Raw genomic sequence first — 110,526 nt, forward strand, 5'->3', positions numbered from 1 at the left:
CCCGCCGCCTGCATGGCATCGGTCACCAGCGCCACGCGGTGCCGGGCGGTGCGCTGGCCGGAGGGACCGCGACCCAGTTGCAGTGCCTGCGCTGGGCGGTGCACGAATGCGGTGTGAACCTGGTCGACGCGGTGCGCGCGGCGGCGGCCACACCGGCGGCCGCGATCGGCGCGACGGCGGTCGGTGATCTGCGGCCGGGGATGTCCGCCGACGTGCTGGTCGTGGATTCGGATCTGGAGTTGCGTGCGGTGCTGCGGCGAGGACAGTGGTTGAGGTGATTCTGACCGTGACGCTGAACCCGGCCTACGATATGACCTATCGCGTCGAGAACTTCGAACCCGGACGGGCGCATCGGGTTTCGTCCGTAGAGCAGCGTGTCGGCGGTAAGGGCATCAACGTCACACGCGTGCTCAATCAGATCGGTAAATATTCGCGCGCAACGGGTTTCGCCGATCACACGTTCTCCGCGGCCGCCGAACGGGAACTGCCGGTGGATTTCGTGCACGCGCTGCCGTGGGTGCGCCGCACCGTCGTGATCAGCGAATGTCACGACGGTTCGGCGACCTCGCTCTGGGAACCGGGGGCACGGCTCACCAATCCGGATGCGGTGGATCAACTACTGGTGCGGGTGGGCGGGCTGGTCGGTGAGGCCGGCGGCATTGTCGTCTCCGGATCGCTGCCCGGCGGCGTCCGCGCGTCGCTGCCCGCCGACCTGGCCCGCATCGGCATCGACGCCGGAGTTCCGGTGATCTGCGATGTGGACGGTCTCGCCCTCGAAGCCGCCGCCCGGGTACCCGGGGTGATCCTCATGCCGGACCTCGACGAACTCACGGGACTGACCGGCGCGCACCCGGCCACGACCGAGGAGGTGGCCGCGGTGGCCGCCGTGCCGGTGGACGCGGGCGCGGCAGCGGTGATCGTGACCCGCGGCGCGGACGGCATGGTCGCGGTGACACCGGAGGGCGCGTGGTCGGCCGCCCTGTCCGAGCCGCTGTCCGGTAATCCGACCGGCGCCGGTGATGCCGCGGCCGCCGCGGTGATCGCCGCGCTGGCCGGACCCGACCGGCCGGAATGGCCCGCGATCCTCGCCGACGCGGTTGCCACCTCGGCGGCGGCGGTGGTGATGGCCGTGGCCGGCGAGATCGACCTGTCGCTGCGGCAGCGGGTGCTCGCAGAGGTCGTGGTCGAGAAGCTGGCCGATCCGGCCGGCGACCGCTGACACTGTCGGCTGGGCGCTGTGGGGCGTCGGGTCACACGGCATCGGTCACACGGCCGGCGCACGGATTTCGCCGCGCCGTGCGTATGCGGAGGCCGGGGCGGCGCAGAGCGGTACATTTCGAACGGGCTTTGTCGTCGTCCGCGCGCCGTGGGCCGATGTTCGGTGCCCCGGACCGCCGAAACAGAGGATCGCCGAAACACCAGGATCGTCGAACCGGAGTTCCGGAAGAGGTGAGCTGATGCCCGACCCCGCACCAGACCCCGCTGCCACCCCCGAGCCGGTCGCAGACACCGACACCGACCCGAGCCCTGGCCCCGCCCTCGAGTCCGCTCCCGACCCGGTCGCCGCACCGCCGGCCGACGACGTATCGGTCTACCGGATGCCCTTCGCGGTTCGGGCGGCGCAGGTACTCGCGCTCGGACTGGCCGCGGTCGGCATCGGCTGCACCGTCACCGCGGGCTGGCTGTCCGGCTCGCATGTCGCACTGATCACCGGGCTGTCGTTCATCGCGAGCTGGGTACTGGGCGCGGTCGCCCTGGCCTTCGGCGCCGTCGGCGCGAGCATCCGGATCGGCGCGGTGCTGCTCGCCGTACTCAACGCACTGTGGACGGTGCCCTCGATCGTCGTGGGCCGCCCGCCCGGCTGGCTCGGGCCCGTGGTCTCGGTGCTGGTCGTCGGGTTGCTGCTGCGACGTTCGGCACGTGACTGGTTCGAACCCTAGAAGTCGCCGACCCGCGGCGCCGATCAGGAGGCGGCGGCCGTGGCGTGTGCCGGGGTCCGGCGCGACCCCGCGGACCGCACCGCGAGCAGTTCGGCCGCGATCGCCACGGCGTGTTCCATCGGAGTGCGGGCGCCGATGTCGAAGCCGGCCGGTGCGTGCAACCGTGCCAGTGTGTCGGCGCCGAATCCGCCGGCCTGCAAGGCCTCGAGCCGATGGTCGTGTGCCGAATGTGAGCCGAGCGCACCCAGATAGCCCAGTTCGGGCAGCCGCAGCGCGACGGTGAGCAGGGGGATCTCGAACTTCGGGTCCTGGGTCGCGGCGACGATCGCGGTGGTCCGGTCGATGGTCCCGGCGCCGGCCTGGGCGTTGAGGTAGCGGTGCGGCCAGTCCACCACCACCTCCGCGCCCGGGAACGACGCGGGAACGGCGAAGGCCTCGCGCGGATCGCAGATGGTCACCCGATAGCCCAGCAGCCGGGCCTGGGTCGTCAAGGCGGCGGCGAAGGTGTTGGCGCCGAAGATGATCAGTCGCGGCGGCGCGGTGTGGGAGGAGACGAACACATCCGATTCCGGCAGCGACACCAGCTCGGTGTTGTGCCGGCGGTCGGTGACCAGATGCTGGCCGATCACCTCCGGATCGCTGTGCCACACGACGGTGAACACCGTGACCGGCTTGTGCCGCGCGATATCCCCGGCCACCGCCGCGAATTCCGGAAAGTCGTTGCGGGAGAACGGTTCCACGAACACGTCGATGGTCCCGCATTCGGCGCTCACCTCGAATCCGGAGGTCGCGTCGAAACGCCGCAACTCCCGGTGACCGGTGCGCGCGGCCTCCACCGCGGCCTCGTAGACGGCCGCCTCATAGCAGCCGTCGGAGACCGATCCGTGCACACCGCCGTCGGGGTCGACGAGCATCGCCGAGCCCACCGGTAAGGGGGAGCTGCCGAAGGTACGGACCAGGGTTGCCAGGCCGCCCGTGCGGCCGCTGTGCCAGACCCGTAGCAGGTCCTCGACGATGTCACGCATCACATGCTCCCGATCAGCGTGCGCGAGTGGGCGGGCCCGCCGGTCGTCGCGTCCCGTCGCCAGATCGTCACACGTGAGGGCGAGGATAACCGCTCTCGTGCGCGGCGTCGTGTCGGTAATGGGAATTCCCCGACGGGCACCGATCGGCGCGGGAATCCGGCTGTGAAATAGCACAACCGAATAACCGACCGGATTGTCCTGTCAGGCGAACAGGCCGCGAACGAACGGCAACGAATCGACCAGTGAGGCGTTGACCGTGCCGCTGTGATCGGTGGGATAGACCCGGAAGGTCAGCGGCTGCCGGTTGGCGGCCAGAACTCCCGCGTAGCGCAGCGTCTCGGGGGTGATCACATCGGTGTCGCGCAGGCCCTGACCCATGAAAAGCGGCCTGTCGTAACCGGTTTCGGGCAACCCGAGGTAGCCGGCCAGCAAACCGTGCAGATCCGGAATCTGTGCCAACGGGCGGGTGAACAGATCGCCGATCACCACACCGGCGGCGGCCAGATCGTCACCGAGCGGAAGGAGGCATTCGTCCTTCGCGCGGTCGAGCCAGTCCCGGCCCGAGTCGTTCAGGAAGGATTCGATGCCGAGTTCGGGGAATGTGGTGCGCAGGCCGTTGAGGATGTAGAGCACGTAGCCGGTGGTGTGCGGGCTCAGCTTCACCGGCGGGATGCCCGGGCCCAGTGGCATCAGGATGTCCTCGATATAGGCCGGCACACCGGTGCCGACCGCGCCTCGGTAGTCCAGCTCCGGCCCGCCGAATTCGGTCGCGTAGCGCGCGGTGAACATCGCCGCGCCACCACCCTGCGACTGGCCGACCACCACCCATTTGCGTGACAGCTGCGAGTAGTGGCCGACGGCGGCTCGCACGGCGTCGACCACGTTGTGCGCCTCGACGACGCCGTTGAGGTACGGGTGGTCGCCGGGCGTGCCGAGGCCCGCGTAATCGGCGGCCACGATCGCATAGCCCTGCTTCAGCCAGGTGCCCAGATAGGTCCAGTCCCGGTCCACATCGCCGGGGCCGGCGATGCTGTAGGCGCAGCTGTCGCCCAGGCCGACGGTACCGTGCGCCCAGGCGACGACCGGCCAGCCGCCGGCCGGGGCCGGTCCCGGCGGGAAGTACACCGCGGCGCTCGCGAGGGTCGGCTGGTTCCCGACCGTGCTCGTCGTATAGAGGATGCGCTGGGAATCCACGGAGCCGGGCAGCGTCGCCGCCGCGGACAGCGGCTCCACCGATTGCACCGCCGGCGTGTCCGCCGCGGCGCCGGGCGCCTCGATCACGGCGGCCGTCGCGGCCAGTGCCAGGGAGCAGGCGACGCCCGCGATCGCGGTCCACAGTGTGCGCATCGTGTTCCTTTCCGGGTTCCGGTGCCGACCCCCGGGGCACGACGATCAGTGTCGCAGCCGGTCGGCCGGGCCGCCGAGGTATGTCCGAATCGTACGGAGCCGGGAGTGGCGCGGCGCACACCGAGGGCGGCTGCCCTCGCTTGTGAAGGTCCTCACAGTCGGCAATGCGTGCTCCCGAATCGTCGCGGTGGTAAGGCTCACTGAAACAGTACGGGCGTTACGTAAAACCGCATGTCAGCCCTACTCGCCAGTAGAAGTGGGGCGTGCAATTAACAGGCAAATTTTGCAGGCTTAGCAAAGACCCCTGCAAAGCTAGCGGAGATTCACACTTGCAACAGGTAGACGGCAATTTTTAGTTGTGCCATCGTGTGGAAGTACACCCGTTGGGCATAGCAACCCTGCAAATTGCCGCTCCAGCAGAGTTCGGACATCGCGACCCGTAGTCGGCGCGGATGTCCGGCGAGCGGGCAACCGAGACCGAACGAAGAAGTGGAGTCATCAGATGTCGAACGTCGGCACCCCGAAGACCGCTGCGGAGATCCAGAAGGACTGGGACACCAACCCGCGCTGGAAGGGCATCACCCGCGAGTACACGGCCGAGCAGGTCGTGCAGCTGCAGGGCAATGTCGTGGAAGAGCACACGCTTGCCCGCCGGGGTGCGGAGCTGCTGTGGGAGGGCGTCAACGCCGAGGGCGAGTACATCCACTCGCTCGGCGCTCTGACCGGTAACCAGGCCGTGCAGGCCGTGCGTGCCGGCCTGAAGGCCATCTACCTGTCCGGTTGGCAGGTCGCCGGTGACGCGAACCTGTCCGGCCACACCTACCCGGACCAGTCGCTGTACCCGGCCAACTCGGTGCCGTCGGTCGTGCGCCGCATCAACAACGCGCTGCTGCGCGCCGACGAGATCGCCAAGGTCGAGGGCGACACCTCCGTCGACAACTGGGTCGTGCCGATCGTCGCCGACGGTGAGGCCGGCTTCGGTGGCGCGCTGAACGTCTACGAGCTGCAGAAGGCCATGATCGCCGCGGGTGCCGCCGGTACCCACTGGGAGGACCAGCTGGCGTCGGAGAAGAAGTGCGGCCACCTCGGTGGCAAGGTGCTGATCCCCACCCAGCAGCACATCCGCACCCTGACCTCGGCTCGCCTGGCCGCCGACGTCGCCGACACCCCGACCGTCGTCATCGCCCGCACCGATGCCGAGGCCGCCACCCTGATCACCTCCGACGTCGACGAGCGCGACCGTCCGTTCATCACCGGTGAGCGCACCGCCGAGGGCTTCTACCACGTCAAGAACGGCATCGAGCCCTGCATCGCGCGTGCCAAGGCCTACGCCCCCTACTCCGACCTGATCTGGATGGAGACCGGTATTCCGGACCTCGAGGTCGCGCGGAAGTTCGCCGAGGGCGTCAAGTCCGAGTTCCCGGACCAGCTGCTGGCCTACAACTGCTCGCCGTCGTTCAACTGGAAGGCGCACCTGGACGACGCCACCATCGCGAAGTTCCAGCGCGAGCTGGCCGCGATGGGCTTCAAGTTCCAGTTCATCACCCTGGCGGGCTTCCACTCGCTCAACTACGCGGCCTTCGACCTGGCCTACGGCTACGCCCGCGAGGGCATGACCGCCTTCGTCGACCTGCAGGAGCGCGAGTTCAAGGCCGCCGCCGAGCGTGGCTTCACCGCCATCAAGCACCAGCGTGAGGTCGGTGCCGGCTACTTCGACACCATCGCCACCACCGTGGACCCGAACACCTCGACGGCGGCCCTGAAGGGCTCCACCGAAGAGGGCCAGTTCCACTGAGATAACTCGGTCGCCCCTTTCGGGCGACGGTGATACCGACCCGGCGGCGACCTGTCGCCGCCGGGTTACCTCACCACCCGACATGGGCACTCCTGCAACGAGTGTCCGAAGCCCTTCCCGTCCGAACAGCCCCGGCGGGGAGGGCTTTTCCCTATAACTGAAGTCACCTCCCTATAACTGAAGTGACCGAAGGGTGTGAGCCCCTTCACCCAATCCACCGCCACACAACCAGCAGGAGCGGGACGTGAGCAGCAGCGAAAAGATTCAGCGCGTCGGAATCATCGGCGCCGGACAGATGGGCGCCGGAATCGCCGAGGTCTGCGCCCGGGCGCATGTCGATGTGCTCGTGTTCGAACAGACCCGGGAACTGGCTGCCGCCGGCCGCGCCCGCATCCTGCGATCGCTGGATCGCGGTGTGAGCAGCGGCAAGATCACCGAGCGGGAGCGCGAACAGGCCGCGTGGCGGCTGCGGTTCACCTCCGACCTCGGTGACTTCGCCGACCGGCAGCTGGTCGTCGAGGCCGTCGTCGAGAGCGAAGACGTCAAGACCGCGATCTTCAGCGAGCTCGACAAGGTCGTCACCGACCCGGATGCCGTGCTGGCCTCCAACACATCCTCGATCCCGATCATGAAGATCGCCGTCGCCACCAACAACCCCGAGCGGGTCGTGGGCATGCACTTCTTCAACCCGGTGCCGGTGCTGCCGCTCATCGAACTCGTGACCACCCTCAAGACCAGCGAAGCGGTGTCCGCGCGCGCCGAAGCCTTCGCGGGTGAGGTCCTCGGCAAGCAGGTCGTGCGCTCCGCCGACCGCTCCGGCTTCGTCGTCAACGCGCTGCTCGTGCCGTACCTGCTCTCGGCCATCCGCATGGTCGAATCCGGTTTCGCCACCAAGGAAGACGTCGACAAGGCGATGGTGCTCGGCTGCGCCCACCCCATGGGTCCGCTCGCCCTGACCGACCTGGTGGGCCTCGACACGGTGAAGTCGATCGCCGACTCCATGTACGCCGAATTCAAGGAGCCGCTCTACTCGGCGCCGCCGCTGCTCATGCGCATGGTCGAGGCCGGGCTGCTGGGGAAGAAGACGGGAGCGGGCTTCTACCAGTACAACCGCTGACCGATCGGGCTCTCAACAGAGCTTCGCCCCGCAGGACTCGCCAACCGTTGACGGGAATCGTGCTTGTCGACTTCTCGGTCGGCACGGAGCGAGTCTTACGAGCGACCGTTCGCGGCCGGCTCGTCGTTCGGGTGCCGCTGCGTAGGCGACGAAGGAGCAAGCAGTGGTGCCCGAACGACGAGCCCTGGGGGCCGCGAACACGCCGGAGCGAAGCGGAGGCCAAAAAACACAGGCATAAGCTGCAGTAAGGTCCTCGACCGCAGCTCGAAAGGGAGTCCCGCTCATGGTCAACGTCACCGACGGTTTCGGATCGAGCATCCTGGGTTACCCGCGGATCGGTCCGCACCGGGAGCTCAAGCGCGCACTGGAGTCCTACTGGCACGGCACCCTGTCCCGCGAGGAGTTGCTCGCGGTCGGGCGCGAGATCCAGGACACCCAGTTCTCCGAGCTGGCCGCGACCGGACTGACGCAGGTACCCGGTAACACCTTCTCCTTCTACGACCACATCCTCGACAACGCGCTGCTGTTCGGCGCGGTCCCGAAGCGGTTCGAGTCATATCGCGAACAGCTGCACCCGCTCGACTTCTACTTCCTGATGGCGCGCGGCCGGCCCGATCTGCCGCCGCTGGAACTGGTCCGGCTGTTCGGCACCAACTACCACTACCGTCAGCCCGAACTCGACGCCGATACCGAATTCTCGCTGCATCCCGAGGCGTTGCTGGAGGAGTGGGATCGGGCGATGGACCGCGGTATCGAACTGCGGCCGGTGGTGCTGGGCCCGCTGTCGCTGCTGCTGCTGTCGAAGGCCGGGCAGGTGCCGGGTGAGACCGAATTCGACAAGCTGACCCTGCTGGACAAGCTGCTGCCGGTCTACGAACAGCTGCTCGAGATCCTGGCCAAGCGCGGTTCCACCTGTGTGCAGTTCGACGAGCCGTGCTTCACCAGTGAGCGCACCCCGGAGGAGCTGGCCGCGTTCGAGCGGGCCTATCAGCGACTGTCGACGTCCGCGCTGCGTCCGCGCATCCTCGTCACCGGCCAGTACGGCGATTTCGCCGAGGCCGTGCGGATTCTGGCGGGTACCGCGGTGGAGGCGATCGGCCTGGACCTGGCCAGCCACCGCACCCGGCCCGAGGAACTCGCCGAGATTCCCGGAATCCGGCGCAAGCGGCTCTACGCCGGCGTGATCAGTGGCACCAACGTCTGGCGTGCCGACCGGCTGGTCACCCTGGAATACCTCAACGCGCTGTCGAAGGTGTGCCCGGACCTCGTCGTGTCCACCGGGACCACGCTGCTGCACGTGCCCTACGACCTGCTGGTCGAATACGATATCGAGGGCAATGTCGCCGACCGCCTGGCCTTCGCGAAACAGAAAGTGCTCGAGGTCGTTTCGCTGGCGAAGGCGCTGACGGAAGTGCATCGCGGCGGGGAAGGGGGCGAGACCGCGGCGAAGTGGGCCAAGCGGCCGACCTCGGTGCACTTCAAGCAGAAACATGCTGTGCGGCAACGGGTTTACGCGGTGACCCCGCAGATGCGCGAGCGCGAACCGTACGAGGTGCGCGCCAAGGCGCAGCGGGAGCGGCTGAATCTGCCGCTGGTTCCGGCGACCACGCTCGGTTCCTTTCCGCAGACCGACGCGGTGCGCCAGGCCCGCTACGACCTGGGCGAAGGCCGGCTGTCCTACGAGGAGTACCGCAAGCGCATCGAGGCCGAGATCGAGTCGACCATCCGCCTGCAGGAAGACATCGGCCTCGACGTGTTCGTGCACGGTGAGCACGAACGCAACGACATGATCCAGTACTTCGCCGAACTGCTCGACGGTTTCGCCACCACCCACTTCGGCTGGGTGCAGGTCTACGGCTCGCGGTGCGTGCGGCCGCCGATCATCTACGGCGACGTGTCGCGGCCGAAGCCGATGTCGGTGGAGTGGATCACCTACGCGCAGTCGCTCACCGACAAGCCGGTGAAGGGCATCGTGACCGGTCCGGTGACGATGGTGGCCCGCTCGTTCGTGCGCCAGGACCAGCCGCTGTACGAGACCGCCGATCAGGTGGCGCTCGCGATCCGGGACGAACTGGCCGATCTCGAGAAGGCCGGCGTGGCGATCATCCAGGTCGACGAACCGGCGGTCCGCGAGCTGCTGCCGCTGCGACCCGACGGGCGCACCGAATATCTGCGCTGGGCGGTCAACGCGTTCCGGCTGGCGACCTCCGGGGTGCGCCCCGACACCCAGATCCACACCCATATCGCCTACTCGGCCCGCTCCGAAATCGTGCGTGCCATCGAGGAACTCGACGCCGACGTCACCGCCATCGTCGCGACCCGCTCCCTGGAATGGGTGCTCAAGGCGCTGACCGAGGATGTGGAGGAGGGGCACGGCCTGAGCCACGGCGTGGGTCCGGGTGTGTACGAGAGCCGTTCGGCGCGCATTCCGGACATCGACGAGATCGACGAATTGCTCACCGCCGCAGCCGAAGCCGTGACACCGCAGCGGCTGTGGGCGAATCCGGACGGCGGTTTGAAGACTCGCCACTATTGGCAGCTGGACCCGTCGCTGCGCAATATGGTCGCCGCGGCTCGCCGGGTGCGGCGCCGCGCCGAAGCGGCTGAATAGGCGTTAGCCTACGAATACTGTTTCGAGATCAGGAGAACCGCTCATGGGTATGTTCGACCAGCTCAAGGATGCCGCCGGTAAGGCAGCCGACCTGGCGGCCAAGAATGCCGACAAACTCGACCCGGTGATCGACAAGGTCGGCGATCTGGTCGACAAGCAGACCAGCGGCAAGTTCGAAAAGCAGGTCGACGCCGCGCAGCAGGCCGCGAAGAAGGCACTGCACGAGCAGACCGGAAAGTAGTCCACACAGGTCGTACACAGCATGAAGGCCACGCCCGGCTCCGCGCCGGACGTGGCCTTCGTGCTGTGTGGATCAGTGCCGGCCGAACAGCAGCGCCATCAGAGTGGCCATGGTGTCGTCGGCCTTCTGTGTGCGATCGAAGGTCGTCAGGGCGAGTAGCGAGGGGAAGCGCTGCCGCGCGACGGCGTGTGCGTAGGTGAATTCACGCAAGCCGTCGGGGCCGTGGATGCGGCCGAAGCCGGAGTCGCCGACACCACCGAAGGGCAGCGACGGAATCTGCGGGAAGGTGAAAACCGCGTTGACGCTGACCATTCCGGTGCGCAGCCGGTCGGCCAGTTCCCGCCCGCGTGCCTTCGAGAACACGGCCGCGGACAGCCCGTAGCGGCTGTCGTTGGCGCGGGCGATCGCGGTATCCATATCGGGCACCTTCGCGACGGTCAGGGTGGGCCCGAAGGTTTCCTCGGTGACGGCCGGGGCGTCCTCGGGCACGTCGACCAGCACGGTCGGCTGCACCACCTGCCCGACGATGGAGTCGGCGCCGCCGGTCAGCGCCCGTCCGCCCCGCGCGACGGCGTCCTCGATGTGGCGGCGGATCACCTCGAGCTGTTTCGGCATCGTGATGGGGCCGATCTTGGCGCCCGAATCATTGCCCGCGCGTTGTTGTTTCGCCTTCGTCACCAAGGTCTCGACGAAGGTGTCGTAGACGCGCTCGTGCACGTAGACCCGTTCGGTGCCGATACAGGACTGACCGGCATTGGCCATCCCGGCCCACAGTGCGGCGTCGGCCGCGGCGTCGAGATCGGCGTCGGCGTCGACGAGCAGCACATCCTTGCCACCGCATTCGGCGACCAGCGGCGTGAGGCTCTCGGCGCAGGCGGCCATCACCTTCTTGGCCGTCGCCGTGGAGCCGGTGAAGGCGATCTTGTCCGCACCCGATCGGCACAGCGCGGCACCGGTCGGCCCCTCGCCCGTGATCAGTTGCAGCACCGGCTGTTCCGGGACGACCTCGGCGAACATGTCGACCAGCCAGCGCCCGACGCCGGGGGAGTATTCGCTGGGTTTGAACACCACGGCGTTACCCGCCGCCAGCGCGTACACGATCGAACCCAGCGGCGTGAACACCGGATAGTTCCAGGGCCCGATCACGCCGATGACGCCGAGCGGCTTGTACTCCACCGACGCCGCCTGGTTGATCGTGAGCAGTCCCACCCGGGCGCTCTTGCGGCCCAACACCTTCGGAGCGTTGCGGCCGGCCCACTTCAGATGGTCGAGACTCAGCGCCACCTCGAGCGCGGCATCGGAATACGGCTTACCGGTCTCGTCGTGCATCACCGCGGCCAGCTGCCGCATCCGCCTGGCCAGCAGTCCGGCGAATCCGGCCAGGCGCCGGGCCCGTTCGGCGTAGTCGAGGCCGGACCACCAGTCGTATGCCGTGCGGGCTCGGGCCACCGCCGCCTCGACATCGGCCTCGGTGTGGATCGGGTAGGTGCCCACCACCTCGCCGGTACCGGGATCGTGCACGTCGAAGGTGGCGTGCGTGTCGAGCTCGCGGATCTCGTTCACTGTCGTCATCGGGTGGCCTCCTTCGTCGCGGTGCCGGTGGTGGCCGACGGGGTGCGGCCGAGGATCAGGTCGGCCGCCTTCTCGCCGATCATGACGGTCGGCGCGTTGGTATTGCCGCGGACGATGCGGGGCATGACCGAGGCGTCGACCACGCGCAGTCCGCTCACGCCGTGGACGTGCAGTTCGGGGTCGACCACCGCGGTCTCGCCGGTACCCATGGCGCAGGTGCCGACGGGGTGGAACAGCGTCTGCGTCCAGCGGGCGATATGGGCCCGCCAGCCGTCCTCGTCGATCCGGTCGGCGTCTTCGGGCAGGTAGGAGCGGTCGAGGTGGGCGGCCAGCGGCTGCTGCCGCGCGATCTCGAGCAGTTGCCGGCAGCCGGCGAGCAGGGCATCCGCATCGCGCGGGTCGGAGAAGTAGGCCGGATCTATCTCCGGCTTCCACAGCGGATCCGCCGACCGCAACCGCAACCGGCCGCGGCTGTGCACGTCGACCAGCGTCGGCCCGGCGGTGAACATCGGAGCGATGTTCTCGTGAAAACCGTTGTCGTAGAACGCCGTCGGCGCGACGTGGTACTGGATGTCGGGACCCTCGAGGCCCTCGCGGGTGCGCACGAATCCGCCGCCCTCGCCGACATTGGAGGTCAGCGGCCCTCGACCGAGGGCCTGCCACTGCGCGAGCCGGAACGGGGTCTCGAAATCGGCGAGATCGGAGACGCCGCGGGTGCGCCACAGAATCGGGGTCACCGGGTGGTCGTGCAGGTTCTCGCCGACGCCGGGCAGGTCCACCACCACATCGATGCCCAGGTCGCGCAGATGCGCCGCGGGCCCGATACCGGAAAGCATCAGCAACTGCGGCGAATTGACCGCACCGCCGGACAGCAGTACCTCGGCCTCGGCGTGCACCGTGTGCTCGCTGCCGTGGCGGCGATAGCTGACGCCGACCGCACGGGTGCCGTCGAGTACCAGCGCGGTGGCGTGCGCCTCGGTCCGCACCGTCAGATTCGGCCGGTCCAGCGCCGGGCGCAGATAGCCGTCGGCGGTGGACCAGCGGCGGCCGTTGCGATGGGTGACCTGATAGCGGCCCACACCCTCCTGCGTCGCGCCGTTGAAGTCGTCGGTGCGGGGCAGGCCCGCGGCCGCCGCGGCGGCGATCCAGGCATCGGTCAGCTCGTGGGTGAAGCGGCGGTTCTCGACGTGCAGCGGGCCGTCGGTGCCGTGATAGGGCGAACGCAGGCCGGTGTTGGTCTCCGACCGCACGAAATAGGGCAGAACGTCCTCGTAGCTCCAGCCGACCGCGCCGAAGTCGCGCCGCCAGCCGTCGTAGTCGGCGCGATTGCCGCGGATGAAGATCATCGCGTTCATCGACGAACAGCCGCCCAGCGCCTTCATCCGCGGCCAGTACGCGCGCTGGCCGCCGAGATGTTTCTGCGGCGTGGTCTCGTATCGCCAATCCCATTGGGTGCGAATCAATTTCCCCCACGCCGCCGGTATCTTGATCTCGTCGGCACGGTCGTCGGGACCGGCCTCCAGCAGCAGGACCGAGACCTGGGGATCCTCGGTGAGGCGATGGGCGAGGACGCAGCCCGCGCTCCCCGCTCCGATGATGATGTAGTCGAACGATTCACGGTCGGGCACGCGAGGACCTCCAGCACGGTTGCCGAACACCGACACGGATCCGGCCGGGCCGACCTGCGGTGACAGCCGTAGAGACCGTCCCGGACCCGGTTCCAGGGTCGACCTTACGCTGTGCGGGGCGGTCGGGAGCGGAGTTCGGTGCCGGCGAATCGAGGCGGGAGCCGGCGGGGTCGGGCGGGGCGCGGACGGTGGGTCCTAACGCCTCGGAATGTCAAGGTACACAGTCGCTTACAGGCCACGCGACCTATATGAGCCGGACTGCGGTCGACCGCGGCCCCCACTGCCGTGTTGCGGCGGGCTGCTGTGCGGGTGTGGTCGGTGTGCCCGAGCCCGGGCGTCTCCGGACCGCGGCACGTAGGATTCGGCCGGACCCGCCGACCGGTCCGGGTGGCGTCGACGCCCGGGCGCGAAGACGGTCGCACGGGTATGCAGGCGAACGGCAGGAGGGCCGTGATGGGTGGTTCGTTCCCGTGGGCTGCACACCGCGGCCGGCGACGGATCTCTCGGCTCGGCCGGGCCGGTGCGAACCGCGTCGGACATGTCGTGGGTGTGGGTGTCCTCGCGACAGTATGGGTGAGCGCCGCGGCCGTGCTTCCGGCCGCGCTCGCCCCGGTGCACGCCGAGGCGCCCGGCTGTCCGGCCGCATCGGTGGAGCAGGTGCTGCCCGCCTCGGCTCCGCTGCTGGATTTCGCGGAGAACCTCGGCTACGACGCCCGAGGTAACCTCTGGGTCTCGCGGGTCTTCCGAAATGTGGTGCAGCGCTACGATTCCGCGGGCCATGTCACCGCGGAGGTGCCGGTGGACGCGCCCGGCGCCATCCGGCTCGGGCCCGACGGTGCGCTGTACGTCGTCTTCGGCGACTCGTCGGCCGGACTGCTGCCCGGCGCGCACAACTCCGGCGTGGTGCGATTCGATCCCGGCGCAGACCATCCGGTGCCGCAGGTCTACGTCTCCGGTCTCGGCATGGCCAACGGCGCGACCTTCGACGGGGCGGGCAATCTGTATGTCGCCGATACCGCGCACGGCGTGGTGAAGGTGCGGCCCGGCGGCTCCGTCGACGCGGACTGGACCGCACGCGCGGCCGCCTCCGGCGTGAACGGCATTGTATTGCAGGGTAATTCGCTCTACGCGACTCTCTATCAGAGCCTCGACGGCCGCATCGTCCGCATCCCCGTCGACGCTCCGCAGGCGCAGACGACCGTCGCCTCGGTCACCGTCGGTGCTCTCCCGCTGACCGCCCTGCCCGACGATCTCACCGTGGGCCCGGACGGCATGCTGTACGTCGCGACCACGACCGCTCGCGTGGTCCGCGTCGACCCGGCCACCGGCGGGGTCTGCACGGTCGCCGACCTGGGCGTGCCGGCCACCTCGGTCTCGAGAATCCCCATCGACGACCGTGCGCTGCTGGTCACCACGGGAACGGGCAGTGTGCTTCGCGTGGTCCTCGGCGCGTGAGGTTGGTCGGTGCCGGTGCGCCGATGACCGTTTGCCGGCCCGCGTGACCGGCGCGATTCGTCGACGGTCGCGTCCGTCCCGGCGGCTACAGCATCGGGGCGAGGATGCGCAGACCGGCGACGAGCTGCTCGGCCGAGGGGGCGGACTTCGGGTCCAGCAACCACTGGACGAGCAGGCCGTCGAGTAGCGTCCAGAGCAGCACGCCGATCGGACCGCCGTCGTCGTCCTCGATATCCCTGGCAGGCAACAACATTCGAGTCAGTGCCGCTTTTCCCTCGCGCTGTTTGGCCGCGATGTCGGCCTTGACCTCACCGGAATGCAATGCCTGGGCGAGACTTTCGATATTCGCCGCCCACAGCGCCCGCTGGTCGGTGAAGGTGGCGATGAGACGCCTCAGGAAAGTGAGCAGCCGCTCGGCCGGATGCGGTTCGCTGCTCTCGGCGAGCGCGTCGAGGATCTGTTGCACGGCCTCGGCGGACGATTCGATCATGGCCTGGGTGAGCAGGGCGTCGCGGGTGCCGAAGTGGTAGTTGATCGCGGCGAGGTTGCTCCCCGAGGCGGCGACGATATCGCGCACCGTGGTCCGGGCGTAGCCGCGTTCGGCCAGGCAGTGTTTGGCGGCTGAGAGCAGATCCTCACGTGTTCCCACGTCGGCAGGGTAGCAAGTACTCGCTGACGCATGTTTCAAACAAATGTTTGTGACAAGTGTTTGAAACGGCTGTATGGTTCTCGGTATGGTCACGCAACGTCCGATATCGCCCTTCGAATCGGGTTACTTCCAGGAACACGCCACCTTCGGTTCCGTGCCGGTCGGCGGAATGGCGCTGTTCATCGGATCGGCCGTCGAGGGGGAATTCGACACCGAACTGCTACGCACGGTGCTCGCCGAACTGGCTGCCGGACATCCGCTGCTCAGCTGCCGCCGAGTCGACGACGGCGGGATGCTCGTGCTCCGCCACGTCCAGGGCTACCGTCCCCCGGTCACCGAAAGTCCCGGCGGCGACATCGAATACGTCGACTTCGTCAATCAGCCGCAACCGTGGGACGACGGTTTGTTCTTCGCGCGGGTGTTCCGCGAGGACGACCGGACCCGCATCGTGCTCGTCATTCACCACGGAATCACCGATGGCCGTTCGGCTTTCGCGTTGCTGGACGAGATGTGGCGGCGCTATACCGCCCACCGCCGTGGCGCGCCCATGCCGGTGCGCGCGAATCATGAACTGCCGCAAGCGGTCGATGAGCGCCTCACCGCCGTCGTCTCCGAAGCGGAAGTCGCCGAACTGCTCGCGGCGATGCGCACGATCATCGGTGAGCCGCCCGCGCGCCTGCCCCGCGACGGCACGGCCGGATCGGGACGCGGACTCTTCGTCGCCGAGCGGATCGAACTGGAACCGGAGGTGACCGCGGCCTTCGCCGCGGCGGCGCGCGCGGCCGGAATCGGGGTGAACGCCCTGCTGAGCGGGTGTGCGCTGGCCGCGGTGCGAGCCGAACTGGGCGGCGTCGGCGCACTGCCGATGGTCTGCGGCTATGCCGCCGATATGCGGGCGGCCATGGATCCGTGGCTGCCCGACGAGACGGTGCTCAACTGCGCCTCCGGCTGGGGCACGCTCCTGGCGGTGGCCGAATCCGCCGATCCGTTCGACCTGGGGCAGGTGGTGCACGCCGACGTCCGCGCGGCGCTCGAGCGTCGCGACCCCGCGCGGGTGGCGTTGGCGGGCAGATACATTCGCGACGAGGCCACCGCCCGGATGCTCGCGGAACAGCCCAGTATCGCGCTGTCGAACATCGGCCGGGTGCCGGACCACATCGTCCCCGAAGGGGTGCGGCTGGTGCGCGACAACCTGCTCGCCATGGGGCCCGGGATGCCGCCCAAGCTGACCGCCTTCACCCTGGGGGCGCGGCTGACGGTGCAGGTCGAATACGACACCAACGATCACAGCCGGGCGCAGATGGGCCGGGTGCGCCGCAATCTCGCGGAGTTGCTGCACCGCGCCGCCGCAGGCGGGGCAGCGTCATCCGGCGACAGCGGGTCAGCGCGATCCGTCGCCGGCTCGGTTCCGGCATCCGGGGACGGCTCGCTGCCGCCGACCAGCGAGGGCACGGTTTCGCCGTCCGGTGACGACGCCGAGCGCGCGGACGCCGGCGTCGCCCCGAAATTCACATGGTGGCGGCGTCGATGACGAACCGGTACCGCACGTCGCTGGCGACCACGCGCTCGTAGGCCTCGTCGATGCGATCGGCGGAGATGACCTCGATCTCCGCGCCGATGCCGTGTTCGGCGCAGAAGTTCAGCATCTCCTGGGTTTGCGGGATACCGCCGATATTCGAGCCGGCCAGCGACCGGCGGTTGCCGGTGAGAGTGAACGGCCGCACCGCGAGCGGCTGATCGGGCAGGCCGAGAATCACCATGGTGCCGTCGAGGTTCAGCAGGCGCATATAGGTGTCGATCGGCAGATCGGCCGAGACCGTGTTGATGATCAGGTCGAATCGGTTGCGCAGATCACGGAAGATCTGGCGGTCGGTGGTGGCGTAGTAGTGGTGCGCGCCGAACCGCCGGCCGTCGTCCTCCTTGTTCAGCGAATGGCTCAGCACCGTCACCTCGGCGCCCATCGCGGCGGCGATCTTCACCCCGACATGGCCCAGGCCACCCATGCCGATGATGGCCACCTGCTTGCCGGGACCGGCGTTCCAGTGCCGCAGCGGCGAATACAGCGTGATCCCCGCGCACAGCAGCGGCGCGGCCTCGTCGAGTCCGATGCCCTCCGGAATGCGCACCACGAAGCCGTCGGTCACCACCACCTGGGACGAGTACCCGCCCAGGGTGTAGCCGCCGGCCTGGATCTCCTCCGGGACGGTGCCGTTGTAGGTCATGGTGGCGCCGCGCACGCAGTACTGCTGCTCACCGGCCAGGCAGGGCTCGCACTGTCCGCACGAATCGACCATGCAGCCCACGCCGACCCGGTCGCCGACCGCGAACTCGGTCACCTCCGGGCCGACCGCGGCGACCAGGCCGGCGATCTCGTGACCCGGGACGCAGGGGTACCTGGTGCCGTGCCACTCGTTGCGCGCGGTGTGGATGTCGGAGTGGCAGATGCCGGCGTACTTGATATCTATCAGCACGTCGTGCGGGCCGAGTGCGCGGCGTTCGATGGTGGTCTTGGTGAACCGCCCGTCGGGCGCGGACACGGAATACGCGGCAGCTGTGGTCATGCGTTCATGCCTACCCCCGCATGGTTGCCTATGCAAACTATCCCCATGAGGCGACCCGCCGGTCCATCCCCACCAGGCGACCCGCCGGTCGGATGTGCTCGGCGGGCTCGCGCCGATATCGGATGCTGATCCGGTGGCGATCCTGCTGGCCCTGATATCGATGTGTTCGACGCTGGCAGGCGGGTTGGTGGCCGCGCGCATCGGCGAACGCAAGCGGCTGATCCTCGGGCTGGCCGCCGGAATCATGCTCGGTGTGGTCGCCTTCGATCTGATTCCCGATGCGCTGGCCGAATCCGGTCAGCTCGTCGCGGGGGTGCCCGGGGTGCTCGTGGCCGCGGTGATCGGCTTCTTCACCATTCACATCATCGAACGCGAGATGGCGATCCACGTCGGTCACGAACAGGATTTCGGCCGCCACACCCACGACTTTCCCTCGGTCGGCCTGGTCGCCACCGGAGGGTTGATCTTCCACAGCATGCTCGACGGCCTGAGCATCGGCGTCGGGTTCCAGACCGGGACGGCACTGGGCGTATCGGTCGCGATCGCGGTGATCTCGCACGATTTCGCCGACGGATTCAACGCCTTCACCATTCCCACGCTGTACGGCAACGCGCGGCGGCGGGCGCTGACCCTGCTGGTCCTGGACGCGCTGGCCCCGGTGGCGGGTGCGATCATCGGCACGGTGATCCGGGTGCCCGCCGACGTCGCGGGCCTGTATCTGGGATATTTCGCCGGATTCCTGCTGTATCTGGCAACGAGTGACATTCTGCCGGAAGCACATTCGGGCCGGCCGTCGCGGGCCGTGCTGTTCTGCACGATCGCGGGCGCCGCGCTGATGTTCGCGGTGGCGGCATTGCAGGAGTGATACCGGGCGCCCCGCCGATTTGATACACATAAAAGCACAAACTCCGCCAGCCCACCCCGGGCATGCAGAATCGGGAGCGGCGATGGACGAGCAGCATTCGGGCCGGCAATCGCGTCCGGCTCGCGGCGGGTGGCTGTCGACGGTCGTCTTCGTGCTCGTCATGGCCCTGGTCGGCGCGGCGTTTCTGGGCTACCGCGGCGATCTGCCGCGCTGGGCGATGCCCGCCGGCCACTCCACCTCGGCGCTGTTCGGCCCGCCCGTGCCGCCGATGGATCCGGCGGCGGTGGCCTCGGCGGTCGAACCCGAACTGGTGAACATCAACGTGTCGATCCGGCCCAGCGGGATGGGCGCGGCCGGTTCGGGCATCGTGCTCAGTCCCGGCGGGGAGATCCTGACCAGCCACCATGTGGTGAAGGGGGCGGAGACCATCACCGTCGGCGATCTCGGCAACGGCGGGCACTATCCGGCGACGGTGCTCGGCTACGACTCCGACGCCGATATCGCCCTGCTGTCGCTGACCGGCGCGGCGGCGCTGGCGGTGGCCCGCATCGGCAGCTCCGCCGGGGTCCGGGTCGGTGATCAGGCGCTGGCGATCGGCAATGCGGGCGGAACCGGTTCGCCGACCGCGACACCGGGAACGGTCACGGCGCTGGATGCCTCGATCGTCGCGCGCGATGCCGCCGATCTGTCGCGCAAGGCGTTGATCGGCATGATCGAGGTGGCCGCGCCGGTGGTCTCCGGACAGTCCGGTGGCGCCCTGGTCGACCGGTCCGGGGCGGTGATCGGCGTGGTGACCGCAGCCTCGGGAGAACTGTCCCGATCCGAGGGCCGGGCCAGCGGATACGCGGTGCCGATCGATCGGGCGTTGAGCGTGGTCCGCCAGATCCGCACCGGCATTCCGACCGATACCGTCCACGTCGGCCCGACCGCGACTCTCGGTGTGCTGACCTCCGATGCCAAACCCACGGGCGCCCGGGTGGACGTGGCGATCTACGGGCTGCCGGCCTTCGCGGCCGGGATGAATTCCGGCGAGGTGATCGTCGCGGTCGACGACACTCCGGTCACCTCGGCGCAGAGCCTCAAGGCCGCACTCAATGTGCGCCGGCCGGACGAGGTGATCCGGCTGGATCTGGTCGAGCCGGACGGCACTCACCGCGCGCTCGCGGTGATGCTGGCCGCCGGCCCGCCCAACTGATCAGAACAGCGAGAGCCAGTAGTCCTGGAAGCGCAGGAAGACCAGCAGCAGCACGATCGCGTAGTAGACCACCACGATCGTCCACCGCCACTGCGCGACGATGCCCATGATCCCGCGGGCCCCGCCCCACAGTTGATCGGTGACCACCGCCAGGCAGATCGGCGTGAACGTCCACACCACCATGCAGTACGGGCACAGTGCGCCGATGCGGTAGAGGCTCTGGAAGATCAGCCAGAAGACGAAGCCCATTCCGGCGATCAGCCCGATCCACAGCCCGCCCCAGAACCAGCGCGGCAGGGCGACACCGGCGACCGCGAGCACCGCGATGGTGACCGCCACCGAGAATCCCGTCACGCCGATGATCGGATTCGGGAATCCGAACACCGACGCCTGATGGGTCGCCATCACCGAACCGCAGGACAAGATCGGATTGATGCTGCACGACGGCCGGTAGGACGGATCCTTCAGCAGTTTGAAATCTTCGATCGTCAGCGTCACCGCGGCCAGCCAGCCCAGCAGAGTGCCGAGCAGGAGCAGCCACGCGGGGCGGGGCCGGGCGGTGATCACTTGGCCGCGGCCTCGATCACCGGGCGCAGACCGTCGGGCTGCATCAGCTCCTGCGAGCTGGTGATCTGCTTACCGTCGACGTACACCGTCGGCGTGGACTTGATGCCGCTGTTGAGCACGTCCTTGGTGGTCTTCTGCACGTACTTGTCGTACTTGTCCGACGTGATGCACTCGGCCACGGCCGGATCGGTGTATCCGGCGGCCTGGGCGATCTGCACCAGCTTCTCGTCGGGCAGGCCGGTGCCGCCCTCCGGAGGCTGCTGCTCGTACATGGTGGTCAGCCACGGCAGGAATTTGGTCGGATCGGATCCGGCCACGCAGTAGGCGGCGTTGGCCGCGCGCGAGGAGTAGCGGGTGCCGCCCGAGGACTGGTCCAGGAAGGCGATGATGTTGTAGCGAACGCTGGCCGTGCCGGCGTTCACCGCGTCCTCGATGGCCTTGGCGTTGGCGGTCTCGAACATCTTGCAGGCCGGGCACTGCAGGTCGGCGATGACGCGGATGTCGACCTTGGCGCCGGGCTTGCCGATCTTGATCTCGCCCTTGTCGGTGATCGATCCGGTGACCGCGTCGGGTGCGGCCGGCTGCGCGGCGACCGAGGGCACCGGCCCGGTGTCGTTCTTGTTGGACTGTTTGACGGCGATGCTGATGCCGATGGCCGCGATGAGTGCGATCAGCACGGCCGCGACACCCACCTGAATCAGGATCGTGCGCGTGCGATCTCCGCCTCGCATCGCCGTCAGCGAGTTCTTCCCACGCGGATTCTTGCTCACCTCGGAGTTCACCACGCCTTTCCTGTGTTACGTGTATGTGTGCGACATCGTGCGGCCGGGCGCCGCCTGCGATCGTACGGGCCGTCCGCCGCGCCGTCGCGGTGCCGCAAGATCAGCGGGCCGCCGCACCGGGCACACTCGGCACCACATGATTCCCGCTCAACCTGAGAGATCCCCGAGATTCCGATCGAAATCTTCCCGGCGGTGACCGGTGTCTCCATGCGGATCAGCTCGCCGCGAGCCGCGCCTTCTCGGTCTCGATGTCGAAGTGCGGCGCGGGCCAGGTCAGCTTCAGGCCGCTCAGTGCGTCGATGAGCAATTCGGTGATCGCCAGGCGGGCGAACCATTTCCGGTCGGCCGGGACGACGTACCACGGCGCGTGCTCGGTATCGGTGCGGTCCAGCACGTCCTGATAGGCCTGCTGATATTCGGGCCAGAGGGCGCGGTCGTCGATATCGTTCGGGTCGTACTTCCAGTATTTGTCCGAGCGTTCCAGCCGCTCGCCGAGCCGGCGTTTCTGTTCGTCCAGCGAGACGAACATCGCGACCTTGACGATCGTCGTGCCGGCCTCGGTGATCTCCCGTTCGAATTCGTTGATCTCGTCGTAGCGCGGCTCCCACACCTCGCGCGACACCAGATTCTGCACCCGCACCACGAGGACGTCCTCGTAATGCGATCGGTCGAAGACGCCGATCTGCCCACCGGCGGGCAGCCGGTGGCGGATTCGCCACAGATAGTGGTGCCGGCGTTCCTCGTCGGTGGGGACGCCGAAGGCGGCATGCCGTACGCCCTGTGGGTCGACCATGCCGATCACGTGGCGCACCACGCCGCCCTTCCCGGCGGTGTCCATACCCTGCAGGATGAGCAGCAGGTTGCGATGGTCACCGGAGCGGCCGTTCGCGAACAGCATCTCCTGCAGATCCGACAGCACCTCGCCGCGTTCGGGCAGCAATTTCTCGCCGAGTTTCTTGTCGCCGGTGAATCCGGGAGTAGCGGAGGGATCGTAGGAATCGAGCCGGACCCCGGCTGCTCGCAACGCGGTGGTGGCAGGTTCGGTCCACGGAGATTTCGCCATAACCGTCGAGTATGGTCGGCGGCCCCGACAGCCGGGCGGTGATCGGGTCGCGAGTCAGCCGATTCCGGCCAGTCTCGTCAACTGCGCGGCGAATTCGGCGTCGTCGACCGGGGTCAGCACCAGCTCGGCGGCCGTGGTGAGCAGATAGCGACCGTCGCCGGTGACGTCGAGCCAGGTGCGATGCCTCGTCGGCGGCGACATCGGATTGTCCGGTGCGACGGTGACGGTGATGAATCCGCGCGCGTCGACCGGCGCGCGCAGGGTGCGGCGGAAGCGGGCGGCGCCCGGATCCTGCGGTGTGCCGATATCGCCGCCGGGCCGGGCGTCGGCCCCGGTGTCGAGCACCGCCTGCTGCGGTTCGCGCATCGGCCCGCATCTGCCCGCCGGCGCCGAGCCGATCGCGGCCACCAGCCGTTCGCCCAGCCCGCGCGCATGGCAGACGGCGACCGTGACGGCATCGGGCCGCGCGATCAGCAATCCCGCGTGCCGGTGGACGACGGCGGCGAAGGCGAGGATCAGTTCCGGCTCGTCCGGCGGTGTGGAGCGCCGGCCGGAGACGGTGATCGTGGTGGCGTCCGGCCGGGTGCACAGCAGCAGTGCGGCGGTGAGATCCGGATCGGTGTTGCGCGCGTAACGGGTGCGCAAACCCAGTGCGGCATATTCGGTTTCGGTGCGCACGGTGGATTCCGGGATCATGTTCACCGGATACGGGCGGCGGTCGAGATCGGTTTCGGTGGCCCACACGTGGGCGAACTCGTCCGGCGTCAGCACCCACTTCACTACGGGTGACCCCCACCCGAATCCGGCCGGGGTGCGGGAACGAAGCGCGGCACCCGATCGCCGGAGGCGGCCAGGGTGGTGTTGTAGCGGAAGGTCATGATGTCGCGGGCGTCGGCCAGGGCCGCGGCGGCGGCGATGTCGTGTGTCATCCGGCGGGCGCCGCCGTGCACCACTTCGGCGACCGGGTCGGGCAGCGGGACATAGTTCGACGGTGCCGGTAGCGCGTCTCGAATCGATTGCGCCGCTTCGGCGTCGGCCTCCAGCAGGTGCCGAAGCCGGGTGCAGACCTCGGCGGCGGCGGCGCCCCGTTCGACGAATGCCGCCGTCGCGGGTTCGGCCGCCGCGCGCGCGTGCCCGGACCAGCGCTCGAATTCGGCGTGTGTGGTGTCGGCGAAGGTCCGGAACGCCGCGGCGACGGCGTCCGCCTGCCGTTGCCAGGCCGCCGCAGCCTCGCCCAGCGCGGCCGGGTCCAGTGCCTCGTGCACCAGCTCCCAGAGTTGCCGGTGGCTGTAGGAGCCGTAGACCTCCCGATCCGCGACGAAGGGCGGATCGAAGCGCGACGCGTCGGCCACGTCAGGCTCCCGGCTCGGGCCGGATCAGCGCCAGCGCCGCGCGGTTGGCGGCCTCGGCCTCGTCGAAATGTTTCCCCGCGGCCAGATAGGCGGCCTTGAACAGCAGCGCCGTCTGCTGGAACGAGAGGACGGTGTCGAGGTATTCGCCGCTCTTGCGGGAGAATCCGCGCGCCAGTGCCCGGCCGGACGCGAGTTCGCCGAAGCCGCGCACCGCGGCCGGGACCGCGCCACCGCTGCGGGCGGCGGCGTGGAGATCCTCGACGAGCCGGTCGCAGGCCGCCGCGAGATTGCGGGCGGTGTCCTCGGCGATCTCGAACACCTCGGCTCCGGAACCTGTTGCCGCGGCGTACAACTCGCGCGCCAGATGCTGACCGGTCTCCGGAATCGGCACCGTGATGATCCCCTTCCGCCCCGAGAGTTTCCCTCGGCGAGCTTACCGGAGCGGCCGGTGTCCGGCGCGCGGCGGCGCATTGTGAATGCGCACATCGATGAGCGGGATATCTGTGTAAATCACTGTGGCGCCACATATTTGAGGCACCGGCCGTCAGGCGGCGTAGGCCGCCCGGGCGCTGACGTACTGCAGCAGTCCGTGCACTTCCTGTTCGATATCCACCAATCCGTATTCGGCGAACAGCTTCGGGAAGGTGTCGAGGTCGAATACGCGCAGCCCGCCCGCGCCACCGACCGCGCTCGACACCTGCCCCACCCAGCCCTGCGGGCGATGGCTGGTGCTGATCGCGATGCGGCCCCCGGGCGCGAGCACCCGGATCATCTCGGCGGCGGCGGTCAGGGGATCCGGAATCAGATACAGCGCACCGAAACAGCAGACCGCGTCGAAGCTGTTGTCGGCGAACGGAAGCCGGCGTGCGTCGCCGCGGACGTAACCGGCTCGCGGTCCGGAGTTGTCGGCCACGGCCTGCCGCAGCATCGGCACCGAGAAATCGATGCCCACCGCATAGCCGTCGTCGATGTGTTCACTCAGATAGTGGGTGAAATTGCCCGGCCCGCAGGCGATGTCGAGCACCCGGTCGCCCGCGCCGAGGCGCAGGGTGCGCACCGCGTCACGGCGATCGGCGTGCATGGTCCGTCCGGTGGCCAGCAGGAAACTGGTCGGCCGCCATGCCCGCTCGTAGAGCAGGGCGAAGACCGGGTTGTTCATGGTGCGGCGTGCGAGATTCACCGGGTCATCCTGGCGTCGAGGTCGTCCACTGTCGAGATCCGATACGGCGGTGCGCTGTGCCCGAGCAGTCGCAGTCGACCCCAGAAGTCGCGATCACCCAGGATCGCCGCCGCGGTGCCTTCCGGGGTCCGCAACTCGATGCGATGTTTGCGGTTGCCGGCCGCCGCATCCAGCGCGGCATCCGGATCGATCCGTCCGTACCAGCGGTAGATGCCGTCGATCGGCTGGCGGTGGCCGCGCAGCCGCACCCGGACGGCGAATTCCCGATCGCCGAGCACGACGACGGCCGGCCCCTGGTAATCCGGTTCGGGTTGCCGCATGATCACCTTCCCGAGCTGCGCGAGAGCGCCCTGCCCGCACTATAGCCGTGACAATGAGTAATAGGTAATATCGAGTGTGCCACCGCTCACATCGGTCGGCAAATGCGCCGGGGTGAGCACAATGCGCGGGCCGCGGTCGGGCGGCAGGACGGTGAAGCCGATGGCACAGCACATCGAGAATTTCGCGGGGGACGGTTCCGACGGGCGCGAGCGCGTGGCTCAGCGGCTGCTTCGCTCGTCGGCGGAACATTTCTACGACGCCGATATCGATATCGACTGGGAGCAGCCGTGGCAGCCGGACAAGGCCTGGCTGCCCGAACACCGGATCTCCCTCTACGGCACCCCGCTGTGGGATCGCCTCAGCCCCGAGCAGCGCATCGAACTCGGCAAACACGAACTGGTGAGCCTGCTGTCGTTCGGGATCGTCGCCGAGGGACTGCTCAGCAAGTATCTGCTGCGCATCGTCGCGCGCGATCCGACCTCGCAGCACGCGATGTACGCGCTCACCGAACTGAGTGAGGAGGCGCGCCACTCGATCATGTTCGCGCGGCTCATCGACAAGACCGGAATACCGCCGTATCGGCCGGTCGCGCTGAACCGGATGCAGTTGCGCGTCGCCGAACACTTCCCGATCGGCCCGGTGGTCTACGCCGGCACGCTGCTGATCGAGGAGATTCTCGATCGTGGCCAGCGAGAAGCCATGGTGGACAGCGAAATTCAGCCGCATGTGCGGCAGTTGATGCGTATCCACGTGCTGGAGGAGGCGCGGCACATCGGCTTCGCTCGCGATGCGCTGGCTCGCGGGATGGCCCGGCGTTCGCGATGGCAGCGGCTGCCGCATCAACTCCTGCTGGCCTACTTCGCGCTGGTGCTGTATCCGATGCTCGTCAATCCGCAGGTCTATCGCGCGGTGGACATCGACCCTCGGCGTGGATTCGCCGCGGCCTTCACCGGACCGCAGTACCGGCGGACGATGAGCTTCCTGTCCGAGCCGATGCTGCGCTATTTCGACGAGGTGGGCATGCTCGACGGTGCGGCGGTGCACACGCTGTGGCGGCTGACCCGTTCACTGCCCGACGACCTGTGACCGAAGGACTGTGAACGGGCCTGCGCCGCAAGCGAATCCGTCGTTCAGGCCCGCTCGACCTCGATGGTCAGCCCGGCCCGCCGCAGGCGATCGGTGAGCGGATCGCCCATGGCGGAGGCGGGGGTGAGGATGCCCGCCAGCTCCGGTAGTTCATCGAAGGCCAGGCACAGTCCGGCCTCGCCGAGCATCACCGAAGTGGCCTGATAGCCCGGATCGCCCTGCCCGGCGAAGGTGCAGACGTACCGCGCGCCGGAGGTGGTGTCGGCGAAGGTCTTCATGGTGAACCAGCCGCTGCGGCGGGCGTCCTCGCCGGGGCCGGTCCCCGGCTTCGGCAGGATCCGATCCAGCAGCCGGCGCCCCGCCGACACGCGCGAGAGCAGCGCACCGGCGGTCAAGCCGGCGACGATGCCGCCGGCCAGGCCGGCGGCGACCAGAGGCGCCGCCGGTGAGCTCCCGGCGCTCATCACCTCGCGGTAGCGGAAGTTCTTGCCGTACACCCAGCCCAGCAGGCCGTTGCTGCGCCGCACCACCTTGGTGTTGTGCGCGGCCATCACGAAGGTGGCGACCCAGCCGTCGAGGCTGGGGTCGATGGCCGAGGCCCGCGAGAGAGCCTGGTCGGACTGCCGGCCCACATCGGGTTCCATCGACTTGTCCGGGCTCAGCGAATACGGGTGCGAGAGCACCGAACCCTTGGCCGGGTCGGTGGCGATGGCCTCCATCATCGCCCGCCCGGAATCGATGGTGCCGCCACTGGCGCCGCCCTTGAGCCAGGCCACCAGCGTGGTGTCGGTGAGTTCACCGGTGTTGTCCTCGACGGAGCGCCGGAAGAGCCGATACACGCTCAGATCCGACGGAATCGAGTCGTACCCACAGGAATTCACGATCTTCGCGCCGGTTTCGGCGGCCCGCTCACCGAACCGATCGATACATTCGCGGATGAACAGCGGCTCGCCGGTCAGATCCGCGTAGTGGGTGCCGGCGTTCGCGCAGGCCTGGGCCAGCGGCAGTCCGTAGCGCAGGTACGGGCCCACGGTGGTGACCACGACCTTGGTCCGCGCCGCCAGCGCGTCCAGCGCCGCCTGGTCGGAGGAATCGGCGACCAGCAGCGGCCAGATCGCCGCGGCGCCGCCGAGTTCGTCGCGCACCGCGGTGAGCTTCTCCGGCGAGCGGCCCGCGAGGGCGATGCGCGCGTTCTCGGGCGCGGCCTCGGCCAGATACTGCGCGGTCAGCCGGCCGACGAACCCCGTCGCGCCGAACAGTACGAGGTCGAATTCCCTGTCGGTCATGCACATCCCATTCTCGTGGTGGCCGATTACTTTGTGCTGGTTCGTTTTCCGCCGGCGGCCTTGCGTGGCGCCGAGCGCTTCGCCGGTTTGCGCGGCAGGCCGCGCCGGGCCAGCCAGGCGTGGTGCTGCTTACCGAGTTCGGTCACCGGATCGTCGCCGTAGAGCCACTCGCGGGCGATGCGATGCCAGTTCGCGGTCGCTTCCAACTGGCCGAGTACCCCGAACGTCAGGAAATCCGCACGCCGCGAGAACAGATGCTCCGGTGGCAGATTCTGCTGTTTCATCCCGGCGTATTCACTCGCGCGCGGATCGACCGCCAGCACGAAGGCGCCGCTGGCCAATTCGGGGGTGATGGTCAGATCCTGGTCGATCAACGCCCATTCACATGCCGCGAGCACGTACTCCAGGCAGTCCTCGGGGGTGATCTCCTCCGGCGAATCGATGATGCCGTGGTCGATCATCAACTGGCGCAGATCTTCCGCGCGTTCCTCGGCCGCCGCGCGAATACAGGTGGCCTCGAAGCGGACGTGTTCGGGGTCCATCCGGTTGAACAGCCCGAAATCCAGGAAGGCGACCCGGCCGTCCTCGCCGAGCAGCAGATTGCCCGGATGGGGGTCACCGCAGAACTCGTGGAAGGTGAACAGCGAGCCCACGTAGAAGCGGTAGATGATCTCGCCGACCCGGTCGCGTTCGGCCTCCGGCAACCGGCGGATCTCCTCGAAACCGCGACCGGGAAAATACTCGCTGACCAGCACATGCGTACTCGACAGTTCGGGCATGGTGGCCGGTACCACGATGAACGGATGGTCGGCGAACAGGTCCGCGACCTCGCGCTGGGTATGCGCTTCGGCGACGTAGTCCAGTTCGCTCTCGAGATTCAAGCGCAGTTCGTCGAGGACCGCCGGCGTCACCCACGGCATCGCCGACTGCAGGACGCGGCGGAACATCGCGAGGTTCTTCAGGTCGGCGCGCACGGCGGTATCGATGCCCGGATACTGCACCTTCACCGCGACCGCGCGCCCGTCGTGCAGTCGCGCCCGATAGACCTGGCCGATCGAGGCCGCCGCGATCGGTTCGGCGTCGAATTCGGCGAACAACTCCTCGAGGGTGCGGCCGAAATCCTTCTCGATGACGCCGCGCATGGTCTCGAAGGAAACCTTCGGCGCGCTGTCGCGCAGTACGGCGAGCCGGCGCTGGAATCGCTCGCGATGTTCCGGCGGAACCAGATCCAGATCCAGCACCGAGAGCATCTGGCCGAGCTTCATGGCGACGCCCTTCATGGTGCCCAGCACCATGACCATCTGCTCGGTGGCGCGGATCATCGATTCCTCGGCCATCCGCTCGCGCACCGCTTCGGAGCGTCCGCGCATGGAACGGCGGGTCTTCTGCGCACGTAAGACGTTGCCGGCGACGGCCACACCCAGTTTCGTCCCCCGCGCCAGCCGCGACGTCGGCAGCTCTTTCGCCATTGATGACCTCCGTTGATGCCCCGCCTGGCCGGTCTTCAGCGTAACCAAGCGTGAGCCGTCGGCCCAGAGACGGCGAGCACGGATTCCTTCGCGGGCGAATCAGCCCAGGTCGGCCTCGGGAAGTTCGTGCGGAACGGCGTTGAACTTCTCCGGCGAACCACCCGCGCGGACCATGCCCTCGATGGCACTCCACACCATCATCGCCAGGTGGTCGAGCATGCGATCGGCCGACATCGAGCGATTGCTGATCCACCAGTCGGTGGCCAGCTGCACACCGCCGACGATGACGTAGGAATACAGCAGCACACCCTCGGTGTCGACGCCGCGATCGAAGGCCTTGGTCTGCACGACGACCGACACCACGTCGGCGAACAGCTTCTCGAAATCGGCGAGGCTGGACTTGTCGGTGGTCGAGCCGTTGCCCATGATGAAGCGGTACACGTCGATATCGGCCTCGACGGTGTGCACGTAGGCGGCCAGAGTGTTGCGGACCAGCTGATATTCGTCGGCATCGTCGCTGATCGCCTCGTAGATCCGCGGCATCAGCGTGGTCTCGATGAACCGCTCCATGGTGGCGCGGGTCAGATCGGACTTGTCCGAGAAGTAGCGGTACAGGACGGTTTTGGATACGCCGATCTCCGCGGCGATCTCGTCCATTCCGACATCGCCGCCGCGGTTGCGGATAGCGGCGAGCGTGCCGTCGACGAGTTCTTCTCGGCGGTCGATCTTGTGCTGGTGCCAGCGCCGCTTGCGACCGTCCACCCGGCCGGGGCGCACCGCAGCGGTGTCGACGGCAGCGCTCGCGGCACGATGTGTGGTCATGCTCGAGGGGACTCCTGGATCCGGGGATGTGGGCACCACCAGCTTAAGTCCTTCGCCGAGGTGATGTTCCCGGTTCGCCGAGCGGGCCCGCCCCCCGGCGCGTGCCGTTCGGCCGAGGCGGCGACGGACGCGGGGTGAGCGGGCGCACGTCGGCAGCGCCGATATTCCAGCCAGAATGGGGATATGGAGCAATCTGCCGGCAGCGCCCCCGTCCTGGCGGAAGCGAACGCGCATCCCGACATCCGGACGGGAGTGGGAAATACCACACGGTCCGGGAGCCGCGGTGCGCCGGAACCACCGTCGTCGTTCGCCGACCTGATGGACGAATCCGGGAAGAAACGCGATCTGCGCAAGATGAAGATGGTCGCGACCGGATTCCTGGCGGCGGCCACGGTCGTCTATCTGATCTGTTGCTGGCTCGGTTCGCGGGATATCGGCGGCAGCTGGGTCGGCTATGTGCGCGCGGCCTCGGAGGCCGGCATGGTCGGCGCGCTGGCGGACTGGTTCGCGGTCACCGCGCTGTTCCGGCATCCGCTCGGCCTGCCCATTCCGCACACCGCCATCATCCGCAAAAAGAAAGATCAACTGGGCACCAGCCTGGGCGATTTCGTGCGCACCAATTTCCTCTCGCCCGACACCGTGGCGACGAAGGTGAACTCGGCGCAGATCTCGTTGCGGCTGGGGACGTGGATGGCCGATCCCCGGCACGCCGCGCGGGTGTCGGAGGAGTCCTCGACCATTCTGCGGGCCGTGATCGGCGCGCTGCGCGACTCCGATGTCGAGCAGGTGATCGACCAGACCATCGTCAAGCGCATCGCCGAACCGCAGTGGGGGCCGCCGATCGGACGGGTACTCGCCGAGCTGCTGGCCGAGAACCGGCAGGAGCCGCTGCTGGATCTGCTGGCCGAGCGCGCCCACCAGTGGGCGCTGGCGAGTCAGGAGACCCTGGACCGGATCGTCATGCGCGATGCCCCGTCCTGGGCGCCGAAATTCGCCAATATCCTGCTGTCGGAGAAGATCTACCGGGAATTGGTGGAATTCACCTGGAAGATTCGCTCGCAACCCGATCACGAGGTGCGATTGGCGGCGAACCGATTTCTCGAGGATTTCGCCCGCGATCTGCAGTACGACGAGGCGATGATCGCCAAGGCCGAGCGGGTGAAGACCGAGATCATGGGCCGCGAGGAAATTACCGGAATGGCGCGCGCGACCTGGCGTGCGGCCAAACGGATGATCCTGGAATCGGCCGACGATCCGGGCAGCACCTTGCGCCGCAAGATCTCGGAGAATGTGCAGCAGTTGGGTCAGCGTCTGGTCGACGAACCCGAACTCACAAAACAAGTGGACGCTTGGGTTGAACGTGGTGTGAGATATCTCGTCGCCAACTACGGTTCCGAGATCGCAGCCCTGATCAGCGACACGGTTGCCCGGTGGGACGCCGATGAGGCGAGTCGCAAGATCGAATTGCAGGCGGGGCGCGATCTGCAATTCATCCGGATCAACGGCACCGTGGTCGGATCACTTGCCGGCCTGGCGATTTACGCCGTATCGCATTTACTGTTCCCTGGCTTCTGACAACCGCTGCCGGAAGTTTGCCGAAATAGTGCTAACAGGGGTGCTTGCAAGAGTTAGCACCCTCATTTAGAATCGACCGTACAACCGCCGGAAGGTGAGCAGTGTGATGGCACAGGAACCAGAGGTTTCTGATCGGAACACGGGGGAAACCGCAGAGACGTCTGCGGTTCCCGGAGACCGGGTGGGTCGCGTAGCCAACGCGGCGCACGACATCGGAGGCTTCATCCGGGCGCAGCGGGAGGCCGCTCAGGTCTCGTTGCGTCAGCTCGCACAGCTGGCGGGGGTGAGCAATCCCTACCTGAGTCAGATCGAGCGCGGATTGCGCAACCCGTCCGCCGAGGTTCTCACGCAGATCGCCAAGGGTCTGCGCGTGTCTTCGGAGGTCTTGTACGTCCGGGCCGGCTACCTCGAACAGAGGGAGCACAGCCCGGTGCGGGACGCACTGCTGGCCGATACCGACATCACGGAGCGGCAGAAGCAGGTGCTCCTGGACATCTACGAGTCGTTCCGCCGCGAAAACGGTGGGAACGACGACGGAGGGAACGTCTCGGAATCCGTTCAGGGGGAATCCGAGGGGGGCGTTCCAGGGGGGAGCAGGGGCGGTGTGCCCGAGAGCCCGAGGGGCGGTGCACCCGAAAGCCCAAGGGACAACGAGGTTCCGCACCATGCCACCGATGGCAGTACTACCGAAATCTCGCCACGCCAGGAGAACGAACAACCATGACCCAGCCCAACGTCACTGTCACCAAGCCGATCTACGCGACCGTCGGAGCCGGTGACGCGCTCTACGCGGCGGTCAACGACATCGTCGACCGTGTCCGCGACCGCGCCGCCACCGTCGATGTGAACTCCCGCGTCGAGGAGGCTCGCGAGCGCCTGTCGAATCTGCCTGCCGATGTGCAGGACCAGATCGAGACGCTGCGCGGCCGCCTGACCGGACTGCCCTCCGAGCTGCCGGACGACCTCGCCGAACTGCGCGAGAAGTTCACCCCGGAGGAGCTGCGCAAACTGGTCGACCAGTACTACCGCCAGCTGGTGGATCTGTACTCGGATCTGGCCGTGCGCGGTGAGGAGACCGTCGACCGGCTGCGTTCCAACCCCGGCTTCGACGAGCGTTTCGACAAGGTCGAGGGCATCTACACCGATGTCGTCACTCGCGCCGAGGACGTCCTGAACAAGGTGTCCGATCAGGCCCGTGGGTTTCTGGGCAAAGCGGCCGAGGAGGCCGACGAGGCCGCCGCGGTCGTCGACGCCGAGGTCGTCGCGGTGACCACCGAGGCCGCCGCCGAGGAGCCCACCCCGGCGAAGAAGGCCCCGGCGAAGAAGGCCCCCGCCAAGAAGGCGCCGGCCAAGCCCGCCACCACCACCGCCGCGAAGAAGACCACTCCGGCCAAGAAGTAATTCGGCCGCAGGAGAAGACCGGCCGAGGGGTAATCCGGAACCGTCACACGGATCCGGGTCGTACCGGATCCCGCAACGCCCGCATGCGCACTGCCGCATGCGGGCGTTGCTTCTATCATGGGTGCTGTGTACCAGCTGACTAGTGCAATCCTGTGGCTGCTCTGGCTCGCCGCGATGGCCGCGACCATCTTCGCGCTGGTGCACGCCATTCGGCAGCGTGCCGACGCGTTCACGGCCGTGGACAAGCTCACCAAACCCATCTGGGTCTCGATCCTCGCGGTCGCCCTCGGTTTCCTGCTGCTCGCCCGCACGCCGGTCGGATTGCTGGGGATCGCCGCGGTGATCGCCACGGGCATCTATCTGGCCGATGTGCGGCCGAAGGTCGACGAAATCCAGCGCGGTCCGCGCTGGTGAACCCGCCGTCCCCGCGCTTGCACTAGCAAGCACCCACTCCTTCGGGTTACTGTATCGATCAGTAACACACAAAGGAGTGTTCTCATGCAGGCAACGTTGCCCAGCACGGTGGCGGGGATCGCGCAGCGTCTCCGCGGGCTGCTGTCCGCTCATCGCGCCGCCCTGCGCACCCGGTCCTACGACCTGCCCGCACTGAATTCGCCCGCGGTGCCGTGTGAGGTGACGACGGTGACCGCCTCCGACGGCGCCCGGCTGCGCGTGCACAGCTACGGTCCCGCCGACGGCGAGGCGATCGTGCTGGCGCACGGCTGGACCTGCTGCATCGAATACTGGAACCCCCAGATCAACGCCTTCGCCGGCGACTACCGCGTGATCGCCTACGACCAGCGCGGTCACGGCGAGAGCGAATCCGGCACCGCGCCGCTGTCCACCGACCTGCTGGCCGACGATCTCGCGGCCGTGCTGGACGCCACCCTGCGTCCCGGTCAGCGTGCGGTCCTGGTGGGGCACAGTCTCGGCGGGATGACCATTCAGGCCTGGGCCGGCCGGTATCCGCGCCAGGTCGCCGCGCGGGCCGATGCGGTGGTGCTGGCCAATACCGCCTCCGGCGACCTGATCGCCGAGACCACCGTGGTCCCGCGATTCAACCGCGGTCCGCTCGCGCTACCGTTCCCGGTCGGTCGCCTCGGACTCGGCCTGCCGGTGGTGTTCCCGCCGATCGGGCCGGTGAAATGGATCTTCCGCCGCCAGATCATGAGTCTGGCGTCGACCGGTCAGGTGGTCGACTTCGCGCTGGCAATCGTGCGCTCGTGCCCGGCGATGGTGCGGTCGCGATTCGGTTTCCTCTTGGCCGAACTGGCCCTGCAGAGCTGTACCCGCTGCGTGACCGTGCCGACCACGGTGATCGCCGGTTCCGCGGACGATATGACGCCGCCGGTGCACTCCGAGCGCTTGGCCGAGGAGCTGCGCTCGGTCGGCGCGTTCCGCAAGCTGGTCGAACTGCCGACCGGCCACCTGGGCAACGTCGAGGCATACGAGGCGTTCAACGACGAACTCGCCGAGGTACTGGCCGAAACCTACGTCGCGCGGCGCCTGCGCGAGGCGACCGCTTAGCCGGTTCGGCAATCACATGGCGAATTCGGCGTAGCACTTCCGTGGCGCCGGGCGATAGATGCGGGTAGTGGGACGTTGCGCCGACGGATGTGAATGCCGTTGGGCGGAATGGGTATTCGGTCGATGCGGGGGTGCGAGCAGCGCCGATGTTCGGCTTTGCCGGACAAAAGTGCGAAACCGGAAATTCTTCGCTGCTTGCACTAGCAAGCACCGTTGCTAGCGCGGTAACGTGCGGTAGGACACAAAGGAGTGCTCATGCTGGTGAACCTGCCCGAGAACGTTGCCGATCTGCGGACCGGCATCGGCGCGCTGACCGGCGGATATCGCGCGAAGATGCGTTCGCGCACCTACCGCACGGCCGAGTTGAACTGCGCACCCGACCCCGAGGTCCTCTCGGTCACGACCACCGACGGTGCCCGGCTGCGCGTCCACGCGTACGGCCCGGCCGACGGCGATGTGATCGTCTTCGTGCACGGCTGGTCCTGCTGTCTCGAGTACTGGAACCCGCAGATCAACGCCTTCGCCGGCGACTACCGCGTCATCGCGTTCGACCAGCGCGGACACGGCGACAGCACCTTGGGAACCGGCCGGTTCGACGCCGAACAACTCGCCGACGATCTGTGCGCCGTCCTGGACGCGGCGGTGCCCGCGGGACGTAAGGCCGTGCTGGTGGGACACAGCATGGGCGGCATCACGATTCAGGCCTGGGCCAACTTCCACCCGGAACAGGTGGCGCAGCGCGCGAGCGCGGCCCTGCTGCTCACCACGACGGCGGGCGACATCGCCGCCGAAACGCGAGTGCTCCCCATCTTCAACGACATCGTCCCGGCCCCCAACTGGCTGGGACGTGCCCTGTTCGGTCAGCCCGTGCCGTTCCCGGCCGGCGCCCCGGTGCGCGGAATCTTCAAGGCGCGCATCATGAATCGATACGCCACGGCGGACCAGGTGGATTTCGGCCTCTCGATCGTGCGCTCCTGCCGTCCGCTGGTGCGGGCGAAGTACGCTCTGGCGCTGATCGAACTCGAAATCCACGGCGCCGCAGCGAATCTGTGCATCCCCACCAGCGTCATGGCCGGCGCCTACGACAATCTGCTGCCGGAGAGTATGTCGCGCAAGATCGCCGACGAGCTCGCCGCGGCGGGAAATCTGGATCGCTATTCGGTCCTCGCCACCGGACATCTGGCGAATATCGAAGCGAGCGCGGAGTTCAACGCCGAACTGCGCCGATTGATCGAGGTCACTCGCTTCGGCCGCCGTGCGGTGGCGGGCTGAGCGCCCCGCGACGGCCCGCCGGGGCTGGACGTACTCGCGGCGCGGGTGCATCCTGGTGACCCACGTTCGGATCGGGAAGTCGCCACGAGACCTGTCGTAGTGGAGCCGCACTGTCGGCCCACCGCGGCGAGGACGGCAACACGATGCTGAATCGTGTTGTCCGCCAAGGCCGGTCAAGGGCGCCCGGTCTTGGCCCGCCGCGTGACGAGAAGGCCCCGCTAGGAGAAGACGACGGTGCGCCGCCCGTGCACCAGCACTCGCCCCTCCAGATGCCAGCGCAGTCCGCGCGCCAGCACCACCCGTTCGATGTCACGGCCCTGCCGGACCATGTCCCGCACGGTGTCGGCATGGTCGATGCGGCTGACGTCCTGTTCGATGATCGGTCCCGCATCCAGATCGGCGGTGACGTAATGACAGGTCGCCCCGATCAGCTTCACGCCGCGCGCGAAGGCCTGATGGTACGGGCGCGCCCCCACGAACGAGGGCAGGAAGCTGTGATGGATGTTCAGCGCCCGCCCGGCCCAGTGCTCGCACAGTTCGGCCGGCAGCACCTGCATGAACCGAGCCAGCACCACCGCGTGCGGATCGTGGGCGTCGGTGAGCTCGCGTACCTGCTCGAAGGCGGGGCCGCGTTCGGCCGGATCGGCGGGAAAGGGCACGTGGTGGAACGGAATCCCGTGCGCGCGGGTCATCTCGCCCAGATCCGGATGGTTGCCGATCACCGCTTCGATGGTGGCGGGCAACTCGCCACTGGCGGCCCGCCCGAGCAGATCGTGCAGGCAGTGCCCGTCGCGGCTGACCAGCAGCACGGCGCGGCGGCGACGCCCGGAATCCAGCAGTTGCCAGTCGGTCTGCGGGCCCAGTTCGGCGGCCACGACGGTGAACCGCTCGCGCAACTCGTCGATGCCGAACGGCACGGTCGCCGCCGCGATGGCCTGGCGGGTGAAGAACCAGCCGGTGTCGGGATCGGAGTGATAACCGGCCTCCACGATCGACCCGCCGAATTCGGCGATGAACGAGGTGATGCGGGCGATGATGCCCGGTCGGTCGGGACAGCCCAGGCTCAGGACGAAACGCCGATCATCGGCTGACACGGTGCCACTCATGCGCACGATCCTCGCAGGTCGCGCGCAGTTCGATCACGGCACCCGGGTGGCGGGCCGCAAAGCCGGTCCGGGGTAGCCGAATTCGCGTGCTGTGCCAGACTTGGTCCTCATGTCCGACACCGCCCCCACCGCCTTCACCCGTGCCCAGGTCGCCGCGATGATCGATCACACGCTGCTGGCCCCCGAGGCGACCGCCGCCGATGTCGCGAACACCATCGCCGAGGCTCGTGCGCTGGGCGTCTACGCGGTGTGCCTGTCGCCGTCGATGCTGCCGGTGACCGCTCCCGGGCTGGCGGTCGCCACGGTCGCGGGCTTCCCCTCGGGTAAACACCACTCCCTGGTGAAGGGGACCGAGGCTCGATTCGCGGTAGAGCAGGGCGCGGCCGAGGTCGACATGGTGATCGACGTCGGCGCGGCGATCGCGGGGGACTACAACGCGGTGCTCGCCGATATCGTCACCGTGCGCGAGGCGGTCGAGGACCGGGCGCTGCTCAAGGTGATCATGGAATCCGCGGCGCTGTCCGACGCGGCGATCGTCGAGGTGTGCCGCGCCGCCGAACGCGCCGGCGCCGACTTCGTGAAGACCTCCACCGGCTTCCACCCCGCGGGCGGAGCCGAGGTGCGGGCCGTGCGGTTGATGCACGAGACCGTGGGCGGGCGGCTCGGCATCAAGGCCAGCGGCGGCATTCGTACCGCCGCCGCGGCCGCCGAACTGATCGCCGCCGGTGCGACCCGGCTGGGGTTGTCCCGCTCGGCGGACGTCCTCGCCGGATTCCCGGAGTAGGGCCCGCTCTCAGCAGCGGATCTCCGTGTCGCCACCGCCCTGCAGGGTGGTCGGCCCGCCGCGCAACGACACCGAGATCCCGTTGTCGGTGACCTTCATGCTGGTCGGCTGCATACCCAGCGGGTAGTTCTGCAGGCTCTGCGTCATCGAACCGACGATGCTGTCGACCAGATCGGTGGGCAGCCCCAGCCCGAGCAGTGACGCCGACTGCGTGCTGACCTCGATCTTGCCGTCGACGATGTGCGGCTGAACCTTCAGATCGGCGATCCCGCCCAGAACCTTGAGGTCCAGGGTGCCGCCGGCCGGATCCGACTCCACGCCGGAGACGAGACCGCTCAGGGTCTGGGCGATGCCCTCGTTGCTCCAGGTCGCGTCGGCGGAGCTGCTGCCGACCTTCGCGCCGCCGCGCCCGCCGTCGAGCAGGGTGATGTCGTTGAGCTTGGCGTGCACCTTCATGTCCACGGCCGGGCCGAACTTCGCATCGTCGCTGTCGACGGTGATGTACTGGACCTTGTGGTCGACAGCGGTGAGCAGCAACGGCTTCGGCCCGAATCCCACATCGACCTTCGACCCCAGCTCCTTCTCGACCTGGGAGGCCATGCACTGCTGATTCTTGTGCCGCAGATAGGTTTCGGCGCCCGCCGCGGTGCCGACCAGTGCGAGCAGCACGACGAGTCCGACGATCAGTGCTATGCGCCGCCCGTTGCGGCGTCGGGGTTCACCCGCCGGTGCGGGAGCGGGTACCGCGGTGTCCGGAGTGGTCATGGCAACCGATTCTTCCCGAGCTTTCTGAGCCCGCTCTGTGGAGCCTGTGAGGCTTGTCATGCAGAGAGCCTCCGATTGTGACATGAGGCACATCGGCCCGGCGTAATCTGGTCCCATGTCCGCGCACGATGCAGGGGATGCCGCGGCTGCGCGCCGACCGGGGGATTCCGAGCAAGGGTGGTGGGTGCTGCGCCAGCTCGCCGACCGGCACGCCGGATACTTCACCACGCGCGTCGTGTTGCGGGCCGGATGCGAGCACCGGATCCGCGGCGCCCTCTCCGACGGTTCGGTGATCCGCGTCGGTCTCGGCATCCTGCGGATGGCCGATTGGCCGGACGGTCCACTCGACGAATACGCCATGTGGGCGGCCTGGTTCGACGGCGCCGCCGCCGTCTCCCATCACAGTGCCGCCGAACTGCACGGCCTGGGCCGGCTGCGTCCGCGCTTCCTGCACCTGTCCGCGAGTGCGGGCCGCCCGCCCGCGGCGCCCCGGCTGGTGGTCCTGCGCCGCGATCTGCACCGCGGTGATGTGGAATCGGCCGGTGCGTTCCTGGTGACCACCCCCGTGCGGACCGTACTCGATCTCGCCGAGACCGGGATCGGTCAGGGTGCGCTGGACGAGGTGGTCGCCGACGCGGTCGCCATCCATCGCTGCATACCGCACGAAATCGCTTCGGCGAGTGCGGGTTTGGCGCCGCACGCGGCCGCGCGGGTGCGCCGGGCCCTGGCCGCGGCATAGGACGCACCGTCGTCCGAAGACCTTCCGATTCAGCCGGGCCGCACGCACTCCCACGGCACCGAGAGCACACAGTCACGCATCCGGCGGCGATAGTTCCGCACCGGAAAACCCTGCTCCCGCAACAGTTGCGCCGCCGCCCGCCAGCGCACGCGCGGACCGTACACCGCCATCGGCGCGGCATGCGACCACGCTCGATCGGCGGCGGTCAGCAGCGTGTGCACGCGTTCGCCGCGAATATTGCGGTGGATCAACGCCTTCGGCAGGCGTTCGGCGATATCGGAGGGTTTGTCGACGGTGAACGGATCCCAGGCCAGCGTCAGCGAGATCGGTCCCTCGCGGTCGAGCAGAATCCACGCGCAGCGGCGGCCCAGTTCGTCGCAGGTGCCTTCGAGCAGGAGTCCCTCGGGCGCCGATCCGCCGAGTATGGTCGCCCACGCCCCCGCGACCTCGCTCTCGTCGTATTGCCGCAGCACGTTGAACGCCCGCACCAGCACCGGTCGCAGGCCCGCGAGTTCGAATCCGCCCCGGGCGAAGCGCACGCCGTCGCGATCGGGAACGACGCGTGCGGGATCGATCTCCAGACCGACCACACGCATGTCGCCGCGAACGCGGCGTAGCCGGGCCGCCAACTCCAGCGTGGTCACCGGACTCGCCCCGTAGCCCAGATCGACCACCAGGGGGTCCGCGGCCGACCGCAGCCGCCGCACCACCAGCGGGTCGTGGGTCAGCCAGCGGTCGCTGCGGCGCAGCCGATTGATTCCGGTGGTTCCGCGCGTGATGGCGCCCACCGGCGCGGTCCGGGCTCGAGATGTCATTGCGGTGACGCGGGCGTGCGGCAAAACAACGAGACTCAGGCCGTCGGGCGCTGCTCTTCCAGCCACTGCTGGGTGAATTCGGCTTCGGCGCGGAACAGGTCCACGAGGTTGACCAGCATCATCTGCTCGAGTTTGGGGCCCAGCATCGGAATGAAGACCTTCGCCACGGGTGAGGTGCGCAGGGTGCAGCCGGTCTCGGTGGGAAACAACCGCACGGTGCCGGTCAGCGTGCCCGGACCGGCCGGAACCGAGGCGCTGAACTCGCCCTCCACCTCGGGGCCGAACGGTCCGTAGCTCTCCTTGCGGGTGATCACGAGATCCTTGCGCATCACGGTCTGCGCGATTTCGGGCAACATGTCGCGCGGCAGGATGTGCCGGAGTTCGAGTTCGATCCCGTCCCCGTCGGCCTGCAGGTGGACCACCTCGTTCGGCGAGTGCTTGCGCATCTCCTCCATCCGCGCATCCCAGTAGGCACGGTTGGACAGCGCCGCGTACACCTCTTCGGTGGTGTGCAGCGGATAGCGAGCGGAATAGTCCAGTCGGCGAGCCATGGGGGACCAGGGTACTGGTCCCCGGCGCGGGCCCGAATCAGTGGTTGGTGATCCAGGTGTTGGTGAAGTCGGTCTCCGAGGCCAGCAGTTCCAGCAGTTTCTCGGCCACCACGGCCTCGATCTTCTTGCCGAACAACGGGATCGTCACCTCGACCGAGCCGTCGACGACGGCCTGGGAGGCGGTGCCGGAACCGGTCAGGGTGACCGTGCCGCGCACCTTCGCGGGCGCACCCTCGACGTGGGCTTCGAAAACGCCGGACAGGCCCTCGTAGTTCTCGGTACGCGGGATGATCAGATCGCCCGGGCGCACCGAGGTGATGGCGGGGGGCAGTTCGGAGGCGGGGATGGTCTGCACCATCTCCACGCGGAGCCGATCACCGTCGGCCGAGAAGGAGTCCAGCCGCGCACCGGGCCCGCCGACCTCCGCGATGCGGTCCTTCCAGTACTGCTCGTCGGCGAGCGCAGCACGCACCGCCGCGGCGGGGTGCGCGTAGTGAGCCGTGTACGCCAGGGGTGTCGCCATGGTGTGACACGCTACCGTCTTTCGATGTGCAGACATCTCGAGTGGTGGCATTCGACAACGTGCGTGAGTTGCTGAGCGCGACCGGCGCGCAGGTGCGCGAATCGGTGCCGCTGGCCCAGCTGACCACGCTGCGGGTCGGCGGACCCGCGACGGTCGCCGAATGTCGCACCACGGAGGCACTCGTCGAGACGGTGCGCACCCTCGACACCGCGGGCGTTCCGGTGTTGCTGGTCGCCGGTGGTTCCAATCTGCTGATCGCCGACAGCGGGTTCGCCGGCGTGGTCGTCCGCATCGCCACCGATGCGGTCGAACTCGGATCCGGCAGCGTGACGGCCGAGGCGGGCGCGGACTGGGACGGTGTGGTCGCCGCGACGGTCGCGGCCGGATTCGGCGGACTCGAGTGCCTGTCCGGAATTCCGGGTTCGGCCGGTGCGACGCCGGTGCAGAACGTCGGCGCCTACGGCGTCGAGGTGGCCCAGGTGCTGCGCCGGATTCGGCTGCTGGATCGCGTGAGCGGCGAAATCCGCTGGGCCGCACCGCAGGAACTCGGCTTCGGTTACCGCACCTCCGTGCTCAAGCATTCCGATCGCGCGGTGGTGCTCGCGGTGGAGTTCGCGGTGAATCCGGACGGTGCCAGCGCGCCGCTGCGATACGGCGAACTGGCCCGCGCCTTCGACGCCACCGACGGCGAGTCCCGTCCCGCCGCGGCCGTGCGCGAGGCGGTGCTCGCACTGCGGGCCGGTAAGGGCATGGTGCTCGATTCGGCCGACCACGACACCTGGAGTGCCGGTTCGTTCTTCACCAACCCCGTCGTGGCGCAGGATCGGGCGCCGGCGGTCCTCGACGCGATCCGGGCACATGTGGGAGATATCACTATTCCGACCTATGCCGCCGAGGGCGGGGTGAAATTCTCCGCGGGCTGGCTGATCGAACAGGCGGGCTTCGGTAAGGGTTTCCCAGGTCCGGAGGCTCCCGTCCGGTTGTCGACGAAACATACGCTCGCCCTGACCAACAGGGGTTCTGCCCGCGCGGCGGACCTGGTGGACCTGGCACGCACCGTGCGGGCGGGCGTCGAACAGCGCTTCGGAATCAGGCTGGAACCCGAACCGGTGACCGTCGGGCTCGAGCTCTAGGGGTGGCGGGCGCCACGTCGCGAACGGGCCGGGCTGTCGGAGGGGCGCGGTAAATTCGCGGAAGTGAACATTCGAGGAATTGCCGGCCGCCGGGCCGTACTGGTCGGGGCCGGCCAGCTGGCGGTGGCCGCGCTGGTGGCCGGATGTTCGGGCAGTGGCGGGGGCGGTTCGTCCGCGCCGAAGGAGTCCGGCCCGGTCGCGAAGCTGAGATTCGAGCCCGGCAGCGGTGCCGCCGACGTGAACCCGGTCGCACCCGTCTCGGTGACGGTCGCCAGCGGCCGCATCGACCGGGTCGCGCTGACCAATCCGGACGGTAAGCAGGTCACCGGCACCCTGTCGCCCGACAAGAGCAGTTTCACGGTCACCGAGCCGCTCGGTTACGGCGTCACCTACACCTGGTCGGGCACGGCGGTCGGCACCGACAACAAGCCCGTGTCGATCGAGTCGAAATTCACCACCCTCGCCCCCAAGCAGACCGTGTCGGCCACCATCAACATCGGTGACGGGCAGGAGGTCGGCATCGCCGCGCCGATCATCCTGCAGTTCAAGAAGCACGTCGAGAACAAGGAAGCGGTCGAGAAGGCGCTGACCGTCACGACCACCCCGGCAGCCGAGGGCGGCTGGGCCTGGCTGCCGGACGAGAACGGTGGCTCCCGCGCGCACTGGCGTCCGCGCAACTACTGGGCGCCCGGGACGGCGGTAACCTTCGCGGCCAAGCTGTACGGCCTGGACCTGGGCGGCGGCGCCTACGGCAACTCGGATCTGTCCTCGCAGTTCACCATCGGCCGCAGCCAGATCGTGAAGGGGTACGCACCCAGCCATCGGGTGCAGGTGATCCGCGACGGGTCCACACTGTTCGACTTCGCGTGCAGTTACGGCGAGGGCAACGAGGCGCGCAATGTGACGCGTTCGGGTATCCACGTGGTGACCGAGAAGTACGAAGACTTCCTGATGTCGAATCCGCCGTTCTACACCAACGTTCGCGAACGCTGGGCGGTACGCATCTCCAACAACGGCGAATTCATCCACGCGAACCCGGAATCGGCGTCGGCGCAAGGCAATACCAACGTCACCAACGGCTGTATCAACCTGAGCACCGGCGACGCCCAGCAGTACTTCCCGACGGCCATGTACGGCGACCCGGTCGAGGTCACCGGCACATCGATCGCCCTGTCCGCCGCCGACGGCGACCTCTACGACTGGACCATCGACTGGGACACCTGGAAGACCATGTCGGCGATCCAGGGCGAGCCCGCACCGGTGGTCTCGGCGACTCCGGTGGCGCCGGGACCGGTTCGCGGCGGGAGCTAGCGCTCACCGCCCCGGCTCAGCTGCGGCGGGCGAAGCGGCCGGCGTCGGCTTGGTCGCGCGGCTTCACCACGATGGTGTCGAGGTTGACATGCGGTGGGCGGCTCGCGACGAAGCCGATGATCTCGGCGATGTCGGTGGCGAACAGCGGGTCGATGCCCTCGTAGACCTTGGCCGCGCGCTCGGTGTCGCCGCCGAACCGGACCAGGGAGAATTCGGTTTCGACCGCGCCCGGCGCGATTTCGGTGAGCCGCACCGGCTTGCCCAGCAGTTCGCCGCGCAGCGTGCGGTGCAGGACGGCCTGCGCGTGTTTGGCCGAGGTGTAGCCGGCGCCGTTGTCGTAGGGCTGCAGGGCGGCGACCGAGGTGACGGTGACGATCAGTCCGTCACCGGAGTCGATCAGTTTCGGCAGCAGCGCCTTGGTCACCCGCAGCGTGCCCAGCACGTTGGTCTCCCACATCCACCGCCAGTCGTCGAGATCGGCCTCGGTGACCGGCGCCAGCCCCTTGGCTCCGCCGGCGTTGTTGACCAGCACGTCGGCGCGTTCGACCGCATCGGTGAACAGGCGCACCGACGACTCGTCGGTGACATCCAATTCGATTGCGGTACCGCCGATTTCGTCGGCCAGCGCCTGCAGTCGATCCATCCGGCGCGCTCCCACGTAGACGTGATAGCCCTGTTTGGCGAGCTCGCGGGCGGTGGCCTCACCGATTCCCGAGCTCGCTCCGGTGACGACGGCATGACGGGTGCTCATGGGAACCGAGCCTAGCGTGCGGGCAGTGCCGGAATTCCGTCCCGTTAGCCTGGCGAGCATGGCGATTCGGGAAGTGGTCAGCGCGGACGGAACCAACATCGTGTATCAGGTCTCCGGACCCGAACAGGGACGTCCGCTGGTGTTGCTGCACGGGTGGGCCGGCACGTTGCGGTGCTGGGGTCGTGCGGCGGAGATTCTGGCCGAGACGTTCCGGGTGATCGCCGTCGACCTGCGGGGGCACGGCTACTCCGGTGCGCCCGAGGCCGGCTACGACGATCCGAAGAACTGGGCGGCCGACGTCGCAGCGGTGCTGGCCGCCGAGGACATCACGGCCGGTGCGGTGCTGCTGGGCTGGTCCTACGGCGGCATCGTGCTCAGCGACTATCTGACCGCGTACGGCACCGGCGCCCTGGCCGGGGTGGTGTACTGCGGATCGCAGGCCGGTATCGGCCGGGGCGTCGAGGGTGCCCAGCCCGGCCCGGCGATGCAGAAGGCCATCCCCGACGTGTTCGAGGAGAGCGCCGGCCGGGCGATGCGGGGATTCGCCGCCTTCGGCAACGCCAACACCGGGCCGGGCCGGGACAAGGGCGAGGACGCCCAGCGCCTGTTCGGCGGCAGCCTTGCGACCCCGCCGCGGGTTCGCAAGGCGCTGTTCTACCGCACCGTCGACAACACCGAGACCCTGCGCAACCTCGACGTTCCGGTCTTCATCATGCACGGCACCGCCGATCCGGTGGTCCCCGTCGAGAACGGCCGCTACATCGCCGAACAGGCCCCCGAGTCGCGCACCTCGTTCTGGGACGACGCCCAGCACGGCCTGTTCGTCGAGGACCCCCAGCGCTTCGCCGACGAACTGACCGAATTCGTTGCGTCGCTGCGGTGATCCCGCGCACACCCACCTCCCAGCGGTGGGTGTGACTACGCTCACTCGGGCCTCGCGCGCATAACGGTTGACGCGTCGAGGCGTGCACACTGGAGGGTGTGAGTTATCGCCCGGATCAACGTCCGCATCGGATCGCGGTGTTGTCGGTGCACACCTCTCCACTCGCACAGCCGGGTACCGGCGATGCGGGCGGGATGAACGTCTACGTGCTGCAGTCGGCGCTCCAGCTGGCTCGCCGCGGCGTGGAGGTGGAGATCTTCACGCGGGCGACGTCGTCCAACGACGAGCCGGTGGTCGAGGCCGCGCCGGGGGTGCTGGTGCGGCATGTGGTGGCGGGACCGTTCGAGGGGCTGGACAAGCACGATCTGCCGACTCAGCTGTGTCCGTTCGCGGCGGAGGTGTTGCGTCAGGAGGCCCGGCAGCTGCCCGGCTACTACGACCTGATTCATTCGCACTACTGGCTGTCGGGGCAGGTGGGCTGGCTGGCCCGGGATCGGTGGCGGGTGCCGCTGGTGCATACCGCGCACACGCTGGCCGCGGTGAAGAACGCATTCCTGGCCGAAGGGGATTCACCGGAACCGCTGTCGCGGGTGGTGGGCGAGAAGCAGATCATCGCCGAATCGGATCGGCTGGTCGCCAACACCGCGGAGGAGGCCCGCCAGCTCGTCGAGCTGTACGGCGCCGAATCCGGGCGTATCGACGTGGTGCCGCCGGGTGCGGATCTGTCCCGCTATCGACCCGGTGACCGGGCAGCCGCGCGCGCCGAATTCGGTATCGAGCCGGACGAGCAGGTGGTGGCCTTCGTCGGCCGGATCCAGCCGCTCAAGGCGCCCGATGTGCTCGTGTTCGCGGCGGCCGAGGTGCTGCGAACCGAACCCGAGCGCAAGCTGCGGGTGCTCATCGTGGGCGGGCCCTCGGGGACGGGTCTGGATCGTCCGGACGCGTTGATCGAGTTGGCCGCGACGCTCGGCATCTCGGATCGGGTGACGTTCCTGCCGCCGCAGCCGCCGCATCGTCTGGTGCAGGTGTACCGGGCCGCGGATATGGTCGCGGTGCCGAGTTACAACGAGTCGTTCGGCCTGGTCGCCATCGAGGCGCAGGCCAGTGGCACGCCGGTGCTGGCCGCCGACGTCGGCGGGTTGAGTACGGCTGTGCGAGACGGTGTTTCGGGCATGTTGGTGTCGGGCCACCGGGCCGACGAGTGGGCGGCGGCCCTGCGCGGACTGCTCGACGATCCGGAACGGCTGCGGCGGATGGGCGCGGCCGCGGTGGATCACGCGGCCGGCTTCTCCTGGGAACACACGGCCGACGGTTTGCTCGACTGCTACGGCGAGGCGTTGGCCGGACATCGGGGTGTGCGTTCGCGAATGCCGGGTACGTTGCTGACAGAGGGCAGTCAAGCCAGGTCGCGGGCGCTGTGGCGGCGCCGGATGGGAGTGGTACGCCGGTGAGTGACACCATCGCGCAGACCGCGCAGCTGATCGACGACACCGTGCGTGAGCGCGAGATCGACTACACCCGCGAGGGCCGGGACACCTTCGTCGTGGTGCTGCCCGGTGAGCGCAAGCTGAAGACGACGGTCATGCTGACGGTCGGCAAGCACGGCGTGCGCGTCGAATGCTTCGTCTGCCGCAAGCCCGACGAGAACTTCGAGGGCGTCTACAAGTACCTGCTGCGCCGCAACCGCCGCCTCTACGGTGTCGCCTACACCCTGGACCGGGTCGGCGACATCTATCTGGTCGGCCGCATCGCGACCCATGCCGTGACTCCCGACGAACTGGACCGCGTCTTCGGTCAGATCCTGGAGGCGGTCGACGGCGACTTCAACGTGCTGCTGGAGCTCGGCTTCGCGGAATCCATTCGGCGCGAATGGAAATGGCGTGTCTCGCGCGGTGAATCGCTGAAGAATCTGCGGGCGTTCGAGCATCTGGTCGACACCGAGGAGTCCTGACAGCTCTCGCCCGCCGAGTGGGTACCGTGCATCCGATCGGGTGATGCGCTGAGGAGGCGGTGGCGAGATGGGCGTGCTGGCTGTGGATATCGGCGCGACGAAATTCGCCGCGGCCGTCGCGACGGCGCCGATCGAGGCAGTTCCGTACGACGACCCCGCACTGCGACCCCGATCGCTGTCCCTGTTGCGGCACATGCGCCGGGTCGACGTGCCTTCCCGGAGAGCCTGGGAAGCCTGCCGCGAGCTGCTGCGGCAGGTGGTAGCTGCCGCATCGGCCGACGACACCTGTGGCACCGGCGAATTCGAGGTGACCTCGATCGGGATCGCCGCCGCCGGCCCGGTGGATGTCGGTGCCGGTAGCACCGCCCCCTTGAACATTCCCGAGTGGCGTGACGGCTTCCCGATCGCCGCCGCGGTGCGAGAATTGTTCCCCGAGGCCGATATTCGATTCGCGATCGACGGCGCGGCCTTGGCATTGGCGGAGTATCGCGTCGGTGGTTTACGCGGTGTCCGTTCCGGATTGGCGATGACGGTCTCCTCCGGAATCGGCGGCGGCATCGTCAGCGACGGCCGAGTTCTCGTGGGCCGCACCGGAAATGCCGGGCACGTCGGCCATATCGTGGTACCGGGCTGGGATGTGCCGTGTGCCTGCGGCGGTGTCGGATGTGTGGAGGCCGTCGCGAGTGGCATGTCCTCGGTCCGGTGGGCACGCGCACAGGGCTGGACGGGAACGACCGGGATGGAACTGGCGCGCGCCGCCGGAGCGGGTGACGCCGTCGCCGCGGCTGCGCTGTCGCGCGCGGGGACAGCTCTGGGACAAGCCATTTCGTCTGCCGCCGCGATGCTCGACATCGACCGTGTCGTGATCGGTGGCGGTTTCGCCGAATCCGGCGCCCCGCTGTGGGATCCGCTGCGGGCGGCGGTGGTGAAACATGCCGGCCTCGGCTTCATCCGTGAACTTCGTGTCCTGAAATCCCCGATCACCGACGGTGCCACGCTGGTGGGCGCGGCGGCTCTCGCGACCGATTGAGGACGAGGGCCGGTTCGACGGCCGGCGCCTGCGCGCTGTCGGGCCGGGCCCATGCTGCCTACCCGTTGTCGATGCTGCGCACATGCGCGACAAGCGCATTCGCGTGCCCGTGCCCCAGCCCGTGCTCACTCTTCAACCAGGCGACCAGCTCCATGGCTCAGTGCCGACCGGCGAAGTCGCGTAGGAGTTCTCCGGTGGGGCCGGGCTCCTCGATCATCGGGCTGTGCCCGCAGTCGAGCGATTCGATCCGCACTCCCGGCACGCTCCGGTAGTCCTCGAACGATGCCGCCGGCCAGCGGTGGTCCCGGGAGCCGTAGAGCACCAGGCTCGGCAGCCCGAGATCGGCGAGGCGGTCCGGTTCCCGGCGTTCCCGCAGATAGACGTCCGACGCGTCGGAGGTCGCGGTGACACTGCGGTAGGTCATGCCGTGGAAGTCGTCCACGAGCTGCTGCGGGATCGCGACGTCGCGAGTGAACGCGCTGCTCATGGCGTATCGAATGGCGGCATCCGGGAGCAGGGGCCACAGCGGTTGCCCGATCTGCGGGACGAACAGCAGGTTGCCGAGCGGGCCGTTGTCGGTGAAGGCGTCCAGGCGCGACCCGGTGCTGATCAGTCCGATCGCGCTCACCAGGTCGCGACGCTGAGCGGCGAGTTCGGTCGCCACGTACCCGCCGGTGGAGTGCCCCACGGCGATCGCGCTCCGCACGCCGAGGCGGTCGAGGACCGCTCCGACGCGATGTCCCTGCTCGGCCATGCTGTAACCGCTGTCCGGTTTGGCCGACCGGCCGTGGCCGAGCAGGTCGACGCGCACCACGTAGAAGTCCGCCAGCGCGGGCAGGACCGGATCCCACCACGAGACCGAGCCGCCGGTCCCGTGGATCAGCACCACCGCCCGCGCGCTCGGCGCCCCGCTGGTGACGACGTGGAGATCGCCGCCCGGTAGCCGCACCATCCGGTCCCCGGAATCGTCCGGTGCGGCCGTCGCGAACCCTGCGGAATTCCCGACGAGCAGTGCGGTGAGCGCGGTGACCAGCAGCAGCATCGCGCGTTTGGCTCGGCCGGCAGCGGCAGTTCCCATATCTCCTCCTGAGGACGATGGCGGATGCCATGACTGTCCCGGAGGGCGCGGGTGCGCGTCTTGTAGAAATGTCGGCCGCTACCGGCTGTCCGTCAGTCGACCACGCCCCAGTGCAACACCCGGACGGTGAACAGCACCAGCCCCAGCGACACCGTCGCGACCACGACCAGGCCGACCACCGCCACCGCGAGGGGCCGCCATCCGCTGCGCCCCAGTTCCCGGAAATCGGTGTTGAGACCGACGCCGGCGAAGGTGAGCAGGAAGGCCCATTTCGACAGGTTGGCCAGGTTGGCCAATTGCGCCTTGTCGATCCAGTGGGCGGTCGCCAGCGCGGAGACCGCCAGGAAGCCGAGGACGAACTTCGGGAACTTCGCCCACACGAAGGCCGCCTTGGCGCGCAGACCGGGCGCGATGGTGTCGGCCTCACCGCGGGAAGCCCAGTACAGGCCGAAGCCCAGGACCACGAATCCGATGAGCGCGTTGCGGGTCGATTTCACCAGCACCGCCAGTTTGCCGGCGGCGTCGGAGTAGGCGTAGCCGGTCGCGGTGGTTTCGGCGGTGTTGTCCACGGCCAGACCCGCCCAGAGGCCGAATTCGTGATCGGTCAGCCCCAGGCCGTGGCCGATCGCGGGAAGCGTGAACAGTGATACCGCGCCCAGTGTCAGGATCGCGGCGATGGCATAACCGACGTCCGCATTGCGGGCCCGGATGGCTCCGCGCGCGGCCACGATCGCCGAGACGCCACAGATCGAGGTGCCCACGGCCAGCAGCGATCCCAGCTTGCCGGACAGGCCGAGCAGCCGTGCCACGGTGAGAATGATCGCGCCCGCCACCGTCATATCGATGAGGATCAGCACGAAGCTGGTGCCACCCAGTTTCGCGACGTCCCCGAGGACGAAACGGGACCCCAGCGCCACGATGCCGGCCTTCAACCAGAATTCGTAGGTGCCGATACCGGGCTTGAAAATCCGGTGCACCCCAACGGTATTGGCGATGATCAGTCCGAAGACGATGGCCCACAGGACATATTCGATATCGGGGAAGCGCCAGTGGTGAGCGTGGACCAAGTCGTTCACCCGGATCTGGGTGTACTTGCCGAGCAAGCCGACCGCCACCAGCAGCGCGATGCCCGGCAGATAGGCCAGAGCTCCCCGCAGGTTCACCGATTCCTCTGTCGCGGTTGTCGTATCGGTAGCCATGGCGATCACCACGGAATCTTCGGCAGGGCGTCGGCGACGGCGAGCAGCACGAACGCGCCCGCGACGATCACCGCCCACCAGTCGACGCCGATCCGCCGGAAGACGGAAGGTTCCGGGGCCGATGCCCCCGGACCTTCCCGGTCGGGTACCACACCCGGTTCACTCATGGCCGACTCCCTCATAGCCGTCGATCGCGGTGACTTCTGCGATCAGGCGTCATCATGAGCGGCGTCGAGTCGGCGGGAAAGTAATCGAATCAACAAGATTCGAGAAGGGCGGGTCTAGCGTTCCTTGCCCGTATCGGTGACTTCGCGTGCCAGCGGCTGGGTTCGGCGCATGGAGGTCCACGCTTCCAGATCCTCCGCGAGAATCGCGTTGAGTTCGATCATCGCCTCGCGCGCGAGCAGGTCGCGATCCTCGTGCTGGGCTCGCCGCAGTTCGACGCCGCGCAGCAATGTCTGGAGCTGGCCGATGATGACACTGCGCTGGATCCACATCTCCCGATGGCGATACAGACCGTCCCAGGCGGTGACCACTCCGATCGATGCCGCGAGTCCCGTGCTGAGCAGGCCGATCCACGGCGCCTGGAAGACCGCCACCGCGGTACCGAGCACGGCGATGACACCGTTGGCGACGGCGGTCCATACGACCACCCGTTTGGCCCGGGTCTTGACGACCAGGCGGGAGCGTTCGTACTCGTTCCGGTAATAGATCAGATAGTGCAGGCTCACGGTCAGGGCGTCGGCGTCGCTGGGCGGCGAAGGGGGACTGTGCAGCCCCGAGGAGTGACTTCCGCGCGTATTTCTCGACAGTCGCATGGAACAGGGAGGTCCTAGCGGGAGTGCGGTGCTGGGTTGATACGGAGGTGGATAAGGTAGCAGGAGTGGTTGCATTTGGGTGGCATTTTCAGCTACACTGATCTGACCGCCGTGTTGCGGCAGGCTCGTGCACTGGAGGGTTGAGACCGATGACCGTTGCGAACGCTCTCGCCATCACCAGTCATGTCGATACGGCCAAGCTGCGTCCGGCGGAGCTCGCGCGACAGCTCGTCCAGCATCTGGGTCCGACCCTGGTGGCGTTGATCGCCGGTGTCCGAGACCGCAAGCTGCCGCACAAGTGGTCCCATGCCGAAGGTCCGACGCCCAGGGATGCCGCCCTGGCTCGCCTGCAGGTCGCGCATCGGTGCTGGATCATCCTGGCGACCGCCGAGGACAGTGATGTGGCGCGGTCGTGGTTCATCGGAGCCAATCCGCGGCTGGGTGAGGAGTCGCCCGCGCTGGCCATCCGTGCGGACCGATTCCGCGAGACCATCGCTGCCGCAGTGGCATTCGTCGACGGCTCGGACAACTGACTCGGTCGACCGAGGCGCGCGGTGAAGCCCGCTTTCGATAAACTTCCCTCTTTGGGAAGCTATCGGAAGAGGGAGACCGGTGTCTGTGCGCGAAACCCGAAATGCTCGGCGCTGCGCCAAGACCGGTTTCGCGCTTCTGCCCGCCGCCTCGCGTGAGGTCTATCGGCTGGCGAAACCGTCCTACGGACCGCTCAATCCGCTCCAGCGCGGGATATCCAGTGACGAATCACGAACGGACTGGAATCGTTACGACGTCGAAGGCCAGCAGACCGTCTACGCCGCCAGTACCGAACAGGGCGCGTACGGAGAGCTTCTCGCACCGCTCAAGCCGAAACTTCCCCGCCGCGCGTCCCACTATTTCGACGACGTCGCCTCCGACGACGAGCTCGAATCGCTGATCAAAGAGGAGTGGCAGAGCTCGGGATATCGGCCGCCGCGTGAGCTGAACATGTTGTGGCTCAGTGAATACAAGCTCTACCACCTGAGACTGCCGACGCACGGATGGTTCATCGATATCGAGGCGGCCTCGAGCCTGTCGGCGATTGCGCGGTATGCCCCGATCGCACTCGTGGAGCGCGGTCTGCGGGAGGTCACGGTCGCCGAACTGCGCGGCGGCGAGCGCTGGCTCACCACCGCGATCTCCACACGGATCTGGCAGATCACTCTCGACGACGACAGCCTCGCTCACGGCATCGCCTACGGGTCGCGGCACGGCAGCGAATGGGACTGCTGGGCCATCTGGCTGCGCCGGACCGGTCTCGCGCACACCGCGAACGGACTCGTCACATCGGCGGATTCGGGCGCCGAGGTGCTGCCTCCGCCGATCAACCCCGCTCTGCAGGCGATTCTGACCGCCTACGATCTCACCGTGAGCTGGTAGGTCGCGCCCGCGGCGGTCGCGAGCGTCCGATCCGGCGCAGCTGAAATTCGCCGGCGCGGCACCGCTAGCATGACCTGCATGACGTACACCCTCGTGTTGCTGCGCCACGGCGAAAGCGAATGGAATGCTCTCAATCTGTTCACCGGCTGGGTGGATGTGCACCTGACCGACAAGGGTGTCGCCGAGGGCAAACGGGCCGGTGAACTGCTGGCCGAGCACGGCATTCTGCCCGATATCGTCTACACCTCGCTGCTGCGCCGGGCGATCAGCACCGCGAATATCGCCCTGGACGCCGCGGATCGGCACTGGATTCCGGTGGTGCGGGACTGGCGGCTCAACGAGCGGCACTACGGCGCGCTGCAGGGGAAGAACAAGGCCCAGATCCGTGATCAGTACGGCGACGACCAGTTCATGATGTGGCGTCGCAGCTACGACACCCCGCCCCCGCCGATCGAGGCCGACAGCGAATACAGCCAGAGCGGCGACGCACGCTACGCCGGTATCGACGTGCCGGCGACCGAATGCCTGAAGGATGTCGTCGCCCGCATGGTCCCGTATTGGGAGTCCACGATTTCCCGCGAAGTGGTGGCCGGAAAGACCGTTCTGGTTGCGGCGCACGGCAATTCACTGCGCGCGCTGGTGAAGCATCTGGACGGGATTTCCGACGAGGATATCGCCGGCCTCAACATTCCCACGGGTATTCCGCTGCGCTACGAACTGGACGAAAATCTGCGCCCGATCGGTCCGGCCGAGTATCTGGACCCCGAGGCGGCAGCCGCGGGTGCGGCCGCGGTCGCGAGCCAGGGCGGTAAATAGACCGGATTCTTCGCACTTTCCGACGCGCCGTGGTCATCGACCGCGGCGCGTCGTCGTATCTCTCGAAGGCGCTGCGTGCGAACGATTTCCGAATGTCGAAGTTCCGCCGGTGCCGCCTGTGAATATGCGATACTCGGCATTCTGTGAGCTGCATCTCTTCTGCCGATTCGTAGCTATCGAATTGCCCATATGGCGGTTCGTATCCCGAATTGCCCTGCCGGTAGTGGCGTCCGGGCCGGTGGGGAGTGGTGTGGATAACTTCCGGTAGGTAAACCGCCGGGCTTTCCGCTGGTCATCGACGTGGATGAGGGGCTGAGAAGTTGAGAGCTTTTCCTTGCAGAAGTTGTAACCGCTGGTTTGCAACTTACTCCGCAGTAGATACACTCTCGGTCGTTCGACCATTTCGAGAGGCGGATCACGTTCGATGAAGTACGCGTTACGCGCCACAGTTGCCGCCGTCGCCGCCGCGGTGACCGTCCCGTTCTTCGCCACTGGAGCCCAGGCCGGACCCGTCGCGACCGGCCCGGACGGTGGCGCCGCCGGCGCGGCGTGGACCGCCACCGAGGACGGCCCGCAGCAGTATCCGAACATCCACATCGACTGGGATGTGCCGATCACCATGAGCGACGGCACGGTGCTGAAGGGCAATGTGTACCGCCCCGCCGATGCCGCCAGCCGCCCGGTCGACACCCGTACCCCGGTCGTCGTGAACATGACGCCCTACACCAAATTGGTGTCGAATCTGGCCGATCACGCGGGCTCGGTTCCGGGTCTGTCCGACGCGCTGCTGGGACTGTTCCGCCAGATCGATATGAGTGGCACCCCGCTGTCCGGGGTCACCGATCTGACCAAGGCCTTCGGCGGCGGCGAGCTCCGCAACTTCTCCGTCGACCGTCAGCTGATCAAGAGCGGTTACACCCAGGTCGTCGTCGATGTCCGCGGCACCGGCTTCTCGCAGGGCGAATGGGATATGTTGCGGCAGCGCGAGCAGCGCGACACCGTCGAGGTGATCGACTGGGCGTCGCGGCAACCGTGGTCGGACGGCAAGGTCGGGATGACCGGCATTTCCTACTCGGGCATCAATCAGGTCCAGGTCGCGGAGAAGCAGCCGCCCGCGCTGAAGGCGATCTTCCCGGTGGTGCCCGGCAGCGATCTGGTCGACGATGTGCTGGCCCCCGGCGGCGGCTTCGGCTTCAACTTCATTCCGTTGTGGCTCACCGCGATCAACACCCTCAAATGGGTCCCGGACGTGCAGTCGATCGTGACCGGCAAATTCGACACCGCCTGGCTGAACGACCGGATCAGCGATCCGTACACCTATATGGACGTCCTGCTGAACGCCTACACCAACACCGATATGAACACCCTCGATCCGCGGGTGAAGGACATGTTGAACGACATGTCCGCGCAACGGCAGGCGTGGATCGGTGATCCGGGCCGAATTCAGGTGCCGACCTTCGTCACCGGCGGCTGGCACGATCTGTTCACCTACTCCGAATCCAAGATCTACAACCAGATCCCGCTGCCGCCCGGGCAGAAGCAGCTGTTCATGGGCAACACGTACCACCTCAACTCGGGCAACGAGTACGGCAGGCCCGGCCTGCCGCCGCGGCTGGACGTCCTGCAGCGCGCGTGGTTCGACAAGTGGCTCAAGGGAATCGACAACGGCATCGACACCTACGGTCCGGTGACGCTGCGCGAACAGGGCGGCGGCTGGGTCACCCAGGGCGGTTTCGGGCCGTCGGCGCCGGCCGAGGAGGCGGCGAAGTATCGCCGCATGTACCTGTCCGGTGATCGCAGCGGCACCGCGAACAGTGTCTACGACGGCTCGCTGACCGGTGAATTCACCGGTGCGCCGACGCGTCTGACGGTGGCGCCCGGTTTGACCACGGTGTGCTCCAACGATGCCGCGCAGGCCACCGCCGGCGTGCTCGCGATCATCAACGGCTGCGCCGCGGATTCGCGCATCGCGGAAACCAACGCGCTCACCTTCACCAGTGCGCCGGTCGCGGGCGAGACCACGATCTCGGGCCCGATCGCGGTGCGGCTCAACACGGTTCAGGACGCCGCCGACGGCTACTGGACGGTGACGGTGAACGACGTCGCGCCCGACGGGCAGTCGACGGTGCTGTCCTCGGGACAGTTGATGGCCTCGCTGCGTGAGGTCGACGAGGCGAACAGCGCCCGTTCCGAGAACGGCGACTACACCGATCCGCGGGCCTACACCTCGCTGGACAAGCGCCTGCCCACGGTTCCCGGTGAGGTCACCGAGCTGAATATCGCCCTGCCCGCCACCCGGGCCGTCCTCGCGCCGGGCCATCGGCTGCGGGTGGACGTGTTCGCCGGCAACTTCCCCAAGGGCCTGCCGATCGCGCCGATGCTCGCCGACACCGGCCTGAAACCCGAGCATCTGCAACTGGATCCGAATGCCCCGAGTTTCGTCAACATCCCGGTCAAGGGAGACTCCGGCTGGTGATCCGGTAGGGGACTCCCCGACGGTCCCGGGAACGTACAACGGCGTACGTACCCGGGACTTTTCGTTTTCCGCCGGTGCGCGCGGCGCGTCTCCCGCAGGTGTCCGCGGCGCGGAATTGAGGCGCACCTCACAACCGGCAGGCGCCGCGAGGCCGGGCGACGCGGGCCGACCGACACGCCGGAGGTGTTCACGCGCGGTTCGCGCGGCCTCCAGATGTGCGGTGCCGCAAGGCAAACTGTCCGCGCGACCATTGCCACGCGGCCGAAAACCGCCGGTCGAGGCCGATCCGGGGCTCGGCCAACTTTGTGTGAACACCCGGCCAACGATCGCGGAATCAGCCGTGACCTGCGCGAAACTTCGTCAACCCGGGTTTGGAGTACGTGTCCGCGACCGTACGATTCTCTATGTGAGCGTTCCCCAGGCCGTGCTGCTTGCAGTCCTCGCGGCCGTAGTCGGTCTGGCCGTCGGTGGCCTGGTCATCCCGTACATGAACGCCCGGCAAGCCGAGCGTCGCGCGGCCGAATCCGGCCTGACCATGTCGCAGGTGCTGGATCTGATCGTGCTGGCCTCGGAGAGCGGCATCGCCGTGGTCGACGAATATCGCGACGTGGTGCTGGTCAACCCGCGCGCCGAGGAACTGGGCCTGGTCCGCAACCGGTTGCTGGACGAACGCGCCTGGGCCGCGGTGGAGAAGGTGATCGCGACCGGCGAGGACGTCGAGTTCGACCAGACGCTGAAGAATCCACTGCCCGGCCGCAACAGCATCGCCGTGCGCGGTGTGGCCCGTCCGCTCTCGCGCGGCGATTCGAACTTCGTCGTGCTGTTCGCCGACGACGACTCCGAACAGGCCCGTATGGAGGCCACCCGCCGCGATTTCGTCGCCAATGTCAGCCACGAGCTCAAGACCCCGGTCGGCGCGATGAGTCTGCTCGCCGAGGCCATGCTGGAGTCGGCCGACGATCCGGATTCGGTGCGGCATTTCGGTCAGCGACTGGTCAGCGAATCGAACCGGATGGGCAAGATGGTCACCGAGCTGATCGCGCTGTCGCGGCTGCAGGGGGCCGAGAAGCTGCCGCAGCTCGAGGCGGTCGACGTCGACACCGTGGTCAATGCCGCGATCGAACGGTCCCGCACCGCCGCCGAGGCCGCCGGAATTACCGTCAGCACCGACGCCAACAGCGGGCTCGAGATACTCGGCGACGAAACTCTGCTCGTGACGGCACTGTCGAATCTGGTCGAGAATGCGATCAACTATTCGCCGAAGGGTTCGCACGTGTCGGTGAGCCGTTCGCTGCGCAACGGCCACGTCAATATCGCGGTCACCGATCGCGGCATCGGTATCGCCAAGGAAGACCAGGAACGGGTTTTCGAACGTTTCTTCCGCGCGGACAAGGCGCGTTCGCGCGCCACCGGCGGAACCGGACTCGGGCTGGCTATCGTCAAGCACGTGGCCGCCAATCACAATGGGGAAATCACGTTGTGGAGCAAATTGGGTACCGGTTCCACGTTCACGCTGCGTATTCCCGCGGTCGAATCCGGCAACCAGAATTCCGCCGCCCCGGCGGAGAGGAAGAGCCCCACCGCAATCGGGGTGGGCAAGAACGACGACGGTCCGCGCCGGCGGACCGGACAAAACGGTGTGGAGGCAACCCGATGACCAGTGTGTTGATCGTCGAGGACGAGGAGTCGCTGGCCGATCCGCTCGCGTTCCTGCTGCGCAAGGAGGGCTTCGAGGTCACGGTCGTGGGCGACGGGCCATCCGCGCTGTCGGAATTCGACCGCTCCGGCGCCGATATCGTGCTGCTGGATCTGATGCTGCCCGGGATGAGCGGCACCGATGTGTGCAAGCAGCTGCGCACCCGCAGCAGTGTGCCGGTGATCATGGTGACCGCGCGCGACAGCGAGATCGACAAGGTGGTCGGCCTGGAACTGGGCGCCGACGACTACGTCACCAAGCCGTACTCCTCACGGGAACTGATCGCCCGCATCCGGGCGGTGCTGCGCCGCGGCGCCGGCGAGGAGATGGACGGGTCCGGCGAGAGCGGCGTGCTCGAGGCCGGCCCGGTGCGCATGGATGTGGATCGCCACACCGTGCAGGTCAACGGCAAGTCGGTGACGCTGCCGCTGAAGGAATTCGACCTGCTCGAATACCTGCTGCGCAATTCCGGCCGGGTGCTGACCCGCGGCCAGCTGATCGACCGCGTCTGGGGCGCCGATTACGTCGGCGACACCAAGACGCTGGACGTCCACGTCAAGCGGCTGCGGTCGAAGATCGAGGCCGATCCGGCCAAGCCCGAACATCTGGTGACCGTGCGCGGGCTCGGGTACAAGCTCGAGGCCTGATCCCGCCGGAAACGAAGCCGCGGAAACGAGAAAGCCGCGAGGCCCGACGGGTCTCGCGGCTTTTCCGTATCGACTTGTCGAATCGACGTCGGCTGCCGTCGGCTAGACGACGTGCACCCACGCGGTGCCGATCTGCGGCAGCTCCTGCTTCTGCAGCTGGAACCAGCCGAAGTCGTCACGCTGCCAGCAGTCGTCCAGCGGCGCGGTGTCGTCGTGGCACGCGATCGGGCGAGAGGTGCCGTAGGGGCTCACGATGACCTGCTTGCCGTTTTCCTTCGCGGACAGCACCGCCGGGTCGTTGTAGACGACGAAGTTGTCGTTCTGCAGCGAGTAGTGCGCCGGATCGGTGGCGGGGTCGGCGTGCGCGGCGGGAGCCAGCGTCAGGGCCGCACCGGCGGCGAGTGCTGCAGTAGCCAAGAATTTCCTCATCATGGCTTATGCCTATCACGGGTATGTGAAGCGCGCATGGCGAGGCGATGACCGTACAGAGATACTTCACAATTCCCGCGACGCGGCCGCGGCCGAAAGATAGGCGCCGATCGCGGCGACGGATTCGGCGAGAGCCTGTCGCACCGTCGCGTCCGCGATCGTTCCGTCGGCGCCGACCATGCTGCCCAGCACCGTCATTCGCCGGCACGCGGATTCGATTTCCACCGCGCCGACGTATCCGAGCACCGTGCGCAGCGATGTGATCGCACCTTCACCGCGACCGGGGGCCGCCACCGAAATCCAGGCCACCGGTTTCTCGTGCAGATCCGCGGCCCCGACGGTCCACTCCAGCAGATTCTTCAGGCTGCCGGGAATGAAGCCGGCGTATTCGGGCGCGCAGAACACCACGGCATCGGCGGCCGCGAGTCGCTCGCGCAACGCGCGCACCGCCGGCGGGGCGGGTTGATCGCCGGGAACGAAGGCCGGAATATCGACCAATCCGGTGAACAATTCCGCGGTGCATTCCGGTGCGGCGATTTCGGCGAAGGTGCGCAACGCGGCGGTGTTGGTGGATCCCGGCCGGGTACTTCCGGAAATCAACAGGATTCGAGGTGCGGCGGGGCGTGATACTGCCGCCGCGGTCTCGGCGACGGAGGACTCGGATGCCGGCGTATCCGGCGCAATACCCATATTCGTACGAAATGGGTTGGCGGATCAGATATTCCCGGCCGGGTCGGTTTCCGCTTTCTCGCGGGCGGCGGTCGTGGCCGGATGCACCGCGATCAGTCCCAGCCCTTCGCGCCGGCGGCAGTGCCGGGCGAGTTCGTCGTAGGCCGGCTGCCCGATCAATTCGATCAGTTCGGGGGCGTAGGACTGCCAGACCGGGCGGCTGCCGACATGCGCGTCGGGCGAACCCGAGCAGTACCAGTGCAGGTCCAGGCCACCCGGGCCCCAGCCGCGCCGGTCGTATTCGGTGATGGTGGTGCGCAGGATCTGTTCGCCGTCGGGCCGGTCGACCCAGTCCTGGGTGCGCCGGATCGGCAGCTGCCAGCACACCTCGGGTTTCACCGTCAGCGGCTCGATGCCCTTGCGCAGGGCCATCGTGTGCAGGGCGCAGCCGATGCCGCCGGCGAAGCCCGGACGGTTGAGGAAGATGCAGGCGCCCTCGTAGCGGCGAGTGCGGATGGCCGGCTCGTCGTCGAGTTCGTCCTCTTCCAGATACAGCTTCTTGCGGATCTTGCCGTCGCGGTCGCGCGCCTCGTCCATCAGTTGCCAGTCCTGCGGCGTGAGCATCTTCACGGCCTTGGCCAGCTTCTTGCGATCGTCGTCGTCGCTGAGGAAGGCGCCGTGCGAACAGCAGCCGTCGTCCGGGCGGCCCTCGATGATGCCCTGGCATGCCGGCGTGCCGAAGACACAGGTCCAGCGCGACAGCAGCCAGGTGAGGTCGGCCGCGATCAGATGCTCGGCATTTGCCGGATCGACGAATTCGATCCACTCCCGCGGAAAGTCGAGATCGACCTCCGGTGCCGGATCGATCTTCGCAGCTGGTCGCAGCCCGGTCGGCGCCGTGTCCGGCGTGAGGGGGGTGGGCGCGGATGCTCCTGCGGTCACATCGCCAGACGCTAACAGCTTCCCCGCCCGAGCCCCACTCCCGGGCTGGTGGGACGGGGGAGTTCGGATTCGTCCTCCGGTGCTCGCACCGACCCCGGTACCGTATTCATGTGCGGCTCGGTGTTCTCGATGTGGGAAGTAATACCGTCCACCTGCTCGTGGTGGACGCGCATCGGGGTGGGCACCCGATGCCGATGAGCTCGACGAAGGCCACGCTGCGGCTGTCGGAGAATATGGACGACGCGGGCTGCATCACGCCCGAGGGCGCGGCCAAGCTCACCAAGACGATCACCGAATTCGCGAGTATCGCAAAGACTTCCGGCTGCGTGGAGCTGATGCCGTTCGCGACCTCGGCGCTGCGGGAGGCGGCCAATTCCGACGATGTGCTGGCCCAGGTCCGCTCGCGCGCGGGTATCGATCTGCGGGTGCTGTCGGGTGTCGACGAGGCCCGGCTGACATTCCTGGCGGTGCGGCGCTGGTACGGGTGGAGTGCGGGGCGCATCCTGAATCTCGACATCGGCGGGGGATCGCTCGAGATGAGCAACGGCTGCGACGAGGCGCCCGATGCGGCGCTGTCGTTGCAGTTGGGCGCGGGCCGGCTGACCAGAGACTGGCTCAACGGCGATCCGCCGGGTAAGCGGCGGGTGGCGGTGCTGCGGGACTGGCTCGACGCCGAGTTGGTGATCCCGGCCAAACAACTGCTGGAGGTCGGACGCCCGGATCTGGCGGTGGGCACCTCGAAAACCTTCCGCTCGCTGGCCCGGCTGACCGGAGCCGCCCCTTCGGCCGCGGGACCGCGCGTGCGGCGTAGTCTCACCAGTTCCGGTCTGCGGCAGTTGATCGCATTCATTTCTCGGATGACCGCCGCCGATCGCGCAGAATTGGAAGGTGTCAGTTCCGACCGGTCCCAGCAATTGGTGGCCGGCGCGCTCGTGGCGGAGGCGAGTATGCGGGCATTGTCCCTCGATACGCTCGAAATCTGCCCGTGGGCGCTGCGCGAAGGACTGATCCTGCGCAAACTGGATACCGACCTGGGTACCGACCCGGGTCCGGGTACTACTCGGCCCATCGGAGTGCCGGGCCCGACCGAGGCCGTATCGGGATGATCGATTCGGGCAGCGGTCTATCGGAAAGGAGCCGGCATGAGTGAGGATTCGACCCAGCTGTCGGTCGCCGAACTGCTGGCGCGCAACGGCCAGGGAGTTCCGGCGTCGGGCGGCGGACGGCGCCGCAGAGGCGGACGCGGCATCGCGGTCACCGACCTGACCGGCGACCTGCCGGCGGTCCGGGAGGGTTCCTCCTCGCACGCCGCCCCGGAGGCCGAGCCGGATCCGGAACCGATGCCCGACTTCCAGCTCTCGGTACCCGGGTACGAAGCCGAATCACCGCTGTCCGGCCCGATCAGTTTCTACGATCCCCTGGCCGCCGCTCCGGAGGCGCCGAGCGCGCCGAACTCCTGGGACTCGCCGGGATACGGGGCGACCGGCTTACCGCCCGCCTCGTTCGAATCGCCGGGCGGATACGGCTCGTCGCCCGAGTTCGGCGCGGCCCCCGGATACGGCGCTCCCGGATACGACGCCCAGCCCGATTCCACCCGGCACGCCGCGCCGGAGGGCGCGCCCGCCCCGTACGGCGTGGATTCCGCGCCGGCGCCCACCGGCCGCCGCGCCCGCCGCGAACTGCGGGAGGCGCTGGCCGAGCGGGAGGCGGCGGGTTCGTTCGCCGCCCCGGAGGCGCCGGTGGATTCGGGCCGCGCCGGGCGCCGGCATCGGCCGGAGCCCGACGAGCGCAACACCGTGATGGTGCCGCCGTTCCGCGGCGGAATGGGAACCGACGCCACGCCGCCGACTACTGCCTGGGCGCCGCCGCGCCCGCCCGAAACTCCTTCGCCGCCTCGCGAATTCGGTGCTCCGGCAGGCCGCGAATTCGGTGCCCCCGAGTACCCCACCCCGGGCCGCGCGGATCTGCCGCGCCGCAACGGTGTGAAGCCGGGGCGCGACAGGGCCGATGCCCCCGACGGTCCCGCGGGCGGTCGCAACGGCGCCGACGCGGGCCGGGCTCTCCCCGCGTGGTCGGCCCGGCGGCGGCCGGGTGCTCCGGTTTCGGCTCCCCGTGATTTCGACGAATCCGGACCGGGCGGCCACGAGGACGAGCCGGCCGAGGATCGGTCGCCGGGATGGTCGCTGGCCGCTTCCGAGCAGCCGCTGCTGTCCGGACAGACCGTTGCCGGAGATCTGCTGCGCGATGCCGGAGCTCGTGAGGAGCGGCGCGAAGCCGCAGCGCGCCGGGATCGCGGGCCGCGCCGCGGGGTCATCGATCTGCTCGATCCGGCCGAGGCGCGCACCGAGTTCTACGCACCGGTCGAACTCGACGAACCCGAGGACGACTACGACGACGATCTGCTCGACGACGAGGAGATCGAGGCCGCCCCGCGCCGGCGCCGGGCCGCCCCGCGCGGATTCTCGGCGCGCGGATTCTCGCTGCGCGACAAACTGCCGCAGCTGAGCCGGCCGGCTCCGCGCCGTGGATCGGTCGAGGACCTGAATCGCCGGCAGTGGATGATCCTGGGCGGCCAGGCCGTCGGTGCTGCGGTCGCGGGAATGTTGCTGTTCAAGGGCTTCGAGCAGATGTGGGACATCATGCCGTTCGTGGCCCTGGTGCTGGCGATGGTCGTGATCCTCGGTCTGGTCGCGCTGGTTCGCGTACTGCGCCGCACCGACGACATCCTCAGCACGGTGATCGCGGTCGTTGTGGGCATCTTCGTGACGCTCGGACCGCTAGCCTTTCTTCTCAGCACGAACTGAGCAGGGAGCAGCAAGTGGGGTACAGCGGTCAGGTGGGGCCCACCGTTCAGGTGGGATTGTCGACGGCGTCGGTCTATCCGGAGAACACCGAGGCGGCGTTCCGGTACGCCGCCGACTTGGGTTACGACGGCGTGGAATTGATGGTCTGGGCCGAACCGGCCAGCCAGAACATCGCCACCGTCCAGTCGTATGTGCGCCGGTACTCGGTGCCCGTGCTGGCGGTGCACGCGCCCTGTCTGCTCATTTCGCAGCGGGTGTGGGGCGCCGATCCGGTGGCCAAGCTCGAACGCAGTGTGCGGGCCGCGGAGGCGCTGGGGTCGGCGACGGTGGTGGTGCATCCGCCCTTCCGCTGGCAGCGGCGCTATGCGGAGGGCTTCGCGCAGCAGGTGGGCGAACTCGAGGACAGCAGTCCGGTCGTGGTCGCGGTGGAGAACATGTTCCCCATGCGCGCCGACACGCTGTTCGGGCGCCGCTCCGGCTCGGCGCGCCGGCTGGAACGCCGTGGTGGACCGGGACTTTCCGTCACCGCGTTCAGTCCGTCCTACGATCCGACCGACACCGGCTTCCGGCACTACACCCTGGATCTGTCGCACACCGCGACCGCCGGAATGGACGCGCTGACATTGGCCGACCGTATGGGCAGCGGTCTGGCGCATTTGCACCTGGCCGACGGGCGCGGCGCCGCGCACGACGAACACCTGATCCCCGGCGAGGGTGCACAGCCCTGTGTGGAAGTGTGTGAAACGTTGGTGCGCAACGGTTTCCATGGTCATGCCGTGATCGAGGTGAACACCCAGAACGCGCGGACCACCGCCGACCGCGCGGCGATGCTCGGGCGGTCGCTGCGGTTCGCCCGCACCCATCTGAACAATCTGCAGCCGGTGCCGGGGCGGGAACCGACCCGACAGCGTTGATCGGCCTCCGCCCGGCACCGCTCGGCCCGTACAGCTTCGTCACACCCGGTAGGGAATCGAGCGACCTTCCGGCAGACTTATACGGTGTACGAGCCGGGCCGGAACCGGCTGGGCCCACGGAGAGGAGCGGCGGGTGACGGAACTGGCGGTCGAGACGGTACGACCGGAGTTGGACGACGCACCGTTCAGCCGGGTGTGCGCGGTGACCGAGGTGGAGGCTTCCGCGGAGCTCGCGCGCTATCGCGGCGTCATCGATCCGGTGTGGACGATCGGCAAGAAACTGCACGGCGGGACCATGATCGCCTCGTCGGCGGCCGCCGCCACCACCCGGTTGCGCACCACGCACCCCGATCTGGCCGAGATGTTCCCGATCGCGGCGAGCACCGATTTCCTCGGCGCCCCCGATCCCGGCGAGGTCGAGTACGAGGTCCGTATCCGCAAGACGGGCCGCCAGATCTGCCTGGTCGACGCCGATCTGGTCCAGGGTGGCCGCACGCTGGTGCATTCGGCGTTCACCTTCGGTCACCTCGACGACGCCGAACCGGCCTATCGGCGCGAGACCGTGGCGGATATGCCGCCGGAGCCACCCGCCGACGCCCTGGGGTACGACGCGCCGGATTCTCCGATGGGCCGGTTGGTCAACGTCGCACGGGGCGCGTCGGTGGCGATCGATCCGTCCTGGGCGCGGTTCCTTTCCGGCGAGCAGGGCGAGCCGCGGCTGCGGCTGTGGATCCGTCCGCGCGCCGGTGACGGCAGCGATCCGGACGTCGCCGCCTATTTCGCCATGATGGCGGGCGATATGAGCCCGCCGGTGCCGATGAATATGGGCCGGTTCGGCTGGGCGCCGACCGTGCAGCTCACCACCTACCTGCGGCGGCGTCCCGCGCCGGGCTGGCTGCGGGTCATCGCGACCGCCCACGAGATCGGTGAGCGCATGTTCGACGAGGATCAGCTGGTGCTCGACAGCACGGGCGCGGTGGTGGCGCAGACCCGCCAGCTCGCGCTGATTCCCCTGCCGCGCTGATTCGCTGCCTCGCCGGCCCCCTGATCGCCCCTGCCCCGCATCGCTCGCCGCGCACGGATAGCCTTGGGCCTCATGACGAGAATTGCGGTGATCGGTGGCGGACGGATCGGCGAGGCGTTGATTGCCGGGCTGCTCGAGGCCGGGCGACCGGGTAAGGATCTGGTCGTGGTCGAGACGGTGACGGCCCGCGCGCAGGTGTTGAGCGAGCGGTTCGGTATCCGGGTCACCGACAGTCTGGCCGAGGCCGCGGCGGGCGCGGATGTGCTGGTGGTCGCGGTGAAGCCGCACGATGTCGACGCCGTGCTGACCGAACTCGGCAAACTCGAACTCGACAACGACCGCGATCAGATCCTGGTGTCGCTGGCCGCCGGTGTGACCACCGCGCGGGTGGAGTCGAAGTTGCCCGCCGGATTCCCGGTGGTGCGGGTCATGCCGAACACCCCGATGCTGGTCGGCCAGGGCATGAGCGCGATCGCGGCCGGACGCTACGCCAAATCCGCCGAGCTGGATACGGTCTCGGAACTGCTGGGCGCGGTCGGCAAGGTCGTCACCGTCGCCGAGAGCCGGATGGACGCGGTGACCGCGGTGTCCGGTTCCGGGCCCGCGTACTTCTTCCTGGTGGTCGAGGCCATGGTGGAGGCCGGTGTCGGCCTCGGCCTGACTCGGGACGTGGCCACCGAGCTGGTGGTGCAGACCATGCTCGGCTCGGCGGCGCTGCTGGAGGAATCCGGCCAGGATGCCGCGGAGTTGCGTGCCGCGGTGACTTCGCCGGCGGGGACGACCGCGGCGGCCGTGCGCGAGCTCGAGCGCGGCGGCGTGCGCTCGGCGTTCTGGGAGGCGCTGCACGCGGCCAAGCGCCGCTCGGTCGAACAGGGGGCGACCGGCGAGTAACCGCGCGGTGGCCGCCGGGTGTGACGTGACATCCGCTGGTGACACTGCTATTTCTCCCACCCGTCGCAGCAATCCCACTGGTCACGCTAAGCTCGAGGGAGCACGTGCGTGTCTGTTCCGCCGGTGGGGAAGCCGGCGGCGCGGACGTGCCGGAGGTCAGTGGCGCAATGATGTCTGGAAACAGCTCTGCGAGTTCCGGTCCTGTCATCGGCGGTGGAGGAACACAGTTCCTCACCGTTGCCGAGGTGGCGAATCTGATGCGGGTTTCCAAGATGACGGTGTATCGGCTGGTTCACTCGGGAGAACTACCCGCTGTCAGAGTCGGTCGATCGTTCCGGGTACACGCCAAGGCGGTACACGACTACCTGCAGACGTCGTACTTCGACGCCGGGTAGTCGGGGTGTGCACGCCGGTCGGCGGTGTCGGCGACCGGGCACATCGGTGCCCGTTTCGTTCGCCGTGGGTTGGCCCGGTACGATGAACCACCGTTGTGTTACCCGCTGCCGATCTGGGTCAGGTCGGGAGCTGAACACTGGTTGCCAGGCGGCCGCCGAGCGAACCGGAAGATGGGCGTACGTAACCGGCGTGCGTGCCGAGGGTAGAGAGAGAACGCGAGGAACAACCCTATGGGTTCTGTGATCAAGAAGCGCCGTAAGCGGATGTCGAAGAAGAAGCACCGCAAGCTGCTTCGCCGTACGCGCGTGCAGCGTCGCAAACTCGGCAAGTAAGTCTTACACGCTGGAAATTAGCTGAAAGCCCGCCACCGTTTCAGGTGGCGGGCTTCAGCATTTGTTTCCGGTGACTGAAGTCATCGTTAGATCCTGGTAAATACTGTCGGCCACCTCCGTAACAGCCGCTACTCTGGTTAACGGAACTAGCCAAAGCAGGGGTGCACAGGTGGGATTCGGCGTGGGTTCAGATATGCGGGACGGGCGTACGGCTGGCCGCAATGACCAGCCGCCAACAGTCGTCCTCGTCACGGGCGCGAGCCGCTTCTTCGGCGGCAATGTCGTCACCCGGCTGGCGGCCGATCCCGCGATCGAACGCGTCATCGCGGTCGATGCCCGCCTGCCCAGCCGGGATCTGCTGCGCCGGATGGGGCGCGCCGAGTTCGTCCGCGCCGATATCCGAAATCCGTTGATCCGCAAGGTGATCGACGGAAACAACGTCGACACCGTGGTGCACCCCTCCGTGCTCTCCCGCCCGCCCGCGGGCGGCGGCCGCGCGGCGATGAAGGATTACAACGTCTTCGGCGCCATGCAGCTGATGGCGGTCTGTCAGAAGGCGCCCAGCGTGCGCCGCGTCGTGCTCCGGTCCTCCTCGGCGGTGTACGGTTGCGGTCCGAAGGATCCGGCGAAATTCACCGAGGAAATGAGCGCGCGCACGCCGCCGAAGGGCTGGTTCGCGCGCGATATGATCGAGGTCGAGGGATTCGTCCGTGGAATGGCGCGTCGGCGTCCGGATATCGCCGCGACGATCCTTCGATTTCCACCGATTGTGGGGCCGCGTCTGGCGGGCCGGGGTGTGCAGTATTTTCGCTCCCCGATCACGCCGACGATCTTCGGTCGCGACCCCCGTATGCAGCTGTTGCACGAAGAGGACGCGATCGCGGCGCTGGCGCACGCGGCGCATTCCGCACCGGGCGGCACGTTCAACGTCGCCGGGGACGGGTCGCTGGCTTTGTCGCAGGCCATCCGTCGCGCGGGTCGCGTCGAACTACCGGTGCCGATGAGTGTTTTCCGGACGGTCGGCCGGTCGTTCATGGGCCCGGTGATGCGTGAGTTCACCACCGAGCAGATCGACTACTTCCACTACGGCTGTGGATTGGACACCACGAGAATGCGCACCGAACTCGGCTTCGCACCGCGCTGGACGACGGTGCAGGCGTTCGACGACTTCATCGGGGGCGCAGCGTTGCGGCCCGTCATAGATCCGCACTGGATCGACGCTGCAGAACACAGACTCCTCGGCCTCGTCGGGGCCGGGACGGGAGCACATCGATGAACGACGTGGCCAAAGTCATTCACCTGCACGAGACGGATTTCGAGGCCCGGCAGCGCCCGGCATCGCGGCGCTGGCCCGGGGAGTCGGCCCTGCAGCCGGTGACCTCGTTGACCGAGCGGCTGGCCGAATCGGCGCCGCCGCGCTCGCTGGGTGATCTGGTGCGGGGTGCGGTGGCCGACGGTATTCGCAATACCGCCGATTTCGCCCGCCGCCGCCTCACCGGGGACTATCAGGTCGACGAATTCGGGCGAGACGAACATCTGCTCGAATCGGTCATTCTGCCGACGCTGCGACCACTGTCGGAGCTGTGGTTCCGGGTGGACGTCAACGGTATCGAGAACATTCCGTCCTCTGGTGGTGCGCTGGTCGTCTCCAATCACGCCGGCGTGGTGGCACTGGACGCGCTGATGCTGCAGCTGGCGGTGCACGATCGGCATCCCGCCCATCGGTCGCTGCGATTGCTGGCCGCCGATCTGGTGTTCGAGACACCGGTGGTCGGCGGGCTGGCTCGCAAGGCCGGGCACACTCTGGCCTGCCCGGCAGATGCTGAGCGGCTGCTGCGCTCCGGCGAGGTCGCGGGCGTGTTCCCCGAGGGTTTCAAGGGCATCGGCAAGCCGTATGCGGAGCGCTACAAGTTGCAGCGCTTCGGCCGCGGCGGATTCGTTTCGGCGGCGGTGAAAACGGGTGTGCCGATCATTCCGTGCTCGATCGTCGGGTCCGAGGAGATCTATCCGAAACTCGCCGATATCAAGCCGTTGGCGCGACTGCTCGGATTGCCGTATTTCCCGGTGACTCCGACATTTCCGCATCTGGGACCGCTGGGTGCGATTCCGTTGCCGTCGAAGTGGACCATCGAATTCGGCAAGCCCATCGCGACCGAGGATTACGCGGCGGAGGCGGCCGACGATCCGATGACGATGTTCGAGGTCACCGATCAGGTCCGCGAAACCATCCAGCAGACGCTGTACAAGCTGCTCACCAAGCGGCGCAACCCCTTCACCGGCTGACGCCGAACAGAGCCCGGAGAAATCGAGCCTCCTCGCTGCGGCGAGGAGGCTCGATCGTTTCTGTCCCGGAAAATCTCAGCCGTGCTGTTCGCGCTTGCGGGTGAGCACGGCCGCCGCCGCGCCACCGGCCGCACCCAGCGCCAATGCGGTGGGCACGCCGATCTTGGCGGCCTTGCGGCCGGTGCGGAAATCGCGAATCTCCCAGCCGCGGTTCTTGGCGACCTCGCGCAGGTCCGAATCCGGGTTGATCGCCACCGCGGTACCGGCCAGCGAGAGCATCGGCACGTCGTTGTGGCTGTCGGAATACGCCGTGCAGCGTTTGAGATTGAGACCCTCGCGAATGGCCAGGGTGCGCACCGCATGTGCTTTACCGAGGCCGTGCAGAATATCGCCGACCAGCCGTCCGGTGAAGACGCCGTCCACACTTTCGGCGACGGTGCCCAGCGCGCCGGTCAGCCCGAGGCGTTTCGCGATGACCTGTGCGAGTTCCACCGGCGTCGCGGTGACCAGCCACACCTGCTGCCCGGCGTCCAGATGCATTTGTGCCAGCGCGCGGGTGCCGGGCCAGATCTTGTCGGCGATGATTTCGTCGTAGATTTCCTCGCCGAGGGCGGCGAGTTCGGCGGTCGAGCGGCCGGCGATGAATGACAGCGCTTTTTCCTTACCGCTGGCCATATCGCCCTGGCTTTCCTTGCCGGTGACCCGGAATTTCACCTGCTTCCAGGCCATATCGACGAGGTCGGAAGTCTTGAAATATTTCCGCGCCGCCAGGCCGCGCGCGAAGTGCACGATCGAGGCGCCCTGCACCATCGTGTTGTCCACGTCGAAAAATGCCGCCGCGGTCAGGTCGCGGGGCGGGCGCGCGTGTGGCGGCAATTCCGAATCGGATTCGGCGCCAAAGGTTTCGGCCAATTCCGCGTCGTGCAGTGCGAGGGCCGCGTCTGCGCTGGCCTCACCGGCGAGGTTGGCGCGTACCTCCTCCTCGCTGGGCCCGAACGGGCTGCGCGCGATCCGTGTGAGCTGGTCCGACAGACCCTGTCCCCAGCGCGCCGGGAATTCGCCGAACCTGCCCGCGATGAAGCCCGTCCTCGCATCTTTCGATCGTTCCGGCACCAGTACCTCCGCCTGTTCGCGCGAACACTCCAACATTAGCCGAGCACAGCGTTGTCCCGATGGCTGCTCGGCGATGTGTGCTCAGCGACTCAGATCGGCCCGCAATCGCGGTTCGTCGACGTCGAAGTAGCTGTGTTCACGGCCGTCTAGCAGCACCACCGGCAGCCGGTCGCCGAACTCGGCCCGCAGCGACGGGTCGGTGGCCGCCGCCGCGTCCACATCGACGGTCGCCGGTTCCAGCCCGAAGTCCGCGCAGATGGCGCGCAGTTGCGTCAGTGCGACCGTGCACATACCGCAGCCGTCGCGGGTCAGCAAAGTCACCGAATGCGTGGCAGTACTCATATCGCCATTAAATGCCACGGTGCCGACAGACCTGCGATTAGCCGCGAATCGCCGGATTCGCGCGACGAAATCGCCGGTCCGGCGTGCCTGTACCGAAGCCCGTGCCACGGCCGTTGAATGTGAGCAGGCATTCGTGAAGCCGACGAGTGGAGAGTGACTGAATTCACCGACTTTGTGCAGGGCTTCACAAGCGGTTACGGTGGTGACACGCGACCCGCCTGCTTCTGGCGGCGGACGCAACCGCACCCCCGTGTATCAATACCGATCCGATACCGATGCCTGTGCCCGGTATCGGCGGCGGACCAAGCGAAAACCCGGACACTACCCCCCGGCCGGACGAGGAGCCGAACGACGTGACAGAGCAGCATGAGACGCCAGGTGGCGTCTCCGGCAGAGCTCTGAACAGCGTTTCCGGCAAATCCATCAACAAGGACATCCCGCAGGCGACGGTGACCCGCTTGGCCACCTACCTCCGAGTGCTCGCCGTCCTGGCCGACGAGGGTGTGCTCATCGTATCGAGTGAAGAACTGGCTGTCGCGGCGGGTGTCGGTTCGGCGAAGCTTCGCAAGGATCTATCCTTCCTCGGCCCCAACGGGGTTCGCGGCGTCGGCTACGACGTGGCCAAGCTGCGCAACCGCATCGAGGACGTCCTCGGCTTGGCCGACGGCCATCGCGTGATCCTGGTCGGCGCCGGAAATCTGGGCCGGGCACTGGCCGGTTACGGCGGATTCTCGCGGCGCGGATTCACCATGGTCGGCATCTTCGACAACGATCCCGCGGTGATCGGCGCCTCGGTCGCCGGGCTGCGCGTGCTCGACACCGCCCGGCTGCGGGCCGCGGTCGCCGAACTCGCCCCCACGATCGCGGTGGTCACCGTTCCCGATGCCGCGGCCCAGGGCGTCTGCGACGAACTCGTCGCCGCCGGGGTGCAGTGCATCCTCAGCTTCTCGCCGGTGAACCTCGCGGTTCCGGCCACCGTGGAGGTCCGCCGCGTCGACCTCGCCGTCGAACTGCAGATGCTGTCCTTCGAGCGCGCTCGCAGCGCGGAACTCGAGGCCGCGGAACCGGCCGCGGCCGAGCGCGTCGCCGCGGGGGAGACAGTGCACGCGGTATCCACCCCGATCGGGCGGCGGATGGCCGGACGCGCGGCCCATCAGCCCGCACCCCGCAAGACAACCTCGCATTCGGCAACGGAGCCAACCAGCAAGGGATCGGTGGTCGCACCATGAGCGTGCTTCTCGTCGGAATTTCGCATCGCAGCGCTCCCGTGGCGGTGCTGGAGAAGGTCGCGGTCACCGAGGAGGACCGGCCCAAGCTGACCGATCGCATGCTGGCCTCCCAGCACATTTCCGAGGCGATGATCGTCTCCACCTGCAACCGCGTCGAGATCTACGCCGTGGTCGACGCCTTCCACGGCGGGCTCGCCGAGGTCGGCGATCTGCTGGCCCGGCATTCCGATCTGCCGCTGCCCGAACTGACCAAACACGCCTACGTGCGTTACAGCGAGGCGGCGGCCGAACATCTGTTCGCGGTGGCCAGCGGCCTGGATTCGATGGTCGTCGGCGAGCAGCAGGTGCTCAGCCAGATCCGCTCGGCCTACGCCGCCGCCGATGCCCAGCAGGCCGCCGGGCGCACCCTGCACGAATTGGCCCAGCACGCCCTGCGCGTCGGCAAGCGGGTGCATTCGGAGACCGGGATCGACCGCGCGGGCGCCTCGGTGGTGTCGGTCGCGCTGGATCGCGCCGCGAACGTGCTCGGTGATCTGGCCGGGCGCACCGCGGTCGTGGTCGGCGCGGGCGCGATGGGCGGGCTGTCGGTGGCCCATCTGGCACGGGCCGGAATCGGCAGAATCATCGTGGTCAACCGCACCCTCGAGCGTGCCCAGCGGCTGGCCCACACCGCGACCACCATGCACGGCGCACCGGCGACCGCGATGGAACTGTCGAACCTGGTGAACGCCATGGCCGACGCCGACATCGTCATCACCAGCACCGGCGCGGTCGGTTCGGTGGTGAGCCTGGCCGACGCCCACCGCGCCCTCAACGTCTCCCGCGCCGGACATCAGATGGTGATCTGCGACCTGGGACTGCCGCGCGATGTGGATCCCGCGGTGGCCGGACTGCCCGATATCACCGTCATCGATATGGAGACGCTGCAGCGCGATCCCGCGGCGGGTGCGGCGGCCGACGACACCAGCGCCGCGCGCGCCCTGGTCGCGGAGGAGCTCGCCAAATATCTGTCCGGCCAGCGGATGGCCGAGGTGACCCCGACCGTCGCGGCCCTGCGCCAGCGCGCGGCCGAGGTGGTCGAGGCGGAACTGATGCGGCTGGAATCCAAACTGCCCGATCTCGGCGATCCGCAGCGCGAAGAGGTGGCCCGCACGGTGCGCCGGGTGGTCGACAAACTGCTGCACGCGCCCACGGTCCGGGTCAAGCAGCTGGCCTCGGCGCCCGGCGGCGGCAGCTACGCCGAAGCGCTGCGCGAATTGTTCGAATTGAAACCCGGTGCGGCACAAGCTGTTGCGGCGCCGATGGAAATCGCCACCCTCGGCGGTGAACTGGCCGACGACTTCACCACGAGCCATCTCGGAGACGAACAGGGGCATCCGCAGTGAGCGCTGATACGGCCACCGCATTCGGGGGCGCGGCCACCGGGGTCGACACGCAGGAGCACAACATGACGCGACGCGGCACCACCGACGCCCCGTGGCGGATCGGCACCCGCGGCAGCGTGCTGGCACTGACCCAGGCCGGCACCGTGCGCGACGCGCTGATCGCCACCGGGCAGCACGCCGAACTGGTGATCGTGAAGACGGCGGGCGACCAGTCGTCCGACCCGGTCGAGAAGATCGGTGTCGGGGTGTTCACCGCCGCGCTGCGCGAGGAACTGGCCGCCGGGACCGTCGACATCGCGGTGCACTCCTACAAGGATCTGCCCACCGCGCCGGACCCCCGCTTCACCATCGCCGCGATTCCGCCGCGCGAGGATCCGCGTGACGTCCTGGTCGCCCGGGACGGCCTGGTGCTGGGCGAACTACCCGCCGGATCCCGGGTCGGCACCTCCGCACCGCGGCGTGCCGCCCAGTTGCGCGCACTCGGGCTCGGTCTCGAGATCGTGCCGTTGCGCGGCAATATCGACACCAGACTTCGTAAGGTCGCCGAGGGGGAACTCGACGCCGTGGTCGTCGCGCGGGCCGGGCTGTCCCGCGTGGACCGGCTCGGCTCGGTCACCGAGGCCCTGGAGCCCGTGCAGATGTTGCCGGCACCGGCTCAGGGCGCGCTCGCGGTCGAATGCCGCAGCGAGGAAAGCGATCTCGTCAGCATCCTGTCCACCCTCGACGATCCGGGCAGTCGCGCCACGGTCGTCGCCGAACGCGCGCTGCTCGCCGAACTCGAAGCCGGTTGCACGGCACCGGTCGGTGCGCTCGCCGAAGTCGTCGAATCGCTCGACGACGAGGGCCGCGTGGTGGAGGAACTGTCGCTGCGCGGCGGCGCGGCGGCGATCGACGGCTCGGATGTCATCCGGGCCTCGGCGGTCGGCTCGCTCGCGAACGCAGAGCAGCTGGGCCGCGATCTGGCGCGTGAGCTCCTGGAGCTGGGGGCGCGCGACCTGCTGGCCGGCGAGGTATCCGCCGGCGCGTCCGACTTCACCAATCCCAGCCCGATGGAGAACAAGCCATGAGCCGAGCCACCAAGAAACATCCCGGTCGGATTCTGTTCGTCGGGTCGGGTCCTGGTGACCCGGCGCTGCTCACGGTCCGCGCCCGCGAGGTGCTGGGACGAGCGCGCCTGGCGTTCACCGATCCCGATGTCGACAAGGGCGTGCTGGCCATGATCGGCACCGCCGTCGAGCCGGGGCCCGACGGGGAATCCGCGGTCGACGTGCGCCCCGCGCTGGGCGAGCCGGCCGAGGTCGCGAAGACGTTGGTCCACGAGGCCCGCGCCGGACACGATGTGGTGCGGCTGGTCTCCGGCGACCCGATGACCACCGATTCGGTGATCTCCGAGGTCAACGCCGTCACCCGGTCGCATATGAACTTCGAGGTGCTGCCCGGGCTGCCGTCGGCGACCACGGTGCCGGCGTATGCCGGTATCGCGCTCGGCTCCTCGCACACCGAGGTCGACGTGCGTGGCGAGGTCGACTGGGCCTCTGTCGCCGCCGCCCCCGGCCCGTTGGTGCTGCACGCCACCTCCGGCCACCTGGCCGAGACCGCGAGCGCGCTGGTCGAGCACGGCCTCGCCCCGCAGACCCCGGTCGCGGTGACCGTGCGGGGCACCACCCGGCAGCAGCGCACCATCGAGGCGACGCTGGCCACCCTGAACTCCGCCGCCTCGGAGCTGGTCGGACCGCTCGTGGTCACGGTCGGCAAGGAGGTCGAGAAGCGCTCCAAGATGTCGTGGTGGGAGTCGCGGGCGTTGTACGGCTGGACCGTGCTGGTGCCGCGCACCAAGGAGCAGGCCGGTGAGATGAGCGAGAAGCTCGTCATGCACGGCGCCATCCCGATGGAAGTTCCGACCATCGCCGTCGAGCCGCCGCGCAGCCCCGCGCAGATGGAGCGCGCGGTCAAGGGCCTGGTCGACGGTCGTTACCAGTGGGTGGTGTTCACCTCCACCAACGCCGTGCGCGCGGTGTGGGAGAAGTTCGGCGAATTCGGTTTGGACGCACGGGCTTTCTCCGGTGTGAAGATCGCGTGCGTCGGTGAGGCGACCGCCGACAAGGTGCGCTCGTTCGGTATCAATCCCGAACTGGTGCCCAGCGGTGAGCAGTCCTCGGAGGGTCTGCTGGCCGACTTCCCGCCCTACGACGATGTTTTCGACCCGGTCAACCGCGTGCTGCTGCCGCGCGCCGATATCGCCACCGAAACGCTGGCCGAGGGTCTGCGCGACCGCGGTTGGGAGATCGACGATGTCACCGCGTATCGCACCGTGCGGGCCTCGCCGCCGCCGGCCGAAACGCGGGAGATGATCAAGACCGGCGGCTTCGACGCCGTGCTGTTCACCTCCTCGTCCACGGTCCGGAATCTGGTCGGTATCGCCGGAAAGCCGCACGCGCGCACCATCGTTGCCTGTATCGGCCCCAAAACCGCCGAAACGGCTATCGAATTCGGTTTGCGCGTGGATGTGCAACCCGAGATCGCCCAGGTCGGCCCGCTGGTCGACGCCCTGGCCGAACACGCCGCCCACCTGCGCGCCGAGGGCCTGCTGCCCCCGCCGCGCAAGAAGAGCCGCCGCAGCCGCTGAGCGGCTGAGTGGGAGACCCTCACACCCGCCGGACGCGCATGAGGTCGCGGACGAGGCTGCAGGTCTTGTTCGAGGGCGGGCGGATGCCGACGACCTCGGCGGTGTGCCGGATGGTCTGGTTGTCGGCGAGGTTGGCGCGGTAGACGCCGGAGTCGAGCAGGGCGATGGCCAGCCGCATGGCCTTCAGCCTGCGGTTGTGCATGACGTACCAGGAGCGCGGCCGTCCGGCCGGTAGAGGCTGTTTCAGCAGCGGCGCGTAGGGATCGATGATCGTCGGTGCGGTGGGCATGAGAATCCTCCCCTCGGATGGAGATTCGCCGGGTCGTCGGTGGACGGAATCGAAGGCGGGACGGATATGGGCAGTCCGTCCCACCGCCGATCGATCGGTCGTGCGCCGTGGGCAGTAGCGCGCTACCGAGGCCGGTTCGACTGTTGACGAATCCCCTCGAACACATCTTCGATTCTACCGGAGGGCACCGACAAAAACCGGGCCCCGCAACGGGTTTCGGCCCGCGGCCGGATCGCCCGCGCGTCGCCCGGAATTTGCCGGCTGTGATCCGCGCCAATCGGCCGGGAGGTGCCTGGGAGCCGGGCTTTCGCGCGGCGTATCGTGCGGTTATGACCGGAATGGACCGCCCGCGGCGGTTGCGTCGTACCCCCGCGATGCGTCGCCTCGTCGCCGAAACCACCTTGGAACCAAGGCAATTGGTACTGCCCATGTTCGTCGCCGACGGACTGGCCGAACCGCGCGAGATCAGTTCGATGCCCGGCGTGTACCAGCATTCGATGGATTCGCTGCGCAAGGCCGCGGCGGAGGCGGTCGGCGCGGGCGTCGGCGGGCTCATGCTGTTCGGCGTACCGCGCCCGGAGGACAAGGACGCGGTGGGCAGCCAGGCCAGTGCCCCGGACGGCATTCTCAATCGCGGCCTGCGCGCGCTGACCGAGGAGGTCGGCGGCGACACCGTCGTGATGGCCGATACGTGTCTGGACGAATTCACCGATCACGGGCACTGCGGGGTGCTGGCCGGCGACGGCTCCGTCGACAACGACGCGACTCTGGACCGCTACGTCGAGATGGCGCTGGCCCAAGCCGAGGCGGGCGCCGAACTGCTGGGCACCAGCGGCATGATGGACGGCCAGGTCGGCGCGATCCGCGCGGGTCTGGATGCCGCCGGCCACATCGACGCCGGGATCCTCGCCTACGCGGCCAAATACGCTTCGGCGTTCTACGGCCCGTTCCGCGAGGCCGTCGGATCGTCGCTGCAGGGCGATCGCCGCACCTATCAGCAGGATGCCGCGAATCGGCGTGAATCGCTGCGCGAACTCGAGCTGGACCTGGCCGAGGGCGCCGACATCGTGATGGTCAAACCGGCCATGTCGTATCTCGACATCCTGCGTGACGTCGCCGATCATTCGCCGGTTCCGGTCGCGGCGTATCAGATCTCCGGCGAGTACGCGATGATCACGGCCGCGGCCGAACGCGGCTGGATCGACCGCCGCGGCGCCATCCTCGAATCGCTTCTCGGCATCCGCCGGGCGGGCGCGGATATCGTGCTGACCTACTGGGCCACCGAGGCCGCGCACTGGCTGTCGTGAATCCGGCGACAATGCCGGCCGAGCCCGGCATCCGAACCAGACCCGAAGATGTGCGCACCGCCTGCCAGCTGTGGTGGGCCGTGGTCGCGCTCGGGGTGTTGCGGCTGATCCTCGGCGCGGTCGACCGTCTCGGTAATCGTCGCCAGGTCGCCCAGGACTTCTACGACCAGCTGCACGGCGAGCGGCCCGACTTCAGCGTTGCGCAGATGGAGCTCGTGGTCTCGATTCTCGAGGTGCTGGTCCTCACCTACGGCCTGGCAGTCGGGATCGGCGCGGTGGCCGTGGTGCACGAGCTCGGTCGCGGGCGACTGTGGGCGCGCACGGTTGCCGATGTGGCGACCGTGGTGCTGGTGCTCGGCGCCGTCGGGTCGATGTTCGGACTCGGGGCGGTCGTGGGCGGCCCGGCGGTGCTGATCGGGGCCGCGGCGATATTACAGGCGGTCCTGGCCTGCGGAGCTGTATTCCTCTGCCGCAGAAAGGAATCCGAGGCTTTCTTCCGAGCGAACGGCCGCTGAGACGCGAGGCCGAATTTGTCGCGTGCCGACCGGGATGTATGGTGAGGGTTGTCACAGATAGCTCGGGAACTGAAAGTCGTTGGTTGTGCGTTGCTCTTCGGATGTGGTTTTTCGGTCGGTGGTCGCATCGATCGGTCACCGCGATGAGAGCGCAGCACGGATGGCTTCGGTGGATCGGAGACATCGATGCGCGTGGTGATTCAGCAGCGACAAAGCATTCGACGCGATGTTCTGGTGATGGGACTGCTGCTGCTTCTCGCACTGCTCACCCTCGCCGGACTGCTGCTCCCGGGGAAGGTCGGCTGACTCCGCCGCCACCCGCTCGGTCCGGCACGCGCGTCGTATTCGGAGGTCTTGCGTGAGCGACGCCCAACCCACCGCCGCGGTGCGGCCGGATTCCGTGCTGTTCGGCGAGCCCGGCGCCCGCTGGCGAACGGTCGCCTACGGCCCGCTGCTCTGCCTGCTGGTGCTGATCCTGGAACTGGCGCTGCGGCGCGGCCCGGTGCACTGGTTCGGTCTCACCTTCTGCGCGATTCTGCTCGCCGGATTCGTGACTCTGCAGGTCGTGGCGGGAAAACGCCACGTCAGCGTCGAACTCACCGACTCCGCGCTGCGCGAGGGCACCGAAACGCTGCCGCTGGAGTCGATCGCGCGGGTCTTTCCCGAACACGACGAGGAATCGTGGGACGACGATCCCTGGGAGTCGGCCCGCGCACTGGGTGAACTGACCGGAGTGCCGCGCCGCCGCCGCGGTATCGGCCTGAAATTGCGCGACGGCGCCATGGTGCAGGCCTGGGCGCGCGATCATCAGCAGTTGCGCGCCGAGTTGAGCGCCGCACTCGAGCGGCTCGCCGAGGAATCGGCTCCCGCGGCGAAGAAGTCCGCGGACACTCCGGCGAAGGAGTCCGCGGCCGTGCTCGCGGCGAGCGCCGGCGATGCGGAGAATTCGGTGGTGGCGTCCGGTTCGGACAGCCAGGGCGACGTGGGGTCCGAGGGCAAGGAGGGTGTCGCGTGATGCGCCGGCTGTGGATCCTGCTCGATCTGGTGCTGGTCGTGGCCTGCGCGGTAGCCGCCGTGCCCATCTGGCGGCACGGTGTGCACCGGACCTGGTTCGCGGCGGTGGGAGATCAGCCTGCCTTCGAATCCACTCACTACGCCGGTCCGTGGCTGGCGCTGGCCACGGTACTGGTCGCCGCCGCGGGACTCGCGGCCATCGATCTGGTGGTGCGGTGCGCGGTGCGCCCGCGCTGAAACGCCTGTTCCCCACAGCCGCACCCGTTTTCGCCGCGCGCCGTCCGATAGCGGATCGAGTGTTGTGGGTATTACCGGAAAATGAGCACCATGACGCGCACCCGAGCAGTGCGGAAATCCTCGTTCACGATTCTCGCGGCCGCAGCGATCGGTATGGCCCCGGTGGCCGTGGCCGCCGCCTCGCCTGAAAGTCCTTCGGCCGCACGCACTTCGGCGGTTACTGTGGAGCCGGCCGGTCCGCAGGCATCCGGCCCGCAGAGCCGCGCCGCCGCGGGTGTCGCCGATTCGGTGGCCGCGACTCCGGTGTCGCCGCGCGCGGGGCAGGTTTCCTCACTGCTGGATCTGCTTCCCACGCCGCTGAATTGCCTGCTGTCCACCGGCTATGCCCTGCTGTGCCTGGGCGTTCCGGTGCCCTGAACCGCCGCCGCGCGGTCAGTGCCGGTCGAAGACCTTCGGTCAGAGCCGGTCGGAGACCTTCGGTCAGTGCCACTGCTGGAAGACGTCGAGCAGGCGCGTGCCGTGCGATCCGGGCACGTTCGCCATCACCACGACGTTGCCGTCCGGATGGCTCGCCGCCTCCTCGATCACCTGCCGCAGTGAGGCGTGCACGTTGCCGTTCTGATCGTGATAGAGCTGGGTGTCCGGCTCGAGACCCGCACCGATCCGGCTCTCCGGAACGACCATCGTGACCAGTGCCGGAATCGGCCCGTCGCCCAGCGCGGCGGTCTCGTCGTGGGTGAGGATCACTCCGGCGCGCTGCTGTTCGGGCTGGACGACGGGCGTCACGGCGGCGGCCTGGGTCGCTGCCGCGACGGAGCCGACGAGGGTTGTCAACAGGGCTACCCCGAATACTGCTTTGCGCATGGACCCTCCCGGCGGTGAGCGTGATGGTGGGTACGAGGTTACGCATGGGCAACCAGGCCACAACCCTTATGGCAGGAAATTTACGCCGCGTGTTGCGCTGCGGGCGCCGACGGGCGAATGTGAGGAAATTCTCGGCAAACCGCTGGTCGGGCGAGCGAGAGTACAATGCACCGACTCGTTCTGTGGGGTGGCTCACCCCACTACACCCTGTCGTCGACCGCTCCGGCGGGGGCTGCGACACTGGTGGTCGTGAGTTCTTCTCCGCGCGCGACCCAGGTAAACGTGCCGGTCTCCGCCCGACTCTTCGAACGCGCCGCCGCGATCATCCCCGGCGGTGTGAACTCGCCTGTGCGGGCCTTCAATTCGGTCGGCGGCACCCCGCGATTCATCGCTTCGGCGCGCGGGTACACGCTCACCGACGCCGACGGCAACGACTATGTGGACCTGGTGTGTTCCTGGGGACCGATGATCCTCGGACATGCGCACCCGGCCGTCGTGGACGCGGTGCAGCGGGCCGCCACCAGCGGGCTGTCCTTCGGCGCGCCGACCGAGGCCGAGATCGAGCTGGCCGAGGCGATCGCCGCGCGGGTCGATCCGGTGCAGCGGGTGCGGCTGGTGAACTCCGGCACCGAGGCCACCATGAGCGCGGTGCGGCTGGCGCGCGGATTCACCGGACGCAGCAAGATCGTCAAGTTCGCGGGCTGCTATCACGGCCATGTCGACGCGTTGCTGGCCGATGCCGGTTCCGGCGTCGCCACCCTGGGTCTGCCCACCTCGCCGGGTGTGACCGGGGCGCAGGCCTCCGACACCCTCGTACTGCCCTACAACGACCTCGAAGCCGTCGCCACGGCCTTCGCCGAATATCCGGGCCAGATCGCCGCCGTGATCACCGAGGCGGCCGCCGGCAATATGGGCGCGGTCCCGCCGCTGCCCGGTTTCAACGCCGGCCTGCGCGAGCTGACCAGCGAACACGGCGCCCTGCTGATCATGGACGAGGTGATGACCGGCTTCCGCGTCAGCGCCGCGGGCTGGTACGGCCGCGATCCGGTGGCCGGCGATCTGTACACCTTCGGCAAGGTGATGAGCGGCGGACTCCCGGCCGCGGCCTTCGGTGGCCGCGCCGAGGTCATGGATCACCTCGCGCCGATCGGGCCGGTGTATCAAGCGGGCACGCTCTCGGGTAATCCGGTGGCGGTGGCGGCCGGGCTGGCCACGCTGCGCGCCGCCGACGCGGACGTCTACGCGGCCCTCGACCGCAACGCCGAACGACTCGGATCCCTGATCACCGATGCTCTGACCACCGCGGGGGTCCCGCACACCGTGCAATTCGCGGGCAATATGGTGAGCGTGTTCTTCGCCGAGGGTCCGGTTACCGACTACGCCACCGCCAAGGCCACCGCCACCTGGCGTTTCCCGGCCTTCTTCCACGCGCTGCTGGAGCGTGGCGTCTACGCGCCGCCGAGCCCGTTCGAGGCCTGGTTCGTCTCGGCCGCCCTCGACGAGGACGCATTCGACCGTATCGCTGCCGCACTGCCCGCCGCCGCCGCGGCAGCCGCGGCCGCCACACCCGAAGGATCCCGCGCGTGAGCGACTCAGATCAGCTCGAATCCGTCACTGCCGCAACAGAATCCCCCTCGCACGAAGAACCGGCGTCGACCGGTGCGGCCGCGGCGAACGGGGACACCGAACCGTCGCAGGCGCCCGTGCCCGGCTCGGGAGCCGATGCCGGCAAGGTTCCCTCGCTCCCCGGTGACGTCGCCTCGGATACCGAGACGATCGTGCACGTGATGCGCCACGGCGAGGTGCACAACCCCAAGGGGATCCTCTACGGCCGCCTGCCCGGCTTCAGTCTCTCGGTGACCGGCCGTTCGCAGGCGGCGACGGTCGCGCGCACCCTCGCCGACCACGACATCGCCCTGGTCGTCGCCTCGCCGCTGCAGCGCGCCCAGGAGACCGCCGCGCCGATCGCCGGACAGCACGGGCTGATCGTGCGCACCGACGACAACCTCATCGAGGCCGGCAACACCTTCGAGGGCCTGCGGGTATCGGTCGGCGACGGCGCGCTGCGCAAGCCGCGGCACTGGTGGAAATTGCGCGATCCGTTCACCCCGTCGTGGGGAGAGCCGTATCTGCAGATCGCGCATCGCATGCTCGCCGCCGTGAACAAGGCGCGGGTGGAGGCGGCCGGGCACGAGGCCGTGGTGGTATCGCATCAACTGCCGGTGTGGACGTTGCGTCGCTTCCTGGAGGGCAAGCGGCTGTGGCACGATCCGCGGCAGCGGCAGTGCTCGCTGGCTTCGCTGACTTCGCTTGTGTACCAAGGCGATACGTTGATCGACATCGTCTACTCCGAGCCGTCCGGCGGCTCGGATCCCAGGGTGACCGGGGCGTGAGCGGGGCGGTCCGGCGTCTGCTGCCGATGCTGCTGGCCTGCGTGGCGGTCGTCGCCGCGCTGGCCGGTTGTTCGTCGGGTAACGACGCGGTCGCCCAGGGCGGCACCTTCGATTTCGTCTCACCCGGTGGCAAGACCGATATCCGGTACGACCCACCGGCCGCGCGCGGCACGATCGGCCACCTCTCGGGACCGAATCTGCTGACCGGCAAGACCGTCTCGGTCGACGACTTCCCGAATCAGGTCGTCGTGCTGAACCTCTGGGGGCAGTGGTGCGGGCCGTGCCGCGCGGAAGCGCCCGCGCTGGAACAGGTCTACGAACAGTCCAAGGACAAGGGCGTCGCCTTCCTGGGGATCAATGTGCGTGATCCGCAACAGGACAAGGCGCGCGACTTCGTGACCGACAATCACGTCGGCTATCCCTCCATCTACGACCCCGAGATGCGCAGCCTGCTGGCGCTCGGCGGCAAATTCCCCACCAGCGTCATCCCCACCACGCTGGTGCTGGATCGGCAGCATCGCGTCGCCGCGGTCTTCCTGCGGTCGTTGCTGGCCGAGGATCTGCTGCCGGTGGTGAATCAGGTCGCGCAGGAGGGCCGGCAGTGACGGCGTTGGCTTCCCCGGCGGTGCCGGCGTTGGCTTCGGTGGGCGAATCGTTCCAGCAGACCGCGGCCACCGGGCCGCTGCTGCTGGCCTTGGGCGCCTGCCTGCTCGCCGGACTCGTCTCGTTCGCGTCGCCGTGCGTGGTGCCGCTGGTGCCGGGATATCTGTCTTATCTGGCCGGGCTCGTGGGCGCCGAAGCGCCGCCGGTCACCGTCGGCGAAGCCCAGGGCAAGAGCGCGGCCGTCGCGCTGCGCAGCGGGCGGATGCGCGTGGCGGGTGCGGCCGGACTCTTCGTCGCCGGTTTCACCGTGGTGTTCGTGCTGGCCTCGGCCACGGTCTTCGGGGTCATCCAGACCCTGAACGTCAATCGTGAACTGCTGCAACGCATCGGCGGCGTGGTGACGATCGTGATGGGGCTGGTGTTCCTCGGCCTGGTGCCGATGTTGCAGCGTGACACCAGAATGCATCCGCGCCGGCTCACCGGAATCGTCGGCGCGCCGCTGCTGGGCGCGGTGTTCGCCCTCGGCTGGACGCCGTGCCTGGGTCCGACGCTGTCCGGCGTGATGGCCGTTTCCGCCGGCACCGAGGGGGCGACGGCCGCTCGCGGTGTCGCGCTGATCGTGGCGTACTGCCTCGGTCTCGGCCTGCCGTTCGTGATTCTCGCGTTCGGATCGGCCACCGCGCTGCGCGGAGTCGGCTGGCTCCGGCGCAACTCGCGCACCATTCAGATCATCGGCGGCGTACTGCTCGTCGTGGTCGGCATCGCACTGGTCACCGGGATGTGGGATCAGTTCGTCGGATGGATCCGCAACGTATTCGTCTCCCAGGTAACCCTGCCGATCTGAGCCCCATGACTGCCACGATGACGCCCCCGTCCACCGCTGCGAAGCCGCCGCGCCAGTCGCTGCCGCGCCGCGCGTTCGCACTGCTGCGCAACGCCTGGCGCGGATTGACCAGTATGCGCACCGCGCTGATGCTGCTGTTCCTGCTGGCGCTGGCGGCGATTCCGGGGGCGTTGCTGCCGCAGCGCAGTCTCAACCCGCAGAAGGTCGACAAGTACATCGCCGATCGCGGCACCCTCGGTCCGTGGATGGACCGGCTGCAGCTGTTCGACGTGTTCTCCAGCTTCTGGTTCACCGCGATCTACGCCCTGCTGTTCGTCTCACTGGTCGGCTGCATCGTGCCGCGCGTCTTCGACCACTACAAGGCGCTGCGCACACCGCCGGTCATGGTGCCGCGCAACCTGTCCCGGCTGCCGCATCACGCCGCGACCACCACCGATGACACCCCGGCCGAGGCGATCGAGCAGGCGCGGCGCGGGCTGCGCGGCTGGCGCACGGTGGTGCGGGACGAATCCGGCGTGCGCAACGGCCGTCCCGGTGAGGTGACGCTCTCCGCGGAGAAGGGGTATCTGCGCGAGCTCGGCAACCTGGTCTTCCACCTGGCCCTGGTCGGCCTGCTGGTCGCGATCGCGGCGGGCAAGCTGTTCGGCTACGAGGGCAACGTGATCGTCGTCGCCGACGGCGGTCCCGGATTCTGCACCACCTCGCCGGCGGTCTTCGATTCCTTCAAGGCCGGGCGGGTCAACGACGGCACCGGACTGACCCCGGTCTGCGTGCGCGTCAAGGATTTCAAGGCCGACTACCTTCCCAACGGGCAGGCCGAGATGTTCACCGCCGACATCTCGTATCAGACCGGCGAGGATCTGGCGACCGACACCTGGCGTGACACCACCATCCAGGTCAACCATCCGCTGCGCGTCGCCGGCGACCGTGTCTACCTGCAGGGACACGGTTACGCGCCGACCTTCACCGTCACCTATCCGAACGGGCAGAAGCGCACCGAGACCATCCAGTGGCGGCCCGACGACGGCGCCACCTTCCTGTCCAGCGGTGTGATGCGATTCGACCCGCCGGGCGGTATGTACGGCAGCGAGGACGAGCGGCGCAAGAACCAGATCGCGATCGAGGGCCTGTTCGCCCCGACCGCGCTGATGCACGGCAGCCTGCTGACCTCCTCGTATCCGGGCCTGACCGATCCGGCGGTGGCGATCGACATCTACCGCGGCGAGACCGGACTCGACACCGGGCGCGCGCAGTCGCTGTTCTCGCTCGATCCGGAGATGATCAAACAGGGCCGGCTGACGAAGCAGCAGCGCGTCAATCTGCGGCCCGGTGAATCGGCCACGCTGGCCGACGGCACCAAGGTCACCTTCGACGGCGCGCAGCAGTACGCGAATCTGCAGGTCTCCCACGATCCGGCGCAGAGCTGGGTGCTGGTGTGCGCGTTGACGATGATGGCCGGTCTGCTGGTCTCGCTGGTGGTGAAGCGGCGGCGGATCTGGTTGCGCGCCTATCCGGAAGGCCCGGACGACGACGGTTCCGGTGAACGACGTACTGTAGTAGAAATGGGTGGGCTGGCCCGCACCGACCAGGCGGGGTGGGGCGGCGAGTTCGACCGCTTGCTGACGCGGCTGCTCGGCTCCGACCGCACCGACACCGGCAGCCCCACGGATCAGCGCCCGGTCGCCCGGACCGAGAGCACGGGAGAGTGAACATGCCGATCGACGAAACACTCGCCGGTTACAGCAATCTCGCCTTCAAGACGGCGTTCGTCGTCTACCTGCTGGTGCTGGCGATGCTGATCGTGCAGTACGCCTCCGCGAAGAAGAAGGTGACCAGCGCGCAGGAGCGTGAGCGCGAACTGGTCGGCGTGGGCGCCTCCGGTGGCGTGAGCGCCGACCGCCCGCTCGTCCCCGGCAAGCTGGAGCCCGCGCCGAAGCGTTCGCTGGCGGAGCAACTCGGCAATATGGCGTTCGCGGTCGTCTTCGTCGCGATCGGCCTGCACCTGGCCTCGATCGTGTTGCGCGGCTTCGCGACCCACCGCTTCCCGCTCGGCAATATGTACGAGTTCATCACCATGGCGACCGCGGCCGCGATGGTCACCGGCCTGGTGTTCATCCACGACCGCCGGTACCGCGCGATGTGGGTCTTCCTGCTGGTCCCGGTGCTGATCCTGATGTTCCTGGCCGGCCAGGTGCTCTACGCCGACGCCGCGCCCGTGGTTCCGGCGCTGAAGTCGTACTGGCTGCCGATCCACGTCACCATCGTCAGCATCGGCAGCGGCATCTTCATGCTCTCCGGTGTGGCGAGCCTGCTGTTCCTGCTGCGCATGAACCAGCCGGAGGGGCAGGAATCGAGCAACCCGCTCGGCGCCCTCGCCCGCCGCCTGCCCGACGCCCGCACCCTCGACCGCCTCGCCTACCGGACGACGGTCGTGGCCTTCCCCCTCTTCGGCACCGGCATCATCCTCGGCGCCATCTGGGCCGAAAGCGCGTGGGGCCGCTTCTGGGGCTGGGACCCCAAGGAAACCGTCTCCTTCATCGCCTGGGTCATCTACGCCGCCTACCTGCACGCCCGCGCGACCTCCGGCTGGCGCGAAACCAAGGCCGCCTGGATCAACGTGGCCGGTTTCGTCGCGATGCTGTTCAACCTTTTCATCATCAACATCGTGGTCAGCGGGCTGCACAGCTACGCCGGGCTCAACTAGCCTCCACCCAGTTCGAGGACGGTGTGGAAACCTTCGGCGAGGCAGTCGGTGAAGACTTCCACGTCCGGCACGGCGGCGGTATCGGCGTTGATGCCCACACAGCAGGTGTCGGTGTGTGAGATGAGGGTGACGTTGAACGCCGTGCCGATGGTGGGGCCGAAGGCGTACATCCGCTCGACGGCGGCGCCGGCGATGTAGATGGGTACGGGGGAGCCGGGGACGTCCGAGGCGACGAAGTCCACGTGCTTGAGCATCGCGGTGACGATGGCGACCGGCAGCCGGTTGAGGGTGGCGGCGACGGCGGCCGAATAGGGAATCGCCGGTTCGTGTCGCCAGCCGAGGACCATCGCGTCGAGTACGGGCATCAGTGCCGCCGGGTCGGTGATGCCGGCCGGTAGTGCGAATCTGACCAGGGTGATGCGATTTCCGCCGATCGGGTCGGTGTCCTTGCGCACGCTGACCGGCATCGTGACCCGCAGCCGCTCGACCTCCGTTTCGTGCACTTCGTGATAGCGGTGCAGCCCGATGACCACCCCGGCCAGGAAGGCGTCGTTGAGGGTGCAACCGACCGTGTGCGCGGCGCGGCGCAGCGGTTCGAGCGGCACATCGACGGTCGAAAGATGGCGCGCCAGACCACGTTCCGTCATCACGGGGGAGAGGGTGCCGACCACCGGTCGCGCCAGTTTGCCGATCGAGACGGCCAGCCCCACCCCGTCGCGCACGGTACCCACCGGGTGGGTGAGGGCGTGGCGGGCCAGCGGCAGCACGTGCGCGAGGCCGCCGCGCAGCAACTCCGATCCCACCGCCCAGTTCCATCCGACGATGTCGGCCAGCCCACCGCGGCTTTCCGGGGCGGGCTCGGGATCCGGCCGAGGTTCGCCGCCGGAGCGGGTGAAATCGACGATCTCGTTGGCCAATTGGATGCCGCCCAAGCCGTCGGTCAGGCAGTGGTGCACCTTGAGCACCAGCGCGCTGCCGCCGCCGGCCACATCGCCGAGCACGGTCACCTGCCACAGCGGGCGGACCGGGTCGAAGGCTGTCATGGCCTCGACACGGGCGAATTCGAACACCGCCGTCCGGTCGAGCGCGGCCGGCAGTGCGACCCGGCGCATATGCCAGGACAGGTCGAAGCCGGGGTCGGCTTCCCAGCGCGGCGGAGCGAGACCGGCCGGCAGGGCGACCAGCCGATCCCGGAAGCGGGGCGCCACCCGGGTGCCGCGATCGACGGCCTTCACCAGTCGTTCCCAGTCGGGCTCGGCGTCGAGCATCACGACCGAGACGATCGTCGAGCGCAGGACCGCGTCGCGCTCCATGCTCCACGAGAACAGGTCGGACTGGCTGAGGTGAGATTCGCGCGTGTCCGTCATCGGCGTGCCTTCGCTGGGAAATCGGCGCCGTGATCGCCGCGGATGCGACTCCCGGCGCCGCTCGTGTCTCGACCGTATGCATCGCACCCGTCGCGCCGGTAGGGCCGAACGTCGGTGCCGCCGTGACCAAGGACTCGTGCCGGTCCGAAAAAAGTTTTCCTTCCATGTCGAAATCCCCGAGGGTCGCGCGAAGGACTTGTCGAGAGCCGGACCGGCCGGCCCAGCCACGGAGGGAAGAACGAGATGAACACCGACGTCACCGCCTACATCGACGGCAAGAAAGCCTGGCAGACCGGGATCTGCGCGAGCCTGCGCCGTACCGTGCACGGCACCCTGCCGGGTGTCGTGGAGGTATTCCAGTACGGCAAGCCACATTTCACGGTCGACGGGACGAACGTGGCCGTGTTGCACGTGGCCGCGGCTAAGGTCTCGTTCATGGTTTTCGGCGCACAGGAGATCGAGCCGGTGCCGGGGGTGCTTCGGTCGTTGGGGTCCGGTGAGCGCAAGGCCGTCGACTTCCGCGAAGGCGACGCTGTCGATCCCGAATTCATCGCCGACCTGCTGCGCCGCGTAGCCGGCAGCAACTGAGAAAAGAGGTTTCGTCATGCGCGTGATGGTGATGACCAAGGGCGATGCCGCCGACGAAGGCAAGGGGCAGCCGACCCAGGAGATGTTCGAGAAGATGCAGGAGTTCAACGAGAAGTTGGTGAAGGCGGGCATCATGCTCGGCGGCGAAGGACTCCAGCCCAGCAGCACCGGAGCGAAGGTCAGCTTCTCGACTTCCGGAACCTCGGTGGTGGACGGTCCGTTCACCGAGTCCAAGGAAGTCATTGCGGGATACTGGATTTGGGAGGTCAGCTCGCTGGCGGAGGCCGTCGAGTGGGCGAAGCGCTGCCCGTTCGATCCGTCGTACGGTGATTCCCAGGTTCTGGAGATTCGCCCGCTCTTCGATATGGACGACTTCGCCGAAACCGTCGACGCCGAGACCCTGGCCCGCAGCGAGCAGCTGCAGCACCGGCCCTCGGAATGAACCCGGCCGGCCGATGGAACTGCGCGAATCGGTCGAGGCGCTGTGGCGGATCGAGGCACCTCAGCTGATCGCGACGCTGGCCCGCCGCATCGGCGACCTCGACATCGCCGAGGACCTGGCCTCCGAGGCATTCGTCGCCGCCCCGGAGCAGTGGCCCGCCGAGGGCATTCCGGCCAGGTCCGGCGCCTGGTTGACGAGCACCGCGTGGCACAAGGCGATCGACCGTGCCCGGCGGGAGGAGACGGCGCGCAAGAAGGCGCCGCTCCTGCTCGCCGGGCGCGACGGGCAACTCCCGGACGTCACCGCCGAGGCGCTCACTCCCATCCCGGACGATCTGCTGACCATGGTGTTCACCACCTGCCATCCGGTGCTCTCGCCCGAATCGCGGGTCGCGCTCACACTGCGGTTGTTCGGCGGCCTGACCACCGAGGAGATCGCGCGGGCGTTTCTCTGCCCCTCGGCGACCATCGGTCAGCGCATCTCGCGCGCCAAGCGCACGCTCGCGGAGGCTCGGGTCCCGGTCGAGGCGCCCTCGGCCGGAGAACTGCCCGAGCGCCTGCGCGCGGTGCTCGAGTGGCGCACACGCGTCGGCGGGGCGGCGGGGGCTGTCGGCGGGTAGTTGCGGGTTTGTCGGCATCGCGCAATGCCCGCACCCTTATCGCCGCCATCGGTTCGACGCCGGGAGGGGAGCGGGAAGCCAGGAGCGGCGGCGGAAGCCGGGAAGCCGGCGAGGGGAGCGGGAAACCGGCGAGGGGAGCGGGAAACCGGAGCGGGGAGCGGAGACCCGGCAGCGAGGACCCGGGAGCTTGGGCTCGCTGGGGTTCCGGATGGCGATCTCGGTGGTGTGCGGGGACCTCGGTCTCCCGCTGCGCAATCTTGCGATTTCGTTCTGGGAGTCGAACGGAAGGTTGTAGATCCGGGCAACGTTGCGTCAACCTGCGTAGACACTGGTGACGCCCGTACCTGCGGGGCTGCGGCTCGGGATCGACAGGGAGGTAACGATTCATTGCAATCGCATTAATGCGATCTAACCGGAGGACTCAGACCGGTTACGGTGTGTGCGCGGAGGTTGCCCTCCATGGGAGCGGATACGTCGGCCTCCGTTGTTAGGGGATGAACCGGTGCCCCACTTCTGTGGGTCTGAGCCGCCCAGCGGGTGGGGCACTGCCTCTTTTTGCGCACCAACGACCTCCGACGGTGGACGCGGGCGGTCACTGCGTCGCGGAATCTTCGCGGACGTGATGGCCGCATCGCTGTGTGCCCGGTGAGGTCCGCACCCGTACGGTGGGGCGGGGTTTATACCGGTCCGCGGGACGCCCGATGACGTCACTGGCGATGAGGATCCGGTGCCGTGGAGATCGTCTGCCGTGTGCGGGCGCGTCGGCGGATCAAGGTTTCGCCCGTGCGGGTCGGACAGCATGCGGCCCACAGCAATACGGTTGTCGGAATTCCCGCGGCGATCAGCAGGCCGATCACCGGATCGTTGCCGCGACGGCGCGACCGCGCGGGCTCAGTTGCCATCGGCAGCGGTCTCGGCTCGGGACGATCAGGCCGCGCGCGTGCAGGCGGGCCAGGGCGTTGCGGATGCTTCGCGTGGTGTGCGCCGTGGCTCGTTGCAGTTGGGCGGTGGTGAGGAGACCGCCCGGCGCGAGTGTGCGCAGGACAGCGCGCTCGCTCGGATTCACGCGCGAGCTCCGGAGACGTGCCATCGTGCGAAAGACAGGCGAGGGCAAGCGGTTTCGACATCCGCCAGGTGCATGATCAGGTCGAGGGTGCGGGCGTCGAGATGGGCGGGTGTGGGCATCACGACCGCATCCACGTCGGCCGTGCGGATCTGGTCGAGCAGCGGAATGGTCCGATGCGGCGCCGGCCAGAGCAGCGTGTAACCGAGGTGGCGGCCGAGCCGTTTCAACTGTGCCGCATCCCAGTTCGGCGCGGTGCTGACCTCCGGGTCGATCCAGGCCAGCGCTGTCGGACGTGTTCTCATCCCTACCCCTCCTGTCTGTGTATGTCAGATTCGGTGCAGGTAGGGGCGCCGAAGACCAGTGAAGGGACAGGGGGACAGCGCGGCCGTATCGATCTACTCTCGGAGCATGGGCGAACACGTGGGGCGGCGGATCGCATCCGAGCGCAAGATCGCGGGTCTGGGGCAGCGTCAGTTGGCGGCGCGGGCGAACTATTCGCTGTCGATGGTGAAGGCGGTCGAGCAGGGGCGAGAGGTTGCCTCCCCGGGGTTCATTGCGGCGGTATCCAGGGCGTTGGGGATAGACCCGGACAGGTTGCAGGGCACTCCCTATCTCGAGACGCTCGAAGAGGACGGACCCCTCGAAGGCCTTCCGGAGCTGCGCGCCGTACTTGCCGAAGGTTCGTATGTGCAGGCACTGGAGCCGACGACCGCCGCGGAGTTGCGCGCGGAACTCGACTCCGTCGAAGCTGCGTTGCACAACGATCGGACGCGTCGCGCTCTTGCATTGCTGCCGAACCTGATTCGTCGACTGCACGGTGCCGCCGAGACGGCTTCCGACGATGCCGAGCGCGCCGCTGTGTACGGCATGCTGTGCGCGGCCTACATCGCCGCGGAAGGGGCATGCTGCCGGCTCGGATACTCGTCGTTGACCGCTCTGGTACTCGATCGGCTCGATACCGTCGCGTCGCGCGCCGACGACCCCGGCTTTGCGGTTCGCAGTTTGATGAAGCGCTCGCGGCTACTCATGGCGCACGATTCAACCGATGTGGCAATGAATTTGGTGGAACGAGGAATGGCGTTGGTCCCCGGTGCAACCGAGGGAGAACGGGTTTTGCGCGGCTACGGACACCTGCGGGCAGCGATCGTGGCCGCGCGCGGCCGTCGTCTGGAACTCGCGCAGGACCACATCGCCGCCGCGCGTGACATCGCGCGGCCGATGAGCCATGAGAGCGATTTGTACACAACGGATTTCGGCCCAGGCAACGTCGAAATCCATGCCTGTGCTGTGGAGTTGGAAGCCGGTGATCCGGGCAGAGCGGCGCGTGAGGGAGCGGAACTGCGGATCCCGTCCGACGTCGCTGCGCCGCGCGTCGGCCACCACTGGCAGGACAATGCGCGCGCGTGGTTGATGTCGGGTAAGCCGGATCGAGCGCTGGCCGCGCTCAACAAGGCTCGTGCCGCCGCACCGCAGCAGACGCGGCTGCATCCTTCGGTTCGCGAAACCGTGTACGGCATCGCCGCGGCGCAGCGCCGTCAATCCGAGGGGTTGCTGGGATTCGCGGCGTGGATCGGGGCGGGGCTCTAGCGAACCCCCTCGCCTTTTCGTGCCTCGGGGTGCGGTGGTGGGTGAACTATTCGTGCAAACCTCCGCGAAAATTGCGGAAAACTCGAAATATCGACGAGGTTTGCACGATTAGTTCAGGGTCCGCCCGCTCCGAACGCATGTCTCGGCCCACGGTCGTCGAGACTTCACGGCGCGGCGACGGTCGTGGTCTCCGGGGCGAACGCCTGGGCGACGGCAAGGCTGTCCTCGTAGACGTGGTGGCGGGTGATCAGGCCGTTCTCCACCGTGAGGTGAAGGGCGAAGCGGGCGCGGTAGGGGCGTCCGGTCGCGCGTGCGGTTTGGCGAATCTCGCCCAGTACCACCGCATCCGGGCCGTCGACGAGAATGCGTTCGACCACCGTGCCGACCTCTTCGGGCACATGGTGTTCAGCGATCTCGCGGAAATGCGCGGCCGCGTCGGCGCGGGTGGAGCGGTGTGTGATCCACGGGGTGGCGGCGCGGCCGTGCTCGTCCTCCGGCCAGTTCAGTTTCCAGTCGCTCGTCGGGGCGTACAGCGCGGCAACAGTTTCCGGATCGCCGCCCGCCATGCGGGCCAGCAAATCTTCGACGACGGTGCGGGTGGCAGCGGAATCGTTCACTCTGTCGACCCTGCCCGCGCGGGGGCCGCAAGTCCATTACCTCCGACGTCATGCGGATCGAACTTTCAGGACCTTTTGCTCGGGATGACGACGACCACGATGAGGGTCAGGATGCTGAAGAACAGTCCCAGTAACCCCCAGCCGAACGGATTGCGGCCCTTGGCGGCGGCGATGGCGGCGCAGATGAACGCGGCGATGATGCTGCCGATGGCGACGAAGATTCCTTTCACGCCGCGCAGGATGAATCCGGCCGCTTCCGGATCGGTGTGGGCGGCAGCCAGCAACAAGTTCATGATCACTCCTCCTGTGCCGCGAGCTTCCGGGCCGAAATAGAGTCCGGTGTGCGGCTTCTCAGCAGTACCCGCGCGCTGAGGCCGCAAACGGCGGCGCTCCCCTTGCGGCCGAGCGACCGCCGCCCGTCCCGACCAGCGGCCCGCGCACCGACGGGACCGACGTGGGCCGCACGTCGTCCGGGTCATCATCCCCTCGCTGTCGCCAACACCAACTTGCCTGTGCTGGAGCCTGATTCGATGCGTCGATGCGCGTCGACAACTTGGTCGAACGGCAGGGATTCGACCTGGACGCGTAGCGCCCCGCGTGCGGCTGCTTCGACTGCCCGGCGCAGCGCGGCGCCCGCTTCGGCGGGGTAGGCGGCGGCGAAGGCGGCGAGATTGAATCCGGAGACCGTTTTGCTGGTGAACCACAGCTCGTTCGCGGAAACTCCGACGTCTTCGGCGCCGGAAGCGTTGCCCATCACGATCATTCGGCCCAGCGGGCGAAGGCGGTCGAGACTGGCGCGACGGGCAGGGCCGCCGACCATATCGACCACGATGTCGAACTCACCTGCGCTGGAGATGTTCTCGCGCAGGATCACCTCGTCGTAGCCGAAGGACCGAGCTACGTCGATCTTCTCGGCGCTGCCGACGGTGCCGACCACCCGGCCCGCACCGAGCAATCGTGCGGCCTGGCCGAGCTGGCTGCCGACGCCGCCGGCCGCCGCATGGACCAGCACACTCTCGCCGGGTTCGATCCGCGCCACGCGATCGAGAACGAGAAAGGCGGTGGTGCTGTTGGACGGCAACGCCGCCGCGACATCGAGGCTCAGGTCGAGGCCGTCGAGCGGTGCGACCAAGGCGGCGGAGGTGACCACGACCTCGGCGTAACCGCCACTGTCGACGATGGTCAGCGCCGCGACCGGCCGGCCGACCGTCAGTCCCGTCACGTCCGGTCCGACGGCACGGATCCGGCCCGAGACCTCGATACCCGGCACGAACGGCAACGGCACACCGACCACGCCCTGCCGGTACAACACCTCGGCGAAGTTGGCTCCCGCGTAGGCGACGTCGATGGAGACCTGGCCCGGGCCGGGTTCCGGGATGTCGACGGTGGCCGGCCGCAGCACCTCCGCGGGGCCGAATTCGGGGATGGTGATCGCCTGCATCTGTGCATTGCTCATGAGGACGATCCTCGGCGCGCGGAAGGCGAGGAGGCAGTGTCAGCTCATCCTGGGTGTGAGACCACCAGGCTGCAACAGCCGTTCCAGGCGTTCGGCGGTGTCGGTGCCGGGGCGCGGATTGTGCAGGATCAGGTGGTGGCCGGGGTGGTCGGGCACCGGGAACAACGTGGCGTCGAAGATCAGCAAGCCCACGTCGGGATGTTCGACGGCCTTCACCGCGACGCTGTGTTCGGCGGCGTCGTGCCGGTTCCACAGCTCGGCGAATTCCGGGCTGACCTGCGCGAGATCGGTTGCGATGCGGTCGAATTCGGGATCGTCGGGATAGCGGGCGGAGTCGGCGCGGAACCCGGCCGCCACGCTCGGCGCATTCTCCGCCCACTGCCGATGCAGGACGCGGTAGCGGGCATTGGTGAAGTAGGACACCAGGCAGTTGTGGTCGGTGTCGCCGTAACCGAACACGCGCCGGGCGGCGTCGTTGACGGCGGTGAAATTCCAATGCCGGTCCCGGATGTATCCCGGGCGCGGAGCCCATGCGTCCAGCAGGGCCTGCATCTGTGGAGAAGCCGGGACCGACGGCGCGGCCTCACGCTGCGGCGGATTGAGGCCGGAGAGGCGATACAGATGTGCGCGTTCGGCCTCGTCGAGCAGCAGCGCGCGGGCCACGGCATCGAGCACCTCGCCCGAGACCTTGATATCGCGCCCCTGCTCGAGCCACGTGTACCAGGACACGCCGACCCCGGCCAGCACGGCGACCTCTTCACGCCGCAACCCGGGAGTGCGCCGCCGCCCGGCCTCCGGAAGTCCCACCTCGGCGGGCGTGAGCCGTTCGCGGCGGCTGCGCAGATATTCGCGCAGTTCTGCCCGTCGCCGATCTCGCGCGCTCGTGCCGCGCGGATCGTCGTTCGTGCTGATACTCACTCGTTCACGATAGTGACGTGGCGGAAGTGCTGATGGCTCGAGCCCGAATTGATCGTGCAAACCTCGTCGTCACACGAAAGCAGGGCCCGAACATGTCGGTGCCCCGTGGGAGAATCGAGTTCGTTCGGTGGGAATCGGGGGGTTGAAATGAGCGAACAATCAGGGCGTCGGCCCAGGGGGTTGGGTAAGCGGGCATGGCTCACCACGCAGTTCGTGCGCCGGATTCTGCGCACGCTGGCGTGGTCGAACTTCGTGCACGTCACCGTGGTGGGGCGAGAACTGGTGCCGAAGGCGGGGCCGGTGATCGTGGCGAGCAACCACATCTCGATGCTGGACGCGGTGTTCCTGTGGGGTGCGTTGCGGCGCAGGGCAATTGCCATCGCGATGGCCGAGTTGTGGTCGTGGCCGGTGGTCGGGTGGTTGGTGCGGCGACTGGGTCATATTCCGGTGGTGCGGCGCGACAATGTGTCCGGGCAGTCGGCGATGGCACAGGCGGAACAGATTCTGCGGTACGGCGGGGTGCTGATCATCTATCCGGAAGGGCGATTGGTGGCGTCGGGCGACACCGAGCCGTACAAGCCGGGCGTGGCGAAACTGGCTCTGGCGACCGGAGTTCCGATCGTTCCGGTGGGCACCACGGGCACCGACCGAGTGCTGCCGATGCGCCGCAATCGAGGCGATGGCCCCGCATTCGACCGCCGCCAGCAGGTGCGGATCCATTTCGGCACGCCCATCGATCCCGCGGAGTTCGACGATCCGGAGAAATTACTCGATCACCTGCGCCGGCGCATCGAAGATCTGCGGGGATGAGGTCGGCGGACCCCAGGTGCCGAAGGTCTCGCCCTGCCCTCCCGTATGGTCGGGATGTGGCCATTCCGGAAGGAACCGAGCTCCGATGACCACGGAGCGCGTGTGGTACGCCGCTTACGGATCGAACCTGTTCGAGAAGCGGTTCACCTACTACCGGGCGGGCGGCAATCCGCCGGGCACCCCGCGTCTCTACGGGGGGTTCCGCGATCCCACGCCGCCCGCGCGGAATTGTCCGCTGTCACTTCCCGGATGCGTCTATTTCGCGGGGCGGAGCCCGGTGTGGAGCGGTGGTGTGGCCTTCTATGCCCACCGGCCGCCGACGGACTGGCCGGTCGGCGCGGCGGCGCGGGGTTACCTGCTGACCGTCGGTCAGTTCAGTGATCTGATGGCTCAAGAGATGCACCGGCAACCGGGACACGGGCCGGTCTTCGACCCCGAGGAGGTGGTTCGCCGCGGCTCGCTCCAACTCGGCGAAGGCCACTACGAAACGCTCTGGCACGTGGACGACGTCGACGGCATCCCGGTCCTGACCTTCACCGCCCCGGACAGTCCGCTGACCGTTGATCTGACCAAACCGTCCGCACGGTATCTCAGCATGCTGGCCGGCGGACTCGGCGAATCCCACGGCTGGCCTCCGGACCGCATACTGCACTACCTGTCCGACCTGCCGGGCGTCCGAGATTTCTGGGATCCCGACGAACTCCGAACGGTGGTCGACGGCCGGAGCCTCTGACCGGGCAGCGGCACACCCGGCTGGGGCGAGCACGGTGGTACGACCCGCGGTTCAGGTGAGTTCGTCCACCGGCGGGATGGTTCCGGTGGTGGCGTGCAGGGCGGTGCGGGCGGCGGAGATGGTGGGGTTGGTGCGGGTGCCGGCGCGGTAGGCGATCCGGGTGCGGCGGCGGATGGGGAGCGGGGTCAATTCGACCGGGGTGGTGTCGGTTTCAGGATGGAGGGGTATCGCGAGCTGCGGGATGAATGCGACGCCCTGACCGGCGGCGACCAGGGCGAGCACCGTGCCGAAATCGTCGGAGCGGTGGCGGATACGAGGAACGAAACCCGCTGCCTCGCACGCTCTTACGGTCATGGTGTGGCAGAGGGTGCCGGGTGTTCCGGAGATCCAGGCCGCCTCGCGGTAGGCGGCCAGCGGCTGGGTGGTGCGGGCGGCCAGGTAGACCGGTTCCTCCAGGAACGGTTCGGTCTCCAGGCCGGCCTCCGGTTCGGCGGGTACGTAGTCGTACTCCTGGATGAGTGCGATATCCAGCGTGCCGGCGCGCAGTGCCGCGGGCACGGCCGCCGGATCCAGTTCCGTCACATGCAGTTCCAGGCGCGGATGAGCACGGCTGAGCGAGACCAGTGCATGCGGCAGTATCCGCTGCACGGCGGTGGGGAAGGCGCCGATGTGCAGGGCTCCCGTGAGTTCGGCGGTGGCCAGTTCGGCCTCCGCCTGCTCCAGGATCGCGAGGACCGATTCCGTGTGCTCCACCAGGCGACGCGCCGCCGCGGTGAGGGTGACGCGGCGGCCGCTGCGTTCCAGTAGCGTGACCCCTGCCTCGCGTTCCAGCGCGGTGAGCTGCTGGGATACCGCCGACGGGGTGTAGGACACGGCCTCGGCGACCGCAGCAATCGTTCGGCGATGGGCCAATTCCCGCAACAGCCGTAGGCGGCGTACATCGAGCATAAGTTCAGCTTAATCTCGACGGAAGATTTGTGAACTGGACCTGAATCAACGACTGGACGAGGGTAGGTGGCATGACGTTCAGCGGTCTCTTCGTTCCACTCGTCACGCCGTTCACGGCGGACGGCGAGCTGGCCTGTGACGCTCTCGGCCGGCTTGCGCACGACGTCCTCGACGCGGGGGCCTCCGGCATCGTCGCCCTGGGCACCACCGGCGAGCCGGCCACCCTGACACCGGAGGAGAAGCGCCGGGTCGTCGACATCTGCGCCCAGGTCTGCGCCGAGCGTGACGCGTCGCTGATCGTGGGCACCGGCTCCAATTCGACGGCCGATTCCGAGCTCGCGCTGACCACACTGGACGAGCGGGTCGCGGCGGCGCTCACGGTGGTCCCGTATTACACGAAACCCTCGCAGCGCGGCGTGGTGGAACATTTCCGGCGGCTCGCGCAGCGGAGCCCGGTGCCGCTGCTGATCTACAACGTGCCGCATCGCACGGGCCGGCCGCTCGATCCGGAAACGTTGACCGAACTGGCCGAACTGCCGAACGTCGCGGGATTCAAACATGCCGTGGGTGTCGTGGACGAGACCACGGTCGCGTGGCTGGCGGCGGTCGGCGACCGGACGACGGTGCTGTGCGGCGACGACCTGTACGCGGCGCCGCTGCTGGCGATGGGCGCGCAGGGAGCCATTCTGACCTGCTCGAATGTGGCGCCCGCGGCCTATGCGGAGTTGATCGCGGCCTGGCGGGACGGACGGGTCGAGGCGGCCCGCAAAATCGGCAACCGGTTGGTCGAGCTGGCGCGGGCGCTGTTCGCCGAGGCCAACCCGACCGTGGTGAAAGGGGTGCTCGCCGCGCAGGGCCGGATACCGAGCGCGCACGTGCGCCTGCCGCTCCTGCCCGCGTGCGCCGATTCGGTCTCGGCTGCGCTGGCCGCCGCGGGCTCAATCGGCTGATCGGCCGCGCCTGCAAGCTATCTCACGGGTGAGGATATGCGCGTCAGTGATCCGTGCCCGGGTCGCCGTCGCGATGTTGGCGGGAGATCCGCCACAGAAATTCGGGGTCGTCATCGGGACCCACGACTCGACGTCGCTTCTCGGGCCCTCGTCCGATGCCGATCCGGGGCGCATGCTCCGGTCCGAACGCTTTCCAGCACAGCACCGCGACAGCCACGACCGCGATGAGTGCCAACAGGTACGCCACGTCGCTCACCTCCTGACATCGAGGGTAATCCCGTGGACGTACCTGTCGCACTGTGACCGCGAGAATGAGCCCTCGAACTCAGGGGCGGGTCGCCTCGGTGGTCAGCGACTTCAGCAGCTGCATTACCTCCGACTCACGGAAGCGGCGATGTCCGCCAGGGGTGCGCAGCGAGCCCAGCCGTCCGGCATGTGCCCACCGAGTGACCGTTTTCGGATCGACGTGGAACAGCGCCGCCACCTGGCCCGGGGTCAGGAGGGCCTCCTGGCCGTTGACGGAACCCAACGTGCGGCTCGCCGCGGTGATCGCAGTCATTCGCAAACCTTTCCGTAATCGACAGATCCCTCATCAGATAGCGACATCGTTGCACCCGGACCCCCAGGTGTTCGAACGATCTAACGTTGGTAAAGGGGAAGTAATAGACAAATCGGATATACGTACGGCTGAGTAGGTCGCGCCGGCGAACATCCGGTGATCGAATGCGGCGGGACCCGGGCAGGTCGGAACGGGTGCGGCGGCGTCGCCTACCCTGGTCGTGTGAGTGAAGCATCCCGATCCGACGACGCCGCGAGCGATCGGGCCCCGGCCTCGGCGGGTCGGCGGCTCGCGCGCAATCTGGCGCTGTACACCCTGGCCCGGCTGGCCCTGGTCGCCGTGATCGCCGTGATCATCCTGGTGGTGGCGCACGTGGTGAACGTCGACATCCCGCTGATCGTCGCGCTGCTGTTCGCGCTGATCGTGGCGATGCCGCTGTCGCTGGTCCTGTTCAAGCGGCTGCGGGCGCGCGTGAACGAGGACATCGCGGCGGTCGACGAGAAGCGCCGCAACGACAAAGCGAACCTGCGAGCTCGCCTGCGCGGCGAAGAGGCGCAGTGAGCGGGCGGGAGCTGCGGTGAAGTACTGCGATCGCAGTGCTTCGCGGGAGTGGGTCGACAATGCGGTGCGGCTGATCGAGGCCGATGCGCAGCGCAGCGCCGACACCCATCTACTGCGGTATCCGCTGCCACCCGAATGGGGCGTGCGGCTGTATCTCAAGGACGAGTCCACGCATCCGACCGGCAGCTTGAAACATCGGCTGGCGCGTTCACTGTTCCTCTACGCGATCTGCAACGGCTGGGTATGCGAGGGGACGACCATCGTCGAGGCGTCCTCTGGGTCGACCGCGATCAGCGAGGCGTATTTCGCGAAACTGCTCGGCCTGGACTTCGTCTCGGTGGTGCCGGCGAAGACCTCGCCCGAGAAGATCGCGCTGATCGAGGCGCAGGGCGGCCGATGCCACTTCGTCGACCGCGCGCCCGATATCTACGCCGAGGCCGTGCGGCTGGCCGCCGAATGCGACGGCCACTACATGGACCAGTTCACCTACGCCGAGCGGGCCACCGACTGGCGCGGTAACAACAACATCGCCGAATCCATCTATCAGCAAATGATTTTGGAGACCCATCCGGTTCCGGACTGGGTGGTGGTCGGCGCCGGCACCGGCGGAACGAGCGCGACCATCGGCCGGTACATCCGCTATCGCCGCCACGCCACCCGGCTGGCCGTGGTCGATCCGGAGAATTCGGCGTTCTACGGCGGGTACGAGGTCGGGGACCCGGGATATCAGACCGGTATGCCGTCGCGGATCGAGGGCATCGGCCGGCCGCGGGTGGAGCCTTCCTTCATCGGCGATGTGGTCGACCGGATGATCGAGGTGCCCGATGCCGCCTCCATCGCCGCGTGCCGCCATGCCAGTGCGGTGCTCGGCCGGCGAGTGGGCGGATCCACCGGAACCAATCTGTGGGGCGCGTTCGCCCTCATCGCCGAGATGATCGCCGCGGGACGCGAGGGCAGTGTGGTGACGCTGCTGTGCGATGGCGGGGACCGTTATGCCGGAACGTATTTCAACGACGAGTGGGTCGCGGGGCAGGGGCTGGACCTGGCCGAGTCGCTCGTGATTCTCGACGAATTCACCGCCACGGGTATCTGGACCGCCTGAGTCGCGGAATCTCCATCACCGTTCGCCGCAGGTGAACGCCCCTTGTGTCAATTTTGATTGACGCGCCCGCGATGTCAACGTAAATTGACGTACATGAGTGAAGCGACAACGCTGGCGGCCGCCGCCGGCAGTCCCGACCCCCAGGTCGGGCTGCGGGCGGTGCTCGCGCTGCGGCGATTGCTCGAGCGGCTCGAGGCGATCCAGGTGGCCAATGCCCGTAAGCAGGGCTGGTCCTGGCAAGCCATCGCCGAGGCGCTCGAGGTCAGTCGGCAGGCGGTCCATCAGAAGTACAACCGGAAAGGCGGAATCCACTGATGTTCGAGAGATTTGCCAAGGCGGCGCGCTCCGCCGTCGTGGACGCGCAGGAGGAAGCGCGTGAATTGCGTTCGCCCAGTATCGATGTCGAGCACCTGCTGCTGGGGCTCGCCACCTGTTCCGATGCGCAGCTGCGAAAGGTGCTGGAGGACAACGGCATCAGCGCCGAGGCGATTCGGAGGGCACTGCCCGGCCGGCCGCGGACCGAGGAACCGCTGGGCGAGGAGGACGCGGCCGCGCTGAAGTCGATCGGCATCGATCTGGACGCGGTGCGAGACAGTGTGCAGGCCACCTTCGGCGAGGGGGCCTTCGACGAGGCGGTGCCGGTTCCGGACAAGGGCCGCGGGCGGTTCCGGTTCGGCGGTGGAATGAGCTTCGGCCACATCCCCTTCACCCGCGAGGCCAAGAAGACCTTGGAACTGTCACTGCGAGAAGCGATCTCCCGCGGTGACGACCGTATCGAGGCCGGTCACGTCCTACTCGGCATCCTGCGCGCACCCAACCCTGCCACCCGGGAACTGCTGGGCGGCAGCGAAGGGATGGAGCGAGTGCGCAGCGCGGTACAGGAAATGCTCGACCGCGCGGCTTGACGGCGTCCGCCGTTAGCATTGCCGCATGGCACTTCTGCTCCGTTTGGCGATCAACGCCCTCGCGATCTGGCTCGCGGCGGCCTGGGTCGGCGGTATCGAATTGAAGGATCCGCCCGATGCCGGCACCGGCGGCAAGATTCTCGTCGTGGTCTGCGTCGCGATCGTCTTCGGGCTGGTCAACGCGCTGATCAAGCCGATCGTGAAATTGCTGTCGCTCCCGCTGGTGATCGTCACGCTGGGGCTGTTCCTGCTGGTGATCAATGCCCTCATGCTGTGGCTGACGGCGAAGATCACCGAAACCACCGACTACGGCCTGCGGGTCGACGGGTTCTGGGCGGCGATCTTCGGTGCCGTCATCGTGACCCTCGTCAACTGGGTGCTCGGCGTCGTGGTCCCGGAGGGCGGCCGGGACTGACGCTGTCGCGTCGCCGTTCGTCAGCCGAGGCCGAGCGCCAGTGCGGTGAGCAGGGACCAGCCCAGCATCGCCAAACCGGTATCGCGCAGCGAGGGAATCAATCCCGGTCCCTGCTGCCCACCGCGCACGGGGGCGTTGGATCGCACGGCGAGCGGTATCGCCAGCAGGCCCACCAGGGCCCACGGTGTGCGCATCACCAGCAGCAGCGAGGCCACGAACGGCACCACCATCAGCACCAGATGCAGTGTGCGGGTGCGGGTGTCGCCCAGTTTGACGGCGAGGGTGGTCTTGCCGGTCACCGAATCGGTGGGGATGTCGCGCAGATTGTTGGTGACCAGCACCGCGCTGGAGAACGCGCCGACCGCGATCGCGCCGACCAGTCCGGCCCAGTCGAGCCGTTCGGCCTGCACGAATTCGGTGCCCAGCACCGCGACCAGGCCGAAGAAGACGAAGACGGCGATCTCACCGAAACCGCTGTAGCCGTAGGGCTTACTGCCGCCGGTGTAGAACCAGGCGCCGGCCAGGCAGGCCGCGCCGATCAGCAGCAGCCACCACGCGGTGGTGATCACCAGGATCAATCCGAAGACAGCGCCCACGCTCAGGCAGGCGATGGCCGCGCCGCGCACCGCGGCCGGACTCGCCAGGCCCGAACCGACCAGTCGCAGTGGGCCGACGCGCTCGTCGTCGGTGCCGCGGATGCCGTCGGAGTAGTCGTTGGCGTAGTTGACGCCGATGATGAGAGCCAGCGAAACCAGCAGGCTCAGCAGGGCCTTCCACCACACCGCGGCATCCAGCGACGCGGCCGCGCCGGTGCCGACGAGGACCGGGGCGATCGCATTGGGCAGCGTCCGCGGGCGGGCGCCTTCGAGCCATTGTGCTGCACTAGCCATATCCGGCAGCCTAATGGTGGTGGCCCGGAGGCGGCAGCGCAGCGTCACCACGGAGGGCTTCACCATTAGGCAGAATCGACACAGCCTAATGGTGGTGGCCCGGAGGCGGCAGCGCAGCGTCACCGGAGGCGGCAGTACAGCGTCACCACGCGACCCTGTCGACAACATTATTACGATATATCGGAGTAAACTTTACGAGACGCGAGGCCCGGGGAGCGGTCGGCCCCGGCGCAGCGCCCGATATTCATTCGACCGGTCACATACGATTGCGACGGCATGTTTCCTGATCACAGCGGCTCCGGGCCGGCATCGCGCTCCGCCCGTGCGAATGCCGGGACGACGCATACCCGGCCGGACAGCAGCGGCCGGGACGAAAGGCTGCCCGAGATGGATGTCCGCGTGGCGCTTCTGGGGGAGGTCGCGCTGCGCCGCGACGCGGATCTCGTCGCGGTGCCCGGCGCCCGGGCGCGGTTGCTGGTCGCCGCGCTCGCCGTTCATCCCGGGCGCAGCCGCAGCGCCCAGGCGCTGATCGACGACATCTGGGGCGAGCAGCCGCCGCGCGCGCCGATGAACGCCCTGCATACGCAGGTTTCGAGATTGCGGTCGGCCCTGCCGGAAGGTGCGCTGGAGATCGGCCCGGCGGGGTACCGGCTCCTGCTGACCGAGGAGCAGGTCGACCTGAGCCTGGCCCGCGCCCTGGAACGGGAGGCGCAGCTGCGGTTCGAGCGCGGCGACACCGCCGGATGCCTCGGCCTGGTGCAGCGGGCTCGCGCGCTGTGGCGGGGCGAACCCGGTGCGGATCTGCCGCCCGGCCCCGTCGCCGACGAACTGCACGAATTCGCGGCCGCGCGCTGGTCGGCCCTGGACACCCTGGAACTGGCGGCGCGAGAGGCCGCTGGGGATCTCGGCGGTGCGCTGCGAGTGGCGCGGCGGGCGGCCGCGGCCGAGCCGCTCGACGAGCCCGCGCACGCCACCCTGATGCGCTTGCTCGCCGGCGACGGGCGGGCGAACGAGGCCCTGGAGGTCTTCGCCGGACTGCGGACGCGGCTCGGTGAGGAATTGGGCGCGGACCCCGGCCCGGCGCTGGTCGCGTTGAACACCGCGATTCTGCGTGGCGACCATTCGGCGGCGGGCCCGGTGCCGTCGCATCCCGTGCCGGTCACCTCCGCGACACAGCGGGTGTCCACCGCCCAGCACGCGCTGGCCTCGGAACCGCCCTACGGCCACCCGGAAACTACCGGCGCGCCGCCCAATACGGCCCTGGGCCTGCGCGCTGCCCCCAATCCGCTGCTGGGCCGCGACGGCGATCTGGTGGCGCTGGAGAAACTCGTCCAGGAATTCCGGGTGACGACCGTGCTCGGTCCGGGCGGTACCGGCAAGACCCGCGTCGCCAACGAGCTGGGTGCGCGGATCGCGGGCAGGCAGGCGGTGGCGCTGGTCGAATTGGCCTCGCTGCGTGCCGCTTCCGACGGCGACGCCGGTGAGCGCCACGCCGCGACGTGCGCGGAGATCGAGGCGGCCATCGGTGCGGTCCTCGGCGTCAACGAATACTCCCGCGAAGCGAATGTGTTGCGCCGCAACCAGACCATCGACGGCCGGCGCCGATTGCGCGAGGCGCTGTCGTTGCGTCCCGTCCTGCTGATCCTGGACAACTGCGAACATCTCATCGACGCGGCGGCCGAGGTGGTCGCCGACCTGGTCGGCAGTTGTGAACATCTGACGGTGGTGACCACCAGCCGGGCGCCGTTGGCCATCACGGCGGAGACGGTCTATCCGTTGCCGCCCTTGGCGATCGACGCGCAGGGCTCACCCGCAACGGAGTTGTTCATCAGCCGGGCGCGGGCGGTGCGGCCCTCGGCCCGGCTGGATCCGGCGGTCGTCGCCCGGCTGTGCCGCACCCTGGACGGGCTGCCGCTGGCCATCGAACTCGCCGCGGCCCGCGTGCGGACCATGAGCGTGGAGGAGATCGAAAGCCGGCTCGAACATCGCTTCGCGCTGTTGCGTTCGGGTGACCGCAGCTCACCCGAACGCCACCGCACCCTGCATGCAGTGATCGAGTGGAGCTGGAATCTGCTCGAACCCGAACAGCGGGTGGCCCTGCGGCGGCTGTGCCGGTTCCCCGCCGGATTCTCCTTGGACGCGGCGGAATCCGTGGTGGCGGGGACGGATTCGATCGACGCGGTGGCCGCGGTGGACGGCTTGGTGAGCCAGTCGCTGCTGACCGTACTGGCCGACGACGAGATGGTCGCCACCCGCTACCGCATGCTCGAGACGGTGCGCGAATTCGGTGAGGAACAGCTGATCGCCACCGGTGAGGCCGATCTGGTGATGGGCCGGATGTGCTGCTGGGCACGGCAATTCGCGCACGACGCGGCACGGAACTACGAGGGTCCGGATCAGATTCGCACCGTGCTGTCGGTCGCCGCCGAACTCGACAACCTGCTGGCGGTGTTGCGCCACGCCGTCGAGACCGCCGATTCCCGCACCGTGTTCTCGGTCTTCGCGCCCGTCGCCATGCTGTGGGTCATGCGGGGCGCGCACATGGAGTTGATGAGCTGGGCGCCCCGGGTCGTGCCGGTGCCACCGCCCGAGGGCCCGCGCACCCGGATCGAGTCGGATCTGGAACTGCAGAGCTATGTCTTCCTGGCCATGCATCTGGCCTTCGGCGAGCCCGGACTGCGGCCCCTCGCGGTGATCCGGGCCCGCGCCCGCCGCGTGCTCGCCACGGCCGACCTCACGCCCGGGATCCGGTATCTCGGCGAAATGCTCTGCACGCGAATAAATGTCGCTCACGGAGTGCGTTTGATGGCGGCGGGTACCCGTTCCGACGACGAGCTCGTCCGGTCGCTCGCCCTGCTGCTGCGCGCCAATATGCGCGAGAACGCGAGCTATACCGCCGGGTCGATCCGCGATGCGCGGGCCGCTCTCGCATTGGTCGAGGGCCGCGATGTCTGGGCCACCGCGATGTGCTCCCAGCATCTCGGGCAGATGGCCTCGCAGGCGGCGCGATACGAGGAGGCGGTGGGCTACTACCGGCGCGCGGCCGAGCTGATGCAGGAGTTGCGCTGCTTCGAGGAAAGTGTGGAAGTGCGTAGCTTCCTCGCCGTCTCCATGGTCGGCGCCGGACAGTTGGTCGATGCGCGGCGGGAACTCGAGTACGCGCTGGGTGTCATCGACGACGGCGTCGGATTGGACGAACCGGTGACACAGCCGAACCATCGCAAGGGTGCGGTCGTCGCCGGAATGGCGGAACTCGAACTGGCGGAGGGCGAGATCGAGCGTGGTCTGCGCACGTTCCGGCGCAGTCTGCAACTGTTCGATTGGCCGAATGGCGGTCCCGGGCCCGGACCGGGCGATGTGATCGTCGCCGCCGCCGTGCTCGACGCCCATGTTCTCCATGACGCCGTCCACGAGGTGCCGGAGTTGCCCGGTCAGGTGGCCCGGGTCGCGCGGGAACGGCTCACCCAGTTCGTCGATCTCCCGCAGATCGGTGGTGCCGCCTGCGCGCTGGGTTCCCATCTCGTGCGGTCCGGAGTCGATCCGGAAACCGGCGCGACGCTGCTGGCGCTGGCGATGAAAGTGGTGGGCCGCCAGGACTATTCCTCGATGCGCTGGAATCGTCACCTGGCGCTGGCTCGGGCCACCGTCGGCGCGGAACTGATCGCCGCCGGGCAGGAGGCGGTCTCGAGTGTCAACCGGCGTTCGGCCGCGCAGCGCGTCCTCGCGATGCTGCCGGAACTCGAGACCCTGCTCGGCGCCTGAGGCGGCAGTCGAGCGATCGCCGGGCTGCGTTCCGGGCGCTGCGGCCGAATCCGTGAAAAGCGGTGTCCGCCGGTCGCTTTCGCGACCGGCGGACAGGGAGGAGGGGCACATCACGCCCGGCGCATGTAGGCCCGGATGGCCAGCGGGGCGAAGATCGCGATCACGACCGCCGAGCCGATCAGGCACCACGCCAGGTTGCTGCTGTAGATGTTGCCGTTCATCAGCTCGCGGCACGAATTCACCATGTAGTACACGGGATTGGCCTTGTTGATGCCCTGCATCCAGCCGGGCATGGTGCTGACGAGAGCGAACGCGCCGGACATGAAGGTCAGCGGGAACATGATCATCATGGAGATGCCCTGCACCGAGGCGGCGCTCTTACCGGTGACACCGACCAGAGCCCAGATCCAGCTGACCGCGAACGAGCAGAACACCACGACCAGACCGGCGACGACCACGCCGAGGACGCCGCCCTCCGGCCGGTAGCCCAGGATCAGGCCGACCACGATGGTGAGCACCGTCGCGATGCCGTAGCGGACCATATCGGCGATCAGCGCGCCCGCCAGGGCCGAAACCCGGGCGATGGGAAGGGATTTGAAGCGGTCGAAGACGCCCTTGTCCATATCCTCGCGCAACTGGGTGCCGGTGACGACCGAGGTGAGCACGACCGTCTGGACCAGGATGCCCGGAATCAGCACCGGTAGATAGGCCTGCACGCTGCCGCCGATGGCGCCGCCGAAGATATAGGCGAACAGGGCGGTGAACAGGATCGGCTGCACGGTGACGTCGAACAGCTGCTCCGGATTGTGCTTGATCTTGAGGATGCCGCGATACGCCATGGTGAGCGAGTTCGCGACGGTCTGGCGGAGTGAAATGTGGTTGCTGGCAACGGGAATCGCGGCGCGCGCGGCGTGCCGGCCGGTTGCGGGAGCGGGAAGAGTGGTGGTCACGATATGTCCTTCGGGGGAGTGGGGAACGTGGCGGGGGCCGGGCTCATGCCGCGGTGCCCTCGGAATCGGTGCCGGCGTCCTCGGATTCGGCGGCGTGGCCGGTGAGGGCGAAGAACACCTCGTCCAGGCTCGGCTTGCTGACGGTGATCTCGTCGACGCGGACGTCGTTGTCGCGCAAGCGGATCAGCAGATCCGCGGTGACGCTCGGATCGCTGAGTGGGGCGGTGACGCGGCCGGCCTCGGGGGAGATGCTCGCCTCGACCAGCTTGCCGTCGGCGCGGGAGAGGAATTCGCCGATGAGCGTGCGGGCCCGTTCGATGGTGTCGCGGTCGGCGACGGTGATCTGCAGCGCAGACTGTCCGACCGAACCCTTGAGTTCGTCGGAGGTGCCGTCGGCGATCACCTTGCCGTGGTCGATCACCGCGATGCGGTCGGCGAGCTGGTCGGCCTCGTCCAGGTACTGCGTGGTGAGCAGCACCGTGGCGCCCTCGCGCACGAGCCGGCGGATGGTCTCCCACATCTGCGCGCGAGTGCGCGGATCCAGGCCGGTGGTCGGCTCGTCGAGAAACAGCAGCGGCGGCGTCGCGATCAGGCTGGCGGCCAGATCCAGGCGCCGGCGCATACCGCCGGAAAAGTTCTCCAGGGCCTTGGTCGCCGCCTCGGTGAGCCCGAATTCCTCGAGCAGTTCGGCCGCGCGGCGCTTGGATTCGGCCCGGCTCAGCCCGAGCAGCCGGGAGAAGATGATCAGATTCTCGGTGGCGCTGAGCTTTTCGTCGACCGAGGCGTACTGGCCGGTGACACCGATCAGCGAGCGGACCGCGGTGGGTTCGGCCACGACGTCGTGACCGAAGATCCGGGCCCGGCCGCCGTCGGGGCGCAGCAGGGTGGCGAGCATGCGGATGGTGGTGGTCTTGCCGGCCCCGTTCGGGCCGAGCACGCCGTAGACGGCGCCCTGCGGCACCGCCAGGCTCACCCCGTCGACGGCCCGCTGCTCCCCGAAGAGCTTGACCAGCCCGTCCGCCTCGATGGCGAGTGCATCAGCAGGTGCGTAAGAAGTCATGCCACAACTGTGCGGGGGGCGTCTTGCACCCTTCTTGCACCGCTGTTGCACGCTCGCGCAAGGGCGATCGAGGGCCGCTTGCATAACGCGCGGCCCACGCAAGCGGAGGCATCGCCGCAGGTGGGAGCGACGATCAGGACAGTGGCGGTGTGAGCGGTGTCACTGCGGAGCGGTCAGTGAGCCGCCTGCTCCAGCAGGTGCTCGCGCAGCTTCACGCGATTCGGCTTGCCGGGACCGCGCATCGGAATCTCGTCGAGGATCGCCAGTTCCCGCGGGGCCGCGATCGGGTCGAGCTCTGCCACCACGTGCGCGCGCAATTCGTCCAGCGTGGGTGTCGTGCCCGGATTGGGCACCACCGCCACCGCCACCCGCTGGCCCAGCCGCGGATCGGGCAGACCCAGCACCACGGCCTCGTTGATCGCCGGATGGGTGGCGAGCACGGCCTCGACGACCTGCGGGATCACCAGCAGGCCACCGGTCATGATCGCCTCGTCCAGGCGGCCGGTGATGGTCAGCACGCCGTCGTCGAAGGTGCCGGCGTCCTCGGTGCGGAACCAGCCGGGCTCGGCGAACGCCGGGTGGTCGGGGATGCCGCGATAGCCCTTGGCCAGCATGGCCCCGCCCAGCAGCACCCGCCCGTCCTCGATGCGCACTTTCGCACCCGTCAGCGGCACGCCCTCGTAGACGCAGCCGCCGCAGGTCTCGCTCATGCCGTAGGTGCGGACCACGTTGATCCCGGCCGCGCGGGCCCGGTCGAGTACCGGCTTCGGTGTCGCCGCGCCGCCGACCAGTACCGCGTCCAGCTCGGCGAGCGCCTGCGCGCCGACCGGATCGTCGAGGGCCTTGATGAGCTGCGTGGGCACCAGCGAGGTGTAGCGCCGGGGTCCGGTCATCCCGGCCACCGCCGTCGCCAGCCCGCCGGGTAGGAAACCACCCGAGACGTCCAGCACCGCCGGTTCGACGCCCGCCTGGATGCTGCGCAACAGCACCTGCACCCCGGCGATGTGGTGGGTCGGCAGCGCCAGCAACCACTGGCCCGGCCCGCCGAGCCGCTCGTGGGTGGCATCGCCGCTGGCGCGCAGGGCGGCCGAGGTGAGCATCGCGCCCTTGGGGACGCCGGTGGTGCCGGAGGTGGTGACCACGAGGGCCACATCGTCCTCGATCTCCTCACCCGGGCGCAGTGCGCTGGAGAGTCGATGGGATTCCCGGCGATCGCCGGTGGGGATCGGCAGCCACGCCGGACCGTTGCCCTCCAAGGCTTCCCGCAGATGCGGCAAGACGTCACCCACCGCGGCTCCGGTGGGCATGGGGAGGGTCCGCAGGGTGGTGCTCACGTTCGCGATCGTGTCATGTCGAGGTCGATGACCCGTGAACGGGTCCGCACTTCCTTCGCTGAATCGGGGAGAAGGTCAGTCCGACGTCGGTGTCGCCAGCGGCCAACCACCCGCTGCCAGGTGCGATGCCACTCGAGCGATATCGTCCTCGCCCGGCAGCTCCTTGGCAACTCGGGCGATCGCCGCCTCGATCTCGTGCTGGGCGATCTCGTCGTCGCCGGCGCGTTCGCGCACCAGCTCCTCGACCACCAGATGCACCTCGTAGTCGGTGAGCCGGCGGTGCAGGACGGCCAGCAGCGCGACATAGTCGGATTGCGGCACACCCTGCGGATATCCGGCGCGCAGCCAGCCCAGCACCTTCTGCAGGACCGACGGCGTGGTCTCGTTCGATTCGGGTTGCTGGGGCGATGCGGATTCGGTGGTCACGAATGTCCTTTCGACGATCAGGGCGGCGCCGTGCGGCCGCTCAGCCTTGACCGAACAGATGGATGCCGAGCCGCGCGGCCAGAAAACCTCTGGCAACGAACAGCACTCCGGCGATGACGGTCA

The 110,526-nt window shown here is 68.2% G+C and carries 119 protein-coding genes and 1 pseudogene (1 of these 120 only partly in view); 69 read left to right on the top strand and 51 right to left on the bottom strand.

The features are described from left to right. From C8258_RS21975 to C8258_RS21985, 3 genes are all read left to right on the top strand, one after another. A partial coding sequence (locus C8258_RS21975; protein ID WP_146161304.1) for an amidohydrolase family protein occupies positions 1 to 278 on the top strand: 278 nt, incomplete at its 5' end. Further along, the gene (locus tag C8258_RS21980) at positions 275 to 1,219 is read left to right on the top strand and encodes a hexose kinase (RefSeq protein ID WP_106956835.1); all 945 of its coding nucleotides are present in this window, start codon (positions 275 to 277) and stop codon (positions 1,217 to 1,219) included. The genes C8258_RS21975 and C8258_RS21980, both read left to right, overlap by 4 nt. A gap of 238 nt (positions 1,220 to 1,457) precedes the next feature. Continuing rightward, on the top strand, positions 1,458 to 1,940 hold the full coding sequence (locus tag C8258_RS21985) for a hypothetical protein (protein ID WP_106956836.1): 483 nt from the start codon (positions 1,458 to 1,460) through the stop codon (positions 1,938 to 1,940). Positions 1,941 to 1,963: 23 nt separating this feature from the next. Here the strand turns inward: C8258_RS21985 and C8258_RS21990 are convergent, their stop codons facing one another. Both C8258_RS21990 and C8258_RS21995 read right to left on the bottom strand, forming a co-directional pair. Then, entirely contained in the window at positions 1,964 to 2,965 is a 1,002-nt protein-coding gene (locus C8258_RS21990) for an XdhC family protein (protein ID WP_106956837.1), read from the bottom strand. A 201-nt stretch (positions 2,966 to 3,166) separates the two neighbouring features. Continuing rightward, positions 3,167 to 4,312, bottom strand: coding sequence for a lipase family protein (locus C8258_RS21995; RefSeq protein WP_106956838.1), 1,146 nt, complete (start codon positions 4,310 to 4,312; stop codon positions 3,167 to 3,169). A gap of 502 nt (positions 4,313 to 4,814) precedes the next feature. Here C8258_RS21995 and aceA point away from each other — a divergent pair. The 4 genes from aceA to C8258_RS22015 all read left to right on the top strand — a co-directional run bounded on the left by aceA (position 4,815) and on the right by C8258_RS22015 (position 10,076). Beyond that, complete coding sequence (gene aceA, locus C8258_RS22000; RefSeq protein WP_030518801.1) at positions 4,815 to 6,107, top strand: isocitrate lyase; 1,293 nt, start codon at positions 4,815 to 4,817, stop codon at positions 6,105 to 6,107. 244 nt (positions 6,108 to 6,351) lie between these two features. Then, complete coding sequence (locus tag C8258_RS22005; protein ID WP_106956839.1) at positions 6,352 to 7,224, top strand: 3-hydroxybutyryl-CoA dehydrogenase; 873 nt, start codon at positions 6,352 to 6,354, stop codon at positions 7,222 to 7,224. Between the two features lie 283 nt (positions 7,225 to 7,507). Next, a complete protein-coding gene (gene metE / locus C8258_RS22010) occupies positions 7,508 to 9,835 on the top strand; it encodes a 5-methyltetrahydropteroyltriglutamate--homocysteine S-methyltransferase (protein ID WP_106956840.1) in 2,328 nt (775 codons plus the stop codon). 43 nt (positions 9,836 to 9,878) lie between these two features. Next, entirely contained in the window at positions 9,879 to 10,076 is a 198-nt protein-coding gene (locus C8258_RS22015; RefSeq protein ID WP_036506129.1) for an Rv0909 family putative TA system antitoxin, read from the top strand. Positions 10,077 to 10,148: 72 nt separating this feature from the next. Here the strand turns inward: C8258_RS22015 and C8258_RS22020 are convergent, their stop codons facing one another. Both C8258_RS22020 and C8258_RS22025 read right to left on the bottom strand, forming a co-directional pair. After that, positions 10,149 to 11,648 carry an aldehyde dehydrogenase family protein gene (locus C8258_RS22020; protein WP_106956841.1) on the bottom strand — a complete coding sequence of 500 codons (1,500 nt, stop codon included), beginning with the start codon at positions 11,646 to 11,648 and terminating at the stop codon, positions 10,149 to 10,151. Next, positions 11,645 to 13,276, bottom strand: a complete 1,632-nt coding sequence (locus tag C8258_RS22025; RefSeq protein ID WP_106956842.1) for a GMC family oxidoreductase — start codon at positions 13,274 to 13,276, stop codon at positions 11,645 to 11,647. The genes C8258_RS22020 and C8258_RS22025 overlap by 4 nt, the downstream gene beginning before the upstream one ends. A gap of 543 nt (positions 13,277 to 13,819) precedes the next feature. On the opposite strand from C8258_RS22025, the gene C8258_RS22030 reads away from it, so the two are divergent. Next, the gene (locus tag C8258_RS22030; protein ID WP_146161305.1) at positions 13,820 to 14,731 is read left to right on the top strand and encodes an SMP-30/gluconolactonase/LRE family protein; all 912 of its coding nucleotides are present in this window, start codon (positions 13,820 to 13,822) and stop codon (positions 14,729 to 14,731) included. An 85-nt stretch (positions 14,732 to 14,816) separates the two neighbouring features. On the opposite strand, the gene C8258_RS22035 is transcribed toward C8258_RS22030, so the two are convergent. Then, on the bottom strand, positions 14,817 to 15,380 hold the full coding sequence (locus tag C8258_RS22035) for a TetR/AcrR family transcriptional regulator (protein WP_063014791.1): 564 nt from the start codon (positions 15,378 to 15,380) through the stop codon (positions 14,817 to 14,819). 85 nt (positions 15,381 to 15,465) lie between these two features. Here C8258_RS22035 and C8258_RS22040 point away from each other — a divergent pair, with 85 nt between their 5' ends. Further along, on the top strand, positions 15,466 to 16,911 hold the full coding sequence (locus tag C8258_RS22040) for a hypothetical protein (RefSeq protein WP_158271294.1): 1,446 nt from the start codon (positions 15,466 to 15,468) through the stop codon (positions 16,909 to 16,911). Here C8258_RS22040 and C8258_RS22045 read toward each other — a convergent pair. Further along, entirely contained in the window at positions 16,889 to 17,941 is a 1,053-nt protein-coding gene (locus C8258_RS22045; protein ID WP_106956845.1) for an NAD(P)-dependent alcohol dehydrogenase, read from the bottom strand. The genes C8258_RS22040 and C8258_RS22045 overlap by 23 nt on opposite strands. A 133-nt stretch (positions 17,942 to 18,074) precedes the next feature. On the opposite strand from C8258_RS22045, the gene C8258_RS22050 reads away from it, so the two are divergent. Both C8258_RS22050 and C8258_RS22055 read left to right on the top strand, forming a co-directional pair. Further along, positions 18,075 to 18,806: a ZIP family metal transporter gene (locus tag C8258_RS22050; RefSeq protein WP_106956922.1), complete on the top strand. Its 732-nt coding sequence runs from the start codon at positions 18,075 to 18,077 to the stop codon at positions 18,804 to 18,806. Positions 18,807 to 18,888: 82 nt separating this feature from the next. Beyond that, positions 18,889 to 20,001: a S1C family serine protease gene (locus C8258_RS22055; RefSeq protein WP_106956846.1), complete on the top strand. Its 1,113-nt coding sequence runs from the start codon at positions 18,889 to 18,891 to the stop codon at positions 19,999 to 20,001. On the opposite strand, the gene C8258_RS22060 is transcribed toward C8258_RS22055, so the two are convergent. From C8258_RS22060 to C8258_RS22095, 8 genes are all read right to left on the bottom strand, one after another. Next, positions 20,002 to 20,568, bottom strand: coding sequence for a vitamin K epoxide reductase family protein (locus C8258_RS22060; RefSeq protein ID WP_106956847.1), 567 nt, complete (start codon positions 20,566 to 20,568; stop codon positions 20,002 to 20,004). Continuing rightward, the gene (locus tag C8258_RS22065) at positions 20,565 to 21,350 is read right to left on the bottom strand and encodes a thioredoxin domain-containing protein (protein WP_233225257.1); all 786 of its coding nucleotides are present in this window, start codon (positions 21,348 to 21,350) and stop codon (positions 20,565 to 20,567) included. Before C8258_RS22065 ends, C8258_RS22060 begins: the two co-directional genes overlap by 4 nt. Before the next feature lie 214 nt (positions 21,351 to 21,564). Next, positions 21,565 to 22,413, bottom strand: coding sequence for a PPK2 family polyphosphate kinase (locus tag C8258_RS22070; RefSeq protein WP_106956848.1), 849 nt, complete (start codon positions 22,411 to 22,413; stop codon positions 21,565 to 21,567). Between the two features lie 54 nt (positions 22,414 to 22,467). Then, positions 22,468 to 23,193: an ESX secretion-associated protein EspG gene (locus C8258_RS22075; protein WP_106956849.1), complete on the bottom strand. Its 726-nt coding sequence runs from the start codon at positions 23,191 to 23,193 to the stop codon at positions 22,468 to 22,470. Further along, the gene (locus C8258_RS22080) at positions 23,193 to 23,765 is read right to left on the bottom strand and encodes a hypothetical protein (RefSeq protein WP_106956850.1); all 573 of its coding nucleotides are present in this window, start codon (positions 23,763 to 23,765) and stop codon (positions 23,193 to 23,195) included. Before C8258_RS22080 ends, C8258_RS22075 begins: the two co-directional genes overlap by 1 nt. Position 23,766: 1 nt before the next feature. Beyond that, positions 23,767 to 24,156 (bottom strand): hypothetical protein, encoded by a 390-nt coding sequence (locus C8258_RS22085; protein WP_036506110.1) that lies wholly within the window; start codon positions 24,154 to 24,156, stop codon positions 23,767 to 23,769. Between the two features lie 153 nt (positions 24,157 to 24,309). Further along, positions 24,310 to 24,945: a class I SAM-dependent methyltransferase gene (locus C8258_RS22090; RefSeq protein WP_106956851.1), complete on the bottom strand. Its 636-nt coding sequence runs from the start codon at positions 24,943 to 24,945 to the stop codon at positions 24,310 to 24,312. After that, positions 24,942 to 25,265, bottom strand: coding sequence for a DUF4873 domain-containing protein (locus C8258_RS22095; protein ID WP_106956924.1), 324 nt, complete (start codon positions 25,263 to 25,265; stop codon positions 24,942 to 24,944). Before C8258_RS22095 ends, C8258_RS22090 begins: the two co-directional genes overlap by 4 nt. 160 nt (positions 25,266 to 25,425) lie before the next feature. On the opposite strand from C8258_RS22095, the gene C8258_RS22100 reads away from it, so the two are divergent. After that, a complete protein-coding gene (locus C8258_RS22100; protein ID WP_233225258.1) occupies positions 25,426 to 26,352 on the top strand; it encodes a diiron oxygenase in 927 nt (308 codons plus the stop codon). 44 nt (positions 26,353 to 26,396) lie between these two features. Here the strand turns inward: C8258_RS22100 and C8258_RS22105 are convergent, their stop codons facing one another. The 3 genes from C8258_RS22105 to C8258_RS22115 form a co-directional block, all read right to left on the bottom strand. Further along, positions 26,397 to 27,644: a trans-acting enoyl reductase family protein gene (locus C8258_RS22105; protein WP_036506106.1), complete on the bottom strand. Its 1,248-nt coding sequence runs from the start codon at positions 27,642 to 27,644 to the stop codon at positions 26,397 to 26,399. Between the two features lie 20 nt (positions 27,645 to 27,664). Then, positions 27,665 to 29,107 carry an AarF/ABC1/UbiB kinase family protein gene (locus tag C8258_RS22110; RefSeq protein WP_106956853.1) on the bottom strand — a complete coding sequence of 481 codons (1,443 nt, stop codon included), beginning with the start codon at positions 29,105 to 29,107 and terminating at the stop codon, positions 27,665 to 27,667. A gap of 99 nt (positions 29,108 to 29,206) precedes the next feature. Continuing rightward, complete coding sequence (locus C8258_RS22115; RefSeq protein WP_106956854.1) at positions 29,207 to 29,929, bottom strand: TetR/AcrR family transcriptional regulator; 723 nt, start codon at positions 29,927 to 29,929, stop codon at positions 29,207 to 29,209. Positions 29,930 to 30,247: 318 nt separating this feature from the next. On the opposite strand from C8258_RS22115, the gene C8258_RS22120 reads away from it, so the two are divergent. From C8258_RS22120 to C8258_RS22145, 6 genes are all read left to right on the top strand, one after another. After that, positions 30,248 to 31,504 carry a DUF445 domain-containing protein gene (locus tag C8258_RS22120; protein ID WP_106956925.1) on the top strand — a complete coding sequence of 419 codons (1,257 nt, stop codon included), beginning with the start codon at positions 30,248 to 30,250 and terminating at the stop codon, positions 31,502 to 31,504. Between the two features lie 106 nt (positions 31,505 to 31,610). Then, positions 31,611 to 32,228: a helix-turn-helix domain-containing protein gene (locus C8258_RS33330; RefSeq protein ID WP_051025211.1), complete on the top strand. Its 618-nt coding sequence runs from the start codon at positions 31,611 to 31,613 to the stop codon at positions 32,226 to 32,228. Next, positions 32,225 to 32,905, top strand: coding sequence for a heparin-binding hemagglutinin (locus C8258_RS22130; RefSeq protein WP_106956855.1), 681 nt, complete (start codon positions 32,225 to 32,227; stop codon positions 32,903 to 32,905). Before C8258_RS33330 ends, C8258_RS22130 begins: the two co-directional genes overlap by 4 nt. 117 nt (positions 32,906 to 33,022) lie before the next feature. Beyond that, positions 33,023 to 33,319 (top strand): DUF2516 family protein, encoded by a 297-nt coding sequence (locus C8258_RS22135; RefSeq protein WP_030516156.1) that lies wholly within the window; start codon positions 33,023 to 33,025, stop codon positions 33,317 to 33,319. Between the two features lie 84 nt (positions 33,320 to 33,403). After that, positions 33,404 to 34,432, top strand: coding sequence for an alpha/beta fold hydrolase (locus C8258_RS22140; RefSeq protein ID WP_106956856.1), 1,029 nt, complete (start codon positions 33,404 to 33,406; stop codon positions 34,430 to 34,432). A 255-nt stretch (positions 34,433 to 34,687) separates the two neighbouring features. Further along, a complete protein-coding gene (locus tag C8258_RS22145; RefSeq protein ID WP_106956926.1) occupies positions 34,688 to 35,704 on the top strand; it encodes an alpha/beta fold hydrolase in 1,017 nt (338 codons plus the stop codon). 218 nt (positions 35,705 to 35,922) lie between these two features. On the opposite strand, the gene purU is transcribed toward C8258_RS22145, so the two are convergent. After that, on the bottom strand, positions 35,923 to 36,810 hold the full coding sequence (gene purU, locus C8258_RS22150; RefSeq protein ID WP_036506037.1) for a formyltetrahydrofolate deformylase: 888 nt from the start codon (positions 36,808 to 36,810) through the stop codon (positions 35,923 to 35,925). Between the two features lie 109 nt (positions 36,811 to 36,919). Between purU and deoC the strand changes: the two genes are divergently transcribed. After that, entirely contained in the window at positions 36,920 to 37,594 is a 675-nt protein-coding gene (gene deoC, locus C8258_RS22155; RefSeq protein WP_106956857.1) for a deoxyribose-phosphate aldolase, read from the top strand. Positions 37,595 to 37,603: 9 nt separating this feature from the next. Here deoC and C8258_RS22160 read toward each other — a convergent pair whose 3' ends face one another. Further along, positions 37,604 to 38,359, bottom strand: coding sequence for a DUF2993 domain-containing protein (locus C8258_RS22160; RefSeq protein WP_106956858.1), 756 nt, complete (start codon positions 38,357 to 38,359; stop codon positions 37,604 to 37,606). A 115-nt stretch (positions 38,360 to 38,474) separates the two neighbouring features. Here C8258_RS22160 and C8258_RS22165 point away from each other — a divergent pair, with 115 nt between their 5' ends. Next, positions 38,475 to 39,098, top strand: coding sequence for a hypothetical protein (locus C8258_RS22165; RefSeq protein ID WP_233225259.1), 624 nt, complete (start codon positions 38,475 to 38,477; stop codon positions 39,096 to 39,098). Between the two features lie 29 nt (positions 39,099 to 39,127). Here C8258_RS22165 and C8258_RS22170 read toward each other — a convergent pair whose 3' ends face one another. Genes C8258_RS22170 through C8258_RS22180 form a run of 3 tightly spaced genes read right to left on the bottom strand, consistent with a single transcriptional unit; the run spans position 39,128 to position 40,987 of the window. After that, positions 39,128 to 39,913, bottom strand: a complete 786-nt coding sequence (locus C8258_RS22170) for a hypothetical protein (protein WP_036506033.1) — start codon at positions 39,911 to 39,913, stop codon at positions 39,128 to 39,130. A gap of 35 nt (positions 39,914 to 39,948) precedes the next feature. Next, complete coding sequence (locus tag C8258_RS22175) at positions 39,949 to 40,464, bottom strand: DUF2505 domain-containing protein (RefSeq protein ID WP_039781209.1); 516 nt, start codon at positions 40,462 to 40,464, stop codon at positions 39,949 to 39,951. A 37-nt stretch (positions 40,465 to 40,501) separates the two neighbouring features. Then, on the bottom strand, positions 40,502 to 40,987 hold the full coding sequence (locus tag C8258_RS22180) for a DUF2505 domain-containing protein (RefSeq protein ID WP_106956860.1): 486 nt from the start codon (positions 40,985 to 40,987) through the stop codon (positions 40,502 to 40,504). A gap of 41 nt (positions 40,988 to 41,028) precedes the next feature. On the opposite strand from C8258_RS22180, the gene C8258_RS22185 reads away from it, so the two are divergent. Then, on the top strand, positions 41,029 to 42,120 hold the full coding sequence (locus tag C8258_RS22185; protein ID WP_106956861.1) for a UDP-N-acetylmuramate dehydrogenase: 1,092 nt from the start codon (positions 41,029 to 41,031) through the stop codon (positions 42,118 to 42,120). Positions 42,121 to 42,189: 69 nt separating this feature from the next. Further along, a complete protein-coding gene (locus tag C8258_RS22190; RefSeq protein WP_369974804.1) occupies positions 42,190 to 43,431 on the top strand; it encodes an Ig-like domain-containing protein in 1,242 nt (413 codons plus the stop codon). A gap of 16 nt (positions 43,432 to 43,447) precedes the next feature. Here the strand turns inward: C8258_RS22190 and C8258_RS22195 are convergent, their stop codons facing one another. Continuing rightward, positions 43,448 to 44,182, bottom strand: coding sequence for an SDR family NAD(P)-dependent oxidoreductase (locus tag C8258_RS22195; RefSeq protein ID WP_063065413.1), 735 nt, complete (start codon positions 44,180 to 44,182; stop codon positions 43,448 to 43,450). A gap of 58 nt (positions 44,183 to 44,240) precedes the next feature. Here C8258_RS22195 and C8258_RS22200 point away from each other — a divergent pair, with 58 nt between their 5' ends. The 4 genes from C8258_RS22200 to C8258_RS22215 all read left to right on the top strand — a co-directional run bounded on the left by C8258_RS22200 (position 44,241) and on the right by C8258_RS22215 (position 48,046). Then, positions 44,241 to 45,065, top strand: a complete 825-nt coding sequence (locus C8258_RS22200; RefSeq protein WP_106956862.1) for an alpha/beta fold hydrolase — start codon at positions 44,241 to 44,243, stop codon at positions 45,063 to 45,065. Positions 45,066 to 45,163: 98 nt separating this feature from the next. Beyond that, positions 45,164 to 46,516: a D-inositol-3-phosphate glycosyltransferase gene (mshA, locus tag C8258_RS22205; RefSeq protein WP_106956863.1), complete on the top strand. Its 1,353-nt coding sequence runs from the start codon at positions 45,164 to 45,166 to the stop codon at positions 46,514 to 46,516. Continuing rightward, positions 46,513 to 47,016 (top strand): YbjN domain-containing protein, encoded by a 504-nt coding sequence (locus C8258_RS22210; RefSeq protein WP_369974801.1) that lies wholly within the window; start codon positions 46,513 to 46,515, stop codon positions 47,014 to 47,016. The genes mshA and C8258_RS22210 overlap by 4 nt, the downstream gene beginning before the upstream one ends. Before the next feature lie 67 nt (positions 47,017 to 47,083). Next, complete coding sequence (locus C8258_RS22215) at positions 47,084 to 48,046, top strand: ROK family protein (protein WP_106956864.1); 963 nt, start codon at positions 47,084 to 47,086, stop codon at positions 48,044 to 48,046. A gap of 58 nt (positions 48,047 to 48,104) precedes the next feature. On the opposite strand, the pseudogene C8258_RS22220 reads toward C8258_RS22215, so the two are convergent. From C8258_RS22220 to C8258_RS22235, 5 genes and pseudogenes are all read right to left on the bottom strand, one after another. Then, positions 48,105 to 48,200: pseudogene (locus tag C8258_RS22220) on the bottom strand (DUF4287 domain-containing protein); the annotation flags it as partial. A gap of 3 nt (positions 48,201 to 48,203) precedes the next feature. Continuing rightward, positions 48,204 to 49,124, bottom strand: coding sequence for an alpha/beta fold hydrolase (locus tag C8258_RS22225; protein ID WP_106956866.1), 921 nt, complete (start codon positions 49,122 to 49,124; stop codon positions 48,204 to 48,206). Positions 49,125 to 49,216: 92 nt separating this feature from the next. After that, entirely contained in the window at positions 49,217 to 50,323 is a 1,107-nt protein-coding gene (locus C8258_RS22230) for a YeiH family protein (RefSeq protein ID WP_106956928.1), read from the bottom strand. Positions 50,324 to 50,328: 5 nt separating this feature from the next. Then, positions 50,329 to 50,490, bottom strand: a complete 162-nt coding sequence (locus tag C8258_RS32950; RefSeq protein WP_199195810.1) for a hypothetical protein — start codon at positions 50,488 to 50,490, stop codon at positions 50,329 to 50,331. A 114-nt stretch (positions 50,491 to 50,604) separates the two neighbouring features. Beyond that, positions 50,605 to 51,141, bottom strand: coding sequence for an SLATT domain-containing protein (locus C8258_RS22235; RefSeq protein WP_157163491.1), 537 nt, complete (start codon positions 51,139 to 51,141; stop codon positions 50,605 to 50,607). 149 nt (positions 51,142 to 51,290) lie between these two features. Between C8258_RS22235 and C8258_RS22240 the strand changes: the two genes are divergently transcribed. From C8258_RS22240 to C8258_RS22265, 6 genes are all read left to right on the top strand, one after another. After that, positions 51,291 to 51,674, top strand: a complete 384-nt coding sequence (locus C8258_RS22240) for a hypothetical protein (protein WP_030516176.1) — start codon at positions 51,291 to 51,293, stop codon at positions 51,672 to 51,674. An 85-nt stretch (positions 51,675 to 51,759) separates the two neighbouring features. Further along, positions 51,760 to 52,554 carry a hypothetical protein gene (locus C8258_RS22245; protein ID WP_036506009.1) on the top strand — a complete coding sequence of 265 codons (795 nt, stop codon included), beginning with the start codon at positions 51,760 to 51,762 and terminating at the stop codon, positions 52,552 to 52,554. A 78-nt stretch (positions 52,555 to 52,632) separates the two neighbouring features. After that, positions 52,633 to 53,370: a phosphoglyceromutase gene (locus C8258_RS22250; RefSeq protein ID WP_106956929.1), complete on the top strand. Its 738-nt coding sequence runs from the start codon at positions 52,633 to 52,635 to the stop codon at positions 53,368 to 53,370. 424 nt (positions 53,371 to 53,794) lie between these two features. Further along, positions 53,795 to 55,846 carry a CocE/NonD family hydrolase gene (locus C8258_RS22255; RefSeq protein WP_106956867.1) on the top strand — a complete coding sequence of 684 codons (2,052 nt, stop codon included), beginning with the start codon at positions 53,795 to 53,797 and terminating at the stop codon, positions 55,844 to 55,846. 406 nt (positions 55,847 to 56,252) lie between these two features. After that, entirely contained in the window at positions 56,253 to 57,503 is a 1,251-nt protein-coding gene (locus tag C8258_RS22260; protein WP_030516180.1) for a cell wall metabolism sensor histidine kinase WalK, read from the top strand. Then, entirely contained in the window at positions 57,500 to 58,189 is a 690-nt protein-coding gene (locus tag C8258_RS22265) for a response regulator transcription factor (protein ID WP_030516181.1), read from the top strand. Before C8258_RS22260 ends, C8258_RS22265 begins: the two co-directional genes overlap by 4 nt. Positions 58,190 to 58,291: 102 nt before the next feature. Here C8258_RS22265 and C8258_RS22270 read toward each other — a convergent pair whose 3' ends face one another. The 3 genes from C8258_RS22270 to C8258_RS22280 all read right to left on the bottom strand — a co-directional run bounded on the left by C8258_RS22270 (position 58,292) and on the right by C8258_RS22280 (position 60,172). Then, positions 58,292 to 58,606 carry a hypothetical protein gene (locus tag C8258_RS22270; RefSeq protein WP_143860062.1) on the bottom strand — a complete coding sequence of 105 codons (315 nt, stop codon included), beginning with the start codon at positions 58,604 to 58,606 and terminating at the stop codon, positions 58,292 to 58,294. A 78-nt stretch (positions 58,607 to 58,684) separates the two neighbouring features. After that, positions 58,685 to 59,308, bottom strand: a complete 624-nt coding sequence (locus tag C8258_RS22275) for an NADPH-dependent FMN reductase (protein ID WP_106956868.1) — start codon at positions 59,306 to 59,308, stop codon at positions 58,685 to 58,687. Between the two features lie 24 nt (positions 59,309 to 59,332). Continuing rightward, positions 59,333 to 60,172, bottom strand: a complete 840-nt coding sequence (locus tag C8258_RS22280; RefSeq protein WP_106956930.1) for a hypothetical protein — start codon at positions 60,170 to 60,172, stop codon at positions 59,333 to 59,335. 167 nt (positions 60,173 to 60,339) lie between these two features. On the opposite strand from C8258_RS22280, the gene C8258_RS22285 reads away from it, so the two are divergent. From C8258_RS22285 to C8258_RS22325, 9 genes are all read left to right on the top strand, one after another. Continuing rightward, a complete protein-coding gene (locus C8258_RS22285; protein ID WP_106956869.1) occupies positions 60,340 to 61,335 on the top strand; it encodes a Ppx/GppA phosphatase family protein in 996 nt (331 codons plus the stop codon). Positions 61,336 to 61,371: 36 nt separating this feature from the next. Next, positions 61,372 to 63,033 carry a hypothetical protein gene (locus tag C8258_RS22290; RefSeq protein ID WP_106956870.1) on the top strand — a complete coding sequence of 554 codons (1,662 nt, stop codon included), beginning with the start codon at positions 61,372 to 61,374 and terminating at the stop codon, positions 63,031 to 63,033. A 50-nt stretch (positions 63,034 to 63,083) separates the two neighbouring features. Then, entirely contained in the window at positions 63,084 to 63,947 is an 864-nt protein-coding gene (locus C8258_RS22295) for a sugar phosphate isomerase/epimerase (protein WP_106956871.1), read from the top strand. Between the two features lie 193 nt (positions 63,948 to 64,140). Then, complete coding sequence (locus tag C8258_RS22300) at positions 64,141 to 64,971, top strand: thioesterase family protein (RefSeq protein WP_063012643.1); 831 nt, start codon at positions 64,141 to 64,143, stop codon at positions 64,969 to 64,971. 72 nt (positions 64,972 to 65,043) lie between these two features. Next, positions 65,044 to 65,862 (top strand): pyrroline-5-carboxylate reductase, encoded by an 819-nt coding sequence (proC, locus tag C8258_RS22305; protein ID WP_106956872.1) that lies wholly within the window; start codon positions 65,044 to 65,046, stop codon positions 65,860 to 65,862. A gap of 167 nt (positions 65,863 to 66,029) precedes the next feature. After that, positions 66,030 to 66,257 carry a helix-turn-helix domain-containing protein gene (locus tag C8258_RS22310; RefSeq protein WP_030516190.1) on the top strand — a complete coding sequence of 76 codons (228 nt, stop codon included), beginning with the start codon at positions 66,030 to 66,032 and terminating at the stop codon, positions 66,255 to 66,257. Positions 66,258 to 66,488: 231 nt separating this feature from the next. After that, positions 66,489 to 66,590, top strand: a complete 102-nt coding sequence (locus tag C8258_RS22315; protein WP_003402602.1) for a 30S ribosomal protein bS22 — start codon at positions 66,489 to 66,491, stop codon at positions 66,588 to 66,590. A gap of 193 nt (positions 66,591 to 66,783) precedes the next feature. After that, complete coding sequence (locus C8258_RS22320) at positions 66,784 to 67,866, top strand: NAD-dependent epimerase/dehydratase family protein (RefSeq protein WP_106956873.1); 1,083 nt, start codon at positions 66,784 to 66,786, stop codon at positions 67,864 to 67,866. After that, positions 67,863 to 68,873, top strand: a complete 1,011-nt coding sequence (locus C8258_RS22325; protein WP_106956874.1) for a lysophospholipid acyltransferase family protein — start codon at positions 67,863 to 67,865, stop codon at positions 68,871 to 68,873. Before C8258_RS22320 ends, C8258_RS22325 begins: the two co-directional genes overlap by 4 nt. Positions 68,874 to 68,948: 75 nt before the next feature. Here C8258_RS22325 and C8258_RS22330 read toward each other — a convergent pair whose 3' ends face one another. Continuing rightward, complete coding sequence (locus C8258_RS22330; protein WP_369974802.1) at positions 68,949 to 69,986, bottom strand: HAD family hydrolase; 1,038 nt, start codon at positions 69,984 to 69,986, stop codon at positions 68,949 to 68,951. 81 nt (positions 69,987 to 70,067) lie between these two features. After that, positions 70,068 to 70,328 carry a glutaredoxin family protein gene (locus C8258_RS22335; RefSeq protein WP_036505996.1) on the bottom strand — a complete coding sequence of 87 codons (261 nt, stop codon included), beginning with the start codon at positions 70,326 to 70,328 and terminating at the stop codon, positions 70,068 to 70,070. Between the two features lie 353 nt (positions 70,329 to 70,681). Between C8258_RS22335 and C8258_RS22340 the strand changes: the two genes are divergently transcribed. The 4 genes from C8258_RS22340 (at position 70,682) to C8258_RS22355 (ending at position 75,568) form a co-directional block, all read left to right on the top strand. After that, the gene (locus C8258_RS22340) at positions 70,682 to 71,557 is read left to right on the top strand and encodes a redox-sensing transcriptional repressor Rex (RefSeq protein WP_106956932.1); all 876 of its coding nucleotides are present in this window, start codon (positions 70,682 to 70,684) and stop codon (positions 71,555 to 71,557) included. Beyond that, the gene (locus C8258_RS22345) at positions 71,554 to 72,942 is read left to right on the top strand and encodes a glutamyl-tRNA reductase (RefSeq protein ID WP_036505994.1); all 1,389 of its coding nucleotides are present in this window, start codon (positions 71,554 to 71,556) and stop codon (positions 72,940 to 72,942) included. The genes C8258_RS22340 and C8258_RS22345 overlap by 4 nt, the downstream gene beginning before the upstream one ends. Positions 72,943 to 73,004: 62 nt before the next feature. Further along, positions 73,005 to 74,009 (top strand): hydroxymethylbilane synthase, encoded by a 1,005-nt coding sequence (gene hemC / locus C8258_RS22350; protein WP_039781255.1) that lies wholly within the window; start codon positions 73,005 to 73,007, stop codon positions 74,007 to 74,009. Further along, positions 74,006 to 75,568, top strand: a complete 1,563-nt coding sequence (locus C8258_RS22355; RefSeq protein WP_036505992.1) for a bifunctional uroporphyrinogen-III C-methyltransferase/uroporphyrinogen-III synthase — start codon at positions 74,006 to 74,008, stop codon at positions 75,566 to 75,568. The genes hemC and C8258_RS22355 overlap by 4 nt, the downstream gene beginning before the upstream one ends. 19 nt (positions 75,569 to 75,587) lie before the next feature. Here C8258_RS22355 and C8258_RS22360 read toward each other — a convergent pair whose 3' ends face one another. Beyond that, the gene (locus tag C8258_RS22360) at positions 75,588 to 75,857 is read right to left on the bottom strand and encodes a hypothetical protein (protein WP_039781183.1); all 270 of its coding nucleotides are present in this window, start codon (positions 75,855 to 75,857) and stop codon (positions 75,588 to 75,590) included. 329 nt (positions 75,858 to 76,186) lie between these two features. Here C8258_RS22360 and hemB point away from each other — a divergent pair, with 329 nt between their 5' ends. The 5 genes from hemB to C8258_RS22385 all read left to right on the top strand — a co-directional run bounded on the left by hemB (position 76,187) and on the right by C8258_RS22385 (position 79,347). Next, a complete protein-coding gene (gene hemB, locus C8258_RS22365; protein ID WP_039781182.1) occupies positions 76,187 to 77,164 on the top strand; it encodes a porphobilinogen synthase in 978 nt (325 codons plus the stop codon). Beyond that, on the top strand, positions 77,161 to 77,679 hold the full coding sequence (locus C8258_RS22370; protein ID WP_106956876.1) for a hypothetical protein: 519 nt from the start codon (positions 77,161 to 77,163) through the stop codon (positions 77,677 to 77,679). The genes hemB and C8258_RS22370 overlap by 4 nt, the downstream gene beginning before the upstream one ends. Before the next feature lie 358 nt (positions 77,680 to 78,037). Beyond that, entirely contained in the window at positions 78,038 to 78,694 is a 657-nt protein-coding gene (locus tag C8258_RS22375) for a hypothetical protein (RefSeq protein ID WP_369974803.1), read from the top strand. Further along, complete coding sequence (locus tag C8258_RS22380; protein ID WP_143860068.1) at positions 78,691 to 78,930, top strand: hypothetical protein; 240 nt, start codon at positions 78,691 to 78,693, stop codon at positions 78,928 to 78,930. Before C8258_RS22375 ends, C8258_RS22380 begins: the two co-directional genes overlap by 4 nt. Positions 78,931 to 79,011: 81 nt before the next feature. After that, a complete protein-coding gene (locus C8258_RS22385) occupies positions 79,012 to 79,347 on the top strand; it encodes a hypothetical protein (protein WP_106956877.1) in 336 nt (111 codons plus the stop codon). Positions 79,348 to 79,410: 63 nt separating this feature from the next. Here C8258_RS22385 and C8258_RS22390 read toward each other — a convergent pair whose 3' ends face one another. After that, on the bottom strand, positions 79,411 to 79,794 hold the full coding sequence (locus C8258_RS22390; RefSeq protein ID WP_106956878.1) for a hypothetical protein: 384 nt from the start codon (positions 79,792 to 79,794) through the stop codon (positions 79,411 to 79,413). A 249-nt stretch (positions 79,795 to 80,043) separates the two neighbouring features. Between C8258_RS22390 and hemL the strand changes: the two genes are divergently transcribed. From hemL to ccsB, 6 genes are all read left to right on the top strand, one after another. Beyond that, positions 80,044 to 81,381 carry a glutamate-1-semialdehyde 2,1-aminomutase gene (hemL, locus tag C8258_RS22395; RefSeq protein ID WP_106956933.1) on the top strand — a complete coding sequence of 446 codons (1,338 nt, stop codon included), beginning with the start codon at positions 80,044 to 80,046 and terminating at the stop codon, positions 81,379 to 81,381. A 200-nt stretch (positions 81,382 to 81,581) separates the two neighbouring features. Then, the gene (locus C8258_RS22400) at positions 81,582 to 82,187 is read left to right on the top strand and encodes a histidine phosphatase family protein (protein ID WP_051025203.1); all 606 of its coding nucleotides are present in this window, start codon (positions 81,582 to 81,584) and stop codon (positions 82,185 to 82,187) included. Between the two features lie 26 nt (positions 82,188 to 82,213). Continuing rightward, positions 82,214 to 82,792: a TlpA disulfide reductase family protein gene (locus C8258_RS22405; protein ID WP_039781250.1), complete on the top strand. Its 579-nt coding sequence runs from the start codon at positions 82,214 to 82,216 to the stop codon at positions 82,790 to 82,792. A gap of 20 nt (positions 82,793 to 82,812) precedes the next feature. Beyond that, positions 82,813 to 83,634 carry a cytochrome c biogenesis CcdA family protein gene (locus C8258_RS22410; RefSeq protein ID WP_106956934.1) on the top strand — a complete coding sequence of 274 codons (822 nt, stop codon included), beginning with the start codon at positions 82,813 to 82,815 and terminating at the stop codon, positions 83,632 to 83,634. Positions 83,635 to 83,639: 5 nt separating this feature from the next. Next, positions 83,640 to 85,343: a cytochrome c biogenesis protein ResB gene (locus tag C8258_RS22415; RefSeq protein WP_106956879.1), complete on the top strand. Its 1,704-nt coding sequence runs from the start codon at positions 83,640 to 83,642 to the stop codon at positions 85,341 to 85,343. Between the two features lie 2 nt (positions 85,344 to 85,345). Then, complete coding sequence (gene ccsB, locus C8258_RS22420; RefSeq protein ID WP_106956880.1) at positions 85,346 to 86,338, top strand: c-type cytochrome biogenesis protein CcsB; 993 nt, start codon at positions 85,346 to 85,348, stop codon at positions 86,336 to 86,338. On the opposite strand, the gene C8258_RS22425 is transcribed toward ccsB, so the two are convergent. Continuing rightward, positions 86,335 to 87,705, bottom strand: a complete 1,371-nt coding sequence (locus C8258_RS22425) for a wax ester/triacylglycerol synthase domain-containing protein (RefSeq protein ID WP_106956881.1) — start codon at positions 87,703 to 87,705, stop codon at positions 86,335 to 86,337. The two genes, ccsB and C8258_RS22425, sit on opposite strands and share 4 nt — an antisense overlap. Positions 87,706 to 87,948: 243 nt before the next feature. Here C8258_RS22425 and C8258_RS22430 point away from each other — a divergent pair, with 243 nt between their 5' ends. The 3 genes from C8258_RS22430 to C8258_RS22440 are packed head-to-tail and all read left to right on the top strand — an operon-like array spanning position 87,949 to position 89,354. Next, positions 87,949 to 88,293: a DUF1801 domain-containing protein gene (locus tag C8258_RS22430; protein ID WP_106956882.1), complete on the top strand. Its 345-nt coding sequence runs from the start codon at positions 87,949 to 87,951 to the stop codon at positions 88,291 to 88,293. A gap of 16 nt (positions 88,294 to 88,309) precedes the next feature. Beyond that, on the top strand, positions 88,310 to 88,735 hold the full coding sequence (locus C8258_RS22435; RefSeq protein ID WP_106956883.1) for a YciI family protein: 426 nt from the start codon (positions 88,310 to 88,312) through the stop codon (positions 88,733 to 88,735). A gap of 13 nt (positions 88,736 to 88,748) precedes the next feature. Continuing rightward, positions 88,749 to 89,354 (top strand): sigma factor-like helix-turn-helix DNA-binding protein, encoded by a 606-nt coding sequence (locus tag C8258_RS22440; protein ID WP_106956884.1) that lies wholly within the window; start codon positions 88,749 to 88,751, stop codon positions 89,352 to 89,354. Between the two features lie 853 nt (positions 89,355 to 90,207). Here C8258_RS22440 and C8258_RS22445 read toward each other — a convergent pair. Together C8258_RS22445 and C8258_RS22450 are read right to left on the bottom strand one after the other, a co-directional pair. After that, positions 90,208 to 90,420: a helix-turn-helix domain-containing protein gene (locus C8258_RS22445; protein ID WP_106956885.1), complete on the bottom strand. Its 213-nt coding sequence runs from the start codon at positions 90,418 to 90,420 to the stop codon at positions 90,208 to 90,210. Further along, a complete protein-coding gene (locus C8258_RS22450) occupies positions 90,417 to 90,722 on the bottom strand; it encodes a hypothetical protein (RefSeq protein WP_106956886.1) in 306 nt (101 codons plus the stop codon). Before C8258_RS22450 ends, C8258_RS22445 begins: the two co-directional genes overlap by 4 nt. Positions 90,723 to 90,828: 106 nt before the next feature. On the opposite strand from C8258_RS22450, the gene C8258_RS22455 reads away from it, so the two are divergent. Beyond that, complete coding sequence (locus C8258_RS22455) at positions 90,829 to 92,007, top strand: helix-turn-helix domain-containing protein (protein WP_036505970.1); 1,179 nt, start codon at positions 90,829 to 90,831, stop codon at positions 92,005 to 92,007. 164 nt (positions 92,008 to 92,171) lie between these two features. On the opposite strand, the gene C8258_RS22460 is transcribed toward C8258_RS22455, so the two are convergent. The 4 genes from C8258_RS22460 to C8258_RS22475 all read right to left on the bottom strand — a co-directional run bounded on the left by C8258_RS22460 (position 92,172) and on the right by C8258_RS22475 (position 94,998). Continuing rightward, positions 92,172 to 92,624 (bottom strand): nuclear transport factor 2 family protein, encoded by a 453-nt coding sequence (locus tag C8258_RS22460; RefSeq protein ID WP_106956887.1) that lies wholly within the window; start codon positions 92,622 to 92,624, stop codon positions 92,172 to 92,174. Between the two features lie 65 nt (positions 92,625 to 92,689). Further along, on the bottom strand, positions 92,690 to 92,917 hold the full coding sequence (locus C8258_RS22465) for a deoxyribodipyrimidine photolyase (RefSeq protein ID WP_233225261.1): 228 nt from the start codon (positions 92,915 to 92,917) through the stop codon (positions 92,690 to 92,692). Positions 92,918 to 93,102: 185 nt separating this feature from the next. Then, positions 93,103 to 94,080 carry a zinc-binding dehydrogenase gene (locus C8258_RS22470; protein WP_106956889.1) on the bottom strand — a complete coding sequence of 326 codons (978 nt, stop codon included), beginning with the start codon at positions 94,078 to 94,080 and terminating at the stop codon, positions 93,103 to 93,105. A gap of 39 nt (positions 94,081 to 94,119) precedes the next feature. Beyond that, positions 94,120 to 94,998, bottom strand: coding sequence for a helix-turn-helix transcriptional regulator (locus C8258_RS22475; RefSeq protein WP_233225262.1), 879 nt, complete (start codon positions 94,996 to 94,998; stop codon positions 94,120 to 94,122). Between the two features lie 147 nt (positions 94,999 to 95,145). Between C8258_RS22475 and C8258_RS22480 the strand changes: the two genes are divergently transcribed. Together C8258_RS22480 and C8258_RS22485 are read left to right on the top strand one after the other, a co-directional pair. Then, positions 95,146 to 95,808 carry a 1-acyl-sn-glycerol-3-phosphate acyltransferase gene (locus C8258_RS22480; RefSeq protein WP_106956890.1) on the top strand — a complete coding sequence of 221 codons (663 nt, stop codon included), beginning with the start codon at positions 95,146 to 95,148 and terminating at the stop codon, positions 95,806 to 95,808. 85 nt (positions 95,809 to 95,893) lie between these two features. Further along, positions 95,894 to 96,541 carry a histone deacetylase gene (locus C8258_RS22485; protein WP_106956891.1) on the top strand — a complete coding sequence of 216 codons (648 nt, stop codon included), beginning with the start codon at positions 95,894 to 95,896 and terminating at the stop codon, positions 96,539 to 96,541. Between the two features lie 51 nt (positions 96,542 to 96,592). Here C8258_RS22485 and C8258_RS22490 read toward each other — a convergent pair whose 3' ends face one another. Further along, complete coding sequence (locus tag C8258_RS22490) at positions 96,593 to 97,489, bottom strand: LysR family transcriptional regulator (protein ID WP_106956892.1); 897 nt, start codon at positions 97,487 to 97,489, stop codon at positions 96,593 to 96,595. A gap of 71 nt (positions 97,490 to 97,560) precedes the next feature. On the opposite strand from C8258_RS22490, the gene dapA reads away from it, so the two are divergent. Further along, entirely contained in the window at positions 97,561 to 98,439 is an 879-nt protein-coding gene (gene dapA / locus C8258_RS22495) for a 4-hydroxy-tetrahydrodipicolinate synthase (RefSeq protein ID WP_106956893.1), read from the top strand. Between the two features lie 43 nt (positions 98,440 to 98,482). Here dapA and C8258_RS22500 read toward each other — a convergent pair whose 3' ends face one another. Together C8258_RS22500 and C8258_RS22505 are read right to left on the bottom strand one after the other, a co-directional pair. Beyond that, on the bottom strand, positions 98,483 to 98,686 hold the full coding sequence (locus tag C8258_RS22500) for a hypothetical protein (protein WP_036506051.1): 204 nt from the start codon (positions 98,684 to 98,686) through the stop codon (positions 98,483 to 98,485). A gap of 78 nt (positions 98,687 to 98,764) precedes the next feature. Continuing rightward, positions 98,765 to 98,998, bottom strand: a complete 234-nt coding sequence (locus C8258_RS22505) for a BldC family transcriptional regulator (RefSeq protein WP_051025198.1) — start codon at positions 98,996 to 98,998, stop codon at positions 98,765 to 98,767. Between the two features lie 222 nt (positions 98,999 to 99,220). Between C8258_RS22505 and C8258_RS22510 the strand changes: the two genes are divergently transcribed. From C8258_RS22510 to C8258_RS22530, 5 genes are all read left to right on the top strand, one after another. Further along, a complete protein-coding gene (locus C8258_RS22510) occupies positions 99,221 to 99,559 on the top strand; it encodes a DUF4229 domain-containing protein (RefSeq protein WP_036505958.1) in 339 nt (112 codons plus the stop codon). Between the two features lie 16 nt (positions 99,560 to 99,575). After that, a complete protein-coding gene (locus C8258_RS22515) occupies positions 99,576 to 100,661 on the top strand; it encodes a PLP-dependent cysteine synthase family protein (RefSeq protein ID WP_106956894.1) in 1,086 nt (361 codons plus the stop codon). A 93-nt stretch (positions 100,662 to 100,754) separates the two neighbouring features. Then, the gene (locus C8258_RS22520; protein ID WP_036505955.1) at positions 100,755 to 100,976 is read left to right on the top strand and encodes a helix-turn-helix domain-containing protein; all 222 of its coding nucleotides are present in this window, start codon (positions 100,755 to 100,757) and stop codon (positions 100,974 to 100,976) included. Continuing rightward, complete coding sequence (locus tag C8258_RS22525; RefSeq protein ID WP_106956895.1) at positions 100,976 to 101,566, top strand: Clp protease N-terminal domain-containing protein; 591 nt, start codon at positions 100,976 to 100,978, stop codon at positions 101,564 to 101,566. The genes C8258_RS22520 and C8258_RS22525 overlap by 1 nt, the downstream gene beginning before the upstream one ends. A 25-nt stretch (positions 101,567 to 101,591) precedes the next feature. Beyond that, positions 101,592 to 101,981, top strand: a complete 390-nt coding sequence (locus C8258_RS22530) for a phage holin family protein (RefSeq protein ID WP_063065442.1) — start codon at positions 101,592 to 101,594, stop codon at positions 101,979 to 101,981. A 20-nt stretch (positions 101,982 to 102,001) separates the two neighbouring features. On the opposite strand, the gene C8258_RS22535 is transcribed toward C8258_RS22530, so the two are convergent. Beyond that, on the bottom strand, positions 102,002 to 102,871 hold the full coding sequence (locus C8258_RS22535) for a 1,4-dihydroxy-2-naphthoate polyprenyltransferase (RefSeq protein WP_106956936.1): 870 nt from the start codon (positions 102,869 to 102,871) through the stop codon (positions 102,002 to 102,004). Between the two features lie 399 nt (positions 102,872 to 103,270). Here C8258_RS22535 and C8258_RS22540 point away from each other — a divergent pair, with 399 nt between their 5' ends. Beyond that, complete coding sequence (locus C8258_RS22540; protein ID WP_233225263.1) at positions 103,271 to 106,633, top strand: BTAD domain-containing putative transcriptional regulator; 3,363 nt, start codon at positions 103,271 to 103,273, stop codon at positions 106,631 to 106,633. Between the two features lie 110 nt (positions 106,634 to 106,743). Here the strand turns inward: C8258_RS22540 and C8258_RS22545 are convergent, their stop codons facing one another. From C8258_RS22545 to C8258_RS22565, 5 genes are all read right to left on the bottom strand, one after another. Then, entirely contained in the window at positions 106,744 to 107,583 is an 840-nt protein-coding gene (locus C8258_RS22545; RefSeq protein WP_036505943.1) for an ABC transporter permease, read from the bottom strand. A 43-nt stretch (positions 107,584 to 107,626) separates the two neighbouring features. Further along, positions 107,627 to 108,643 carry a daunorubicin resistance protein DrrA family ABC transporter ATP-binding protein gene (locus C8258_RS22550; protein WP_036505941.1) on the bottom strand — a complete coding sequence of 339 codons (1,017 nt, stop codon included), beginning with the start codon at positions 108,641 to 108,643 and terminating at the stop codon, positions 107,627 to 107,629. 173 nt (positions 108,644 to 108,816) lie between these two features. Then, positions 108,817 to 109,950 carry an o-succinylbenzoate--CoA ligase gene (gene menE, locus C8258_RS22555; protein WP_106956937.1) on the bottom strand — a complete coding sequence of 378 codons (1,134 nt, stop codon included), beginning with the start codon at positions 109,948 to 109,950 and terminating at the stop codon, positions 108,817 to 108,819. A gap of 102 nt (positions 109,951 to 110,052) precedes the next feature. Further along, on the bottom strand, positions 110,053 to 110,403 hold the full coding sequence (locus tag C8258_RS22560; RefSeq protein WP_083871302.1) for a DUF3349 domain-containing protein: 351 nt from the start codon (positions 110,401 to 110,403) through the stop codon (positions 110,053 to 110,055). Between the two features lie 40 nt (positions 110,404 to 110,443). Continuing rightward, positions 110,444 to 110,526, bottom strand: partial view of a hypothetical protein gene (locus tag C8258_RS22565; protein ID WP_036505940.1) — the end only. Its footprint extends 196 nt past the window's final position; only the last 83 of its 279 coding nucleotides appear in the window; its start codon lies beyond the right edge, outside the window; the stop codon is at positions 110,444 to 110,446.

The sequence above is a fragment of the Nocardia sp. MDA0666 genome, from assembly GCF_003023875.1.
GTDB classification, from domain to species: Bacteria; Actinomycetota; Actinomycetes; order Mycobacteriales; family Mycobacteriaceae; genus Nocardia; species Nocardia aobensis.

Excerpts from the sequence above, each read along its gene's own strand:
- C8258_RS21985 (WP_106956836.1), top strand. The coding sequence starts at position 1,458 with ATGCCCGACCCCGCACCAGACCCCGCTGCCACCCCCGAGCCGGTCGCA.
- C8258_RS21990 (WP_106956837.1), bottom strand. The coding sequence starts at position 2,965 with ATGCGTGACATCGTCGAGGACCTGCTACGGGTCTGGCACAGCGGCCGC.
- C8258_RS21995 (WP_106956838.1), bottom strand. The coding sequence starts at position 4,312 with ATGCGCACACTGTGGACCGCGATCGCGGGCGTCGCCTGCTCCCTGGCA.
- aceA (WP_030518801.1), top strand. The coding sequence starts at position 4,815 with ATGTCGAACGTCGGCACCCCGAAGACCGCTGCGGAGATCCAGAAGGAC.
- metE (WP_106956840.1), top strand. The coding sequence starts at position 7,508 with ATGGTCAACGTCACCGACGGTTTCGGATCGAGCATCCTGGGTTACCCG.
- C8258_RS22015 (WP_036506129.1), top strand. The coding sequence starts at position 9,879 with ATGGGTATGTTCGACCAGCTCAAGGATGCCGCCGGTAAGGCAGCCGAC.
- C8258_RS22020 (WP_106956841.1), bottom strand. The coding sequence starts at position 11,648 with ATGACGACAGTGAACGAGATCCGCGAGCTCGACACGCACGCCACCTTC.
- C8258_RS22040 (WP_158271294.1), top strand. The coding sequence starts at position 15,466 with ATGGTCACGCAACGTCCGATATCGCCCTTCGAATCGGGTTACTTCCAG.
- C8258_RS22045 (WP_106956845.1), bottom strand. The coding sequence starts at position 17,941 with ATGACCACAGCTGCCGCGTATTCCGTGTCCGCGCCCGACGGGCGGTTC.
- C8258_RS22055 (WP_106956846.1), top strand. The coding sequence starts at position 18,889 with ATGGACGAGCAGCATTCGGGCCGGCAATCGCGTCCGGCTCGCGGCGGG.
- C8258_RS22070 (WP_106956848.1), bottom strand. The coding sequence starts at position 22,413 with ATGGCGAAATCTCCGTGGACCGAACCTGCCACCACCGCGTTGCGAGCA.
- C8258_RS22095 (WP_106956924.1), bottom strand. The coding sequence starts at position 25,265 with ATGCGGCAACCCGAACCGGATTACCAGGGGCCGGCCGTCGTCGTGCTC.
- C8258_RS22100 (WP_233225258.1), top strand. The coding sequence starts at position 25,426 with ATGGCACAGCACATCGAGAATTTCGCGGGGGACGGTTCCGACGGGCGC.
- C8258_RS22105 (WP_036506106.1), bottom strand. The coding sequence starts at position 27,644 with ATGTGCATGACCGACAGGGAATTCGACCTCGTACTGTTCGGCGCGACG.
- C8258_RS22110 (WP_106956853.1), bottom strand. The coding sequence starts at position 29,107 with ATGGCGAAAGAGCTGCCGACGTCGCGGCTGGCGCGGGGGACGAAACTG.
- C8258_RS22115 (WP_106956854.1), bottom strand. The coding sequence starts at position 29,929 with ATGACCACACATCGTGCCGCGAGCGCTGCCGTCGACACCGCTGCGGTG.
- C8258_RS22120 (WP_106956925.1), top strand. The coding sequence starts at position 30,248 with ATGGACGAATCCGGGAAGAAACGCGATCTGCGCAAGATGAAGATGGTC.
- C8258_RS33330 (WP_051025211.1), top strand. The coding sequence starts at position 31,611 with ATGGCACAGGAACCAGAGGTTTCTGATCGGAACACGGGGGAAACCGCA.
- C8258_RS22130 (WP_106956855.1), top strand. The coding sequence starts at position 32,225 with ATGACCCAGCCCAACGTCACTGTCACCAAGCCGATCTACGCGACCGTC.
- C8258_RS22135 (WP_030516156.1), top strand. The coding sequence starts at position 33,023 with ATGGGTGCTGTGTACCAGCTGACTAGTGCAATCCTGTGGCTGCTCTGG.
- C8258_RS22140 (WP_106956856.1), top strand. The coding sequence starts at position 33,404 with ATGCAGGCAACGTTGCCCAGCACGGTGGCGGGGATCGCGCAGCGTCTC.
- C8258_RS22145 (WP_106956926.1), top strand. The coding sequence starts at position 34,688 with ATGCTGGTGAACCTGCCCGAGAACGTTGCCGATCTGCGGACCGGCATC.
- purU (WP_036506037.1), bottom strand. The coding sequence starts at position 36,810 with ATGAGTGGCACCGTGTCAGCCGATGATCGGCGTTTCGTCCTGAGCCTG.
- deoC (WP_106956857.1), top strand. The coding sequence starts at position 36,920 with ATGTCCGACACCGCCCCCACCGCCTTCACCCGTGCCCAGGTCGCCGCG.
- C8258_RS22160 (WP_106956858.1), bottom strand. The coding sequence starts at position 38,359 with ATGACCACTCCGGACACCGCGGTACCCGCTCCCGCACCGGCGGGTGAA.
- C8258_RS22165 (WP_233225259.1), top strand. The coding sequence starts at position 38,475 with ATGTCCGCGCACGATGCAGGGGATGCCGCGGCTGCGCGCCGACCGGGG.
- C8258_RS22170 (WP_036506033.1), bottom strand. The coding sequence starts at position 39,913 with ATGACATCTCGAGCCCGGACCGCGCCGGTGGGCGCCATCACGCGCGGA.
- C8258_RS22175 (WP_039781209.1), bottom strand. The coding sequence starts at position 40,464 with ATGGCTCGCCGACTGGACTATTCCGCTCGCTATCCGCTGCACACCACC.
- C8258_RS22180 (WP_106956860.1), bottom strand. The coding sequence starts at position 40,987 with ATGGCGACACCCCTGGCGTACACGGCTCACTACGCGCACCCCGCCGCG.
- C8258_RS22195 (WP_063065413.1), bottom strand. The coding sequence starts at position 44,182 with ATGAGCACCCGTCATGCCGTCGTCACCGGAGCGAGCTCGGGAATCGGT.
- C8258_RS22200 (WP_106956862.1), top strand. The coding sequence starts at position 44,241 with ATGGCGATTCGGGAAGTGGTCAGCGCGGACGGAACCAACATCGTGTAT.
- C8258_RS22215 (WP_106956864.1), top strand. The coding sequence starts at position 47,084 with ATGGGCGTGCTGGCTGTGGATATCGGCGCGACGAAATTCGCCGCGGCC.
- C8258_RS22225 (WP_106956866.1), bottom strand. The coding sequence starts at position 49,124 with ATGGGAACTGCCGCTGCCGGCCGAGCCAAACGCGCGATGCTGCTGCTG.
- C8258_RS22230 (WP_106956928.1), bottom strand. The coding sequence starts at position 50,323 with ATGGCTACCGATACGACAACCGCGACAGAGGAATCGGTGAACCTGCGG.
- C8258_RS32950 (WP_199195810.1), bottom strand. The coding sequence starts at position 50,490 with ATGAGTGAACCGGGTGTGGTACCCGACCGGGAAGGTCCGGGGGCATCG.
- C8258_RS22235 (WP_157163491.1), bottom strand. The coding sequence starts at position 51,141 with ATGCGACTGTCGAGAAATACGCGCGGAAGTCACTCCTCGGGGCTGCAC.
- C8258_RS22240 (WP_030516176.1), top strand. The coding sequence starts at position 51,291 with ATGACCGTTGCGAACGCTCTCGCCATCACCAGTCATGTCGATACGGCC.
- C8258_RS22250 (WP_106956929.1), top strand. The coding sequence starts at position 52,633 with ATGACGTACACCCTCGTGTTGCTGCGCCACGGCGAAAGCGAATGGAAT.
- C8258_RS22255 (WP_106956867.1), top strand. The coding sequence starts at position 53,795 with ATGAAGTACGCGTTACGCGCCACAGTTGCCGCCGTCGCCGCCGCGGTG.
- C8258_RS22265 (WP_030516181.1), top strand. The coding sequence starts at position 57,500 with ATGACCAGTGTGTTGATCGTCGAGGACGAGGAGTCGCTGGCCGATCCG.
- C8258_RS22275 (WP_106956868.1), bottom strand. The coding sequence starts at position 59,308 with ATGGGTATTGCGCCGGATACGCCGGCATCCGAGTCCTCCGTCGCCGAG.
- C8258_RS22290 (WP_106956870.1), top strand. The coding sequence starts at position 61,372 with ATGAGTGAGGATTCGACCCAGCTGTCGGTCGCCGAACTGCTGGCGCGC.
- proC (WP_106956872.1), top strand. The coding sequence starts at position 65,044 with ATGACGAGAATTGCGGTGATCGGTGGCGGACGGATCGGCGAGGCGTTG.
- C8258_RS22310 (WP_030516190.1), top strand. The coding sequence starts at position 66,030 with ATGATGTCTGGAAACAGCTCTGCGAGTTCCGGTCCTGTCATCGGCGGT.
- C8258_RS22315 (WP_003402602.1), top strand. The coding sequence starts at position 66,489 with ATGGGTTCTGTGATCAAGAAGCGCCGTAAGCGGATGTCGAAGAAGAAG.
- C8258_RS22320 (WP_106956873.1), top strand. The coding sequence starts at position 66,784 with ATGCGGGACGGGCGTACGGCTGGCCGCAATGACCAGCCGCCAACAGTC.
- C8258_RS22325 (WP_106956874.1), top strand. The coding sequence starts at position 67,863 with ATGAACGACGTGGCCAAAGTCATTCACCTGCACGAGACGGATTTCGAG.
- C8258_RS22335 (WP_036505996.1), bottom strand. The coding sequence starts at position 70,328 with ATGAGTACTGCCACGCATTCGGTGACTTTGCTGACCCGCGACGGCTGC.
- C8258_RS22345 (WP_036505994.1), top strand. The coding sequence starts at position 71,554 with ATGAGCGTGCTTCTCGTCGGAATTTCGCATCGCAGCGCTCCCGTGGCG.
- hemC (WP_039781255.1), top strand. The coding sequence starts at position 73,005 with ATGACGCGACGCGGCACCACCGACGCCCCGTGGCGGATCGGCACCCGC.
- C8258_RS22355 (WP_036505992.1), top strand. The coding sequence starts at position 74,006 with ATGAGCCGAGCCACCAAGAAACATCCCGGTCGGATTCTGTTCGTCGGG.
- C8258_RS22360 (WP_039781183.1), bottom strand. The coding sequence starts at position 75,857 with ATGCCCACCGCACCGACGATCATCGATCCCTACGCGCCGCTGCTGAAA.
- hemB (WP_039781182.1), top strand. The coding sequence starts at position 76,187 with ATGACCGGAATGGACCGCCCGCGGCGGTTGCGTCGTACCCCCGCGATG.
- C8258_RS22385 (WP_106956877.1), top strand. The coding sequence starts at position 79,012 with ATGAGCACCATGACGCGCACCCGAGCAGTGCGGAAATCCTCGTTCACG.
- C8258_RS22390 (WP_106956878.1), bottom strand. The coding sequence starts at position 79,794 with ATGCGCAAAGCAGTATTCGGGGTAGCCCTGTTGACAACCCTCGTCGGC.
- C8258_RS22400 (WP_051025203.1), top strand. The coding sequence starts at position 81,582 with ATGCGCCACGGCGAGGTGCACAACCCCAAGGGGATCCTCTACGGCCGC.
- C8258_RS22405 (WP_039781250.1), top strand. The coding sequence starts at position 82,214 with ATGCTGCTGGCCTGCGTGGCGGTCGTCGCCGCGCTGGCCGGTTGTTCG.
- C8258_RS22415 (WP_106956879.1), top strand. The coding sequence starts at position 83,640 with ATGACTGCCACGATGACGCCCCCGTCCACCGCTGCGAAGCCGCCGCGC.
- ccsB (WP_106956880.1), top strand. The coding sequence starts at position 85,346 with ATGCCGATCGACGAAACACTCGCCGGTTACAGCAATCTCGCCTTCAAG.
- C8258_RS22425 (WP_106956881.1), bottom strand. The coding sequence starts at position 87,705 with ATGACGGACACGCGCGAATCTCACCTCAGCCAGTCCGACCTGTTCTCG.
- C8258_RS22430 (WP_106956882.1), top strand. The coding sequence starts at position 87,949 with ATGAACACCGACGTCACCGCCTACATCGACGGCAAGAAAGCCTGGCAG.
- C8258_RS22435 (WP_106956883.1), top strand. The coding sequence starts at position 88,310 with ATGCGCGTGATGGTGATGACCAAGGGCGATGCCGCCGACGAAGGCAAG.
- C8258_RS22440 (WP_106956884.1), top strand. The coding sequence starts at position 88,749 with ATGGAACTGCGCGAATCGGTCGAGGCGCTGTGGCGGATCGAGGCACCT.
- C8258_RS22450 (WP_106956886.1), bottom strand. The coding sequence starts at position 90,722 with ATGAGAACACGTCCGACAGCGCTGGCCTGGATCGACCCGGAGGTCAGC.
- C8258_RS22455 (WP_036505970.1), top strand. The coding sequence starts at position 90,829 with ATGGGCGAACACGTGGGGCGGCGGATCGCATCCGAGCGCAAGATCGCG.
- C8258_RS22465 (WP_233225261.1), bottom strand. The coding sequence starts at position 92,917 with ATGAACTTGTTGCTGGCTGCCGCCCACACCGATCCGGAAGCGGCCGGA.
- C8258_RS22470 (WP_106956889.1), bottom strand. The coding sequence starts at position 94,080 with ATGAGCAATGCACAGATGCAGGCGATCACCATCCCCGAATTCGGCCCC.
- C8258_RS22480 (WP_106956890.1), top strand. The coding sequence starts at position 95,146 with ATGAGCGAACAATCAGGGCGTCGGCCCAGGGGGTTGGGTAAGCGGGCA.
- C8258_RS22485 (WP_106956891.1), top strand. The coding sequence starts at position 95,894 with ATGACCACGGAGCGCGTGTGGTACGCCGCTTACGGATCGAACCTGTTC.
- C8258_RS22490 (WP_106956892.1), bottom strand. The coding sequence starts at position 97,489 with ATGCTCGATGTACGCCGCCTACGGCTGTTGCGGGAATTGGCCCATCGC.
- dapA (WP_106956893.1), top strand. The coding sequence starts at position 97,561 with ATGACGTTCAGCGGTCTCTTCGTTCCACTCGTCACGCCGTTCACGGCG.
- C8258_RS22505 (WP_051025198.1), bottom strand. The coding sequence starts at position 98,998 with ATGACTGCGATCACCGCGGCGAGCCGCACGTTGGGTTCCGTCAACGGC.
- C8258_RS22520 (WP_036505955.1), top strand. The coding sequence starts at position 100,755 with ATGAGTGAAGCGACAACGCTGGCGGCCGCCGCCGGCAGTCCCGACCCC.
- C8258_RS22525 (WP_106956895.1), top strand. The coding sequence starts at position 100,976 with ATGTTCGAGAGATTTGCCAAGGCGGCGCGCTCCGCCGTCGTGGACGCG.
- C8258_RS22530 (WP_063065442.1), top strand. The coding sequence starts at position 101,592 with ATGGCACTTCTGCTCCGTTTGGCGATCAACGCCCTCGCGATCTGGCTC.
- C8258_RS22535 (WP_106956936.1), bottom strand. The coding sequence starts at position 102,871 with ATGGCTAGTGCAGCACAATGGCTCGAAGGCGCCCGCCCGCGGACGCTG.
- C8258_RS22550 (WP_036505941.1), bottom strand. The coding sequence starts at position 108,643 with ATGACTTCTTACGCACCTGCTGATGCACTCGCCATCGAGGCGGACGGG.
- menE (WP_106956937.1), bottom strand. The coding sequence starts at position 109,950 with ATGCCCACCGGAGCCGCGGTGGGTGACGTCTTGCCGCATCTGCGGGAA.